This is a genomic window from Pseudomonas sp. MF09156 (assembly GCF_059862305.1).
In genome coordinates this window covers 1-115,343 of sequence record NZ_JCBCUR010000001.1, presented here as the reverse complement: position 1 = coordinate 115,343, position 115,343 = coordinate 1, and the positions used below count along the sequence as shown (strand labels likewise).

101 protein-coding genes and 5 tRNA genes (1 of these 106 running past the window's edge) are annotated in these 115,343 nt (G+C 61.0%); 47 read left to right on the top strand and 59 right to left on the bottom strand.

The features are described 5' to 3' along the window. Positions 1-58: the end of a GlxA family transcriptional regulator gene (locus AC19YY_RS00530; protein WP_169900987.1), read on the top strand. 863 nt of this gene lie to the left of the window's left edge; the window shows 58 of its 921 coding nt (coding positions 864-921); its start codon lies beyond the left edge, outside the window; its stop codon occupies positions 56-58. Positions 59-187: 129 nt separating this feature from the next. On the opposite strand, the gene zapE is transcribed toward AC19YY_RS00530, so the two are convergent. From zapE to AC19YY_RS00515, 3 genes are all read right to left on the bottom strand, one after another. Further along, a complete protein-coding gene (zapE, locus tag AC19YY_RS00525) occupies positions 188-1,282 on the bottom strand; it encodes a cell division protein ZapE (protein ID WP_115129004.1) in 1,095 nt (364 codons plus the stop codon). A gap of 79 nt (positions 1,283-1,361) precedes the next feature. Then, on the bottom strand, positions 1,362-2,717 hold the full coding sequence (locus AC19YY_RS00520; RefSeq protein WP_169950950.1) for a tryptophan--tRNA ligase: 1,356 nt from the start codon (positions 2,715-2,717) through the stop codon (positions 1,362-1,364). A gap of 24 nt (positions 2,718-2,741) precedes the next feature. Beyond that, a complete protein-coding gene (locus tag AC19YY_RS00515; protein ID WP_500603754.1) occupies positions 2,742-3,371 on the bottom strand; it encodes an alpha/beta hydrolase in 630 nt (209 codons plus the stop codon). 147 nt (positions 3,372-3,518) lie between these two features. Here AC19YY_RS00515 and AC19YY_RS00510 point away from each other — a divergent pair, with 147 nt between their 5' ends. Then, positions 3,519-3,956, top strand: coding sequence for a Z-ring associated ZapG family protein (locus AC19YY_RS00510; RefSeq protein WP_029291922.1), 438 nt, complete (start codon positions 3,519-3,521; stop codon positions 3,954-3,956). Between the two features lie 198 nt (positions 3,957-4,154). Here AC19YY_RS00510 and AC19YY_RS00505 read toward each other — a convergent pair whose 3' ends face one another. Then, complete coding sequence (locus AC19YY_RS00505) at positions 4,155-4,715, bottom strand: response regulator transcription factor (protein ID WP_029291924.1); 561 nt, start codon at positions 4,713-4,715, stop codon at positions 4,155-4,157. Then, positions 4,708-5,970 (bottom strand): ATP-binding protein, encoded by a 1,263-nt coding sequence (locus AC19YY_RS00500; protein ID WP_169950955.1) that lies wholly within the window; start codon positions 5,968-5,970, stop codon positions 4,708-4,710. Before AC19YY_RS00500 ends, AC19YY_RS00505 begins: the two co-directional genes overlap by 8 nt. 227 nt (positions 5,971-6,197) lie before the next feature. On the opposite strand from AC19YY_RS00500, the gene AC19YY_RS00495 reads away from it, so the two are divergent. The 12 genes from AC19YY_RS00495 to AC19YY_RS00440 all read left to right on the top strand — a co-directional run bounded on the left by AC19YY_RS00495 (position 6,198) and on the right by AC19YY_RS00440 (position 22,802). Then, positions 6,198-6,914, top strand: a complete 717-nt coding sequence (locus AC19YY_RS00495) for an SIMPL domain-containing protein (protein ID WP_099167563.1) — start codon at positions 6,198-6,200, stop codon at positions 6,912-6,914. 86 nt (positions 6,915-7,000) lie between these two features. Beyond that, positions 7,001-8,602: an ABC transporter substrate-binding protein gene (locus AC19YY_RS00490; protein ID WP_076964039.1), complete on the top strand. Its 1,602-nt coding sequence runs from the start codon at positions 7,001-7,003 to the stop codon at positions 8,600-8,602. A gap of 258 nt (positions 8,603-8,860) precedes the next feature. Further along, positions 8,861-10,486, top strand: coding sequence for an ABC transporter substrate-binding protein (locus AC19YY_RS00485; protein ID WP_169950957.1), 1,626 nt, complete (start codon positions 8,861-8,863; stop codon positions 10,484-10,486). 306 nt (positions 10,487-10,792) lie between these two features. Continuing rightward, on the top strand, positions 10,793-12,397 hold the full coding sequence (locus tag AC19YY_RS00480) for an ABC transporter substrate-binding protein (protein WP_169950958.1): 1,605 nt from the start codon (positions 10,793-10,795) through the stop codon (positions 12,395-12,397). A gap of 170 nt (positions 12,398-12,567) precedes the next feature. Next, on the top strand, positions 12,568-13,971 hold the full coding sequence (locus AC19YY_RS00475) for an OprD family outer membrane porin (RefSeq protein ID WP_492633716.1): 1,404 nt from the start codon (positions 12,568-12,570) through the stop codon (positions 13,969-13,971). A gap of 80 nt (positions 13,972-14,051) precedes the next feature. Then, positions 14,052-15,647 carry an ABC transporter substrate-binding protein gene (locus AC19YY_RS00470; protein ID WP_500603753.1) on the top strand — a complete coding sequence of 532 codons (1,596 nt, stop codon included), beginning with the start codon at positions 14,052-14,054 and terminating at the stop codon, positions 15,645-15,647. Positions 15,648-15,720: 73 nt separating this feature from the next. Next, entirely contained in the window at positions 15,721-16,731 is a 1,011-nt protein-coding gene (locus tag AC19YY_RS00465; RefSeq protein ID WP_032860135.1) for an ABC transporter permease subunit, read from the top strand. A 10-nt stretch (positions 16,732-16,741) separates the two neighbouring features. Beyond that, the gene (locus tag AC19YY_RS00460) at positions 16,742-17,653 is read left to right on the top strand and encodes an ABC transporter permease subunit (RefSeq protein WP_169950961.1); all 912 of its coding nucleotides are present in this window, start codon (positions 16,742-16,744) and stop codon (positions 17,651-17,653) included. A 10-nt stretch (positions 17,654-17,663) separates the two neighbouring features. Continuing rightward, positions 17,664-18,632, top strand: coding sequence for an ABC transporter ATP-binding protein (locus AC19YY_RS00455; RefSeq protein WP_169950963.1), 969 nt, complete (start codon positions 17,664-17,666; stop codon positions 18,630-18,632). Next, positions 18,632-19,603 (top strand): peptide ABC transporter ATP-binding protein, encoded by a 972-nt coding sequence (locus AC19YY_RS00450; RefSeq protein ID WP_057958423.1) that lies wholly within the window; start codon positions 18,632-18,634, stop codon positions 19,601-19,603. Before AC19YY_RS00455 ends, AC19YY_RS00450 begins: the two co-directional genes overlap by 1 nt. 341 nt (positions 19,604-19,944) lie before the next feature. Next, on the top strand, positions 19,945-22,203 hold the full coding sequence (locus tag AC19YY_RS00445; RefSeq protein WP_169950965.1) for a TonB-dependent siderophore receptor: 2,259 nt from the start codon (positions 19,945-19,947) through the stop codon (positions 22,201-22,203). Positions 22,204-22,463: 260 nt separating this feature from the next. Then, a complete protein-coding gene (locus AC19YY_RS00440) occupies positions 22,464-22,802 on the top strand; it encodes a hypothetical protein (RefSeq protein ID WP_170056720.1) in 339 nt (112 codons plus the stop codon). Between the two features lie 64 nt (positions 22,803-22,866). On the opposite strand, the gene AC19YY_RS00435 is transcribed toward AC19YY_RS00440, so the two are convergent. After that, positions 22,867-24,450, bottom strand: a complete 1,584-nt coding sequence (locus AC19YY_RS00435; protein ID WP_169950969.1) for a peptide chain release factor 3 — start codon at positions 24,448-24,450, stop codon at positions 22,867-22,869. 331 nt (positions 24,451-24,781) lie between these two features. On the opposite strand from AC19YY_RS00435, the gene AC19YY_RS00430 reads away from it, so the two are divergent. From AC19YY_RS00430 to AC19YY_RS00410, 5 genes are all read left to right on the top strand, one after another. Next, positions 24,782-25,498: an ABC transporter permease subunit gene (locus AC19YY_RS00430; RefSeq protein ID WP_169950971.1), complete on the top strand. Its 717-nt coding sequence runs from the start codon at positions 24,782-24,784 to the stop codon at positions 25,496-25,498. Between the two features lie 20 nt (positions 25,499-25,518). Next, positions 25,519-26,412: a glycine betaine ABC transporter substrate-binding protein gene (locus AC19YY_RS00425; RefSeq protein ID WP_500603752.1), complete on the top strand. Its 894-nt coding sequence runs from the start codon at positions 25,519-25,521 to the stop codon at positions 26,410-26,412. A gap of 13 nt (positions 26,413-26,425) precedes the next feature. Then, positions 26,426-27,079 (top strand): ABC transporter permease, encoded by a 654-nt coding sequence (locus AC19YY_RS00420; protein WP_027604864.1) that lies wholly within the window; start codon positions 26,426-26,428, stop codon positions 27,077-27,079. Continuing rightward, positions 27,076-28,233, top strand: coding sequence for an osmoprotectant ABC transporter ATP-binding protein OsmV (locus AC19YY_RS00415; protein WP_029291958.1), 1,158 nt, complete (start codon positions 27,076-27,078; stop codon positions 28,231-28,233). The genes AC19YY_RS00420 and AC19YY_RS00415 overlap by 4 nt, the downstream gene beginning before the upstream one ends. Positions 28,234-28,658: 425 nt before the next feature. After that, the gene (locus AC19YY_RS00410) at positions 28,659-29,822 is read left to right on the top strand and encodes a type III PLP-dependent enzyme (RefSeq protein WP_032861941.1); all 1,164 of its coding nucleotides are present in this window, start codon (positions 28,659-28,661) and stop codon (positions 29,820-29,822) included. A 26-nt stretch (positions 29,823-29,848) separates the two neighbouring features. On the opposite strand, the gene AC19YY_RS00405 is transcribed toward AC19YY_RS00410, so the two are convergent. Further along, positions 29,849-30,595 (bottom strand): tetratricopeptide repeat protein, encoded by a 747-nt coding sequence (locus AC19YY_RS00405; RefSeq protein WP_500603751.1) that lies wholly within the window; start codon positions 30,593-30,595, stop codon positions 29,849-29,851. Between the two features lie 2 nt (positions 30,596-30,597). Then, positions 30,598-31,278 (bottom strand): Fe2+-dependent dioxygenase, encoded by a 681-nt coding sequence (locus tag AC19YY_RS00400; protein ID WP_169950977.1) that lies wholly within the window; start codon positions 31,276-31,278, stop codon positions 30,598-30,600. A gap of 216 nt (positions 31,279-31,494) precedes the next feature. Here AC19YY_RS00400 and AC19YY_RS00395 point away from each other — a divergent pair, with 216 nt between their 5' ends. Beyond that, entirely contained in the window at positions 31,495-33,798 is a 2,304-nt protein-coding gene (locus tag AC19YY_RS00395) for a TonB-dependent receptor (RefSeq protein WP_500603750.1), read from the top strand. Between the two features lie 136 nt (positions 33,799-33,934). Continuing rightward, a complete protein-coding gene (locus AC19YY_RS00390) occupies positions 33,935-36,457 on the top strand; it encodes a PepSY domain-containing protein (protein ID WP_500603749.1) in 2,523 nt (840 codons plus the stop codon). Positions 36,458-36,502: 45 nt separating this feature from the next. Here the strand turns inward: AC19YY_RS00390 and AC19YY_RS00385 are convergent, their stop codons facing one another. The 4 genes from AC19YY_RS00385 to ptsP all read right to left on the bottom strand — a co-directional run bounded on the left by AC19YY_RS00385 (position 36,503) and on the right by ptsP (position 43,641). Then, positions 36,503-38,044 carry an alkaline phosphatase D family protein gene (locus AC19YY_RS00385; protein ID WP_169950983.1) on the bottom strand — a complete coding sequence of 514 codons (1,542 nt, stop codon included), beginning with the start codon at positions 38,042-38,044 and terminating at the stop codon, positions 36,503-36,505. A 78-nt stretch (positions 38,045-38,122) separates the two neighbouring features. Continuing rightward, on the bottom strand, positions 38,123-39,829 hold the full coding sequence (locus tag AC19YY_RS00380; RefSeq protein WP_169950985.1) for a PTS fructose-like transporter subunit IIB: 1,707 nt from the start codon (positions 39,827-39,829) through the stop codon (positions 38,123-38,125). Between the two features lie 11 nt (positions 39,830-39,840). Then, entirely contained in the window at positions 39,841-40,782 is a 942-nt protein-coding gene (gene pfkB, locus AC19YY_RS00375) for a 1-phosphofructokinase (RefSeq protein ID WP_170041722.1), read from the bottom strand. After that, positions 40,783-43,641: a phosphoenolpyruvate--protein phosphotransferase gene (gene ptsP / locus AC19YY_RS00370; protein WP_500603748.1), complete on the bottom strand. Its 2,859-nt coding sequence runs from the start codon at positions 43,639-43,641 to the stop codon at positions 40,783-40,785. It abuts the gene before it with no gap. A gap of 283 nt (positions 43,642-43,924) precedes the next feature. Here ptsP and cra point away from each other — a divergent pair, with 283 nt between their 5' ends. Continuing rightward, the gene (cra, locus tag AC19YY_RS00365) at positions 43,925-44,920 is read left to right on the top strand and encodes a catabolite repressor/activator (RefSeq protein WP_169950992.1); all 996 of its coding nucleotides are present in this window, start codon (positions 43,925-43,927) and stop codon (positions 44,918-44,920) included. Between the two features lie 2 nt (positions 44,921-44,922). Further along, complete coding sequence (locus tag AC19YY_RS00360; protein WP_492633722.1) at positions 44,923-45,726, top strand: TatD family hydrolase; 804 nt, start codon at positions 44,923-44,925, stop codon at positions 45,724-45,726. On the opposite strand, the gene AC19YY_RS00355 is transcribed toward AC19YY_RS00360, so the two are convergent. From AC19YY_RS00355 to AC19YY_RS00335, 5 genes are all read right to left on the bottom strand, one after another. Then, positions 45,646-46,086: a hypothetical protein gene (locus AC19YY_RS00355; protein ID WP_169950995.1), complete on the bottom strand. Its 441-nt coding sequence runs from the start codon at positions 46,084-46,086 to the stop codon at positions 45,646-45,648. The genes AC19YY_RS00360 and AC19YY_RS00355 overlap by 81 nt on opposite strands. A 129-nt stretch (positions 46,087-46,215) precedes the next feature. Beyond that, entirely contained in the window at positions 46,216-46,920 is a 705-nt protein-coding gene (locus tag AC19YY_RS00350) for a methyl-accepting chemotaxis protein (RefSeq protein WP_463671605.1), read from the bottom strand. A 1,625-nt stretch (positions 46,921-48,545) separates the two neighbouring features. After that, positions 48,546-49,382: a regulatory signaling modulator protein AmpE gene (gene ampE / locus AC19YY_RS00345; RefSeq protein WP_169951001.1), complete on the bottom strand. Its 837-nt coding sequence runs from the start codon at positions 49,380-49,382 to the stop codon at positions 48,546-48,548. After that, positions 49,379-49,942 (bottom strand): 1,6-anhydro-N-acetylmuramyl-L-alanine amidase AmpD, encoded by a 564-nt coding sequence (ampD, locus tag AC19YY_RS00340; RefSeq protein ID WP_169951005.1) that lies wholly within the window; start codon positions 49,940-49,942, stop codon positions 49,379-49,381. Before ampD ends, ampE begins: the two co-directional genes overlap by 4 nt. Positions 49,943-50,004: 62 nt before the next feature. Further along, a complete protein-coding gene (locus AC19YY_RS00335) occupies positions 50,005-52,164 on the bottom strand; it encodes a DUF1631 domain-containing protein (RefSeq protein WP_169951008.1) in 2,160 nt (719 codons plus the stop codon). Between the two features lie 269 nt (positions 52,165-52,433). Between AC19YY_RS00335 and nadC the strand changes: the two genes are divergently transcribed. Further along, positions 52,434-53,282 carry a carboxylating nicotinate-nucleotide diphosphorylase gene (gene nadC / locus AC19YY_RS00330; RefSeq protein ID WP_170041720.1) on the top strand — a complete coding sequence of 283 codons (849 nt, stop codon included), beginning with the start codon at positions 52,434-52,436 and terminating at the stop codon, positions 53,280-53,282. A gap of 78 nt (positions 53,283-53,360) precedes the next feature. On the opposite strand, the gene AC19YY_RS00325 is transcribed toward nadC, so the two are convergent. The 4 genes from AC19YY_RS00325 to AC19YY_RS00310 all read right to left on the bottom strand — a co-directional run bounded on the left by AC19YY_RS00325 (position 53,361) and on the right by AC19YY_RS00310 (position 55,795). Continuing rightward, the gene (locus AC19YY_RS00325; RefSeq protein WP_169951014.1) at positions 53,361-53,666 is read right to left on the bottom strand and encodes a DUF6388 family protein; all 306 of its coding nucleotides are present in this window, start codon (positions 53,664-53,666) and stop codon (positions 53,361-53,363) included. 136 nt (positions 53,667-53,802) lie between these two features. Beyond that, positions 53,803-53,875, bottom strand: a tRNA-Thr gene (locus tag AC19YY_RS00320). A 39-nt stretch (positions 53,876-53,914) separates the two neighbouring features. Continuing rightward, positions 53,915-55,321, bottom strand: a complete 1,407-nt coding sequence (locus AC19YY_RS00315; protein WP_500603747.1) for an O-antigen ligase family protein — start codon at positions 55,319-55,321, stop codon at positions 53,915-53,917. Positions 55,322-55,384: 63 nt separating this feature from the next. Continuing rightward, complete coding sequence (locus AC19YY_RS00310; RefSeq protein WP_169951393.1) at positions 55,385-55,795, bottom strand: pilin; 411 nt, start codon at positions 55,793-55,795, stop codon at positions 55,385-55,387. Between the two features lie 203 nt (positions 55,796-55,998). Here AC19YY_RS00310 and AC19YY_RS00305 point away from each other — a divergent pair, with 203 nt between their 5' ends. The 4 genes from AC19YY_RS00305 to yacG are packed head-to-tail and all read left to right on the top strand — an operon-like array spanning position 55,999 to position 58,914. Then, complete coding sequence (locus tag AC19YY_RS00305; protein WP_500603746.1) at positions 55,999-57,219, top strand: type II secretion system F family protein; 1,221 nt, start codon at positions 55,999-56,001, stop codon at positions 57,217-57,219. 2 nt (positions 57,220-57,221) lie between these two features. Continuing rightward, positions 57,222-58,094, top strand: a complete 873-nt coding sequence (locus AC19YY_RS00300; RefSeq protein WP_169951022.1) for a prepilin peptidase — start codon at positions 57,222-57,224, stop codon at positions 58,092-58,094. Beyond that, entirely contained in the window at positions 58,091-58,714 is a 624-nt protein-coding gene (coaE, locus tag AC19YY_RS00295) for a dephospho-CoA kinase (protein ID WP_172312247.1), read from the top strand. The genes AC19YY_RS00300 and coaE overlap by 4 nt, the downstream gene beginning before the upstream one ends. Beyond that, complete coding sequence (yacG, locus tag AC19YY_RS00290) at positions 58,711-58,914, top strand: DNA gyrase inhibitor YacG (protein ID WP_092238375.1); 204 nt, start codon at positions 58,711-58,713, stop codon at positions 58,912-58,914. The genes coaE and yacG overlap by 4 nt, the downstream gene beginning before the upstream one ends. On the opposite strand, the gene AC19YY_RS00285 is transcribed toward yacG, so the two are convergent. The 3 genes from AC19YY_RS00285 to AC19YY_RS00275 all read right to left on the bottom strand — a co-directional run bounded on the left by AC19YY_RS00285 (position 58,911) and on the right by AC19YY_RS00275 (position 60,343). Further along, complete coding sequence (locus AC19YY_RS00285) at positions 58,911-59,126, bottom strand: hypothetical protein (protein ID WP_057441062.1); 216 nt, start codon at positions 59,124-59,126, stop codon at positions 58,911-58,913. The genes yacG and AC19YY_RS00285 overlap by 4 nt on opposite strands. 63 nt (positions 59,127-59,189) lie before the next feature. Next, positions 59,190-59,879: an energy-coupling factor ABC transporter permease gene (locus AC19YY_RS00280; protein ID WP_169951027.1), complete on the bottom strand. Its 690-nt coding sequence runs from the start codon at positions 59,877-59,879 to the stop codon at positions 59,190-59,192. Next, entirely contained in the window at positions 59,876-60,343 is a 468-nt protein-coding gene (locus AC19YY_RS00275) for an FAD/FMN-containing dehydrogenase (RefSeq protein ID WP_500603745.1), read from the bottom strand. Before AC19YY_RS00275 ends, AC19YY_RS00280 begins: the two co-directional genes overlap by 4 nt. Positions 60,344-60,445: 102 nt before the next feature. Here AC19YY_RS00275 and AC19YY_RS00270 point away from each other — a divergent pair, with 102 nt between their 5' ends. The 3 genes from AC19YY_RS00270 to AC19YY_RS00260 are packed head-to-tail and all read left to right on the top strand — an operon-like array spanning position 60,446 to position 62,647. Further along, positions 60,446-61,075 carry a DUF1780 domain-containing protein gene (locus AC19YY_RS00270; RefSeq protein ID WP_029292005.1) on the top strand — a complete coding sequence of 210 codons (630 nt, stop codon included), beginning with the start codon at positions 60,446-60,448 and terminating at the stop codon, positions 61,073-61,075. Positions 61,076-61,114: 39 nt separating this feature from the next. Beyond that, a complete protein-coding gene (locus tag AC19YY_RS00265) occupies positions 61,115-61,288 on the top strand; it encodes a DUF3094 family protein (RefSeq protein ID WP_169951032.1) in 174 nt (57 codons plus the stop codon). A gap of 60 nt (positions 61,289-61,348) precedes the next feature. Beyond that, the gene (locus AC19YY_RS00260; protein ID WP_169951034.1) at positions 61,349-62,647 is read left to right on the top strand and encodes an NAD(P)/FAD-dependent oxidoreductase; all 1,299 of its coding nucleotides are present in this window, start codon (positions 61,349-61,351) and stop codon (positions 62,645-62,647) included. A 130-nt stretch (positions 62,648-62,777) separates the two neighbouring features. On the opposite strand, the gene AC19YY_RS00255 is transcribed toward AC19YY_RS00260, so the two are convergent. The 7 genes from AC19YY_RS00255 to rluD all read right to left on the bottom strand — a co-directional run bounded on the left by AC19YY_RS00255 (position 62,778) and on the right by rluD (position 67,897). Then, positions 62,778-62,854 (bottom strand) — tRNA-Pro (locus AC19YY_RS00255). A 96-nt stretch (positions 62,855-62,950) separates the two neighbouring features. Beyond that, positions 62,951-63,026 (bottom strand) — tRNA-Lys (locus tag AC19YY_RS00250). Positions 63,027-63,031: 5 nt separating this feature from the next. Next, positions 63,032-63,108 (bottom strand) — tRNA-Pro (locus AC19YY_RS00245). 9 nt (positions 63,109-63,117) lie between these two features. Continuing rightward, positions 63,118-63,193 (bottom strand) — tRNA-Asn (locus AC19YY_RS00240). A 300-nt stretch (positions 63,194-63,493) separates the two neighbouring features. Next, entirely contained in the window at positions 63,494-66,058 is a 2,565-nt protein-coding gene (gene clpB, locus AC19YY_RS00235; RefSeq protein WP_092230488.1) for an ATP-dependent chaperone ClpB, read from the bottom strand. A 154-nt stretch (positions 66,059-66,212) separates the two neighbouring features. Then, on the bottom strand, positions 66,213-66,938 hold the full coding sequence (pgeF, locus tag AC19YY_RS00230) for a peptidoglycan editing factor PgeF (protein WP_169951036.1): 726 nt from the start codon (positions 66,936-66,938) through the stop codon (positions 66,213-66,215). After that, complete coding sequence (rluD, locus tag AC19YY_RS00225) at positions 66,935-67,897, bottom strand: 23S rRNA pseudouridine(1911/1915/1917) synthase RluD (protein WP_029292014.1); 963 nt, start codon at positions 67,895-67,897, stop codon at positions 66,935-66,937. The genes pgeF and rluD overlap by 4 nt, the downstream gene beginning before the upstream one ends. 149 nt (positions 67,898-68,046) lie before the next feature. On the opposite strand from rluD, the gene AC19YY_RS00220 reads away from it, so the two are divergent. Continuing rightward, complete coding sequence (locus AC19YY_RS00220; protein ID WP_169951038.1) at positions 68,047-69,072, top strand: outer membrane protein assembly factor BamD; 1,026 nt, start codon at positions 68,047-68,049, stop codon at positions 69,070-69,072. Between the two features lie 127 nt (positions 69,073-69,199). Further along, the gene (locus AC19YY_RS00215) at positions 69,200-69,433 is read left to right on the top strand and encodes a PP0621 family protein (protein ID WP_169951040.1); all 234 of its coding nucleotides are present in this window, start codon (positions 69,200-69,202) and stop codon (positions 69,431-69,433) included. A gap of 27 nt (positions 69,434-69,460) precedes the next feature. On the opposite strand, the gene thiO is transcribed toward AC19YY_RS00215, so the two are convergent. Genes thiO through pilV form a run of 5 tightly spaced genes read right to left on the bottom strand, consistent with a single transcriptional unit; the run spans position 69,461 to position 72,744 of the window. Then, positions 69,461-70,558, bottom strand: a complete 1,098-nt coding sequence (gene thiO / locus AC19YY_RS00210; RefSeq protein WP_500603744.1) for a glycine oxidase ThiO — start codon at positions 70,556-70,558, stop codon at positions 69,461-69,463. A gap of 59 nt (positions 70,559-70,617) precedes the next feature. Then, positions 70,618-71,016: a type IV pilin protein gene (locus AC19YY_RS00205; protein ID WP_170056706.1), complete on the bottom strand. Its 399-nt coding sequence runs from the start codon at positions 71,014-71,016 to the stop codon at positions 70,618-70,620. 12 nt (positions 71,017-71,028) lie between these two features. Then, the gene (locus AC19YY_RS00200; RefSeq protein ID WP_170056705.1) at positions 71,029-71,520 is read right to left on the bottom strand and encodes a PilX N-terminal domain-containing pilus assembly protein; all 492 of its coding nucleotides are present in this window, start codon (positions 71,518-71,520) and stop codon (positions 71,029-71,031) included. Positions 71,521-71,554: 34 nt separating this feature from the next. Next, positions 71,555-72,262 carry a pilus assembly protein PilW gene (locus AC19YY_RS00195; protein WP_500603743.1) on the bottom strand — a complete coding sequence of 236 codons (708 nt, stop codon included), beginning with the start codon at positions 72,260-72,262 and terminating at the stop codon, positions 71,555-71,557. Further along, positions 72,259-72,744, bottom strand: a complete 486-nt coding sequence (gene pilV, locus AC19YY_RS00190) for a type IV pilus modification protein PilV (protein ID WP_500603936.1) — start codon at positions 72,742-72,744, stop codon at positions 72,259-72,261. The genes AC19YY_RS00195 and pilV overlap by 4 nt, the downstream gene beginning before the upstream one ends. A gap of 192 nt (positions 72,745-72,936) precedes the next feature. On the opposite strand from pilV, the gene AC19YY_RS00185 reads away from it, so the two are divergent. Continuing rightward, positions 72,937-73,515 (top strand): GspH/FimT family pseudopilin, encoded by a 579-nt coding sequence (locus AC19YY_RS00185; protein ID WP_169951051.1) that lies wholly within the window; start codon positions 72,937-72,939, stop codon positions 73,513-73,515. Here the strand turns inward: AC19YY_RS00185 and ispH are convergent. From ispH to murJ, 6 genes are all read right to left on the bottom strand, one after another. Next, complete coding sequence (gene ispH / locus AC19YY_RS00180) at positions 73,469-74,416, bottom strand: 4-hydroxy-3-methylbut-2-enyl diphosphate reductase (protein WP_032861885.1); 948 nt, start codon at positions 74,414-74,416, stop codon at positions 73,469-73,471. The genes AC19YY_RS00185 and ispH overlap by 47 nt on opposite strands. Before the next feature lie 121 nt (positions 74,417-74,537). Continuing rightward, positions 74,538-74,975 (bottom strand): FKBP-type peptidyl-prolyl cis-trans isomerase, encoded by a 438-nt coding sequence (fkpB, locus tag AC19YY_RS00175; protein ID WP_169951398.1) that lies wholly within the window; start codon positions 74,973-74,975, stop codon positions 74,538-74,540. A 7-nt stretch (positions 74,976-74,982) separates the two neighbouring features. After that, complete coding sequence (gene lspA / locus AC19YY_RS00170) at positions 74,983-75,492, bottom strand: signal peptidase II (protein WP_500603742.1); 510 nt, start codon at positions 75,490-75,492, stop codon at positions 74,983-74,985. Next, on the bottom strand, positions 75,485-78,316 hold the full coding sequence (gene ileS, locus AC19YY_RS00165; RefSeq protein WP_500603741.1) for an isoleucine--tRNA ligase: 2,832 nt from the start codon (positions 78,314-78,316) through the stop codon (positions 75,485-75,487). Before ileS ends, lspA begins: the two co-directional genes overlap by 8 nt. 13 nt (positions 78,317-78,329) lie before the next feature. Further along, positions 78,330-79,268, bottom strand: coding sequence for a bifunctional riboflavin kinase/FAD synthetase (ribF, locus tag AC19YY_RS00160; protein ID WP_057441100.1), 939 nt, complete (start codon positions 79,266-79,268; stop codon positions 78,330-78,332). Between the two features lie 118 nt (positions 79,269-79,386). Beyond that, a complete protein-coding gene (gene murJ / locus AC19YY_RS00155; protein WP_170056703.1) occupies positions 79,387-80,925 on the bottom strand; it encodes a murein biosynthesis integral membrane protein MurJ in 1,539 nt (512 codons plus the stop codon). A 253-nt stretch (positions 80,926-81,178) separates the two neighbouring features. Here murJ and rpsT point away from each other — a divergent pair, with 253 nt between their 5' ends. Next, on the top strand, positions 81,179-81,457 hold the full coding sequence (gene rpsT, locus AC19YY_RS00150) for a 30S ribosomal protein S20 (RefSeq protein ID WP_029292043.1): 279 nt from the start codon (positions 81,179-81,181) through the stop codon (positions 81,455-81,457). A gap of 189 nt (positions 81,458-81,646) precedes the next feature. Here the strand turns inward: rpsT and AC19YY_RS00145 are convergent, their stop codons facing one another. The 5 genes from AC19YY_RS00145 to rplU all read right to left on the bottom strand — a co-directional run bounded on the left by AC19YY_RS00145 (position 81,647) and on the right by rplU (position 85,389). Continuing rightward, positions 81,647-82,111, bottom strand: a complete 465-nt coding sequence (locus AC19YY_RS00145; protein ID WP_169951059.1) for a CreA family protein — start codon at positions 82,109-82,111, stop codon at positions 81,647-81,649. A gap of 12 nt (positions 82,112-82,123) precedes the next feature. After that, positions 82,124-83,242, bottom strand: a complete 1,119-nt coding sequence (proB, locus tag AC19YY_RS00140) for a glutamate 5-kinase (RefSeq protein WP_169951401.1) — start codon at positions 83,240-83,242, stop codon at positions 82,124-82,126. Between the two features lie 123 nt (positions 83,243-83,365). After that, complete coding sequence (gene cgtA / locus AC19YY_RS00135; protein ID WP_154906582.1) at positions 83,366-84,589, bottom strand: Obg family GTPase CgtA; 1,224 nt, start codon at positions 84,587-84,589, stop codon at positions 83,366-83,368. Between the two features lie 193 nt (positions 84,590-84,782). Next, the gene (gene rpmA / locus AC19YY_RS00130; protein WP_029292052.1) at positions 84,783-85,040 is read right to left on the bottom strand and encodes a 50S ribosomal protein L27; all 258 of its coding nucleotides are present in this window, start codon (positions 85,038-85,040) and stop codon (positions 84,783-84,785) included. Between the two features lie 34 nt (positions 85,041-85,074). Continuing rightward, entirely contained in the window at positions 85,075-85,389 is a 315-nt protein-coding gene (rplU, locus tag AC19YY_RS00125; RefSeq protein WP_003176051.1) for a 50S ribosomal protein L21, read from the bottom strand. A 239-nt stretch (positions 85,390-85,628) separates the two neighbouring features. Between rplU and AC19YY_RS00120 the strand changes: the two genes are divergently transcribed. The 3 genes from AC19YY_RS00120 (at position 85,629) to AC19YY_RS00110 (ending at position 87,560) form a co-directional block, all read left to right on the top strand. Next, positions 85,629-86,597 (top strand): polyprenyl synthetase family protein, encoded by a 969-nt coding sequence (locus tag AC19YY_RS00120; RefSeq protein WP_038443490.1) that lies wholly within the window; start codon positions 85,629-85,631, stop codon positions 86,595-86,597. Positions 86,598-86,769: 172 nt separating this feature from the next. Beyond that, positions 86,770-87,111 carry a zinc ribbon domain-containing protein YjdM gene (locus tag AC19YY_RS00115; RefSeq protein ID WP_032861873.1) on the top strand — a complete coding sequence of 114 codons (342 nt, stop codon included), beginning with the start codon at positions 86,770-86,772 and terminating at the stop codon, positions 87,109-87,111. 191 nt (positions 87,112-87,302) lie between these two features. Continuing rightward, positions 87,303-87,560: a PA4570 family protein gene (locus AC19YY_RS00110; RefSeq protein ID WP_029292069.1), complete on the top strand. Its 258-nt coding sequence runs from the start codon at positions 87,303-87,305 to the stop codon at positions 87,558-87,560. 142 nt (positions 87,561-87,702) lie between these two features. Here AC19YY_RS00110 and bamJ read toward each other — a convergent pair whose 3' ends face one another. Beyond that, positions 87,703-88,320: a BamJ family beta-barrel-assembly machinery protein gene (gene bamJ / locus AC19YY_RS00105; RefSeq protein WP_038443496.1), complete on the bottom strand. Its 618-nt coding sequence runs from the start codon at positions 88,318-88,320 to the stop codon at positions 87,703-87,705. A gap of 147 nt (positions 88,321-88,467) precedes the next feature. Next, complete coding sequence (locus AC19YY_RS00100; RefSeq protein ID WP_057441112.1) at positions 88,468-88,956, bottom strand: TIGR00645 family protein; 489 nt, start codon at positions 88,954-88,956, stop codon at positions 88,468-88,470. A gap of 164 nt (positions 88,957-89,120) precedes the next feature. On the opposite strand from AC19YY_RS00100, the gene AC19YY_RS00095 reads away from it, so the two are divergent. Continuing rightward, complete coding sequence (locus AC19YY_RS00095; RefSeq protein WP_500603740.1) at positions 89,121-90,944, top strand: hypothetical protein; 1,824 nt, start codon at positions 89,121-89,123, stop codon at positions 90,942-90,944. 26 nt (positions 90,945-90,970) lie between these two features. Here AC19YY_RS00095 and AC19YY_RS00090 read toward each other — a convergent pair whose 3' ends face one another. Beyond that, positions 90,971-91,291: a PA4575 family protein gene (locus tag AC19YY_RS00090; protein ID WP_169951064.1), complete on the bottom strand. Its 321-nt coding sequence runs from the start codon at positions 91,289-91,291 to the stop codon at positions 90,971-90,973. Positions 91,292-91,546: 255 nt separating this feature from the next. Continuing rightward, positions 91,547-93,985, bottom strand: coding sequence for a Lon protease family protein (locus tag AC19YY_RS00085; protein ID WP_169951066.1), 2,439 nt, complete (start codon positions 93,983-93,985; stop codon positions 91,547-91,549). A gap of 265 nt (positions 93,986-94,250) precedes the next feature. On the opposite strand from AC19YY_RS00085, the gene AC19YY_RS00080 reads away from it, so the two are divergent. The 4 genes from AC19YY_RS00080 (at position 94,251) to AC19YY_RS00065 (ending at position 97,620) form a co-directional block, all read left to right on the top strand. Continuing rightward, complete coding sequence (locus AC19YY_RS00080; protein ID WP_029292080.1) at positions 94,251-94,739, top strand: DUF3015 domain-containing protein; 489 nt, start codon at positions 94,251-94,253, stop codon at positions 94,737-94,739. Between the two features lie 94 nt (positions 94,740-94,833). Then, on the top strand, positions 94,834-96,687 hold the full coding sequence (locus AC19YY_RS00075) for an Lnb N-terminal periplasmic domain-containing protein (RefSeq protein WP_500603739.1): 1,854 nt from the start codon (positions 94,834-94,836) through the stop codon (positions 96,685-96,687). 159 nt (positions 96,688-96,846) lie between these two features. Next, on the top strand, positions 96,847-97,149 hold the full coding sequence (locus tag AC19YY_RS00070) for a chorismate mutase (RefSeq protein ID WP_169951070.1): 303 nt from the start codon (positions 96,847-96,849) through the stop codon (positions 97,147-97,149). Between the two features lie 114 nt (positions 97,150-97,263). Then, positions 97,264-97,620, top strand: a complete 357-nt coding sequence (locus tag AC19YY_RS00065; RefSeq protein WP_170041704.1) for a hypothetical protein — start codon at positions 97,264-97,266, stop codon at positions 97,618-97,620. A 150-nt stretch (positions 97,621-97,770) separates the two neighbouring features. Here AC19YY_RS00065 and gdhA read toward each other — a convergent pair whose 3' ends face one another. Both gdhA and ettA read right to left on the bottom strand, forming a co-directional pair. Then, positions 97,771-99,108, bottom strand: a complete 1,338-nt coding sequence (gdhA, locus tag AC19YY_RS00060) for an NADP-specific glutamate dehydrogenase (protein ID WP_169951074.1) — start codon at positions 99,106-99,108, stop codon at positions 97,771-97,773. Between the two features lie 347 nt (positions 99,109-99,455). Further along, entirely contained in the window at positions 99,456-101,120 is a 1,665-nt protein-coding gene (ettA, locus tag AC19YY_RS00055) for an energy-dependent translational throttle protein EttA (RefSeq protein ID WP_029292090.1), read from the bottom strand. 251 nt (positions 101,121-101,371) lie between these two features. Between ettA and AC19YY_RS00050 the strand changes: the two genes are divergently transcribed. From AC19YY_RS00050 to glyA, 3 genes are all read left to right on the top strand, one after another. Continuing rightward, positions 101,372-101,980 carry a LysE family translocator gene (locus tag AC19YY_RS00050; RefSeq protein WP_170041702.1) on the top strand — a complete coding sequence of 203 codons (609 nt, stop codon included), beginning with the start codon at positions 101,372-101,374 and terminating at the stop codon, positions 101,978-101,980. A 118-nt stretch (positions 101,981-102,098) separates the two neighbouring features. Then, positions 102,099-105,950 (top strand): bifunctional diguanylate cyclase/phosphodiesterase, encoded by a 3,852-nt coding sequence (locus AC19YY_RS00045; protein WP_170041701.1) that lies wholly within the window; start codon positions 102,099-102,101, stop codon positions 105,948-105,950. Positions 105,951-106,173: 223 nt separating this feature from the next. Beyond that, entirely contained in the window at positions 106,174-107,427 is a 1,254-nt protein-coding gene (glyA, locus tag AC19YY_RS00040) for a serine hydroxymethyltransferase (protein ID WP_500603738.1), read from the top strand. A gap of 176 nt (positions 107,428-107,603) precedes the next feature. Here glyA and yjiA read toward each other — a convergent pair whose 3' ends face one another. The 3 genes from yjiA to AC19YY_RS00025 form a co-directional block, all read right to left on the bottom strand. Then, complete coding sequence (gene yjiA, locus AC19YY_RS00035; protein WP_500603737.1) at positions 107,604-108,563, bottom strand: GTPase; 960 nt, start codon at positions 108,561-108,563, stop codon at positions 107,604-107,606. A gap of 178 nt (positions 108,564-108,741) precedes the next feature. Further along, entirely contained in the window at positions 108,742-108,939 is a 198-nt protein-coding gene (locus AC19YY_RS00030) for a YbdD/YjiX family protein (protein ID WP_029292120.1), read from the bottom strand. 15 nt (positions 108,940-108,954) lie between these two features. Further along, positions 108,955-111,021, bottom strand: coding sequence for a carbon starvation CstA family protein (locus tag AC19YY_RS00025; protein ID WP_169951082.1), 2,067 nt, complete (start codon positions 111,019-111,021; stop codon positions 108,955-108,957). Between the two features lie 173 nt (positions 111,022-111,194). Here AC19YY_RS00025 and AC19YY_RS00020 point away from each other — a divergent pair, with 173 nt between their 5' ends. Next, positions 111,195-111,563, top strand: a complete 369-nt coding sequence (locus AC19YY_RS00020; protein WP_170056696.1) for a PilZ domain-containing protein — start codon at positions 111,195-111,197, stop codon at positions 111,561-111,563. 65 nt (positions 111,564-111,628) lie between these two features. On the opposite strand, the gene radA is transcribed toward AC19YY_RS00020, so the two are convergent. The 3 genes from radA to katB all read right to left on the bottom strand — a co-directional run bounded on the left by radA (position 111,629) and on the right by katB (position 115,197). Next, positions 111,629-112,996, bottom strand: coding sequence for a DNA repair protein RadA (gene radA, locus AC19YY_RS00015; RefSeq protein ID WP_169951087.1), 1,368 nt, complete (start codon positions 112,994-112,996; stop codon positions 111,629-111,631). 35 nt (positions 112,997-113,031) lie between these two features. Beyond that, complete coding sequence (locus tag AC19YY_RS00010) at positions 113,032-113,562, bottom strand: ankyrin repeat domain-containing protein (RefSeq protein ID WP_170041699.1); 531 nt, start codon at positions 113,560-113,562, stop codon at positions 113,032-113,034. Positions 113,563-113,682: 120 nt separating this feature from the next. Beyond that, on the bottom strand, positions 113,683-115,197 hold the full coding sequence (gene katB / locus AC19YY_RS00005) for a catalase KatB (protein WP_500603935.1): 1,515 nt from the start codon (positions 115,195-115,197) through the stop codon (positions 113,683-113,685). Positions 115,198-115,343 lie beyond the last annotated feature (146 nt).

Here is a 115,343-nt window from a genome sequence, read left to right as displayed (position 1 = left end):
GCAGCACACGGAGTTGTCGCCGAATCAGTATCGCCAGCAATTCCAGCAGGCCGCCTAACTAAAGCCGGGCACAATCAAATGTGGGAGCGGGCTTGCTCGCGAATGCGGTGTGTCAGTTAACGAATAAGCCGACTGATACACCGCATTCGCGAGCAAGCCCGCTCCCACATTTTGGTTCGGTGTTTGCCTAAGGCTTGTGCGCCCGCGCCAGGAATTCGTGGGACTGCATCTCCAGCAAGCGGCTCAAGGTCCGTTGGAACTCGAAGTTCAAGCGCCCGCCGGTGTAGAGGTCCTTGAGTTCGACTTCAGCCGAGATGATCAGCTTGACGTTCCGGTCATAGAATTCATCGACCATGTTGATAAAGCGCCGGGCGATGTCGTCGGTGGTGACGCTCATTTGCTCGACGCCACTCAAGATCACGGCGTGGAAGATCTTGCCCAGTTCGATGTAGTCGTTCTGGCTGCGCGGGCCGTCGCACAGTTCGCGGAAGTCGAACCAGGCCACGTCATCGCAAGTACGCAGGGCAATGATCTGGCGATTTTCGATCATCAACTTATCGTTTTCCACCGCCTGGGTGCATTCCGGGGTCAGCGCGCGGAAGCTCTTGCGCAGGCTTTCGTGGGCCGCGTCGTCCAGGGGGAAGTGGAACAGCTCGGCTTGCTCAAGGTGACGCAGGCGGTAGTCGACGCCGCTGTCGACGTTGACGATATCGGTGTGCTGCTTGATCAGGGCGATGGCCGGCAGGAAGCGCGCGCGCTGCAGGCCGTCCTTGTACAGGCCGTCCGGCACGATGTTCGAGGTGGCGACCAGGGTCACGCCGTTCTTGAACAACTCCTCCATCAGGGTGCCGAGAATCATCGCGTCGGTGATATCGGACACGAAGAACTCATCGAAACAAATCACCCGCGCCTCTTGGGAAAAGCGCTTGGCGATGATAGTCAGCGGGTTCTTCTCGCCGTGCAGGGTCTTCATCTCTTCGTGCACGCGCTTCATGAAGCGGTGGAAGTGAGTGCGTGACTTTTCCTTGAACGGCAGCGCTTCGAAGAAGGTGTCGACCAGGTAAGTCTTGCCGCGACCCACGCCGCCCCAGAAGTACAAGCCCTTGACCGGCGTCTGGTCTTTCTTGCCAAACAGCTTGCTGAGCATCCCCGGCTTGCTCTGGGAAGAGGCGACCAGGTCTTCGTACAGGCGCTGCAAGTGGCGCACCGCCGTTTCCTGGGCAGCATCATGGAAGAAGTCGGGGCGCTTCAGATCAGCTTGATATCGTTCTAGGGGCGTCATAATTTCGTTAGCAAGGCAACAAAAACGGGCCGTCACTGTAACGACGGCCCCGGATAATGGCAATCAACCCTTGGTCGGGTCAGTCTTCGATTGGGGTCAACGCCACGCGCACAGCTTCGATGGCGGCATCCCGCGCAGCGCTATCGGCAAAGGCCGGGCTGTCGGCGATACACGCGCCGTCGAGCCACACCGTAAAACCAAGGGCCTCGCTGCGCACATCCAGCGCCTGGCCGGATTGCAACTGCTTGGTGACAGCGCCCGCCGCCTTGCCATCTGCGAAGTTGCGCGACAACAACAGTTGTTCGCCGTCGGCCGCCAGCAGGCGGAAACGGAAACTGCCGTCGTCTTCACGAAAGCTGACAAAACGCGCAGCCTTGACGGCCTTCTTCTTGGTGCTGGCAGCCTCGGGGGCCTGGTTGACGAACGAGCGCAGGCCTACCGCCTCACGCAGTTCTTGCAGGAATGGACCGGCAACGGCGCGGGCCTTCGTGGCGCCGATCAGCAGCAGGTCTTCCATGTCCGAAGGACGCGCCATCAATTGATGGTAACGCTCGCGGGCTTCGCCCAACTGGCCGTCCAGCAGTTGGAACAGGCGGCTCTTCGCCTCACCCCAACCCAGGCCATCGAGCAGTTCGCTGCGCAGTTGCTGCTCTTGTTCAGGCGTGGCGAACGCCTGGTACAGAGTGAACAGGTGCGAGTTGTCCGGATCCTTGGCTTCACCCGGCGCACGGGAGTCGGTGACGATCCGCGAGATCGCGTCCTTCATGTCCTTGGCGCTGGTGAACAACGGGATGGTGTTGTCATAGCTTTTCGACATCTTGCGCCCATCCAGGCCCGGCAAGGTGGCGACGCTTTCTTCGATCAACGCCTCGGGCATGGTGAAAAACTCCCTGCCCTTGCCAAACAGGTGGTTGAAACGCTGGCCGATATCACGGGCCATTTCCACGTGCTGGATCTGGTCGCGGCCGACCGGCACCTTGTGCGCGTTGAACATCAGGATGTCCGCCGCCATCAGTACCGGATAGCTGTACAGGCCCATGCTGATCCCGGCATCCGGGTCTTCGCCGTTTTCCAGGTTCTTGTCCACCGAGGCCTTGTAGGCGTGGGCGCGGTTGAGCAGGCCCTTGGCCGCGACGCAGGTGAGCAGCCAGGTCAGCTCGGGAATTTCCGGGATGTCGGACTGGCGGTAGAACGTCACCCGGTTCACATCCAGGCCACCAGCCAGCCAGGTCGCGGCGATTTCCATGCGCGAGCGCTGGATGCGCTGCGGGTCATCGCACTTGATCAGGGCATGGTAGTCGGCCAGGAAGTAGAACGAATCGGCATTGGCGTCCTGGCTGGCGAGGATCGCCGGGCGGATGGCACCGGCGTAGTTGCCCAGGTGCGGGGTGCCGGTGGTGGTGATGCCGGTGAGGATACGGGTACGAGTCGTCATGGGTAATCGCTTATCAGACTGCTATCAATTCGAAAGGCGCGGCAGCACCAGATCCTTGAGATCGGTAAGCTTGCCATGAAAAAAGTGCCCGCATTCTGCCACTTTCAGCAGCTCATGGGGGCGTTTGAGGGCCGCGGACCAGTCGTAGACCAGTTGCGGGTCGACCACTTCGTCGGTTTGCGGCTGGATCACGGTCAGCGGGCAGCCCTGTGGAAGCTGGTCCTCATCACGCAAACGCATGACGGCCGGAGCGACCATGAACAGGTGCGCGAGTTTTTCGCCCTTGGCTTCCAGGCGCCCGCCCAGGCTTGCGGCCACAAATCCACCGAACGAGAAACCCAGCAAGGTGATGGGCAGGTCCGGGTGTTTTTCACGCAGCCAACTGACGGCAGCTTCGGCATCGTCCACTTCACCGGTGGCCATGTCATGGGTACCGGCACTGGCACCCACGCCACGGTAATTGAAACGCAAAGTAATCAAACCGGCGTCGCGGGCGGTGCGTTGCAGGGTCGATACGACTTTATTGAGCATGGTCCCACCCTGCACCGGGTTGGGGTGGCAGATCAGCGCCAGGCCACGCGGCTCGGGGTGATCCAGGTACAAGGCTTCCAATTGGCCTACCGGGCCATCGATCAAAACGGGGGTTTCACGCATGAGCAAGGAATGAACTCCGTGACCTCTCAAGGGGTCGACTCGTCTAGCTAAAAGTCTGTGCATGGCATCATTGCGAGCTTAATCGCGGTATACAGCGCAGGTCCGAGCCGTTAACGTAAAGCAAAGCCGTTTATAGAGGAAGGACTCGTGGAACACTCGCTCTTAGTTTGGTTGTTGCCGACTCTTGCCCTGGTTGCCGGTGTCGCCATTGGATTCCTGGTTGCTCGCCTGCTGCCGAATGCCGCGCCTAACCGCACGCAGCGTCAGCTGGATGACATTCAGGAACGTTTTGACAGTTATCAGAACGAGGTTGTTACCCACTTCAACAGCACCGCGACCCTGGTCAAGAAGCTCACCCAGAGCTACCAGGAAGTACAGGATCACCTCGCCGATGGCGCCAACCGCCTGGCCCTGGACGACATCACCCGTCAGCGCCTGCTGGCCGCGCTGCATTCCGATGCCACGCAAGCCCCACGGGAGCGCCTGACCCCGCCGCGGGAAAACCAGGAACCGCCGCGGGACTACGCGCCAAAAACGCCGAACGCCCCCGGCATGCTGGATGAGCATTACGGCTTGAAAAAGTAAGGCGTTTTCAAACCACACAAAAAGCCCGGCTGATCGATGATCAGCCGGGCTTTTTGTTGGAACTGGATCGGCAGAACAATGGAGATCCCATGTGGGAGCGGGCTTGCTCGCGAAGGCGCAGTGTCAGTTATTAAAGACTTGACTGACATTCCGCCTTCGCGAGCAAGCCCGCTCCCACACAAGCCCACTCACCGTAGTTCAGCGCCGTACCGGACGCTTCTGCAACTTGCGCTGCAAGGTCCGGCGGTGCATGCCCAGGGCGCGGGCAGTGGCCGAAATGTTGCCTTCATGCTCGGTCAGCACGCGCTGGATGTGCTCCCACTGCAGGCGGTCCACCGACATCGGGTTCTCCGGCACGAGGGTGTCGAGGTCGGCATGCTCGGAGAGCAAGGCGGCCAGCACATCATCGGCGTCCGCCGGCTTGCACAGGTAGTTGCAGGCGCCGCGCTTGATCGCCTCGACCGCAGTGGCAATGCTCGAGTACCCGGTGAGGATCAGCACGCGCATTTCCGGGTCCAGCTCCAGCAACTTGGGCAACAGCACCAGGCCCGAGTCCCCGTCCATTTTCAGGTCCAGCGCCGCGTAGTCCGGCAGGTCGGCCTGGGCGATGGTCAGGCCTTCTTCGGCGGAACCTGCGGTGCTGACGCGAAACCCGCGACGGCTCATGGCTCGCGCCATCACGCGGGTAAAGGTGGCATCGTCATCTACCAGCAACAGGTGCGGCAGTTCTTCGCCTTCGACTTGGATCTCGTCACTCATCGATGTCTCCTCGTGCAGCACGGGGCAGGCGCAGCTCGGTGAGCGTGCCGCCTTCCTCATGGGGGTAAAGTTTCACCGAGCCGCCAGCACGGGTCACGCTGGCCTTGCTCAAGAACAGGCCCAGGCCGAAGCCTTTGCCCTTGGTGGTAAAGAATGGCTTGCCGATCTGCTCGGCAATGGCCAACGGCACACCGGCACCGTGGTCGCGAATGCTGATGGTGAGGTTTTCCCAATCCCAGTCCAGCTGCACTTCCAGCCCTTCCGGGCAGGCATCGGCTGCATTGTTCAACAGGTTCAATAACGCCTGGGTCAAATCCGGTGGTGGCGCCATGCGCGGCACTGCGCCCTGCCCCAGCAGGTGGAAACGGTAACTGGCTTCGGGCCGCATCAAGTGCCAGCGGTTCAGGGCTTCGTCCAGCCACTGGGTGACGTCTTGCATATCCACCGCCAGGCGCCGGTTGGCTTCAGCGGCGCGCACCAGTTGCTGCAGGGTTTGCTTGCACTGCTTGACCTGTTCCTGCAGCACGCTGAGGTCGTCCTGCAAGGCCGGGTCGTGATGGTCCTGGCGCATTTCCTTGATCAGCACGCTCATGGTTGCCAGCGGCGTGCCCAGTTCATGGGCCGCGCCGGCGGCCTGGGTCGCCACTGCCAGCAGTTGCTGGTCGCGCAGGCCTTCTTCACGGCGGATAGCGCGCAGTTCTTCCTGGCGCCGCAGTTCTTCGGCCATGCGCGCGGCAAAAAACGTGATCACCGCCGCCGACAGCGCGAAGCTCAGCCACATGCCGTAGATCTGCAGGTTTTCCCGGGCGATCGGGAAGGTTTCCAGGGGATAGAACTGCGCCAGCAACAAGGTGTACAGCGCCAGGGCAATCCCCGACAGGATCACCGAATAGCGCCACGGCAAGGTCACGGCGGCGATGGTCAGCGGTACCAGGTAATAGGAAACGAAGGGGTTGGTGGAACCACCGGAGAAATACAGCAACACACTGTGGATAAACAGGTCGCAGGCCAGTTGCAGGGCGTACTCAAGCTCGGTCACTGGCCAGGTGGTGCGCAGCCGGATGGCGGTGAACACACACAGCACCGTGGAAAAGGCCAGGGTCACCCACAGTTGCAGCCAAGGCAGCGGCAGCAGTTCAAACCAATAGGCGAGCCCGACGGAACCGGCCTGTGCGGCCAGCACCAGGGTGCGGATAAACGTCAGGCGCCAGAGGTTCTGGCGAGTGGCGGAAGTCAGTTTTACGGGGGCGAGCATGAGCTCTCCTGATGAGCGCTCCAGGCGGATCGCAGCAAGTATAAACGAAGCGACAGTACAGGCAGCGCGTGTGTGGCCCTTTGACGCAGGTCATGGCTTATATGAAGGGTCAAGGCGGATTTTACCGTTCGTCGGCATCGTACCCAGATGTAGAGAATTTGTAACCCGCCGAACCCCAATCGCCCGTCTACAGTCTTACCGAACACGATCACCCTCAAGGAGCTTCCATGTCACGTTTCACTCGCAGTGCCGCCCTTATTGCCCTCAGCGTTGGCAGCGTAGCCAGCCTGCCTGCGCTGGCCGCCGATCAACTGCACTACAACCAGATTTCCCTGCGGGCCGAAGTCAGCCAGGAAGTGGCCCGTGACAAGATGATCGTCACTCTCTACACCGAGTCGCAAAACACCGACCCGGCCAAGCTCGCCGCCGAAGTCACGACCATCATGAACAAGGCGTTGGGCGAGGCTCGCGAAGTAAAAGGCGTGACCCTGCGCCAGGGCAGCCGCAACAGCTATCCGATCTACGACAACAAGAACCAGAAGATCACCGGCTGGCGCGAGCGCGCCGAACTGCGCCTGGAAAGTGCCGACTTCCCGGCGCTGTCCAAGCTCACCGGCGAGCTGCTCAACACCCTGAAAATGGACAATATGGACTTCGCCATTGCCGACCCAACCCGCAAGGCCAGCGAAGATGCCCTGCTCAAGGATGCGGTCGCCGCGTTCAAGGCCCGTGCCCAACTGGCCACCGATGCACTCGGCGGCAAGGGCTACAAGATCGTTAACCTGAACTTCAACACCAACGGCTACCCAATGCCGTACGCGCGAAATGGCGGCATGATGATGAAGGCGGCGGCAATGGATTCGGCGCCGACACCTGAAGTCGAAGCCGGCACCAGCCAGGTCAGCATGAGCGCCGATGGCGTGATTGAAGTACAGATGCCATAAGCCTTACCTGATGACCCACAACGGCGGTAACCTCGGTGACCGCCGTTTTTTTTGGCCGTTGTTTACCTGCCATCTCAGGGGTCACCATGGATAGAACTGTCTTTAAGCCGCTCCTTCTCGCTGCCAGCCTGCTGGCGTGCATGCCCACGGCCCAAGCGGCAAGCACCCTGGTCTACTGCTCCGAAGCCAGCCCCGCCGGGTTCGATCCGAGCCAGTACACCAGCGGCACCGATTTTGATGCCTCGGCCGAAACCGTGTTCAACCGCCTGACCCAATTCAAGCGCGGCGGGACCGAAGTCGAGCCGGGCCTGGCGACCCGTTGGGAGGTGTCCAAGGACGGCCTGGCCTACACCTTTCACCTGCGCGACGGGGTCAAGTTCCACAGCACCGAGTACTTCACCCCGACCCGCGACTTCAATGCCGACGACGTGCTGTTCACTTTCCAGCGCCTGCTGGACGCCAACCATCCATTCCGCCAGGCCTACCCGTCCGAGTCGCCGTACTTCACCGATATGGGCCTGAACACCACGATCAAAAGCGTGGAAAAGCTCGACGAGCACAGCGTGCGCTTCAACCTCAATAACGTCGATGCCGCTTTCGTACAGAACCTGGCCATGAGCTTTGCATCCGTGCAATCGGCCGAGTACGCGGCGCAGTTGCTTAAAGACGGCAAGGCCGCCGATATCAACCAGAAACCGATCGGCACCGGGCCGTTTGTGTTCAAGCGCTACCAGAAGGACTCGCAGATTCGCTACGTCGCCAATAAAGACTATTGGAAGCCTGAGGATGTGAAACTCGACAGCCTGGTATTTGCGATCACCCCGGACGCCGCGTCGCGCCTGCAAAAGCTCAAGGCCGGCGAATGCCAGGTCAGCGGCTATCCGCGCCCCTCGGATATCGAGGTGATGAAGCAGGATCCAAACCTGCGTGTGCTGCAGCAGGCGGGCTTCAACCTGGGCTTCCTGGCCTACAACGTGACCCATCCGCCGCTGGACCAGCTCAAGGTGCGCCAGGCCCTGGACATGGCCATCGATAAGCCGGCGATTATCCAGGCGGTGTACCAAAGTGCCGGGCAATTGGCGCAGAACGCACTGCCGCCGGCCCAGTGGTCTTATGACCCCAGCATCAAGGACGCACCGCACGACCCTGCCAAGGCCCGGGCGCTACTAAAAGAAGCAGGGGTTGCACCAGGTACCACCATCAATCTGTGGGCGATGACTGTGCAGCGCGCCTCCAATCCCAACGCGCGAATGTCGGCGCAGATGATCCAGCAGGATTGGGCCAAAGTCGGGATCACTGCCAATATCGTCAGCTATGAGTGGGGCGAATACATCAAGCGCGCAAAAAACGGCGAGCACGATGTGATGATCTACGGCTGGACCGGCGACAACGGCGACCCGGATAACTGGCTGGGCGTGCTCTACAGTTGTGCCGCGGTCAAGGGCAGCAACTATGCAAAATGGTGTAACCCGCAGTACGACCAACTGGTGCAGAAGGCCAAGCTCAGCAGTGACCGTGACGAACGCATCAAGTGGTATCAACAGGCGCAAAAAATACTTAAGGATCAAGTACCTATAACGCCTATTGCGAACTCGACGGTTTTCCAGCCGCTGCGCAAGGAAGTCCAGGACTTCAAGATCAGCCCGTTTGGCCTGACACCGTTCTACGGCGTAAGTCTGAATAAGTAACAACCATGCCCCAACCGGGTGCGCCAGACACCTCGGTTGGGCTTATTCGGTGCACTCCACGCACCGAAAAAAGCCCTCGAAAATACAGTTTCGTGTCGAAAATTATATGAATGCGACATTCCTGTACGTTCGTACCACTCTTTGGCAGTTGTAGCCTCTCAACGTCTTGCAATGGGTATGGGGCCTGCATAAGTATCCGCAGGCCGACTCACGAGGTCGCCCTCAATTCCAAAAATGACAACAAATCATGAGGCCAACATGCTTAAACACGCAGTCATTCCGTTTTTAGTCAGCGCCGGTTTAATGGCCGCTGCACCTTTCGCCCAGGCGGCGACTAATCTGGTGTTCTGCTCCGAAGGGAGCCCGGCGGGTTTCGACCCAGGCCAGTACACCACCGGAACAGACTTCGATGCTTCGGCCGAAACCATGTTCAACCGGCTCAGCCAGTTCGAGCGCGGCGGCACCGCCGTGATTCCTGGCCTGGCCACCAGTTGGGACGTTTCCGAAGACGGCCTGACCTACACCTTCCACCTGCGCGAAGGGGTCAAGTTCCACACCACGCCGTACTTCAAGCCAACTCGTGAATTCAACGCCGACGACGTCCTCTTCACCTTCAACCGGATGATCAATAAAGACGATCCATTCCGTAAGGCCTACCCCACCGAGTTCCCGTACTTCACGGACATGGGGATGGACACCAACATCAAGAACATCGAGAAAATCGACGACCACACCGTCAAGTTCACCCTTGGCACCGTGGACGCCGCGTTTATCCAAAACCTGGCCATGAGCTTCGCCTCGCTACAGTCGGCTGAGTACGCCGCCCAACTGTTGAAGGAAGGCAAGCCCCAGGACATCAACCAGAAGCCGGTCGGCACTGGTCCGTTCGTGTTCAAGAGCTACCAGAAAGACTCCAACATCCGCTACACCGGCAACAAGGACTACTGGAAGCCTGAAGACGTGAAGATCGATAACCTGATCTTCGCCATCACCACCGACCCATCGGTGCGTATCCAGAAGCTCAAGAAGAACGAATGCCAGGTGACCTTGTTCCCACGTCCGGCCGACCTCAAGGCACTGGGCGAGGACAAGACTTTGAAACTGCCGCACCAGGCCGGTTTCAACCTGGGCTATATCGCCTACAACGTCATGCCTGTGCTCAAGGGCCAGACTGCCGCCAACCCATTGGCCGACCTGCGCGTGCGCCAGGCCCTGGACATGTCGGTCAACAAGCAGCAGATCATCGACTCGGTATACCAGGGCGCAGGCCAACTGGCGGTCAACGCCATGCCGCCGACCCAGTGGTCCTATGACGAGACCATCAAGGACGTCCCGCACGACGTGGCCAAGGCCAAGGAACTGCTCAAGCAAGCCGGCGTCAAGGAAGGCACCGAGATCACCTTGTGGGCCATGCCCGTCCAGCGTCCGTACAACCCCAACGCCAAGCTGATGGCCGAGATGCTGCAAAACGACTGGAAGCAGATCGGCTTGAAGGTCAACATCGTCAGCTACGAGTGGGGTGAGTACATCAAGCGCTCCAAGGGCGGCGAGAACCAGGCCATGATCATCGGCTGGAGCGGTGATAACGGTGACCCGGACAACTGGCTGAACGTGCTGTTCGGCTGCGACTCCCTGTCCGGCAACAACTTCTCCAAATGGTGTGACAAGAAATTCGACGGCATCGTAAAAGAAGCCAAGGCCACCTCGGACGTCGCCAAGCGCACCGAACTGTATAAACAGGCGCAACACGTCCTCAAAGATGCAGTCCCCATGACACCTATCGCGCACTCGACGGTGTATCAACCCATGCGTTCCAACGTGCAGGACTTCAAGATCAGCCCATTTGGCTTGAATTCCTTCTACGGGGTGAGCGTCAGCAAGTAGTGATCTTTGACGGCGACGTTTCATAACGTCGCCGTTATTGCATCCGCCAAGACCCTAGGAATCGAACTACTTTCGCAGAGGCTGCCGTCCTACAGCAGCTAACTGCGCAGGTTCCGTCCGATACCTACACGGTCTGTCCGGTTCTGCGCATTTACTGCCCTGCCCTCGTTCCCTAACGTCGAGGTAGGCAAACGCGTAGTTCCGATACGGCATTTGCTGTGGATGGGAGCAGTGCTTTCGCCAAGCCAGGTAAGGCGTGGCGACTGTTCACTGACGAAAACGATAAACATGGATTGGGGGACAGTCATGCGCCATACCACCGTTCTATCCGCGATATTTGGCACCGGCCTGTTGGCCGTCGCCTCGATAGGCCAGGCTGCCGAGAAGAAAAGCCTGGTGTTCTGCTCCGAAGGCAGCCCGGCCGGGTTCGACACCGCGCAATACACCACCGCCACCGACAACGATGCGGCCGAACCGATCTACAACCGCCTGGTTGAGTTCGAAAAGGGTGAAACCGGCGTCGTACCAGGGCTGGCTACTAAGTGGGATATTTCGCCAGACGGCCTGACCTACACCTTCCACTTGCGCGAAGGGGTGAAGTTCCACAGCAACAAGGAATTCAAGCCAACACGGGATTTCAACGCCGATGACGTGCTATTCACCTTCAATCGCATGCTTGACCCCGACCACCCGTTTCGCAAGGCCTACCCCACCGAGTTCCCGTACTTCAACGGGATGAGCCTGAACAAGAACATCGCCAAGGTCGAGAAAACCGACCCGCACACCGTGGTGATGACCCTGAACACGGTCGACGCCGCGTTTATCCAGAACATCGCCATGAGCTTCGCCGCGATCCTCTCGGCCGAATATGCCGAGCAACTGCTCAAGGCCGGCAAACCCAGCGATATCAACCAGAAGCCGATCGGCACCGGGCCGTTCGTGTTCCAGCGTTACCAGAAGGATTCGCAGATCCGTTTCGCCGGCAACAAACACTACTGGGACCCGAGCAAGGTCAAGCTCGACCAGCTGATTTTCGCCATCAACACCGACGCCTCGGTGCGCGTGCAGAAGCTCAAGGCCAACGAATGCCAGGTCACCCTGCATCCACGCCCCGCCGACGTCGACGCCCTCAAGGCCGACCCGAACCTGCAACTGCTGACCAAGCCCGGCTTCAACCTCGGCTACATCGCCTACAACGTGCGACACAAGCCCTTCGACCAGCTCGAAGTGCGCCAGGCCCTGGACATGGCGGTGAACAAGCAGAGCATTCTCAATGCCGTATACCAGGGCGCGGGGCAACTGGCGGTCAACGGTATGCCGCCAACCCAGTGGTCCTATGACGACACCATCAAGGACAGCGCCTACAACCCGGAAAAAGCCAAGGAATTGCTCAAGGCTGCCGGCGTCAAGGAAGGTACCGAGATCACCCTGTGGGCCATGCCCGTCCAGCGCCCGTACAACCCCAACGCCAAGCTGATGGCCGAGATGCTGCAAAGCGACTGGGCCAAGATCGGCCTCAAGGTCAAGATCGTCAGCTATGAGTGGGGCGAGTACATCAAGCGCATCAAGAACGGCGAGCACGATATCAGCCTGATCGGCTGGACCGGCGACAACGGCGACCCGGACAACTGGCTGGGCACCCTCTACAGCTGCGACGCCATCGGCGGGAACAACTACTCGATGTGGTGTGACCCGGCGTACGACAAGCTGATCAAGCAAGCCAAGGTCGTCACCGACCGTGAACAAAGGACTGTTCTGTACAAACAGGCGCAGCAACTGCTCAAACAGCAGGTGCCGATCACGCCTGTCGCCCACTCGACGGTCAACCAGCCGTTAAGCACCAAGGTCGAAGGTTTCAAAGTGAGCCCCTTCGGCCGCAACGTGTTCTCGGGCGTCAGTATCACCCCATAAAAAAATAACCGGATGCGCAGGGCCACGTTGGCCCTGTCGCAAACGTGTAGCTGTAATTCGCGAAATCTCCTACAGCAAACGTTTGCAAATGCTTGAAGAGTTACACACCCAATAGCCGGTTCACCCAATAAGGCCGGCATAAAAAAAAGAGAACCAAAGGAGCTCCACCCATGAAATTGAGCAGCAAAGTGCTACTGGCCATGGCCATCAGCAGCATCACCGCCACCGCTTACGCCGAACCTGCAAGCCAGCAATTCGTGCCGACCACGCTGGCCAGTGCCAGCGCCCAAAGCGAGGCCAAGGGCTTTATCGAAGATTTCAGCCTGGGCGGCACCACGCGTAACTGGTACTCCCACGAGAGCCTGTACCGTGGTGGCAAGTTCAAATACAAAGAGCACGGTGTGGCGAAGACCGACCGCAACCGTACCAACTGGATCCAGGGCACCATCCTCAACGCCAGCTCGGGGTTCACCCAGGGCACTGTTGGCGTCAAGACCGAAGTAGCGGTGTACAACGCTCTGGTTCTGGACCGCAGCAAACGCGATATCAAGGGCGGCTCTAACCGTACCTTGGCTCACTCTGACGGCAATGCCGTAGACCAGTGGAGCAAACTGGGCCTGGCCAACGTGCAGTTCCGTGTCTCCAACACCACCTTGACGGCCGGTCGCCAGAACTTCAGCAGCGGCATCGTCGATACCATCGGCAACCGTCCCCTGCCATCGAGCTTCCAGGGTGTGAGCTTCAACAGCGAAGAGTTCAGCAACCTGTCGTTCCAGGGCGGCGTGTTTGACCGCGTCTCCCCACGTTCCGAACAGAGCCTGTCGAAGTTCCGCAGCGAGTACAGCCAACAAGGCGCCAACAGTGCGACAACCGACAAGGTCTACACCCTGGGCGCCAACTACCAGCCGTTCGAGAGCCTGAAAACCAGCTTCTTCGGCGCCAACGTCAAGGACTTCTGGAACCAGTACTACTTCGGTGCAACCCACCAGTTGGGTGACAGCCAAGTCCTGGCCTTGACCACCGGCCTGAACTACTACAAGACCGTCGATGAAGGCAAAAAACTGATGGGGGAGATCGACAACGATACCTACTCCCTGTCCCTTGGATTGGCTCACCAGGCTCACAGCCTGACCTTCTCCTACCAGCAAGTGAACGGTAACGAGTACTTCGACTACCTGCACGAAACCAACGGCATCTACCTGGCCAACTCCCTGACGTCGGACTTCAACGGCCCGAACGAGAAATCCTTCCAGGTCGCCTACGCCATCAACATGGCCGAATACGGCGTGCCGGGCCTGAAGTTCAACATCTACTCCGCACGCGGCTGGGGCATCGACGGTACCCACTACACGGGGAACAGCAACGGCGCCTACGCCTACACCGGCATCGAGACTCAGGACGGCGAAAAACACCAGGAATACGGCGTGGGCGCGGCATACGCGGTCCAGAGCGGCCCGCTCAAGGCCACCGCGATTCGTGCCACCTACGTCGAACACCGTGGCAGCGCCAACCAGTTTGACGGCAGCGTCAAAGAATTCCGTCTGGTTACCACCGTCCCGTTCAACATTCTTTAAATCGCACCAGGTAGACGGCGGGCTCAGGACGAGCCCGCCGTCTACGCTTGCCTGGTCCCATCGATTGCAGAGGGCTCTGAATGAAAATGCTCCCGCTACAAGCTGCCGTTGCCGCTGCGCTATTAAGCGTCGCTATCGGCGTATCGGCCAAACCCCTGGTGGTCTGCACCGAAGCCAGTCCGGAAGGCTTCGACCCGGTCCTGTACACCACGGCCGTCACCGCCGATGCCGCCGCCGAAACCATGTTCAACCGCCTGGTGGACTTCAAGCCCGGCACCACTGAAATCCAACCCGCACTCGCCAAATCGTGGGACATCAGCGAGGACGGCCTGACCTATACCTTCCACCTGCGAGATGACGTCAAGTTCCACACCACCGACTACTTCAAGCCCACGCGCAACCTGAATGCCGACGACGTGCTCTGGAGCTTCCAGCGCCAACTGGACCCCAAACACCCGTGGCACAACAAGTCCACCACCGGCTTCCCCTATTTCGAAAGCATGGGTTTCAAGGAACTGCTCAAAAGCGTCGAGAAGACCGATGACCACACCGTGGTCTTCACCCTGACCCGCCCTGAAGCTCCGTTCCTGGCCGATGTCGCGATGCCCTTCACCGCCATCCACTCTGCCGAGTACGCCGACAAGCTGCTGGCCGCCAACAAGACCGGCGAGCTCAACAGCAAGCCGATCGGCACCGGCCCGTTCATCTTTACCCGCTACCAGAAGGACGCCCAGGTGCGCTTCAAGGCCAACCCGGAATACTTCCGTGGCAAGCCGCCCGCCGACCCGCTGATCCTGGCCATCGCGGTGGATAACAACGTGCGCCTGCAAAAGCTCAAGGCCAATGAGTGCCAGATCGCCCTGTATCCCAAGCCTGACGACCTGCCCAGCATCAAGGCCGATCCAAACCTGAAGGTCGCGGAACTGGCGGCGATGACCACCGCCTACACCGCCATGAACACCACCCACAAGTACATGAGCGACGCGCGGGTACGCCACGCAATCAACATCGCGTTCGACAAACATGGCTATAACGAATCCCTGTACGGCAAAGGCAATGCCATCGACGCCACCGGCCCGTACCCGCCGACCCTGCTAGGCTTCAACGACAAGCTGAAAAACCCGGCCCGCGACCTGGACAAGGCCCGTGCCCTGCTCAAGGAAGCCGGCGTGCCGGAAGGCACCGAGTTCAGCCTGTTCACCCGCAACGGCGGCGGCCCGACCAACCCCAACCCGATGCTCGGCGCCCAGCGCATGCAGGCGGATCTGGCGCAGATTGGCCTCAAGGTCAATATCAAGGTCATGGAATGGGGCGAGATGCTCAAGCGCGCCAAAGCCGGCGAGCACGACATGGTTTCGGCCGGCTGGGCCGGGGACAACGGCGACCCAGACAACTTCCTCACGCCGAACCTGAGTTGCGATGCAGCGAAAAACGGCGAAAACTACGCCCGCTGGTGTAACGAAGAGTTTCAGGGCCTGATCGACAAGGCCCGCGCCGTGGCTGAACCCGCCGCGCGCGCCATACTCTATGAACAAGCGCTGGACGTTTTCGACAAGGACCAACCGTGGATCCCCATGGCTTACCCGAAAATGTTCACTGCCATGCGCAAGAACGTCGAGGGTTATACCCAAAGCCCCCTGACCAACAATAACTTCGCCACCACCCAGGTGAAGTAATAAGAGACGCCCGGCCCCGTCGACGTTGACGGGGCCGGACCTGCCTAACCGGCTGATTGAGGTACACAACACGATGTTTAGTTTTATTGCCCGCCGATTGGGGTTATTGATCCCCACATTCTTCGGCATCACGCTGCTGACCTTTGCGTTGATTCGCATGATCCCTGGCGACCCCGTAGAAGTCATGATGGGCGAAAGGCGGGTTGACCCCGAGATGCACGCCCAGGCAATGGAACGCCTTGGCTTGAACAAACCCTTGTATGCGCAATACCTGGACTACGTCGGCAAGCTCGCCCAAGGCGACCTCGGCGAATCCCTGCGTACCCGCACCAGCGTGTGGACCGAGTTCAGCGCCCTGTTCCCCGCGACCCTGGAACTGTCCATGGCCGCCCTGTTGTTCGCCGGCATCCTCGGGCTATTGGCCGGGGTGATCGCGGCACTCAAGCGAGGATCCCTGTTCGACCATGGGGTGATGGGCATCTCCCTGGCGGGATATTCGATGCCGATCTTCTGGTGGGGCCTGATCCTGATCATGTTCTTCTCGGTAAGCCTGGGCTGGACCCCGGTTTCCGGGCGTATCGACCTGCTCTACGACATCGAGCCACGCACCGGTTTCATGCTGATCGACACCCTGCTGGCCGACGAACCGGACGCGTTCTGGGATGCACTGCATCACCTGATCCTGCCGGCCATCGTGCTCGGCACCATCCCGCTGGCAGTGATTGCGCGGATGACCCGCTCCTCGATGCTTGAAGTCCTGCGCGAAGACTACATCCGCACCGCCAAGGCCAAGGGCCTGTCGCCGGCGCGCGTGGTGTTCGTGCACGGCCTGCGTAACGCGCTGATCCCGGTGCTGACCGTGGTCGGCCTGCAAGTCGGCACGCTGCTGGCCGGTGCGGTCTTGACCGAGACCATCTTCTCCTGGCCCGGCATCGGCAAATGGCTGATCGAAGCCATTGGCGCGCGGGACTACCCGGTGGTGCAAAACGGCATCCTGCTGATCGCCTGCCTGGTGATCCTGGTGAATTTCGTGGTGGATATCCTCTACGGCTTCGCCAACCCACGCATCCGTCACCAGCGCTGAGACCATGACCATGACCACACCAACTCAAGTGTCAGCAGTCGATCAGAGCCTGCTGTACCCGTCGCCGTACAAAGAATTCTGGCAAGCCTTCTCCAAGAACAAGGGCGCGGTTGCCGGCCTGCTGTTTATGTTGCTGATCGTGTTCTGCGCGATCTTCGCCCCCTGGGTCGCGCCCCATAACCCCAGCGAGCAATACCGCGACTTCCTGCTGACCCCGCCGTCGTGGCTGGAAGGCGGGCAGATGCAGTTTTTGCTGGGCACCGACGAACTGGGCCGTGACTTGCTGTCGCGCCTGATCCAGGGCTCGCGCCTGTCATTGCTGATCGGTTTGTCGTCGGTGGTGATGTCGCTGATCCCGGGGATCCTGCTGGGCCTGTTCGCCGGGTTCTTCCCGCGCTTGCTCGGCCCGACCATCATGCGTCTGATGGACATCATGCTGGCCCTGCCCTCGCTGCTGCTGGCCGTGGCGATTGTCGCCATCCTCGGCCCTGGCCTGATCAACACCGTGATCGCGATTGCCATTGTGTCGTTGCCGTCCTACGTGCGCCTGACCCGCGCGGCGGTGATGGGCGAGCTCAACCGTGACTACGTGACCGCCGCGCGCCTGGCCGGTGCCGGCCTGCCGCGCCTGATGTTCGTCACCGTGCTGCCCAACTGCATGGCGCCATTGATCGTGCAGGCCACCTTGAGCTTCTCCTCGGCGATTCTCGATGCCGCCGCCCTGGGCTTCCTCGGCCTTGGCGTGCAACCGCCGACGCCTGAGTGGGGCACCATGCTGGCTTCGGCCCGTGACTACATCGAACGCGCCTGGTGGGTTGTAAGCCTGCCTGGCTTGACCATTTTGCTCAGCGTGCTGGCAATCAACCTGATGGGCGACGGACTGCGCGATGCGCTGGACCCGAAACTCAAGAATGCCGCGTGAGGAGATTCCCATGTCACTGCTAGAAATCAAGAATCTCAATGTGCGCTTCGGCGACAAAACCGCTGTGCCGGTGGTCGATGGCCTCGATCTGGCCGTGGACAAAGGCGAAGTACTGGCCATCGTTGGCGAGTCGGGTTCGGGTAAATCCGTGACCATGATGGCGCTGATGGGCCTGATCGAGCATCCCGGCATCGTCACCGCCGACTCCCTGACTTTCGACGGCAAGGACATGCTCAAGCTGAGCAACCGCCAGCGCCGGCAGATCGTCGGCAAAGACCTGGCAATGGTGTTCCAGGACCCGATGACCGCGCTGAACCCCAGCTACACCGTGGGTTTCCAGATTGAAGAAGTACTGCGCCTGCACCTGAAAATGTCCGGCAAGCAAGCGCGCAAGCGGGCCATCGAACTGCTGGAAAAGGTCGAGATCCCAGGCGCTTCCAGCCGCATGGATGCCTACCCGCACCAGCTGTCCGGCGGCATGAGCCAGCGTGTGGCAATTGCCATGGCGATTGCCGGCGAGCCAAAACTGCTGATCGCCGACGAGCCGACCACGGCCCTGGACGTGACCATCCAGGCGCAGATCATGGAGCTGCTGCTGGCCCTGCAAAAAGAGCAGAACATGGGCTTGGTGCTGATCACCCACGACCTCGCAGTCGTCGCGGAAACCGCCCAGCGCGTGTGCGTGATGTACGCCGGCCAAGCGGTGGAAGTCGGCCAGGTGCCGGGCCTGTTCGACGTACCGGCGCACCCGTACAGCGAAGCATTGCTGGCCGCGATCCCGGAACACAGCATGGGCGCTGCGCGTCTGTCGACGCTGCCGGGCATCGTCCCCGGCCGTTATGACCGCCCGCAAGGCTGCCTGCTGTCGCCACGCTGCCCGTATGTACAGGACAGCTGCCGCCAGACCCGTCCGACCCTGGACCCGCAAGCCCACAGCCTTGTGCGCTGCTTCTACCCCTTGAACCAGGAGGTGGCGTAATGGCCGTCGTTCTTACCGCCCGCGACCTGACCCGTCACTACGAAGTGTCCCGTGGCCTGTTCAAGGGCCACGCCACCGTGCGCGCGCTCAATGGCGTGTCGTTCGAACTGGAAGCCGGCAAGACCCTCGCCGTGGTGGGTGAGTCCGGGTGCGGCAAATCCACCCTGGCCCGTGCGCTGACGCTGATTGAAGAGCCATCGTCCGGCTCCTTGAAAATCGCCGGCCAGGAAGTCGCCGGCGCCGACAAGGCCCAGCGCAAGCAACTGCGCAAAGACGTGCAGATGGTGTTCCAGAGCCCCTACGCCTCGTTGAACCCACGGCAGAAAGTCGGCGATCAACTGGGCGAGCCGCTGCTGATCAACACCAACCTGTCCGCCGCCGAGCGCCGTGAAAAGGTCCAGGCGATGATGAAGCAGGTGGGCCTGCGCCCTGAGCATTATCAGCGCTACCCGCACATGTTCTCCGGGGGCCAGCGCCAGCGGATCGCCCTGGCCCGCGCGATGATGCTGCAACCCAAGGTGCTGGTGGCGGATGAACCAACCTCGGCGCTGGACGTGTCGATCCAGGCCCAGGTGCTCAACCTGTTCATGGACCTGCAGCAGCAGTACAACACCGCGTATGTGTTCATCTCCCACAACCTGGCGGTGGTGCAACACGTTGCCGACCACGTGATGGTGATGTACCTCGGCCGCCCGGTGGAAATGGGCGCGAAGAACGACATCTACGAGCGCCCGCTGCACCCTTATACCCAGGCGTTGCTGTCGGCCACCCCGACCATTCACCCGGACCCGAACAAGCCGAAGATCAAGATCGTCGGTGAGTTACCCAACCCGCTGAACCCGCCCTCCGGCTGCGCCTTCCACAAGCGCTGCCCGTATGCGACCGAGCGCTGCAGCAGTGAAGAACCGCTGCTGCGCGAACTGGACAACCGCCAGGTGGCTTGCCATCACGCGGAGCAGTTCGTCGCCTAACCCCCTGTAGGGGTGGGCTTGTGTGGGAGCGGGCTTGCCCGCGATAGCATCAGCGCGGTTTAACTGACAGTGCAAGGTGCCTGCATCGCGGGCAAGCCCACTCCCACACAAGCCCGCTGCCACAGGGCAATACAGCGTTGTACAGCCTCTCCCGCCAGATTGCGCATCAGTCTGGCGGGAGGGGCTTTTTTGTTTTTAGCTAAGTGTAAAAATTGTAAATGATATTTACTTGTATTTGATAATGACTAGCATTCCGGCGCGTAGAGCGCGCCGAATCCTGCTGGAAGGCAATTCTGGTGCATCTCGCTCAGTTGCCACCTTTCCTAAAGGATTTTGCGGACATGTCACCTCGATTCAGGCTCAGCCACTTCTCCCTGGCGTTTATCGCCGCCCTTTCATCCCCTGCGCTGCTGGCGGACACCCTGGAAAGAGAGCGCGACAAAGTGCCGGTAGAAGCTAGCGACCTGCCCGTCGATGGCACCTCCCAGGCCCTGGAGCTGAGCGAAACGCGCATCCTGGGCACCGCCGCCGAAGAGCTCAAGCAGGCCCCCGGCGTGTCGATCATCACCGCCGAAGACATCAAGAAACGCCCACCCACCAACGACCTGTCGGACATCATCCGCCGTGAACCCGGCGTCAACCTGAGCGGCAACAGTTCCAGCGGCAGCCGTGGCAACAACCGCCAGATCGACCTGCGCGGCATGGGCCCGGAAAACACCCTGATCCTGATCGATGGCAAGCCGTCGACCTCGCGCAATGCCGTGCGCTACGGCTGGAGCGGCGACCGTGATACCCGTGGCGAGACCAACTGGGTACCGGCCGAGGAAGTCGAACGCATTGAAATCCTGCGCGGCCCGGCCGCCGCGCGCTACGGCTCCGGGGCCATGGGCGGGGTGATCAACATCATCACCAAGCGCCCCACCGACCAGTTGCACGGCTCGCTGACCACTTACGTGTCGCTGCCCGAAGACGATGCCGAAGGCATGAGCAAGCGCACCAACTTCAACCTCAGCGGGCCGCTGAGCGATACCCTGGCGTTCCGGGTGTATGGCGGCCTGAACAAGACCGATGCCGACGACTCCACCATCAACCAGGCTGAACAGGCCACCGCCGACTCGCTGGTTGCCGGCCGCGAGGGTGTGCGCAACAAAGACGTCAACGGCTTGCTCAGTTGGCAATTCACCCCTGAGCAAACCCTGGACCTGGAAGCCAGCTACAGCCGCCAGGGCAATATCTTCGCCGGCGACACCATGCTTAACGGCGGCGGCGTGTTCGTTAACAGCCTGGTCGGCAAAGAAACCAGCGTGATCCAGCGCAGCAGTTTCTCCGCTACCCACCGTGGCGAGTTCGACTGGGGCTCGACCCTGGCCTCCCTGAGCCACGACCTGACCCGCAACGCACGCCTCAACGAAGGCCTGGCCGGCTCCGGCGAGGGCGCACCCTCCGCCACCGCTGGCCGTTTCGAATCGCGCCTGCGCAACACCCGGGCCACCGCCGAGGTCAACCTGCCCCTGAGTTTCGGCACCGAGCAGGTGCTGACCCTGGGCAGCGAATACCTCTACGAATCGATGAACGACCCAGGCTCGCTGCGCCCACAAAGCTACGACCCAGGCACCGGCGGCGTGCCGAGCATTCCGGGGATGAGCCGCAGCAGCACCAAGACCACGGCCTCGAGCTACGCGCTGTTCGCCGAGGACAACATCGAAGTCGGCAGCAAGACCATCATCACCCCCGGCCTGCGCTACGACGATCATGAAGAATACGGCGGCAACTGGAGCCCGAGCCTCAACGCCTCGCACCAGTTGACCGATGAACTGAGCCTCAAGGGCGGGATTGCCCGGGCCTACAAGACGCCCAACCTGTACCAGTCCAACCCCAACTACTTGCTGTACAGCCGTGGCAACGGCTGCAACGCCGGCGAAACCAACTCCGGTGGCTGCTACCTGGTGGGCAACCCGGACCTGAAACCGGAAATCAGCGTCAACAAGGAAATCGGCCTGGCCTATGACAAAGGCACCTGGCGCACCAGCGCGACTTACTTCCGTAATGACTACAAGAACAAAATCAACGCCAGCAACACCGCCGCCTACCGCCTGGACGGCGGGCGCCGTGTGCTGGAATGGGAAAACAGCGGCGCCGCGCTGGTGCAGGGAGTCGAGGGCAACCTGTTCATGAGCTTGCGCGACGACCTGGACTGGAACACCAACCTGACCTACATGATCGACTCCAAGGACAAGGACACCGGCGAGCCGCTGAGCGTCATTCCCAAGTACACGGTCAACACCACGCTGGACTGGCAGGCCACCGACAAGCTGTCGTTCCAGGTCAGCGGCACCTACTACGGCAAGCAGGAGTCGCCAACCCTCAACTCGCGCAGCGCCAGCAACTATGATCGCAGCGCCCAGCAGGACGTGGACCCGTACGGCTTGATGGGCTTGAGCAGCGGCTACGAGTTCAACAAGAACCTGAGCGTACGCGTGGGCATCGAAAACCTGCTGGACAAGCGCCTGTATCGCAAAGGCAATGCTGATGATGCGGGCGCCCAGACGTACAACGAACCGGGTCGGGCGTATTTTGCGTCGGTGACGGCTTCGTTCTAAGGCCAATTACCTGCGCCTGTATCTCTGCTCCGCCCGGCATGCCTGGCGGAGCTTTTTTAATGGTCATTCTGGCGCACGTAATTACCGCCTATTCGCGATAGAACCAACGACAAGTCCGACATTAAAAACAGCACCAATCCCCGCCTCACAGACTAACTTTCTGTAACTTGTAACCTCTATGTTTCCGCAATTGCGCAACGCCACGCGCAAAGAATAAAGTCCGCCCGCTGCAACTTCTTATATTCTTTGCGAGGGCTGTCATGCGAGACATTTCAAAATCCCTGGAAAAGCTGCTGTCTGATATCTACGAGGACGGCGACGTGTCGCTGGCGGAGTTCAAGGCCTTGCAGGTCGAGTCTGACCGGCGCTGGGAAAGAGTGGTCGATGAACTGGGGAATAACAATACACTGCTGTCTTTTCAAAGTGCGATGGATGTTGCCATGCACCTATTGTTCTTGAGTGTGAACTATATAAAAAATCAGGAAATCACTGACGTGGGCGAAGCAATTGTCAAAGATGCAATAGCCGCACAAATTGAAACCCTAAGGGCGGGGGCTGATCTAAGTCTTAAACAACTTAAAGTTGGGCCCAATACCTAATAATCTACCGCCAAATAAAAAGGCGAAGCCATCACAGCTTCGCCTTTTTTCGTACCGCTAACCCTTAGTGATGCTCGCGCGTCGCCCGGAATTTCACATCCGGCCAGCGCTCTTCCATCAGCGCCAGGTTGACCCGCGTCGGCGCCAGGTAGGTCAGGTGACCGCCGCCGTCGATGGCGAGGTTTTCCACGGCCTTGTTGGAAAACTCTTCGAGCTTCTTCTTGTCGCTGCAATCAATCCAGCGCGCGGAGTACACGGTGATCGGCTCGTAGGAGCATTCGACCTTGTATTCCTCTTTCAAGCGGCTGGCCACCACATCGAACTGCAGCACACCCACGGCGCCGAGGATGATGTCGTTGCTGCGCTCGGGGAAGAACACCTGGGTGGCGCCCTCTTCCGCCAACTGCTGCAAGCCCTGGCGCAGTTGCTTGGACTTGAGCGGGTCGCGCAGGCGCACGCGGCGGAACAGTTCCGGGGCGAAGTGCGGGATGCCGGTGAAGCCCAGCGCTTCGCCTTCGGTGAAGGTGTCGCCGATCTGGATGGTGCCGTGGTTGTGCAGGCCGATGATGTCGCCGGCAAACGCCTCTTCCAACTGCTCACGCTCCGAGGAGAAGAACGTCAGGGCGTCGCCGATACGCACGTCCTTGCCGGTGCGTACGTGGCGCATCTTCATGCCTTTTTCGTATTTGCCGGAGCAGATACGCATAAAGGCGATACGGTCGCGGTGCTTGGGGTCCATGTTCGCCTGGATCTTGAACACGAAACCGCTGAATTTCTCTTCAACCGGCTCCACGGTCCGTTCGTTGGCAACCCGCGCCAGTGGTTTCGGTGCCCAGTTGACCACCGCATCCAGTACGTGGTCGACGCCGAAGTTGCCCAGAGCGGTACCGAAGAACACCGGGGTCAGTTGCCCGTCGAGGAATTCCTGCTGGTTGAACTCGTGGCAGGCGCCCTGCACCAGCTCTAGTTGGTCGACGAAGCGGTCGTACTCGTCACCCAGGTGGGCGCGGGCCTCATCGGAGTCGAGTTTCTCGATGATCTTCACATCGGTGCGTTCATGACCGTGGCCGGCGGTGTAGACAATGATGTAGTCGTCGGCCAGGTGGTACACGCCCTTGAAGTCGCGGTAGCAACCAATCGGCCAGGTGATCGGCGCGGCCTTGATCTTCAGGACGGCTTCGATTTCATCCAGCAGTTCGATCGGGTCGCGGATGTCACGGTCGAGTTTGTTGATAAAGCTGACGATCGGCGTGTCACGCAGGCGGCACACGTCCATCAGGGCGATGGTGCGGGGCTCGACACCCTTACCACCGTCGAGGACCATCAAGGCCGAGTCCACCGCGGTCAGGGTGCGGTAGGTGTCTTCGGAGAAGTCTTCGTGGCCCGGGGTGTCGAGCAGGTTGATCATGTGGTCGCGATAGGGGAACTGCATGACCGACGTGGTAATGGAAATACCCCGTTGCTTCTCCATCTCCATCCAGTCGGAGGTGGCATGGCGATCAGACTTGCGGGATTTCACCGTGCCGGCCACTGCGATCGCCTTGCCCATCAGCAGGAGCTTTTCGGTGATGGTGGTTTTACCGGCATCGGGGTGGGAAATAATGGCGAAAGTGCGGCGTTTCGCGACTTCGGCGGCCTGGTGGGTCATGGGAAATCGCCTGGCAGGTGAGTCAAAAAAGGGCGGCGAGTATAGCGCAAACCCGGGGAGCCAGACCACCGTTCACCCGATTGGGGGTGGCTAAATGCTGCCAAGTATGGAACCTTTTAAAAGGTAGAGACGTCCACTCCCCTGCTACCGCACTCGTAACAGGGGCTGAAAAATCAGCAAGTTAGCCTGACGAGGCTGCGCTCATGGCTTGATCGCATACCGCATTGCCGGTATCGGCGAGCTGCTTTTCGCGAACATATTCGCCGACAGCCAGGAATGGCATTGCCGCTCGGAAATGTGTTCGCCGACAAAAGAAAAAAGGAGTCCGCCTGTGGCTATTCGCTATGGCAAAGGGCTGATAGGAGGAGCGGTTGTCGTCGCTCTCCTGGCCCTGCTGGTCCACTGGATCGGCATCAACACGATCGAGATGTACCGCGACGATTTGTTGTTTTACCTGCAAGCTCACCTGATTCTTGTACTTGTCTCCATGCTGGCTGCCCTGATTGTAGGGATCCCCGCCGGTATCCTGCTCAGCCGACCGAATATGGTCGGGCGCGCAGAACGCTTCATGCAGATCTTCAACATCGGCAACACCGTCCCTCCCCTGGCCGTACTGGCCATCGCCCTCGGCGTCCTCGGCATCGGCAGCGGCCCGGCCATCTTCGCCCTGTTCCTCGCCTCCTTGCTGCCCATCGTGCGTAATACCTACGAAGGCCTGAAAAACGTGCAGGGTTCCTTGAAGGAAGCCGCCGTCGGCATCGGCATGACCCCGCGCCAGGTGCTGTTTCGCGTCGAACTGCCCAACGCCGTGCCGATCATCATCGGTGGTGTACGTGTGGCCCTGGCGATCAACGTCGGCACCGCACCGCTGGCGTTCCTGATTGGCGCCAACAGCCTGGGCAGCCTGATCTTCCCCGGCATTGCCCTGAACAATCAGCCGCAATTGCTACTCGGCGCCGCGTGTACCGCGTTGCTGGCGTTGCTGCTTGACGGTCTGGTGACCATGGCCAGCCGCCTCTGGCTGGAACGCGGGTTGCGTCCGTCTTAAGGCTGGGTAAAGGAATCGACATGAAAAAACTGACTTTGATATTGAGCTGCGTCCTGCTGTTTGCAGGTATTGCGCAAGCCGCTGAAAAACCGGTGATCCGTATCGGCGCCCGGGTCTTCACCGAGCAGACCCTGCTCGCCGAAATCACCTCCCAGTACCTGCGCACCAAGGGCTACGACACCCGCGTGACCGGCGGCCTGGGCAGCAACCTGGCGCGCAGTGCCCAGGAGAGCGGGCAACTGGACCTGATCTGGGAGTACACCGGCGTGTCCCTGGTGGCCTACAACCATGTGGACGAGAAGCTCGACAGCGAACAGTCCTACGCACGGGTGAAAGAACTCGACGCAAAAAAAGGCCTGGTCTGGCTGTCGCCGTCGAAGTTCAGCAACACCTACGCTCTGTCCCTGCCGGAAAACGTGGCCAAGGAGTATCCGCAGATCAACACCATCAGCGACCTGACCAAGGCCCTGGCCGAGCCAACCCATGAAAACCGCCTGGTGGCCCTGGATACCGAGTTCGCCAACCGTTCCGACGGCATGGCCGGCATGGTCAAGCTGTACGGCATGAACCTCACCCGCAAGAACACCCGGCAGATGGACGCAGGCCTGGTCTACACCGCCCTGCGTAATGGCCAGGTGTTTGCCGGCCTGGTGTACACCACCGATGGCCGCCTCAACGCCTTCAAATTGAAGCTGCTGGAAGATGACCTGCACTACTTCCCGGACTACACCGCAGCCCCGGTGGTACGCCAGGTTTATCTGGATGCCCACCCGCAATTGGCCGCCGACCTCAAGCCACTGGCGGCACTGTTCGACGATGAAACCATGCGCCAGCTGAACGCGCGGGTCGACGTCGACCATGAAAGCCCATCGGCCGTTGCCGCTGATTTCCTGCGCCAGCACCCACTCAACTAAAAGAGGAGAAGACATGGAATTTCTGAACGCCTTTTCCCATCTTGATTGGGCCCAAGTCCTACACCTGACCTGGCAGCACATCACCCTGGTCGGGATCGCCGTGATCCTTGCGATTGTCGTCGGCGTGCCCCTGGGCGTGCTGATGACCCGCTTCCCGACCCTGGCCGGCCCGTTGCAGGCCAGCGCCACGGTGCTGCTGACCGTGCCGTCGATTGCCCTGTTCGGCCTGCTACTGCCGTTCTACTCCAAGTTCGGCCAGGGCCTGGGGCCGATGCCGGCGATCACCGCCGTGTTCCTCTACTCCCTGCTGCCGATCATGCGTAACACCTACCTGGCCCTGACCGGTGTCGAGCCGGGCATCCGCGAAGCCGCCAAAGGCATCGGCATGACCTTCGGCCAGCGCCTGCGCATGGTCGAGCTGCCCATCGCCGTGCCGGTGATCCTCGCCGGCGTGCGCACCGCCGTGGTGATGAACATCGGTGTGATGACCATTGCCGCCACCATCGGCGCCGGTGGCCTGGGTGTACTTATTCTGGCTTCCATCAGCCGCAGCGACATGTCGATGCTGATCGTTGGCGCCGTGCTGGTCAGTCTCCTGGCCATCTTCGCCGACCTGCTTCTGCAATGGCTGCAACGCTCGCTGACTCCAAAAGGATTGCTCAAATGATCGAACTTCAAAACCTGTCCAAGACCTTCCAAAGCAACGGCAAGACTGTCACCGCCGTTAACGACGTGAGCCTGACTGTCAATGAAGGCGAGATTTGCGTATTCCTCGGCCCCTCGGGTTGCGGCAAGAGCACCACGCTGAAAATGATCAACCGCCTGATCAAGCCCACCTCGGGCAAGATCCTGATCAACGGCGAAGACACCACCGACCTCGACGAAGTGACCCTGCGCCGCAACATCGGCTACGTGATCCAGCAGATCGGCCTGTTCCCCAACATGACCATCGAGGAAAACATCGTGGTGGTGCCCAAGCTGCTGGGCTGGGACAAGCAGAAGTGCCACGACCGCGCCCGTGAGTTGATGAGCATGATCAAGCTCGAACCCAAGCAGTATCTGCACCGCTACCCCCGTGAATTGTCCGGTGGTCAGCAACAGCGGATCGGCGTGATCCGCGCCCTGGCGGCCGACGCGCCATTGCTGCTGATGGATGAGCCATTCGGCGCGGTCGACCCGATCAACCGCGAGATGATCCAGAACGAGTTCTTCGAGATGCAACGCGCATTGAACAAGACGGTGATCATGGTCAGCCATGACATCGACGAGGCGATCAAGCTGGGCGACAAAATCGCCATCTTCCGCGCCGGCAAGCTGTTGCAGATCGACCACCCGGACACCCTGCTGGCCCATCCTGCCGACGAGTTTGTCAGCAACTTTGTCGGCCAGGACAGCACCCTCAAGCGCCTGCTGCTGGTCAAGGCCGAAGACGCGGCGGACAACGCCCCGTCGGTCAGCCCGGAAACGCCGGTGGCCGATGCCCTGGAGCTGATGGACGAGCATGACCGGCGCTATGTGGTGGTCACCTGCGCCGAGAACAAGGCCCTGGGTTATGTACGACGTCGCGACCTGCATCGTCAGACGGGTACCTGCGCCCAATACCTGCGCGAGTTCAACGCCACGGCGGCGTTTGACGAGCACTTGCGCATCCTGTTGTCGCGCATGTACGAGTTCAACCGCTCGTGGCTGCCGGTGATGGATGCCGAGCGGGTGTTTTTGGGTGAAGTGACCCAGGAATCGATTGCCGAGTACCTGAGCTCCGGTAAGTCCCGTGGGGGCAAGACCAGTATCGTGTCGCCTGCCGAGACTGCCTTGGCCTGATAGACCGCTATCACAGACAAGCCAGCTCCCACAGTTGGAATGCAATCCCTGTAGGAGCTGGCTTGCCTGCGATGAATACACCGCAAATCCATCTGATCAGCCCCATCCGGGGAACATCAATCCGTCACACCGGTCGGTTACATAAGTAGCTGCACGGGATCGCGCGACGAACGCGTGCAAAAACGCGACATTTTTAGTTGATCTCAAGCTCCTCACGCCCTAAAGTTCGCGCCGAACGTCCATGCTGGAAACGATCCATCCGGCTCAAGTACTGACGACGAGACAGCAAGGCCAAGGGAAGCTTATCCCGTGGCCTTTTTGCTTTCGGCGACATGCCTTGGGAAGTAGGCGAACCAAAGTGGGGATACGGAGGACGTTCATTTGCACCCATTGATCAATTTAGTTTGCCCTTAGGAGTTCCCAGCATGTCGATCAACGTCGAAGACTATTTCGCGCGCGCCACCTTTGACAAAATGAAGGCGTTCGCCGACAAGCAAGAAACCCCGTTCGTGGTGATCGACACCGCGATGATCAGCCAGGCCTACGATGACCTGCGCGCCGGTTTCGAATTCGCCAAGGTGTACTACGCCGTCAAGGCCAACCCTGCCGTCGAGATCATCGACCTGTTGAAAGACAAGGGTTCGAGCTTCGACATCGCCTCGATCTACGAGCTGGACAAGGTCATGGACCGCGGCGTCAGCGCCGACCGTATCAGCTACGGCAACACCATCAAGAAATCCAAGGACATCCGCTACTTCTACGAGAAAGGCGTGCGCCTGTTCTCCACCGACTCCGAAGCCGACCTGCGCAACATCGCCAAGGCCGCGCCGGGCTCCAAAGTCTATGTGCGTATCCTTACCGAAGGCTCGACTACGGCTGACTGGCCTTTGTCGCGCAAATTCGGCTGCCAGACCGACATGGCCATGGACCTGCTGATCCTCGCCCGCGACCTGGGCCTGGTGCCTTACGGCATCTCGTTCCACGTGGGTTCGCAGCAGCGTGATATCAGCGTGTGGGACGCAGCCATCGCCAAGGTCAAGGTGATCTTCGAGCGCTTGAAAGAAGAAGACGGCATCCACCTCAAGCTGATCAACATGGGCGGCGGCTTCCCGGCCAACTACATCACCCGCACCAACAGCCTGGAAACCTACGCCGAGGAAATCATCCGCTTCCTCAAGGAAGACTTCGGTGACGAGCTGCCGGAAATCATCCTGGAGCCGGGCCGTTCGTTGATCGCCAACGCCGGGATCCTGGTCAGCGAAGTGGTATTGGTTGCACGTAAATCCCGCACCGCCGTCGAGCGCTGGGTGTACACGGATGTGGGCAAGTTCTCCGGCCTGATCGAAACCATGGACGAAGCCATCAAGTTCCCGATCTGGACCGAGAAAAAAGGCGAGATGGAAGAAGTGGTGATCGCCGGTCCTACCTGCGACAGCGCCGATATCATGTACGAAAACTACAAGTACGGCCTGCCGCTGAACCTGGCCATTGGTGACCGCCTGTACTGGCTGTCCACCGGTGCGTACACCACCAGCTACAGCGCCGTTGAATTCAACGGTTTCCCACCGCTGAAATCCTTCTACGTCTGACCCCGTAGGAGCCGGCTTGCCGGCTCCTACAACTCTTCTGCGCGTTGTTGGTAGGCAGCAGCCATGGCGCGAATCTGCGGATCATTCGCCGCCGCCAGCGCTTTGTGCGCCACCTGCAAAAACTTCAGATTCCCGCCTTCCAGCGCCCGGCGCAGCCACTCCAGCGCTGCCTCGACCTGGCCTTGATCCGCCAGCACCGCCGCATAACTGAACTGCCCGCGAAAATCCCCACCTTCGGCCGAGCGACGATACCAATCGCGCGCTGCGGGCAGGTCTTGCGCGCAAAATTGCCCGTCTTCCAGGTATCGCCCCAACAGGTTCATCGACTTGGCATGCCCCCGTTCGGCAGCCTGGCGATAACAGGCCAGCGCCTGTTGCTGGTCTGGCATCACACCGCGCCCGGTGGCCAGCAAGTTGGCGTAGTTGTACAACCCCCAATCCAGCCCCGCCTCTGCTGCCTGGCGATACTCGACGGCCGCCGCCCGCTCATCGGCGGCGCAACCCCAGCCGTGCTCCAGGCAGCGCCCCGCCATATTGCGTGCCATCAGGTGCCCGCCCTGTGCCGCAATCCGGAACCAGCGCAGGGCCAGTGCCTCATCGCGCTCGATCCCGCGCCCTTCCAGGAGAATTTGCCCCAGTAGCGCCTGGGCATCGAGCACGCCCTCCTTCGCCGCCATCAGGATCGCCTGGGCCGCGCGGGCCGGTGATTCGTCGAGCATGGCGCGCAGTTGTTCGCCGTCGAGGCGTTCTTCGCGGCGCAAGTGAAAAGCCATGCTCAGACCTCGACCCAGCGACGCAACAGGTTGTGATAGGTGCCGGTGAGCTGGATCAGGGCCGGGTGGTCCGGTACGTCACGGCTCAGTTGCTGGATCGCACCGTCCATTTCGAACAGCAACGTGCGCTGGCTGTCTTCACGCACCAGGCTTTGGGTCCAGAAAAACGCGGCATACCGCGCGCCACGGGTCACGGCGTTGACTTTGTGCAGGCTGGAGCCGGGGTACAGCACCATGTCGCCGGCGGGCAGCTTGACCTGCTGCTGGCCGAAAGTGTCCTGGATCTGCAGTTCGCCGCCGTCGTACTCATCCGGGTCGCTGAAAAACAGCGTGGCAGACAGGTCGGTGCGCACCCGCTCGGGGCTGCCCTTGGGCTGGCGCACGGCGTTATCGATATGAAAGTCGAAGCTGCCCCCCGCGGTGTAGCAATTGAGCAATGGCGGGAAGACTTTGTGTGGCAGCGCCGCCGACATGAATTGCGGGTTTTGCCACAGGCGCTCGAGCATGGCCGCGCCGATTTCCTTGGCCAGTGGGTGGCCTTCGGGCAATTGCAGGTTGTGCTTGGCCTTGGCCGACTGGTGCCCGGCGGTGATCTTGCCGTCTGCCCAGTCCGCCTGCTCCAGGGCTTCGCGGATGCGCAGGACTTCTTCGCGGGAGAACAGGCCGGGAATATGCAGCAGCATGAGACGTTACCTGAGGGCAGAGGGGCGCCAATGGTATTGATTACTATTGACGCTGTAAAACCCTGATCCGACGGGCAGACGTATGAGCCCGCAAAAACCGTAACTCCCGAAGTGTAAATTTTGTAAATAGAGTGCAAATAGCAATGCCTCTCAATTGCTATGCATAATTGTTTACAATATATTTCGCGACCTAACATCCTTGGGGTAGGGAATTTCATGTCGCGCCACATTACAAAAACACCAAACAGTTCACCGCGCTTGCTGGCCTCGGCCATTGGCGTGGCCATCAGCGCCAGCTCTGTCGCCCATATGGCGCAAGCGGCCGAAGAGACCGAACAAAAAGGCGAGCGCAACAGCATTTCCCTGGGGGCCACCAGCATCACCGGCCAGGAACAGGACGCAACCTCCTACCAGACCGAAAAAGCCTCTTCGCAGAAATACACCGCGCCCCTGGTCGACACCCCGCGCTCCGTCACCGTGGTGCCAGCGCAGGTGCTCAAGGACACCGCCGCCACCTCGCTGCAGGACGCTCTGCGTACCGTGCCGGGGATTACCTTTGGTGCCGGTGAAGGCGGCAACCCCCAGGGCGACCGTCCGTTTATCCGTGGCTTCGATGCCCAGGGCGACACCTACCTGGACGGCGTGCGTGATACCGGCGGCCAGAGCCGGGAAATTTTCGATATCGAGTCCATCGAAGTCAGCAAGGGCCCCAACTCCTCGTTCGGTGGCCGTGGCTCGGCCGGTGGCAGCCTCAACCTGGTGAGCAAGACCCCACAAGCACGGGACTTCCTCAACGGCGGCTTTACCTACGGCTCCGACCAGACCCGGCGCTATGCCCTCGACGTCAACCGCCAGTTCCTCGACAACGCCGCGTTCCGCCTGAACCTGATGAGCCACGAACAGAACGTGGCCGGCCGCGACGCGGTCAATTACGACCGTTGGGGCGTGGCACCGTCGCTGACCTTTGGCCTGGGCACCCCGACCCGCGTCAACCTCAGCTACTACCACATGGAAAGCAACGACCTGCCGGACTCGGGCATTCCCTACGGCTACAGCAACAGTTCCGCGACGGCTGTGCATGTGCATGACAAACCCACCGACGGCGGCGACAGCAGCAACTTCTACGGTTTGAAGGATCGCGACTTCCGCAAGACCCGCGCCGATATCAGTACGTTCTCCATCGAGCACGACCTGAACGACAACATGACGATCAAGAACACCCTGCGCCACGGCAGCACCGGCCAGGACTACGTGCTCACCCAACCGGACGACAGCCAGCACAACGTCAACCAGTTCGGTACCGTCTGGCGCCGGGCCAACAGCCGCGTGTCCACCACCACGACCACCACCAACCAGACCGATCTGTTTGGCAGCTTCCAGGCCCTGGGCTTCAAGCACAGCTACTCCACGGGGCTGGAATTTACCGGTGAAGAAACCCGTGTCAGCGGTTACACCGTCAGCCCCAACAGCAACCCGAGCTGCACTGTGGCCGGCGGCGGCAAGGGCGGCCAGTGCACCTCGTTGAGCGACCCGAACCCCAACGATGCCTGGACCGGCAGCGTCGCCCGCAACTACATGGGCACCAACACCAAGGCCACCAGCCGCGCCGCGTACGTGTTCGACACCATCGAACTCGACCCGCAGTGGCTGCTGAACGTCGGCCTGCGCTACGACACGTTCGACACCGAGGCCAACACCAACGCGGTACCCTCCGCCACGGTAAAAGCCCGCACCAAGCTCAAGGACGACAGCCAGTTCTTCAACTGGCAGGCGGGCCTGGTCTGGAAGCCGATGGAAAACGGCAGCATCTACACCTCCTATGCCACTTCGGCCTCGCCTGCTGGCGGCCTGGTGGGTGAAGGTGTCGACTCCAACGCCATCCCAACCGGCATCAACACCAGCGACATGAAACCGGAAGAAACCGTCAACTACGAGCTGGGCACCAAGTGGGATTTGTTCCACGACCGCCTGTCCCTGACCGCTGCCGTATTCCGCACCGAAAAGAAAAACGCGCGCATCCTGGTGAACTCCAACACCTTCGAAAACGCCGGCGAATCCCGGGTTGATGGCCTGGAGCTTTCCGCCAGCGGCAAGCTCACCGAGCAGTGGCAGGTATTCGCCGGCTACAGCTACCTGAAAAGCGAGCTGGTTGATCCAGGCAAAAACGGCAACCGCCAAAACGTTGTGACGACCGGCTCCAACAAAGGCAACGAAATGCCCAACACGCCGAAGCACTCCTTCAGCCTGTGGACCACCTATGACATCACCTCGAAACTGACCGTCGGTGGCGGCGCGTTCTATGTCGACGACGTCTACGGCGACCCTGCCAACACCGTCTACGTACCGTCCTACACCCGCTACGACGCCATGGCCAGCTACAAGCTGACCAAGAACGTCGACCTGCAATTGAACGTGCAGAACCTGACCGACAAGACCTACTACGACAAGGCCTATGGCGCACACTTCGCCAACCAGGCAGCCGGTCGTACGGCCCTGTTGACCACCAGCTTCCACTTCTAAGACGCTGTAGGTTTCATGCAAAAGCCCCGCGCATCGGATGCTCGGGGCTTTCGTATGTAAAAAAGAATCTTTCTCGACAACTCACGGCATAATGCGCGCCGTAAAATTCCTATCCAGCTCAGCGAGGCCGTCCGACGTGTTGAAGAAGACCCTATTCCAGTTGCACTGGTTTTTCGGCATTACCGCCGGACTGGTGTTGGCATTGATGGGGATTACCGGGGCCGCGTACTCGTTCCAGGATGAAATCCTGCGGGCGCTCAACCCCACGGTACTGACCGTGCACCAGCAACCCGCCGGGGTGCTGCCACCCGCTGAACTGGTGCGCAAACTCGAAGCCACCGAAGGCAAGGCCGTGTCCATGCTGTGGGTGGAAAGCGAAAGTGGCAACGCCGCCCGGGTCTTCTTCACGCCGCCACCGGGCGAACGCCGGGGGCAGATGCGCTACTTCGACCCGTACACCGGCGACTACCTGGGCGACGCCGTCGGCCAGGACTTTTTCGGCCTGATGCTGCAACTGCACCGCTTCCTCGCCATGGGCGATACCGGCCGGCAAATCACCGGCGCCTGTACGCTGATCCTGATTTTCTTCTGCCTCTCCGGCCTGTACCTGCGCTGGCCGCGCCAGGTGGCGAACTGGCGTGCCTGGCTGACCCTGGACTGGCGCAAGAAAGGCCGCAGTTTCAACTGGGACCTGCACTCGGTGTTCGGCACCTGGTGCCTGCTGTTCTACCTGTTGGCCGCGCTCACCGGTTTGTCGTGGTCCTACGAGTGGTACAACAAGGGCCTGACCAAGCTGCTGTCCGATGCCCCGCAGAACGAGCGGGTGCGCAATCGCGGCCCGGCGCCGGCGGGCCCGGCACCCGTGGCCAACTACGAGGCGATCTGGAGCAGCATCTACAGCACCGCCGGCCCGGGCCTGAGTGCCTACAACATCCGTATGCCGGCCGTCGCCGGGCAACCGGCCACGATCTACTACCTGTTGCAGAACTCTCCCCATGACCGCGCGCTGAACCAGATCAACCTGGACCCGGCCACTGGCGTGGTCAAAAGTGTTCAACGCTATAGCGATAAAAGCCTCAAGGCGCAATTGCTGACCAGCATCTATGCGCTGCATGTGGGCAGTTACTTCGGCCTGGTGGGGCGGATCATCCTTACCGTCACTTCGCTGTGCATGCCGCTGTTCTTTATTACCGGCTGGTTGCTGTACCTGGACCGCCGCCGCAAAAAGCGCCAGGTGCGCGATGCACGCAAAGGTCTGGGCGAAAACCCTGGCAATGCACCGGCCTGGCTGATCGGTTTCGCCAGCCAGAGCGGCTTTGCCGAGCAACTGGCCTGGCAGACCGCCGGCCAGTTGCAGGCGGCCGGGTTGCCGGTGAAGGTGCTGCCCCTGGGCAGTGTCAGTGAAGACGACTTGCGCCAGTCGGAACATGCGCTGTTTGTGGTCAGCACCTTCGGCGACGGCGAAGCCCCGGACAGCGCGCGCGGTTTCGAACGCAGCGTGCTGGGCCAAGACCTTGCCCTCCAGGGCCTGAACTACTCGGTGCTGGCTCTGGGCGATCGTCAATACCAGCACTTTTGCGGCTTTGCCCGGCGCCTGCACTTCTGGCTGACCAACCAGGGCGGCAACCCGTTGTTCGCCCCAGTGGAAGTCGACAGCGGCGACCAGGAGGCCCTGTTGCACTGGCAACAGCAACTGGGCCAGATCACCGGCCACGCACCGGCCGCCTGGGCCAGCGCCAGCTATGAAAGCTGGACCCTGGACCGGCGCACCCTGCTCAACCCAGACAGCAGCGGCTCGGGCGTCTACCTGCTGGGGCTCACCCCGCCCGCCCCACGGGCCTGGCTGGCCGGCGACCTGGTGGAAATCCTGCCACGTAATTGCCCGTGGGCCGTCGAACATTTCCTCGACGGCCTGGGCATCGCCGGCACGGACGAAGTGCTGATCGATGGCCTGGTGCGGCCCCTGGAACAGGTGCTTGCCAGCCGCCAGTTGCCGGACAACCGCTCCCACCTGGTCGGCCTGCACGCCCAGGCCCTGGTAGAGGCGCTGGTGCCGGTGGGCATGCGCGAATACTCGATCGCCTCGATTGCCAGCGATGGCGTACTGGAACTGATCGTGCGCCAGGAACGCCACGCCGACGGCAGCCTGGGCCTGGGTTCAGGCTGGCTGACCGAACACGCGCCGCTGGGCGCGGCAATCAGCCTGCGGTTGCGGCGCAACAGCGGCTTCCACCTGCCGACTGACCCGGTACCGCTGATCCTGCTGGGCAACGGCACCGGCCTTGCCGGCTTGCGCAGCTTGCTCAAGGCGCGCATCGCCGACGGCCAGCAGCGCAACTGGTTGCTGTTCGGCGAACGCAACATCGCCCACGACTACCACTGCCAGGACGAGCTGCAAGGCTGGCTGGCCAGTGGCGACCTGGCGTTGCTGGACCTGGCGTTTTCGCGGGATCAAGAAGAGAAGATCTACGTCCAGGACCGCCTGCGCGAATCCGCCGATGTACTGCGTAAATGGCTGGCCGAGGGCGCGGCGATTTATGTCTGTGGCAGTTTGCAGGGCATGGCGGGCGGGGTGGACCAGGTGTTGGTGGACGTCCTGGGAAGCGAGGCGGTGGAACGCCTTATCGAACAGGGCCGCTACCGCCGGGATGTGTACTGACGTACACCCATCAAAATGTGGGAGCGGGCTTGGGCGCATTTCAGGTCAGGCGGGTTGGAGTTTTTGTTCGAATACCGACACGCCATCGAGGTCGCGTAGTGTGACCGTCAACTCCGCCGTCTGCCCATCAATCTGCACCTCGCCAAAAAACTGGAACCCCGCAAACGGCGATGTGTTTTGCACCGCCGGGGCCTTTTCAAATACCACCTGCGGGCCAAAGGTCTTATCCAAAGGATTGGGCCCGAAGCTCCCGGCGTTCAGCGGCCCCGCGACGAATTCCCAGAACGGCTCGAAATCCTGGAACGCCGCCCGGTCCGGGTGGTAGTGGTGCGCCGCGCAGTAGTGCACATCAGCGGTCAGCCACACATGGTTACGCACCTGTTGCGCGCGCAGGAAGCCCAGCAATTCGGCAATTTCCAGCTCACGGCCCTGGGCCGCGCCCGGGTCGCCGTTGGCCACCGCCTCCCAGCGCGGCACGCCGGGGCTGACTTCGCCGTCGGGCACGCCGAGGCCGATGGGCATGTCGGCGGCGATCACCTTCCACTGCGCCTTCGAGGCCTTGAGTCCGCCCTTGAGCCAGTCCAGTTGCGCCCGCCCCAGAAACGGTTTGGTCCCGCCCAGGTTGTCATCGTTGGCCCCGCGATAGCTGCGCATATCCAGCACAAACACATCGAGCAACGGCCCGTAGCTGAGCTTGCGGTAGATGCGCCCACCCTGGTCGGCGCCCTGCAAGCGCATCGGCGCATATTCCAGCCAGGCCTGGCGTGCGCGGCCCACCAGGGTGGTGATGTCCTTGGTCTGGTAACGCTCGTCCAGTTGCTTGCCGGGCGACCAATTGTTGACCACTTCGTGATCGTCCCATTGCCAGATCTGCGGCACCTGGGCATTGAAGCGGCGCACGTTGTCGTCCATCAGGTTGTAGCGGTAGTTGCCACGGTATTCATCCAAGGTTTGCGCGACTTTGCTCTTGGCCTCGGTAGTAAGGTTGCGCCAGATGCGCCCGCCTTCGGTGGTCAATTGCGCCGGTACCGGGCCGTCGGCGTAGATGGTGTCGCCGCTGTGGATAAAAAAGTCCGGCAGGCGCAGGCGCATGGCTTCGTAGATGCGCATGCCGCCAATATCCGGGTTAATCCCAAAGCCCTGGCCGACGGTGTCGCCGCTCCACACAAAGCGGATATCGCGCCGTTGTTGCGGCACGCTGCGCAGGTGGCCGAACCAGGGCTCGCTGGCCACGCCGGTCTGCGCATCCTCAAATTGCACACGGTAGAAAATCGCCTGGTCGGCGGGCAGCCCGGTCAGCTCGACGCGGGCGGTGAAGTCGCTGCGGCTGTCGGCCAAAGGCGAGATGAAACGGCGCGGGTTGCCGAACAGGCTGCGGGTATCCCACTCGACCACCATCCGTGCCGGGCGGTCGCAGCGGCTCCAGATCATGGCGCGGTCGCCCAGCAAGTCGCCAGACTGCACGCCATCGGTCAACTGCGGCCGGTCCTTGACTGAAGCAATTACCGCCGGCGCCAGCCCCGGCAGCAACAGGCCGGCGCCGACGCCCTGGATCACCCGACGACGGCCGGGATTGAAGTGGCTCATGGGTTTGCCTCTGCACAGCAAAAGGAAAACTAAAGCATGGCCGGATGAAGCACAGATGACAGGTGTCGCTACCTACACTCAGGCAACGGCCAGTTCGACGGCCTCCGGGCGCTTGATCACGGCGTACACCAGCCCTGTGAGTACGCTGCCGGCAACGATCGCCAACAGGTACAGCAGCGCATGGTTGATGGTGTTCGGGATCAGCATCACAAACAGCCCGCCATGGGGTGCCATCAACTTGCAGCCGAAGTACATCGACAAGGCGCCGGTCAACGCGCCGCCGGCGATGCTGGCGGGGATCACGCGCAGCGGGTCCTTGGCGGCGAACGGGATGGCGCCTTCGGAGATAAAGCACATGCCCAGGATCAACGCGGCCTTGCCGGCTTCGCGCTCGGTCTGGGCGAACTTGCGCCGGGCCAGGAACGTAGCGATAGCCATGCCAATCGGCGGCACCATGCCCGCGGCCATGGTGGCGGCCATCGGCGCGCCGCTCTGGGAGGCCAGCAGGCCGACGGAGAAGGCGTAGGCCGCCTTGTTGATCGGCCCACCGAGGTCGGCGCACATCATCCCACCCAACAGGATGCCCAGCAGCACCGCATTGGTGGTGCCCATGGTGCTGAGAAAGTCCGTAAGGCCCGCCAGCATCTGCGCCACGGGCGGGCCGATCAGGTAGATCATCGCCAGGCCGGTGACCAGGCTCGCCAGCAACGGGATGATCAGGATCGGCTTGAGCGACTCCAGGCTTTGCGGCAATGGCACCGCGCGGGTGATCAGCTTGACGCTGTAGCCGGCGAGGAAACCGGCGAAGATCCCGCCGATAAAACCTGCGCCCAGGGTACTGGCCAGCAGGCCGCCGATCATCCCCGGCGCGAGGCCCGGACGGTCGGCAATCGAGTAGGCGATGTAGCCGGCGAGCAGCGGCACCATCAGGGTGAAGGCATGGTCGCCGACCGCTCTGAGGGCTGCGGCCAGGGTGCCAGGTTCTTCGTAGGCGTGGATCCCGAAGACGTAGGACAGGGCAATCAACAAGCCCCCCGCCACCACCATCGGCAACATGAACGACACGCCGGTCAGCAGGTGCTTGTAGACCCCGGTTTTCTCCGCCTTGGCCACCGCGCCACTGGCCGCGCTTTCCTGTTGGCCTTCGGCCAGTGCTTTGTCGAGGATTGCGGCGGACTGCTTGAGCGCAATGCCGGTGCCGCAACGGTAGATTTTCTTGCCGGCAAAGCGCTCGGTGGCCACTTCGATGTCGGCGGCCAGCAGCACCACATCCGCGTCGCGAATGGCTTGCTCGCTCAGGGGCGTGCGTGCGCCCACCGAGCCCTGGGTTTCCACCTGCAGCTCATAACCCTTGGCCTTGGCAGCCTGCTGCAAGGCTTCGGCGGCCATAAAGGTGTGGGCCACGCCGGTGGGGCAGGCGGTGATGGCGACAATGCGCGGCACGTTTTTTACCGTCGGCACTGTGGTGCTGGCAACGTACAACTGGGCCTCTTGCGCGCCCCGTTGCAGCACCGCTTCAACGTCCTGCAACGCCTGGGCCGGAGTGCTCTGGTACACGCGCTTGCCGACAAAGCGCTGCATGTCCACCGGCGTGCTGGCGACCAGCAACACCCATTCGGCCGCGTCGAGGGTGGCCTGGGAAAGTGCGCGCTCGGGGTGGTTCACGTCCACCACCTCCACGCTGGTGCTCCAGCCCTGGCGCTGGGCGGCGGCGTCCAGCAAGCGGGCGCACAGCACACTGGTGACCATGCCGTTGGGGCAGGCAGTAACAATGGCTAATTTCATGACAATCCCTCTTATTGTTCTGTCAGCGGGCGTACGTGCACGCCGCTTTCGAGGCGCGCCAGCTGCGCGTCGTCGCTGATGCCAAAACCGATCTGCGTGACGGCCATCGCGGCGATGGCCGTGGCCCGCGCCAGGGTTTGCCGCGGTGCCTCGATCGCCAGCAAACCGTGCAGCATGCCGGCCAACAACGAGTCGCCCGCGCCTACGGTACTGGCGACGGTGACGCGGGGCGGCGTGGCCTGCAGGGCAGCGTCGGGACCGAACCAATTGACCCCATCGGCGCCGTGGGACACCACCACATGCTCGACACCTTGCAGGTGCAGGCGCTGGGCGGCCTGGGCCTGTTGCGCGACGGTAGCAGTCGGGCAATCGAGGGCGTCGGCCAGCTCTTCGGTGTTGGGCTTGACCAGCCAGGGGCCGGCCTGCAACCCGGCGCGCAGGGCTTCGCCGCTGGTGTCCAGGGCGACTTTCAACCCGAGGTTTTTCAGGTGCAACAACAGGCCCTGCAACCACTGCGGGCTGACACCTTGGGGCAGGCTGCCGGCGACCACCACCACATCATGGCCCGGGGCAATCTGCGTCAACTGGTCGAGCAGGGCCTGTTGCGCCTGCGCGCTGACCACCGGCCCCGGCGCGTTGATATCGGTCACCCGGCCGTCCAGCTCGGCCACCTTGATATTGCTGCGGGTTTCCCCCGGCACACGAATAAACGCATCAACAAAACCCCGACGGGCAATCAACGCTTCAAATGCCTGGGGATTGTCTGCCCCCAGAAAACCGCCAACCGTCACGTGATGGCCAAGGTCTGCCAACACCTGGGCGACGTTCACGCCCTTGCCCGCCGCATGGGTCAGCATGGCCAGGCTGCGATTGACCGCTCCCGGCTCCAGGCGTGTCAGTTGTACGGTCAGGTCCAACGCCGGGTTCAGCGTCAGGCTTAGAATCCTTGCCATTTACACAGCCTCCACAAGGGCACGCACTTGCGCGGGGCTGCCCACGGCCAAGGCGTTTTGTGCGAGGGCCTGGGCCTCGCCCAGGGTGAATTCACGTACCCGGGCCTTGACCTCGGGAATGCTGCGCGCCGAGACGCTCAACTCATCGACCCCCAGGCCCACCAGCACCGGCACTGCCAGCGGGTCGGCCGCCAGCTCACCACACACCCCGACCCACTTGCCATGGGCATGGGCGGCGCGCACGGTGATGTCGATCAGTTGCAGCACGGCCGGGTGCAGGCCGTCAGCCTGGGCCGACAAGGTTGGATGACCACGGTCGATGGCCAGGGTGTACTGGGTCAGGTCATTGGTGCCGATACTGAAAAAGTCCACTTCCTGGGCCAAAACCGGCGCCAGCAGGGCCGCCGAGGGGACTTCGATCATGATCCCCAGTTGCAGGTCCGCCACTGGGATCTGCGCGCGCAGGCGCTCGGTCATGTCCCGGGCCTGGCGCCACTCATCAACGCTGCCGACCATGGGGAACATGATGCGCAGTGGGCGGCCATCCGCCGAGCGCAACAGCGCACGCAATTGGGTTTCCATGATCTGCGGGCGTTGCAGGGTCAGGCGGATGCCGCGCACGCCAAGGAACGGGTTTTCCTCCTTGGCAATCGGCCAGTACGGCAGCGGCTTGTCACCGCCCACATCCAGGGTGCGCACCACCAGCGGCCGCCCAGCCAGGCCGTCGAGCACACGACGGTACTCGGCTTCCTGGGTGGCTTCGTCCGGGGCCTGGGAATGGGCCATGAAAATCAGTTCGGTGCGCAGCAGGCCAATGCCTTCGGCGCCCTGCTCGACCGCAGCGGCCACACCGGCGCTTTCGCCGATATTGGCGAACACTTCCACCGCATGCCCATCGCGGGTCAAGGCCGGTTCATGGCGTTGCGCGGCGGCGGCCTGCAAGCGTTGCTCGCGGGTGTCGCGCTCCTGGGTAGCACGCTGCAAGGTGTCGGCATCGGCATCCACATGCAGGCGCCCGCGCTGGCCATCGAGCAACAATGGCGTGCCCGAGGCCAGCAGCAAGACCGCCGGCCCGGCGCCGACCAGCGCGGGAATCCCCAGGGCGCGGGCGACGATGGCGCTGTGGGCGGTGGCACCACCGCGTGCGGTGAGAATCCCGGCCACGCGCGTCGGGTCGAGGCGCGCCACATCCGACGGGCCGACCTCATCCATCACCAGAATGTAGGGCTCGTCGGGCTCCTGCGGGGTGTCGATGCCACACAGTTGCGCCAGCACCCGCCGGCCGATGTCCCGCAGGTCGGCGGCGCGTTCGGCGAGCAGTGCGTCCTGCAAGGACTCCTGCTGTTTGGCCGCCGCTTCGATCACGCTCATCCACGCGGCTTCGGCGCTTTCGCCTTGTTTGAGGCGGGTGTCGACTTCGTCGGTCAGCTCCGGGTCGTCGAGCATTTCCTGGTGGGTGATGAAAATCTCGCGGATCGCCTTGGACGTGCTGCGCTCGATCAAGCCCTGGATATCGTGGCGCACATCGCGCAATGCTGCGGATAACCGCTCGCGCTCGGCGTTGGCCGACTCGCCGCGCAACGGATAGTCGAACGGCTGCAACACCTGGATATGGGCCGGGCCGATGGCGATCCCCGGTGCCGCAGGGATTGCCTGAATCAGGCTGCCGGAGCGCGGCGCGCTGATCAGTGGTTCGACCTCAAGGGTCTCAACCCGTGCACTGACGGCCGGCAGCGGCTCGACGTCTTCACCCAGCCCCTCTTGCACAGCCGCCAGCAGCGCCGGCAGCGCATCGTCGGCAATGCCGGGTTCGGCGACAAATTCCAGCACCTGGCCACGCCGGGCGCCGAGGCTGAGCAGTTTGCTCAAGCTCTTGACCGACACCGCACCGCCCTGCCCGTCGACGATCCGCACGCGGATCTCGCCGTCGAAGCCTTTCGCCAGTTGGGCCAGGGCCTTGGCCGGCCGCGCATGCAGGCCGTGGGCATTGGCCAGGGCGATACGGGCGCTGGGCCAATCGGCGGGCAGTTCGCCACCCAACACTTCGAGGACCGCTCGGCTGCTGGTGGCGCGCCCCAGTTCCTGGCCGCGCCCTTCAATCAGCAAGGCGCACAGGCGCTCAAGCAATGCCTGGTGGGCCTCGCCGAGGCTGGCCAGGCAAAACAGGCCGCTCAATGGCTGGCCCAGGTAGCGCATGGGTTTGTCCGGTGTGACAAAGGCCAGGCCCGGGCGCTTGACCGTTTGTTCGCTGTGCAGCCACCACAGGCCATCGCCCAGGGGCAATGCATCGACTTGCTGCAACACCGCGGCAAAGCCATTGCTCACGCAATCGGCCTGGCGCAACAGGCGGGCGCCGCGCCACACCAGTTCTTCGAAATCGTCGGCAGACACGCCCAGGCCGATCATTTGGGCATCCAGCGCCAGCTCCTGGGGCGCGCCTTGCAGCAGCTTGAGCAAGGCGTCGGCCGAGGTGGCGCGGCACAGCGCCTGGCCCAGGTCGGTTTCACCAAGGGCGCGGGTCAGCAGTTGCAGCAGGCGCAGGTGCTCATCGGACTTGGCGGCAATGCCAATCGCCAGGTAGACGATCTGGCCATCGCCCCAATCCACACCGTGGGGAAATTGCAGCAGGCGCACGCCGGTGGCGAACACCTGGTCGCGGGTTTCGGGGGTGCCATGGGGGATCGCAATACCCTGGCCGAGGAAGGTCGAGCCTTGCGCTTCACGGGCTTGCAGGCCGCTCAGGTAACCCTCGGCGACCAGGCCATCGGCTACCAGTTTTTCGGCGAGCAGTTGCAAGGCAGCAGACTTATCCACAGCCAACTGGCCCATGGATATCTGCTCTACGGTGAGCTCAAGCATGCCTTTCTCCTAGTTAGTGCGGGGTGCGCACTAGGTATTGTTTTGATTAAACCGTGCAAAAATATCTGACTGAGCGGTCAATTGGCAGTAGGCACTCAGCGGCGAACATCGTAAAAATACGCTTGCTGAAACGTTTAATCTAGAATTTATGGCAGATTACTGGGTAATTTTGCATCGTTGAAGCACCACTCGGCGCTTGAGTTGCGACAATGGTCGCGTGCAGGAATCGGTTACGATTGGACAAAATGTCGGGGCAAGCTCTAAAAAACAAGGAAATCCCGGTTTGAAACTCAGTGATATTGCACGTCTAGCCGGTGTGTCCGTGACCACCGCCAGCTACGTCATCAATGGCAAGGCCCAACAGCAACGGATCAGCACCGCCACCGTGGAACGGGTGCGGGCGGTGGTCGAGGAGCATGGCTTCACTCCCAACCCCCAGGCCGCAGGGCTGCGCAGCCGACATACCCGCACCTTGGGCTTTATCCTGCCGGACCTGGAAAACCCCAGTTACGCTCGGATCGCCAAGCTGTTGGAACAAGGCGCGCGGGCCCGTGGCTATCAATTGCTGATCGCCAGTTCCGACGACGATGCCAACAGCGAGCGCCAGTTACTGCAACTGTTCCGTGCGCGGCGTTGTGATGCGCTGTTCGTCGCCAGTTGCCTGCCTGCCAGCGATGACAGTTATCGCGAGCTGCAAGCCAAGGGCCTGCCGGTGATCGCCATCGACCGGGTGATGGAGGCCGAGCAGTTCTGCTCGGTGGTCAGCGATGACCGCCAGGCCTGCCAGCAGTTGACCAGCAGCCTGCTGCAACCGCTGCCCCGGCAGATCGTCTTGATCGGCGCGCGCCCCGAGCTGAGCATCAGCCAGGAACGCGCGGCGGGTTTCCAGCAAGCGTTGCACGGCTTCAAGGGCGAAGTGCTGATCGAGCACGGCGAAGCCTTCAGCCGTGATTGTGGCCGCAAGTTGATGGAAGAACTCCTGCAACGCCTGGGGCATTTACCCGACGCGCTGGTGACCACTTCCTACGTATTGCTACAAGGGGTGTTTGACGCGCTGCATGACTTCCCGCTCAAGTCCCGGCCACTGCGCCTGGGCACCTTTGGTGACACCCAGTTGCTGGACTTCCTGCCGCTACCGGTCAACGCCATGGCCCAGCAGCACGCGCTGATCGCGCAGACGGCCCTGCGCCTGGCGCTGGCGGCGATTGAAGAACAGCACTACCAGCCGGGCGTGCATGCCATTGGCCGGACCTTCAAGCAGCGGATTCACGAGGCGTAGGCGTGGAGCTGATCGACAGCCACACCCACCTCGACTTCGAGGACTTCGACGCTGATCGCGACGAGGTGCTCAGGCACAGCCGCCAGCTCGGCGTGCGGCGCATGGTGGTGCTGGGGGTGTACCAGCGCAATTGGCAGCGGTTGTGGGACCTGGTGCAACAGGACCCGGACCTGCATGGGGCCTTCGGCCTGCACCCGGTGTATCTGGATGAACATCGTCCCGCAGACCTGATCGAATTGGGCGACTGGCTGAGCCGCCTCAAGGGCCATCGCCAGGTGTGCGCCGTGGGGGAAATCGGTCTCGATTACTTTCTCGAGCACCTGGACCGCGAGCGTCAGCAAATATTGTTTGAAGCGCAATTGCAGTTGGCCGTGGACTTCCAACTGCCGGCGCTGCTGCATGTGCGCCGCAGCCACGCGGCCGTGATCGCCACCCTCAAGCGCATCCGCCTGGCACGGGGCGGGATCATCCATGCCTTCGCCGGCAGCCGCGAAGAAGCCCGCGAATACATCAAGCTGGGGTTCAAGCTGGGCCTGGGCGGCGCGCCGACCTGGCCCCAGGCCTTGCGCATGCACAAGGTCATCGCCCAACTGCCGCTGGATTCGGTGGTGCTGGAAACCGACTCGCCAGACATGGCCCCCGCCATGTACCCCGGCCAACGCAATAGCCCGCAGCACCTGCCGGCAATCTGCGGCGCCCTGGCCGAACTGATGGGCATCAGCCCTTCAGCGTTGGCCGAAGCGAGCACCCGCAACGCTTGCGAACTGTTCAACTGGCCGCTCGATAGCGGGGTTGACCGCCTGTAGCGTCAGGGTCATGCGATGCCGGTGGCGAGCATGACGCAGGGTCAAGAAGTGAATCAGGATCGCCACCAGCGACACGTTCAATTGCCCGACCTTGCTGATCAAGCCGACCCACTCCACCACCAGGGCCACCAACAAGGCCACGCTGGTCAGCACAAGCATGCTCGGGCGCAGCAAGGCCAGGTTGTCCAGGGACTTCAACTGGCGCAGTTGCCTGGGGCAATTGAGCTGTAGGACTTTGTGACAATACGGACAATCAAAGGGCTCGTTGAGAGCAATGGCATTGAGCTGCCAGGGCTTGAGGCCGAAGGTGATGTCGCAATGGGCGCAATGCCCTTTCACGCCTGGGGTTGTCGCGGTCATGGCCCTGCCTCCCGGAAGCGCTGGATGGGGTGTGAAACAAATTCTCACCCAATCGCACTACAAAAAAAGCTCACACGGGAAAACAGGACATGCACTACATCACCAACAAACAAAACCTACAGACATAACTCACACGCGAAATGCGCCGATCAGCTTTTTCAGCTCAATCACCTGCAGGGACAATTGCCGGCTGGCCTCTTCGGTCTGGTGCGCGCCTTGGGCTGCGTGCTCGCCAGCCCGATTGATCTCGACAATGTTCTGGTCGATGTCGTGGGCCACCGCCGTCTGCTGCTCCACCGCCGCCGCGATTTGCTGGTTCTGATCGACGATCATGCCTACCGCACCGAGGATGTTTTCCAGGGCCAACTGGACTTTTTCCGACTGACCAACCGTACCACTGGCCATTTTATGGCTGCTGCCCATGGCCTTCACCGCTGCGCTGACGCCCTGGTGCAGCTTGGCGATCATCTGCTCGATTTCTTCGGTGGAGTGCTGGGTGCGTCGGGCCAGGGTGCGGACCTCGTCGGCCACTACCGCAAACCCGCGCCCCTGCTCACCGGCCCGTGCAGCCTCGATGGCCGCGTTCAAGGCCAGCAGGTTGGTTTGCTCGGCAATGCTCTTGATCACTTCCAGCACGCTGCTGATGGATTGGCTGTCGATGGCCAGTTGATTGATCACCAGCACTGACTGATCGATCTCCGATGCCAGCAGCGCGATGCTGCCTTGCTGGGATTGCACCAGGCCACGCCCGCTGAGGGTCTCATCGTTGACGCTGTGGGCACTGCTGACAGCCGCTGCCGCACTGCGCGCCACTTCGTGGGCGGTTGCCGACATCTGGTTCATGGCCGTCGCCACCTGCTCGATCTGGCTGCGCTGGCCCGACACCGCCTGGTTGCTGCGCGCCGACACCGATTCCACTTGCCCGGCCTGATGCTCGACTTCATGGACGGTCTGCCCTACCCGTTCGATCAGGTCGTGGATTTTCGCCACGGTGCCGTTGAACACTTCGCCCAACTCCCCCAGTTCATCGCGGCTCTGGGACTTGAAGCTGACGGTCATGTCCCCGGCAGCGACCTTATCCATCATCGCGCCCAGGCGGCGCAGGGTGGTGCGCGTCGAGGCGTAGAAGCCGCCGTACAGATAGAAAATCAACAGGAACACCGCCGCCAGCGCCGCGACCAGCAGCACCATGTGCGTGCGGTTCTGGGCCAGGCGCTGTTGCAGCTGCTGGTCGAGGAAGGACAGGGTCGCGTCGTCCAATTGATAGGTCTTGGCCATCAAGGCCGTCACGTCGTCATAGAAGGTCTGCCACGGCGCCTCCAGGGTTTCGGCCATCACTACCTGCTCTTCAAACAGTTCGCTGCCCTGCTTGAGGCTGGCCTGGCTGGCTTGGGCCAAGGCATCCAGGGAGCCATGGGCGGCCTTGCTGGAGCCGAGGGCGTCCTGCACTTTCAAGCCGTATTCAGCCTGGAGCTTTTCCAATTGCTGCAGCAGTTCGTCAAAGCGCGTACTGGACGAGGAGTTGAGAAAACCCTGGCCCAGGGAGTACGCGCCCATGGCCCGGCCCTCGCCCAGGGCCTGGGTGACTTGCGGGGTGACGCTGGTCACCAGGTCGCTGAGTTGGCGCACATCGCTCTGCACATCACGGCTCAACCCCGACTGGCTGGCAATGATCTGGCTGAACATCTGTGCCTTGTTGAGCAACTTGCCGATCAACGCACTTTTGCTCAACAGTGAAGACTCGGTTTGCTGGCCCTTGAACGCCGCAATCATTTCATCGCGCTTGCTTTCGAACACTGCGACCTGCTCCGGATCGGCCGTCATCGCCTGGAAGCCTTGCAGGCGTTCAAGTACGCGCTGCTCCAAAGCGCTGATTTGACTTTCGATATCCCCCGCCTTGCCTGCCTGGCCGAGGGTGGCGTTGATCTGTACCTGATTGTTCAGGGTTTCCAGGTCGCGCCGCAGGATCAGGCTGCTGCCCAGCAGGTCCAGGCTCTGCAACTCCACCTGCGTGCCCTGGAACTCACGCCAGGAGTCGCGCACCAGGTAATAGTTGGTCACCAGCATCGGCAGGAAAAACAGCACGCTGATCAGGCTGAACTTCATGCCGAAGCTCAGGCGATTCATCAACGCAATGGCGGGATAGAGCAAGCTCTTCACAGATGAACTCCCTTTTCTTTTATTTTTATTGAAGGCGCAGGGCAGCGGCAGAAAGCCACTATTGGGCGCGCTGTCTGTATAGCTTAAATCGGCGGGGAGTTTTGTAACTTAAGGTTAACGCGATCGGTGGGGCTTGGCGGCAGGCCGATTTTTGAAGCCACAACAGACTCTATGTGGGAGGGCTTGTGTGGGAGCGGGCTTGCCCGCGATAGCGGTGTGTCAGTACCGGATTTTTTGACGGCTACACCGCATCGCGAGCAAGCCCGCTCCCACACAAGCCCGCTCCCACAAGGTATTTTTCAGGGCAAGACGGTCCAGATCGCAAACCCGGCGTACCACAACACGGCAGCGCGCAGCAGCAGTTCCCACAACCGGTCCAGGCTGTTGATACCTTCGGCACCGACCACCGGCGCAGGAATTTCGCCGGCCACCAGGCCGACCTTTTCCACCAGTTGCGCTGCGCTGATATCCCAGCTCAGCAGCTCATGCAGCATCACCCGGCTGACCGCGACAAAGTTGCCGACCAGGGCAAAACTTGCCGCCAGCAACCGCACCGGCAACCAGTCGAAGGCATGGCGCAATTGCCCGGCGCGCTCGACCACCAGCGGGTTTTGCCCGTGTTCGGTAGCCAGTGCCAGCAAGCGGTAGGCCAGGACGACCACCGGGCCAAGGAGGAAGTACCAGAAAATCACCGCGAAAAAGCTCTGGTAGGCCTGCCACAGCAAATGGCCCTGGACCCGCTCCAGCAGTTGCTCGCCGCTGTCGGCGCCAATGGCCAGATCGCGCTCGGCAACGTGTTCAGCCGCTTGCAGGTCACCCCGGCGCCAGGCATCACGAAACGGCCCCAACTGGCCCAGCAGGTCACCACGGCCCAGGCTGTAGATCACCACCAGCAGGTGCACCGGCAGTGCCAGCAAACCATAGGCCACCGGCTCCAGGACCAGCAGCAACAGCCCCAGCAGCGCGACTGGCAGCAATACCAGCAACACCAGGATCAGCCAGGGTTGCTTGCCCAGCCGCGCGCTCGACTCAAGCCGGGCCAGTTCGCGCAGCCAAAGGCCATCGCGTTGTACCCGCGAACGCAAGGCCGAGAACTTCTCGATCCATACCGCCAGCACCAACACCAGGAAACTCATTGTGCATGTCCTCCTTCCTGCAAGGCGCCGCGAAAACGCGCCCAATCAAAAGCCGGTCCAGGATCGGTCTTGCGTCCTGGGGCGATGTCACTATGACCGCAAATGCGCTGGAGCGTGATGCCCGGGTAGGCGGCCAGCAATTGGCGACTCAGTTCGATCAAGGATTGGTACTGGGCGTCGGTAAAGGGCTGGTCGTCGGTCCCTTCAAGCTCGATCCCCAGGGAAAAGTCGTTGCAGGTCTCGCGCCCCTCGAAACAGGAGACGCCGGCATGCCAGGCACGGTCCTGGCAGGAGACAAACTGCGTCACGGCGCCGTCGCGCTCAATCAGAAAGTGCGCAGAAACCCGTAGGTCGGCAATACCTGCAAAGTAGGGATGCTCCGTGACATCCAGGCGATTCTGGAAGAACTCCTGCACTTTGCCCGTGGCGAACTGGGCCGGTGGCAAGCTGATGTTATGCACCACCAACAGGGAAATCTCGCCGCCCGGGCGTTCATTGAAGTTGGGCGACGGGCAATGGGCAATGCCCTGGCACCAACCGCTGGTGGGGTCCAACTGCATACAGGTTCCTTGCGCAAGACGTGGGAGCGTCCAGTATGCCGTGATCCGCCAGGTGGTTGCGATCACTTGGCGCGATTGAGTTGCCGCAGATTGCCAATCACCGACGCCAGCGCGCGGTCGAACAGCAGTGCATCATCGAGGGTACGCACCCCGCCACGCTTGAACTCCAAGGCCAGTTCAGTGCAGGTTTTCTCCAGCACCTTGAGGCCTGTGCGATTGACAAATATATAGCTGTTGGCGGGCGCGATAATCGCTGTCAGCTTGCAGCGCAGGGTGTTTTCCTCATCTTCGCGAAATTCGACCCAACTGCCGATGCGCAGTTGTCGGACCTTGAGCAGATCGGGATCGTCCTCCGCCAGGCTGACCGTCTGCCCTGGCGCCCCAGCCGCCGCGTCCTCGCGCACTTGGACCAGTGTCACGCCGGGCAGCGCCGCCCCCTGGAACGCCTGGGTATGCAGGGCCTGCAACTGGACAAAAAACTCCCGGGTGACAAACGAATCAAACGCCGCCTCGCTCAACCCTTCACGCAGGGCCTTGAGCAACGCGGGCAACTGTTCCAGCAGGCGGTGGCCAGCCTCCGTGTCTTCACTCAGGCCGACACTCCAGATCAATTCGTCCATGGCCCGCAACCGCGCCTGCCATTGCGGCGAGTGTTGCCCGTGCTTGAGGCATTCGAGCAACAAGACCTGGCTCCACGCCTGTTGCAGGAACTGCACCACGAACTGCGGCAAGACCTTGCCCAGCAAGCGTTGGCTAACCGCATCGGCGACCCGTTGCCGGGCCTGTTCGGTGCGGGCGCGCCCTTCTTCGGCGTCGCGGGTGCGCTGTTCGAGCAACTCACTGCGGCGGCGCTCGTCCTGGGTGTAAGCGGTGAATTCCTGCAGCAGCACCGAGAAAATCGCCGGGTCGTCGACAAAATCATTCAACAGGCACTGCACCACCTGCTCGATGCGCACGTAGAGGCTGTCACGCTGATAGTCGTCACGTTTGCCCCAGCCCATGGCGGCGGTCCCGATTTCATTGAGCAAGCGCCGCGCCGGGTGGCTGCCACGACTGAAAAAACTCTTGTCCAGCACGGCCACTTTCAACATCGGAATCTGTAGGCGCGCGATCAACGCCTTGAGGGAATCGGGCAGGGTGCGGTCGTCGAGGATGAATTCGAACAACATGGCGATCAGGTTGATCACATCCTCGTCGGCATCTTCCACTACCCGCGACTTGCCACTCTTGACGCTGACCCGGGTGAGCAGTTCTTCCAATTGGCGGCGCAGGTCGAAATCGTCCTCGACCGCAGGTTCCGGCACATACTGCTGCAGGTGAGACAGCAGGCGCAGCAGGTCACGGGTAGAAATCGGCTGGGCCTGGGCGCTGGCCTCCAGGGTCGGGGCCACACTGCCGCGCACGGTCAGCAGCAGTTCTTGCAGAGCCGCGAAGACTTGTTGCTCGGCCTCATCGGCCTGCGGGTCGGCAGCAGGGGCCGCTTCGACCGGCGGGCGGGCCCTGCTGGCGCGCTCGCCGGCACGCCGCGAGGGGACGGCCTTGAGTTCGGGCAGCACGCCGGTGGCGACCAGCAACTGATTGGCCTCGCCATAGAGCAGGTCGGCATCGCTGAGCACGTACTTTTCAAACAGTTTCAAAATGATCAGCTTGACCCGGATCTCCACCCCCAGGCTGCGCCCGGCCCGCAGGAAGTACTCGCAGAGCATCGCCGGGCCCAGGGGGTTTTCCCGATCGTCGAGGCGCTTGCCCAGCAGCGCACCGAGGCGGGCGGTCAGTTGCCCCAGGGCCAGGCCATCACGGTGCATGACCTTGTCGAGCATGGCCTCCAGGGCCACGGCTTTTTCCAGGTCATCGGCGCACGCGCCGGGTACTGCTTCGTAGGAGACCGTCGGCAACAGCAACTCGCCTTGCCCGGCCTGCCCCAGGTTGGCGAATGCGTCGAAGAATTGCTCCATGAACACGCGCTCGAAGTTCTTACGCTTGAGGCGCAGGTCGCGCATGGCTTCAAAGAAAATATTGTGGTCGGCGTTGTTGCGGGCCTTGTCGGCCATTTCGAACAGGGTGTCGTCGGCGTTATCGAACAGTTCCTGCAAACCCCGGTCGAGTTGCTGGGTGGCCTTGTCACGCACCTGGAGCACGATCACAGGCAGGCGGGCGAGCGGCGACGGCATCGCTTGTGCGGCGATCTTGTTGATCGGCACCACCTTTGCGTCATTGTGCATGCTGGCCTCCTGGAACGACGGGGTTCGGTTTTGTGAGCGCTCGCGCGGCAACCGCCAATGGAATACCGGCGGGAGCGCGATTATCTGTAGATCACCGAGACGTCAAAGCTATGACGCCAATTGCAAGGCGCGAGATTATCTTGCAAATAGCCCCTGTAGCGCCAGCAAACTCTGTAGGTGCTTTGTAATCAGGCAGGTTATGCCGGCATACCTTGGGTTCGGCGCTGCCATGCCCCTATAATCGGGGCACTTTGTATGTGGAGCCCGCTATGCCGAATCTACGCCTCGCCGACCTCACCGCCGAAATCGAAGCCAACGTGCGCCGCGCACTGCTGGAAGACATCGGCAGCGGCGATATCACTGCGCAATTGATCCCGGCCGAACGGCTGGCCAAGGCCACGATCATCACCCGGGATACTGCCGTGATCAGTGGCACCGCCTGGGTCGATGCCGTATTCCGCCAGTTGGACCCGCGAGTTGCCGTGCATTGGCAGGTGCGCGACGGTGAACGCGTCAGCCCCAATCAGGCGCTGTTCCACCTCGAAGGCCCCGCCCGCTCATTGCTGACCGGTGAGCGCAGTGCGCTGAATTTCCTGCAACTGTTGTCGGGCGTGGCCACGCGCGCGCAGTACCTGGCGGACTTTGTCGCCAGCACCCAGGTCAAGCTGCTGGACACCCGCAAGACCCTGCCGGGCCTGCGTCTGGCGCAAAAATACGCAGTGACCTGCGGCGGTTGCCACAATCATCGCATCGGCCTGTATGACGCGTTCCTGATCAAGGAAAACCATATCGCCGCCTGCGGTGGCATTGCCCAGGCCATAGCTGCCGCCCACAAGATCGCCCCGGGCAAGCCGGTGGAAGTCGAAGTGGAAAGCCTGGAAGAGTTACGCGAAGCCCTGGCGGCGGGCGCCGATATCATCATGCTGGATGAGTTGAGCCTGGACGACATGCGCGAAGCCGTACGCTTGAACGGCGGCAAGGCCAAGCTGGAAGCCAGCGGCGGGATCAATGAAAGCACCTTGCTGCCCATTGCCGAGACCGGCGTGGACTACATCTCCATCGGGGCGATGACCAAGGATGTGAAGGCAGTGGATTTGTCGATGCGGCTCAGTATCTGACACCGTCATCGCCAGCAAGCCGGCTCCTACACAATTGTGCGACACCTGTAGGAACCAGCTTGCCGGCGATAATCGCGCTTAAACCACCAGATTGTTCATCTCGCAGTACTCTTCCCACTCGACACCCAGCACCTCGGCCGCCTCTTTGTGCAAGGCCAGGCGCGCCGCTTCGAATTCTTCCGCTGTGGTCGTGTACTTGAGGGTCAGTTCCCAAGGCTGGAAGCCCTGGCTCTCGGCCTCGTCCTCGAATGCCCACTGGATCTGGTCGCGCTGGTCATCAGCGTTCAGTTCCTTGATCTCTTCCTTAAGCTGCGGCGATTCCTCGAGATATTTCTTGAGGGCTTCTGCGTGCCGCACTTCCTGGGTCATTGCTGTCGTGGTCATGTCGTTCTCTTAGATCGAGGAATGGGGATGCATCTGGGTCATCAAGGTTGCGCAGATACAAAAGAACGGGCACGAATACCGGTTCATCTGGCCTTCAGAACCATTCTGGGATCATCTGAAAACTGTGGTGCCTTTTTGCCCGAGACAGGAGTCGAACCTGCGACCTTCGCGTTACGAGTGCGCTGCTCTACCAACTGAGCTACACGGGCGGTGGGCTAAAGCTAGCACTGCATTGGGCGCCCGGCAACTTACCGAATGTGCGGCGCAATGACTCCCTGGACCCAGAACCGTGGCTGCAGATGGCTTTTGGCAACGTCAATGTAGTGTTGGCTGCGCTCAGTGGCACCAGGCAAGTCGCGATACACGACAAATACCAGCCACACCACCGCGAGCACTGCCGACGCTTGCCAGGCCCGGTACAACAGCGGCATAGGCGCGACAACCGGCGTGCGCCACGGATGCAAGGCCATCAGCCAACCCACCACCAGCGCCAACCAGAGTTGCGAATAAGGCATCACAATCACCCCATCGACCATGGCCTGCACCGTCGCGCCCAGCAGCGCGGCAAATAGGCACAGGCGCAGCAGGTCTTGCGCGGACCCTGCCGCCCCTTGCCGATGAATGACCACCAACGTGGCCCAGCCGCCGCGCAACGCCAGCAGCGCCACAGACAAGGCCGATGGCACGCCCCACTCACTGGCCCACTGCAGGATCGCCTGGTGCGGGTGGGCGGCAATCGGGTTAGGGATATCGGCAAAGTGCATCGGCCCGAAACCCAGCCACGGCCGTTCGCGGATCATGTCCCAGGCTTGCCACCAGATCACTTCACGGCCCGAAAGGCTGGTGGTGAGCCGGTCATTGGAAAGACTGGCAATTTCCAGCCCCAGGTAACGCGCCAGGACCGTGAACAACAACCAGTACAAAAACAGCCCGCCACACAGTGCAGCCAACTGCCAGGTCAACCAGCGGCGCCCCGCAGCCCCCAGGAAAGCCACGACGATTGCAGCCACGCCGATGCCCAGCCAGGTGCCACGGGTGCCGCCACTGATTGCAATCAACCACCAGGCACACAACAGGGCAAATACCAACCCTCGCGCCAACCGCGAGGTGCTCGCGAGCAACAGCGGCAATGCCAGCAACGGCAAGGTAAATGTCTGGAACTGGCCGTAGAAGCGCTTGTTGGAGAACCCGGAAAGCAGGAGGTCAGTGTCCAGTGTCGGTGCGCCACTGGTAAACGCCAGCACGCCCGCGTACCCGTATTGCACAACCTTGATCAGGCACAGCAGCAACACAAACAGGATCAGCACCTGATCCAGGGTTGGATCGCCATTGCGCCGCAACCGGGCAAACGCTGCGGCAATCACCCCGCAGGTGATCATCAGCGCCCACTCGGTCAGCGCCCAGAGTGGCTGGTGGGCCAACGACGAAGAGATCAGGCCCAGGCCGAATACCAGCGCCAGGCCGATAGCGGTGGGCTTGTCGACCAGGCGCATGGCGGGAGTCGCCAGGCAATAGAGCAACGCACAGACACCCACGCCGACCTGCATGACACGCTGCCAGTCATGGCCACTGAAGGACAGGGTAATACCCAGTAGCAAAAGGCTCAGCGCCAGCACCAGGAACACGCTTCCTCGCTGTTGCACGGATAACGTCATGGGCAACCTTTACTTGGGAGCCCGTCACGCCGGGCTCCTATCACTGATTAAGGCAGCCCGGCCTCAGTTGCCAGCCGCACACCCCTTTGCAACGTACTGCTCGTCAGCGCTGGTGGTGCACTTCCAACCCTCACTGGCACTGCGCGCCAGGGTAATGAGCTTGCCCTGGATCGGCGCAGGCGCATCGAGGATTTGGCAGGCAATCGAGCCCGTCCCCGCAGCCACATCACCCACCACGCTGATCACGCAGTTGGCGGTCGGGCTGGAGCCACCGATCAGCGCCAGCGTGGGCACCGTGCCCTGGTTGAAGGTGTCTTCGAAGCCCGCCTTCAACGCCGAGATTTCCGCCAGCCCAGCCGTGAACTTGGCCTTGGCCTGGTGCTTGGTGTACATGGGCAGGCCAATGGTGGCCAAGATGCCGATGATCGCCACGACGATCAACAACTCGATCAAAGTAAAGCCGTTCTGACGCATCACACTCACTCTCCAGAATAAAACCCCATCGCAAGGCACGTCCTGCGCCCTGCCCTCAACAACCGCGCCAGTGTACTCATCCGCGCCGGGCAAGGCCCTCACAAGACGCACAATCTGACATTTTCCCCTTGTCCAATAGCCTGACGGACACAGAGGCCTGACTAAGCTGTAGATCGTCACCTGCCGATGAGCTGTCGCCGCCAATGAATGATGTCACCGCGAACCCCGCCACCACCTACGCCTGGGAAGGCACGTTGCGCAATGGCCGCAAGGTCTCTGGCGAAACCCGTGGCCATAGCCCCGCCATGATCAAGGCCCAATTACGCCGGCAAGGTATCAACCCGCTTCGGGTACAGATGCGCTCCAGCCTCCTTTCGGGCCTGGGCAACCCCATCACCCCGGCCGATATTGCGCTGTTCACTCGCCAACTGGCCACTCTGCTGAGGGCGGGAATCCCCCTGCTGCAAGCCTTCGACATGATTGGCGAAGGCTTTGACAGCCGCGCCATGCGCACGATGGTCCAGGGATTGAAGCAGGAGATTGCCGCAGGCAACAGCCTGACCGGCGCATTATTGAAACAGCCGCAGTGTTTCACCCCACTGTATTGCAGCCTGATCGCGGCCGGCGAACAGGCTGGCACCCTGGAAACCCTTCTGGAACGAGTAGCCACCCACCTGGAAAAGAGCCAACGCCTCAAGGCCCGGATCAGGAAGGCCATGACCTATCCGCTGGTGGTCCTGCTCGTGGCGGCGCTGGTCAGCAGCATCTTGCTGATCCACGTCGTACCCCAATTCGAAAGCCTGTTCGCCGGCATCGACACACCGCTGCCGCGCTTTACCCAACTGGTTATCCTGCTGTCCGAATTCATGCAGAGCGCATGGTGGATGCTGTTGCTGGCCGTGGCCGCGACTGCCTGGGGGATACGCCGTGGCTACCGTCGACACAACGGCTTGCGCCTGTGGCTGGACACTGGTTTGTTGAAACTGCCGTTGGCAGGCACACTGCTGAAAAAAACCGCTGTCGCCCGCTACGCTCGCACACTCGCCACTACCTTCGCCGCCGGCGTGCCGCTGGCACAGGCGTTGGATTCAGTGGCCGCAGCCACCGGCAACGAGCGGTTCACCCAGGCAATCACGCGCATGCGCCAGGACGTGGCAATAGGAATGCAATTGAATCAATCCATGAGCGCCAGCGGCCTGTTCCCTGGCATGGCGATCCAGATGACAGCCATCGGCGAAGAGTCGGGCACGCTGGACAGCATGCTGGAGAAGGTCGCCGAGCATTATGAAACGGACGTCGACAACCTGGTGGACAACCTGACCAGCCTGATGGAGCCGCTGATCATGGTGGTGCTCGGCAGCATTGTCGGGGCGCTGGTGATCGCCATGTACCTACCGATCTTCCAGCTTGGCACGGCGTTTTGAACATGACCCTGGAGCAACTCCTGATCCTCCACCCCTGGCTGTTCGTCTGGGCTGCACTGGTGCTGGGACTGATCGTTGGCAGCTTCCTCAACGTGCTGGTCTGGCGCCTGCCGAAAATGCTCGAGCGGGACTGGCGCGCCCAGGCCCATGAAATACTCGGCCTGCCCCCGGAGCCCAGCGGCCCGACCTATAACCTGCTGCACCCCAACTCCTGCTGCCCGCACTGCTCACAGCCGATTCGCCCGTGGCAAAACATCCCGGTGCTCAGCTACTTGCTGCTGCGGGGGCGCTGCGCGCAGTGCCACGCCTCCATCAGCCCACGCTACCCGCTGACCGAACTGGCCTGCGGGCTGCTCTCGGCATTTATTGCCTGGCACTACGGCTTCGGCTGGCCGGCCGCTGGAGTGCTGTTCTTGAGTTGGGGCCTGCTGGCTATGAGCCTGATCGACGCCGATCACCAACTGCTGCCGGATGTGCTGGTGCTGCCACTGCTGTGGCTGGGGTTGATCCTCAATTATTTCGAGTTGTACGTGACCCTGCCCGATGCCCTGTTGGGCGCGGTTGCCGGTTACTTGAGCCTGTGGTCGGTGTTCTGGCTGTTCAAGCTGTGCACTGGCAAGGACGGCATGGGCTATGGCGACTTCAAACTACTGGCCCTGCTCGGCGCCTGGGGTGGCTGGCAGATCCTGCCGCTGACGCTGCTGCTGGCATCGCTGGTGGGCGCGATAGCAGGGGTGATTCTGTTGCGCATGCGTAACGCGCAGACATCGGTGCCACTGCCGTTTGGTCCCTATCTGGCGATTGCCGGCTGGATTGCATTGCTCTGGGGTGGTCAAATAACCGACTTCTATTTGCAGTCTGTCGGTTTCAGATGACCACTTCTGTCGCAACACCCTGGATTCTTGGCTTGACGGGCGGCATCGGCAGCGGCAAAAGCGCTGCCGCCCAGCACTTTATCGACCTTGGCGTAGACCTTATCGACGCCGACCATGCCTCGCGCTGGGTGGTGGAGCCCGGTCGGCCGGCGTTGGCAAAGATTGCCGAGCACTTTGGCAGCGCAATCCTGCTGCCCGATGGCCAGTTGGATCGCGCTGCCTTGCGCAAGCGTATTTTCGAGACGCCGCAAGAACGCCTGTGGCTTGAGGCCCTGCTGCACCCACTGATTGCCGACGAGATCCGCAGCCATCTGGCCCGCGCCCGCTCGCCCTATGCGATCCTGGTGTCGCCGTTGTTGATCGAGTCGGGCCAGCACACCATGACCCAGCGCATCCTGGTGATCGATGTGCCGCAATCAACACAGATTCAGCGTACCCTGCTGCGCGATGGCATCAGCGAAGGACAGGTGCAGGCAATTCTCAAGGCCCAGGCCTCACGGGAAGATCGCCTGCGCCATGCCGACGATGTACTGGTCAATGACCAGGACCTGGCCTGGCTACAGGCCGAGGTCGAGCGACTGCACCACTTTTACCTTACTTTGCGTGGAGGCCGAACATGAGCCAACCCTTGACCGTCGAATGCCCAACCTGCGGCGCCCCCGTGGAATGGAAAGCGACCAACCTCAACCGGCCATTCTGCTCGGATCGCTGCAAACTGATCGACCTGGGTGCCTGGGCCTCAGAGGAACACAAGATTCCGGTCAGCCCGGACGCCGAAGACGAACTGTTCTCCGAAGACCTGCCACCGCGCGCCCACTAAGGCCGCATAAAGCCGTAGTCCTGTTGGTCGTCGAGGTTTTCCGCTAAAAACTGCAACTCGTCGGCCAGGTCTTCGGCACTACGCACGCCCTTGCTCTGCTGCACCACTGCACTGAGCAAGGCGCGCAGGCTCAAGCCCGGGTCAAAACCGATTTCCTGTGCCGCATCCTGGCTTCTGCGCAACTCCTGCCGTGCCCACTCGTACACACTCATGATCGTGCTCCTGGAAGTTTCGCAGAGCATGCGACCACTTTTGCGTCACGCCTTTGATTTGGATCAAGGGCGTGAATTGTCATCTTTCCAGGGCGCCGAGAGGTAGCGCGTGCGGTTGAAAGTCTCAAGCCATTCCGGGCAAAACACCACCAGCGCACTGATCACCATGCCGTTGATAAACGCTTCGGGAAAGATGATCAGCCACAGGTAACCGATGAAGTCCTCGATCCACTCGGGCATGGCAAAGCGCCCGTCCAGCCACAGCAGGCCCAGGCCGGCCAACAGGCACAGCAACGCCGACAATGCGGCGGCAAAAAAGCCGGAACAGAAGATATACACGAAGGGATTGCGCGGCTGCGCCCGTTCCACCAGCAACGCGCACGTCTCAGTCACCAATACCGGCAAGAGGACCAGCAGCGCGCCGTTGACCCCGACCGCCGCCAAGTCCTGGCGCCCGAGCAGCACCAGGCCCAGTTGCGCCGCGAGCCCGCCGACGATTGCCAATGGCCAGTCGAGCAGCAGGGTCACGGCGGTCATGCCGATAAAGTGGTAGGACACCCCGGTGTCGAAGTCCCGGCGCACCAACCACAGCATGAACAGCGCGAACACCGTGCCAAATAACAGGTGCTGACGCCGCCGGTCGGCAAACAGTTCGACCCAGGACGAGCGCAGGATCGCCCATACAATCACCGGCGCATACAGCAGCCAGCCCAGCCACAGGGTGTGCGGTGCCAGCACGGCGGCGCTGATCACGGCTGCACCTGCTCCAGGGCCTGGCGCAGTTCGGCGGCAGAGGCGTACTCATGGCGCGCCACCAGCTTGCCGTCTTCCAGTTGCAGCCACAGCACTTTATCCACAGGCGCCGAATAACGCGGAGTAATCCGCGCATCACGGTCAAGCATCACCCGGTAGTTGTAGGCCCGCATCGCAGGGACCGCGAAGAGCTTGGCGATCAGCCTCGGCATGCGCTGGATATCGGCGACAAACACCCCATGGCGCGCCTCCAGATACCCCTTGGGCTGGCCCTGCAATGCCGTATCCATCAGTTTGGCCGCGTCCATGCTGCGCGCCACCAGCAGGACCTGCGCCTGGCTATCCAGGGTGTAGGCCTGGTCGAATTGGTCGAGCAGGGTCCACGGCGCCAACCGCTCCCCGAGTTCAACCGCCTGGGCCCACAGGGGCAGAAAGCTCAGAAATACCGCAAGCAAAAACCTCACCGCAAACTCCTTGTGCAAAACCGTCAACCGAACCGCCAGTCTACACCGAGCCTTTTCACACGGGACTTCCTGCGGTCATCATTTGAACGCTAAGCTGGAACCATGGATGACTCAGATTATTTGCGCCTGCTCACCATAGCGGCCGAACAAGCCAACGCGTTCCTGTCCAATGCCCGCAAATGGGAGCGTGAGCGTTGGGTCTGCCAGCGCCTGCTGCAAGGCCTGAATGTGCCCTACCGCGCCGAAGAGTTTCATGCCGCGGGCCAAGAACCGCCCGATGTGCTGTTTCGCGATGCCAGTTTCGAGGTGTTTTTTGTCCTCGACGAAGGCCGCCGCCTGAATGACGAATGGCGCGACGAACTGCTGCGCCGGCGCAGTGCCTTTTCCCTGAGCCAATTGGTGCGGCGCGAGGCCAAGCCCAGGCGCATTCCCGCCCATGAATTCCTCCTGCGCCTGGCGCCGACCCTGCGCAAGAAAGCCCATAACTACAAAGAGCGCGGCATGGACCTGGGCGAGCTGGATATCATCGCCTTCGCCAGCCTCAAGCGCGAAGTGCTGGACCTCAACAGCCATTTCCCGCCGCCCACCGAGTACCTGCGCCAGGGCTGGCGCTCGCTGTCATTGGTCGGTCCGACCTTTGCGCGGGTGCTGTTCGCCCATCCGGACGCGCCGGATTTCTTGCGCAACAACCTGGGGCGCAGCATAGTGTTCGATGTGGGTATCAGCCTGTAACGTGGTGCCCTTCTGCAACGTCTACCTGACGAGGCCTTTATGACCAGCCGCCTGAACCCTGACGACCAACAACATGTCGAAGAGTACCTGCAACTGTCCCAGCACCAGGTTGAGCGCAAGCCTTTCCGGCCGTGGCTGCTCCTTGGGGTGGTACTGGTTGTGGTGATTGGCCTGGGCATTCTGAGCCGTCTTTTGAGTTACCTGACGCTATGAGCTGCCTGGCGCTCGCTCGGGTAACTGCACCGATTTCTTTTAGCCTTGCGAGATACCCCCATGACCCATCGTATTATTATCGTCGGCGGCGGCGCCGGCGGCCTGGAGTTGGCTACCCGCCTGGGTAAGACTCTGGGCAAGCGCGGTACCGCCAGCATTACGCTGGTCGATACCAACCTGACCCATATCTGGAAGCCCCTGCTGCACGAGGTGGCGGCCGGCTCGCTGAACTCTTCTGAAGACGAACTCAATTATGTTGCCCAGGCAAAATGGAACCACTTCGAGTTCCAGCTAGGGCGCATGAGCGGGCTCGATCGTGAACAGAAGAAAATCCAACTGGCCGCAACCCTTGATGAAGAAGGCCGCGAGCTGGTGCCTGCACGCGTGCTGGGGTATGACACCCTGGTGATTGCCGTCGGCAGCACCACCAATGACTTCGGCACCGAAGGCGCGGCACAGCACTGCCTGTTCCTCGATACCCGCAAGCAGGCCGAACGTTTCCATCAGCAATTGCTCAACCACTACCTGCGCGCCCATGCCGGGCAAACCGATGTGGTGGAGCAAATCAGCGTGGCAATCGTTGGCGCTGGCGCTACCGGTGTCGAGTTGGCCGCCGAACTGCACAACGCCGCCCATGAACTGGCGGCCTATGGCCTGGACCGGATCAAGCCGGAAAACATGCACATCACCCTGATCGAAGCCGGCCCTCGGGTATTGCCAGCCCTGCCAGAGCGGATCAGCGGGCCTGTGCATAAAACCCTGGAAAAGCTTGGCGTGACGGTCATGACCAACTCGGCCGTGAGCGAAGTCACTGCCGACAGCCTGATTACCAGCAGCGGCCAAGTTATCCCCGCCAGCCTCAAGGTGTGGGCCGCAGGGATTCGCGCGCCAGGTTTCCTCAAGGACATCGACGGCCTGGAGACCAACCGCATCAACCAATTGCAGGTGCTGCCAACCCTGCAGACCACCCGTGACGAGAATATCTTCGCCTTCGGTGACTGCGCCGCCTGCCCGCAGCCAGGCACCGACCGCAACGTTCCACCACGGGCCCAAGCAGCCCACCAGCAGGCGTCACTGCTGGCCAAGTCCCTGAAATTGCGCATCGAAGGCAAGACACTGCCCAGCTACAAGTACACCGACTATGGCTCCCTGATCTCGCTGTCGCGTTTTTCGGCTGTGGGTAACTTGATGGGCAACCTGACCGGCAGTGTGATGCTCGAAGGCTGGCTAGCGCGGATGTTTTATGTGTCGCTGTACCGCATGCACCAGATGGCGTTGTACGGGTTCTTCCGCACGATGATGTTGATGCTGGGCAGCAAGATTGGCCGAGGCACCGAGCCGCGGCTCAAGCTCCACTAACAACACGGCCCAGTGTGGGACTGCTCAATGTGGGAGGGGGCTTGCCTCTTCCCACATTTGATCGAGGTAACTTCAGCTTTTGCACAGGCAAAAAAAATCCCCGTATCTTTCGATACGAGGATTTTTAATATGGTCGGGGTAAGGGGATTCGAACTCCTGACATCCTGCTCCCAAAGCAGGCGCGCTACCGGACTGCGCTATACCCCGGTAAAAAAAAGGCGACCTTTTCAAGTCGCCTTCTTCGATCAGGACTTTTGGCCTCTGATCTTAAGATTCGATTCCAGCGTTAACTGGTCTCAAAAATGGTGGGTCGTGTGGGATTCGAACCTACGACCAATTGGTTAAAAGCCAACTGCTCTACCAACTGAGCTAACGACCCAAAAATGGTCGGGGTAAGGGGATTCGAACTCCTGACATCCTGCTCCCAAAGCAGGCGCGCTACCGGACTGCGCTATACCCCGGTTTGAAATTGGCTCCGTGACCAGGACTCGAACCTGGGACCCAATGATTAACAGTCATTTGCTCTACCGACTGAGCTATCACGGAACTACATATTTCAAAGTACTACGATGCTGCTTACTACCTTCTCTTCGACCCGTCCGTATCGCTACGTTCGTGTGTCTGAGGCGCGCTATTCTACAATCTTAAAAACCCCTGTCAACCCTTTAAATTGCTTTTAAGACAATGATTTGCGCTTCTTTCTGATTTCTCCTTGGGGAGAAGAAACCCGTGGGCTGACGTTGCTGCGGGGCGCACTTTACAAGCCTTTGCCTTACAGTTCAACGCCCTATCGAAAAAAAAGGCCCCGCAATGCGGGGCCTCTGCTTATAACCACCAGTTGCAGGCTTAGTGGAAGACGATTTCGTCGTTTTCCACGGTGGCCTTGACGCTGGTCCCCGGCATAAAGCTGCCCGAGAGGATCAGTTGCGCCAGCGGGTTCTCGATCCAGCGCTGGATCGCACGTTTCAAAGGCCGTGCGCCATACACCGGGTCGTAGCCAACCGCGATCAACTTGTCCAAGGCCTCGCTGCTCAGTTCCAGCATCAGCTCGCGCTCTGCCAGACGGCTGCGCAGGCGGCCCAGCTGGATCTCGGTAATGCCAGCGATCTGATCCCGCGCCAAAGGCTCGAAGATCACCACTTCGTCGACCCGGTTGATAAATTCCGGGCGGAAGTGGCTGGTCAGCGCGTCCATTACCGCAGCACGCTGGCCTTCACGATCCCCGACCATCTCCTGGATCTGTACCGAGCCCAGGTTGGAGGTCATCACGATCACCGTATTACGGAAGTCCACGGTACGCCCGTGGCTGTCTGTCAGCCGGCCATCTTCCAGCACTTGCAGCAACACGTTGAACACATCCGGGTGGGCCTTCTCGACCTCATCCAGAAGGATCACCGAGTAAGGCTTGCGCCGTACCGCTTCGGTCAGATAGCCGCCTTCCTCGTAGCCCACATAGCCTGGTGGCGCTCCGATCAAACGAGCCACGGAGTGTTTCTCCATGAACTCGGACATATCAATACGCACCATCGCCTCTTCAGTATCAAAGAGGAACTCGGCCAGGGCCTTGCACAGCTCGGTCTTGCCCACACCGGTCGGGCCGAGGAACATGAACGAGCCACTCGGGCGATTCGGGTCGGACAAACCGGCCCGTGAACGCCGCACCGCATTGGACACTGCCACCACGGCCTCTTCCTGGCCAATCACGCGCTGGTGCAACAGGCTTTCCATACGCAACAGTTTGTCACGCTCGCCTTCCAGCATCTTCGACACCGGAATGCCGGTCCACTTGGACACAACCTCGGCAATTTCTTCCTCGGTCACCTTGCTGCGCAGCAACTGGTTTTCGCTGTGGCCATGCTGGTCGACCATTTGCAGGCTGCGTTCCAGATCCGGGATCACCCCGTACTGCAACTCGGCCATGCGGTTCAGGTCGCCTTTACGGCGGGCAGCTTCCAGTTCCTGGCGCGACTGCTCTATTTTTTGCTGGATCTGTGCGGAACCCTGTACTTCGGCTTTTTCCGAGGTCCAGATTTCTTCCAGGTCCGAATACTCACGCTCCAGGCGGACGATTTCTTCCTGGAGTTTTTCCAGGCGTTTCTTCGCCGCGTCATCGTCCTCTTTTTTCAGCGCCTGGGATTCCACTTTCAGTTGAATCAGGCGGCGCTCCAAGCGGTCCAGCACCTCAGGCTTGGAGTCGATCTCCATGCGAATCCGGCTGGCCGCTTCGTCGATCAGGTCAATGGCCTTGTCCGGCAGCTGACGATCAGTGATATAGCGATGGCTCAACTTGGCCGCCGCGATGATCGCACCGTCAGTGATTGCCACGCGGTGGTGGACCTCATAACGCTCTTTCAGGCCACGCAGGATCGCGATGGTGTCTTCTTCGCTCGGTTCTTCCACCAGGACTTTCTGGAAGCGACGCTCAAGGGCCGCGTCCTTTTCAATGTACTGGCGGTATTCGTTGAGCGTGGTCGCCCCCACACAATGCAACTCACCCCGGGCCAGTGCTGGCTTGAGCATGTTGCCTGCGTCCATCGAGCCTTCGCCTTTACCAGCGCCGACCATGGTGTGCAGTTCGTCGATAAACAGAATGATCTGCCCTTCCTGCTTCGACAGCTCGTTAAGCAGGGATTTGAGGCGTTCTTCGAACTCGCCACGGAACTTGGCACCGGCGATCAACGCCCCCATGTCCAGGGACAGCAAGCGCTTGCCCTTGAGGCCGTCCGGCACCTCACCATTAATGATGCGCTGGGCCAGGCCTTCGGCGATGGCAGTTTTACCCACCCCAGGTTCACCGATCAGCACCGGGTTGTTCTTGGTACGACGCTGCAGGACCTGGATGGTGCGACGAATCTCGTCATCACGCCCGATCACCGGATCCAGCTTGCCGTCTTCGGCGCGCTTGGTCAGGTCGACGGTGTATTTGTCCAGGGCCTGGCGTGACTCCTCATGATTGGGGTCATTCACCGCCTCGCCGCCGCGCAGGTTGTTGATGGCATTTTCCAGGGCCTTTTTGCTCACGCCCTGGCCCAGCAACAACTTGCCGAGCTTGCTGTTGTCATCCATGGCGGCGAGCAACACCAGTTCGCTGGAGATGAACTGGTCACCCTTCTGCTGGGCCAGGCGATCTGCCTGGTTGAGCAGGCGCGCCAAATCCTGGGACATATTCACGTCGCCCGTCGGATTCTGGATTTTCGGCAGTTGGTCGAGCTCTTTGCTCAACTCTTTGCGCAGGCTGTTGACGTCGAAGCCCACCTGCATCAACAGGGGCTTGATAGAACCACCCTGCTGTTCGAGGAGTGCCTGCATCAAGTGCGCGGGCTCGATGGCCGGATGGTCGAGGCCAACCGCCAGGGATTGGGAATCCGATAACGCCAATTGTAATTTGCTGGTTAAACGATCAATACGCATTAGTCACCTTCCTTTTGAGCAGGCCGGAGCTATGTGCGAGCGAGCTTGCCCGCGATTAACGCATCCTGAATGAAGAAACCTGCCAGATACCCCTATAGATGGGGTGGATTCTGGAAGATTCAAGCCGGCACTGCTTGATATGGATCAGCAGAGTCTAGCGTTCGAGCCAGATCAGGGAGGCAAATCGACCGGTGCGCGGGCTGCGCCGGTAAGAAAAGAAGCGCGGATCGGTCACGGTGCACAAGCCGCCACCGTAGACGGCGGTGATTCCACGCGCAGCCAGGCGCAGGCGCGCCAACTGGTAGATGTCGGCCAGGAACTTGCCGGGGTTGTGGCCGGGAACGAAGGCCTGCGCGGTTTGCGGGTGTTGCTGCATAAACGCTTCACGCACTTCCGGGCCGACTTCAAAGGCCTTGGGGCCAATCGCCGGGCCTAACCACACCAGTACGTCGGCCGGCACAGCCCCCAAGCTGTCGGCGGCAGCTTCCAGTACACCCGCCGCCAGGCCACGCCAGCCGGCATGGGCCGCAGCAACCCGGGTACCGGCCTTGTTGCAAAACAGGGCCGGCAGGCAATCGGCGGTCATCGCCGTGCAGGCGACGCCCGGCGTCTCGGTCCAACTGCCATCAGCCTCGGCAATCTGTCCCGGGTCGGCCTTAACCACGACCACGCCATGCACCTGGCGCAGCCAGGCGGGCTGGATATCGAACGCGGCAGTGAGGCGACGACGATTTTCAAGCACAGCTGCAGGGCTGTCCTCGACGTGATCACCTAGGTTGAGGCTGTCGAACGGCGCCAGACTGACGCCGCCCGCACGGGTGGTGACGCAGGCTTTCACCCCGGCCGGCGCAGGCCAGTCAGGAATCAGCCAGTCATTCATCCGACAAAGGCCTCGCGGTCCTGCTTGAGCAACGACAGCAACCAGACAAAGTCGTCGGGCAGTGGCGATTCCCAGCTCATCCGCTCACCGCTCGTCGGATGATCCAGTTCCAGGAAGCGTGCATGCAGCGCCTGGCGCGGGAACGACTTCAATGACTCAACCATGGTCACGCTGGCGGCCGGCGGAATACGGAAGCGACCACCGTAGGCCGGATCGCCGACCAACGGGAAGTTGATATGCGCCATATGTACCCGGATCTGGTGGGTACGGCCGGTTTCCAGCTTGACCCGCACATGGGTGTGTGAACGGAAGCGCTCCAGCACGCGATAGTGGCTGACGGCCTGCTTGCCGCCCTCCATCACCGCCATGCGCTGGCGCTGCTGGCCGTGACGACCGATAGGCGCGTTGATCTTGCCACCGGCCACGACCACACCAATCACGATGCACTCATAGATGCGGCTGACACTGCGACTCTGCAATTGTGTGACCAACTGCGTCTGCGCCTGGATGGTCTTGGCCACTACCATCAGACCGGTGGTGTCCTTGTCCAGGCGGTGGACGATGCCGCAGCGCGGGACATTGATGATGTCCGGCACGTGGTGCAACAAGGCATTGAGCAAGGTGCCATCAGCGTGCCCGGCCGCCGGGTGAACCACCAGGCCTGCGGGTTTGTTGATTACGAGGATGTCGTCGTCTTCATAGACGATATCCAGCTCGATGTCCTGGGCGATCCATTCTCCCTGGGCTTCCTGCTCGGCAGTCAGCTCAAGAACCGAACCGCCATGAACTATGTCTCGCGGGCGGATAACCGCTCCATCCACAGTCAGGCGGCCGTCTTTGATCCAGGCGGAAAGGCGCGAGCGCGAGTGCTCAGCGAATAGTTGTGCGGCGACTTGATCGAGGCGTTGGCCGCCCAATTCGGACGGCACCTCTGCGCGAAGTTCAATTTTATCGGACATGCTCAGACTAGGCGAGGCACAGCCTTTGGTTTCGGCTGCGCGCTTGTGGTTAAATACGGCGTCTTTTGCCCCGAGGCTTTCATCGGGGCGCTCATCATAACAGGACGGCCCCGCCCAAGACAGCGGCCGTCATAGGGACGCAAGCCGCCATGCAAGTGAAACACCTGCTGCTGATCGCCATCCTCGCCATGACTGCTGCTTGCTCGTCAACAAAGGACGTCGTCGACGAAAACCTCAGTGAAGTCGAGCTGTACCAGCAGGCTCAGGCCGACCTGGACAACAATAGCTACACAAGCGCCACGGCCAAGCTCAAGGCCTTGGAGTCGCGCTATCCGTTTGGCCGCTATGCCGACCAGGCCCAGCTCGAACTGATCTATGCGAACTACAAGAACGCCGAGCCGGAAGCTGCCAAGTCCGCTGCCGAGCGTTTTATCCGCCTGCACCCGCAGCATCCGAACGTGGACTACGCCTACTACCTCAAGGGCCTGACCTCGTTTGACCAGGACGTTGGCCTGCTGGCGCGCTTCCTGCCGCTGGACATGACCAAGCGTGACCCAGGTGCTGCGCGCGACTCCTATAACGAGTTCGCCCAACTGACCAGCCGCTTCCCCAACAGCCGCTACGCGCCGGACGCCAAGCAGCGCATGATCTACCTGCGCAACCTGCTGGCTTCCTACGAAATCCACGTAGCCCACTACTACCTGACGCGCCAGGCTTATGTTGCTGCCGCCAACCGCGGTCGCTATGTAGTGGAAAACTTCCAGGAAACCCCTTCCGTGGGTGATGGCCTGGCAGTGATGACCGAGGCTTACCAGCGCCTGCACCTCGACACCCTGGCGGCTACCAGCCTGGAAACCCTGAAACTCAACTACCCGGACCACCCTAGCCTGCAAGACGGCCAGTTTGTGCCGCAGGTTGCCGAAGCGGACAACCGCTCGTGGTTGAGCAAGTACACCCTGGGCCTGATCGAGTCCCGTCCACCGTTGCCGCCGGGCGAAACCCGCGCCAACCAGGACATCCTCAAGCAGTACCAGGACGCCAAGGACGCCATTCCGTCCGAGCTCAAGCCGCACGACGAGAACGGCGACGTGATCGAGGAAGAAGCACCAGAGGCCCTGGGCAACAACCAGGATCGCTCGTGGTTCAGCTACATGACGTTCGGTGTCTTTGACTGAAACCCGTCTTAGCAGCGCAAGAAGGAGCCCCTCGGGGCTCCTTTTTTTATGGCGCGACTTTATTACCCTGTGCGCCGCTAACATCCTTGGCTAAACTGCCGGATTCCCTGTCGAGAAGCTGCCTGCCATGGTTCGTTTACTGTTCTGGATTGCCCTGATTGCTGCTGCGGTATGGTTCTGGCGCAAATTCAAGCGCCCCGCTTCGACCCAGCAACAGCCCGGCGAACAAAGTGCCGCGCCCATGGTTCGCTGTGCGCACTGCGGCGTGCATCTGCCTCAAGACCGGGCATTGAGCCAACGCCAGGACTGGTACTGCACCCAGGCGCATCTGGAGCAGGGACCGAAATCTATCGAGCGCTGAGTACTCTGGAACGGTAGGAGCCCCGGTTTATATTCGACCAGCGGGCGCATAAGGGGCCGGGTCGATCACCGGCTCATGCCCCAGCAGCAAGTCAGCAAACAACTGGCAAGATGCAGGCGCCAATACCAGGCCATTGCGGTAATGCCCACAGTTGAGCCACAGCCCTTCAAACCCTGGCACCTTGCCGATATAGGGGATGCCCTCGGGCGAACCAGGCCGCAAACCGGCCCAATGCCCCACCACCTCGGCATCTACCAGCGCAGGAATCAGTTCCACAGCCGAGGCTTTGAGGCTGTCCAGAGCCGATTTGGTCGGTGTCTTGTCGAAACCTTCATGCTCCAGCGTACTGCCAATCAGGATATGTCCGTCCCGGCGGGGAATCGCATAGCGCCCCTTCGCCAGGACCATGCAGGACAGAAAGTCCGAAGCACCCTTGTACAAAATCATCTGGCCCTTGACCGGCTCCACCGGCAACGTCAGCCCCAGGCTACCCAGCAATTCCCCACTCCAGGCACCGGCGGCAAGCACGACCTGATCACCCCGCACCTCACCGTGCGCCGTATTGACCCCAACGATGCTGCCGCCCTCCTGGATAAACCCCTGTACCGCGCAATGTTCATGCAGGGTCACGCCAGGCAACGCCAACAGTGCAGCCTTGAGGGATTTGACCAGGCGTGGATTACGCACGTTGGCCACATCTGCCATATAAATAGCCTGTGCAAACCCTGGCCCCAACACTGGAACCGCGTCACGGGCGGCCGACACATCCACCTTGCTCAAGGGCCGGCCTTCCCGCGCAGCCCAGGCCAGGGCGTCGGCCTCATCATCGAGGTCCAGCCAATACAGACCAGTGGTATGAACCTCGGGATCCACGCCGGTGGCCGCAAACAGGCGCTGGGCCAATTGCGGGTAAAAATCCTGGGACCAATGGGCCAGCGCCGTGACGGCCGGGCTGTAGCGCCATGGGTATAACGGCGAAACAATCCCGCCTCCGGCCCAGGAGGATTCCTGACCGACCGACGAACGGTCAAGCACGGCAACCGCCCCCCCCTGAGTTGCCAGGTTGAACGCCGTCAACAACCCGATAACACCACCACCCACAACCACGACTTGCTGCTTAGTCATTGTTCGATCCAGCCCATAAAAAGAAAGGAGCGCCGCTGGCGCCCCGTCGCCCACCCGCCTCATCGCCCCCAGCACTCTTGACGCGTAGTGCCGGGCACAGCGCCGGGATTGGTCCGCGCACCAGTGCTGGTCAAACTGAACACACCACAAGGATCACCCAGCATCGCGCCTGCAAAAGGCGTCGCGATCAAGGTGAAGTCCTGCGGGTTCAGTATCACGGTGATTCTATAGCGATCATTGCCGGTACTGACGCCGCTTGCATCAATAAAAGTGCCATTTCTCACGTGATAGCGCTCCAGGTGCTGGGCTTGCTCCGTGAGCAGCCCGACGATTTCGGTGCGATAGGCCTTTTTCACCTGGGCGGTATACACCGGATAAGTCACCGCGACCAATGTGCCGATGATCGCCAGTGCAATCAGTAATTCTAACAAGGTGAATCCTTTGCAGTTGCCGCTCATCGTGATGCTCACCTACTGAAGTTGTCGCCAGAGAATTCGTCGAAATCGCCCAGCGGCCTCCGGGTCTACCCGCGCATAGACGCTCTCCAGAACCGTGCGTAACTGGCCGCTGATCCCCACTGCAGTGACCCGATACAAGGTCGCCGGGGTATCGGGCGGCAAATGTGCCAACCCGACAGCGGGCCCCAGGTTTTGAATGCCATAGACGCCTCCCTGTATGCCGACCCAGGTGATAGCCGAAATTGGATCGACGCCCGGCTGGCTGATGGCATATGCCTCGTTAGGCGGTGCGCAGGTAACTTGGGACTGGCAGGGCGGCAAACCAAATCCGTGTGCCTGCACTGCCGACTCACCGAGCCGGAGCCCACTTTCGGCGGTTTGAAACGATTGGTTGCGATGCCTGAGGCTGCCGGCGAGCTGTTCCTGCGACGTAGCGCCCTGCATCGATGACAGACCGAGAACCGTCAACAACAGCAGCAATACCAGGCTGATCAACAGCACCACGCCGCGCTGCCTGGGAGCCGTGATCCGCCACCCGCTATTCAAGGCGATTACGCACGGCGGCGACGGCGCTGTAGACCTGGTCCCGCACACGGCCTGCCGGGTCGCGAAGCGTCAATAGCACACGCACACTGCGGATCAGCGATTCGTCGCCAGGATGGCTGTCATACCGGTTTACAACACTGGAGCCAGGCTGGCTGGCCATCCCGAAACTCAACTCGAACGCCCCTACGTTATCCACCAGCACCGCCTTGGCCGGCGTTGCTGGCGTGCTGAGTTTTAGCTGCCCCGACTCAAAGGTGTAGGTCAGTTTACGCACGGGAAAGGCGATCTGCCCGGGCCCCGGCTTGGGCGGCACATCCGAATAAGCCTGGGCGTTGTCGACACAATTGCTGAGCACAGTCCAGTCAGGCCGACTGCCTTGGCCACCAACATCGCCGGTGACCAGTGTCAGGCTGGTCGAGGCACCATTGACCACCACGCTGACCGGCCTGGAAAAATCAGCAGGCGCCTGAGCTATCAGAGGCAGGGACAGGCACCCGAACATCCCCGCCAGGCGAATCTCCTGGATCATCTTGCCCAGGATGAATCGCCCGTCATCCTGCAACAACGCTGACGCGTGCTGGCTGGCGGCACTGCTTCGGGCGGGCAGGGTTACCTGGACGGCCGCCAGGACGACGAGCAACCCCAGGGCCGCCGCCAGCAATGCTTCGACCAGGCCCAAACCCAGGCTGGAGCGCCTCATCGCACAGGCCTCGGATCGACAGCGACGCGACTGGCAAGGGTAAATGTTTCACGGGTATTGCTGGCCTTGGCCGCACGGGAGTCATCCCAACTGATGCTGATGGTCACCTCACGCTGATTGATCGCAATCGAACCTTTGGCGGAATCGCCGGCAAGGTGGCTGATATTGGCCTCGAAGTCATGCAAGTCCTGGTCGCGGACACTCACGGCCAAGGTGCTGGGGGGCGAGATATCGTCGCTTCCCCAGGAATAGTCGGCACCAGCGTTGGCGCGGATCCGGTCGAGCATGTCGTAGGCGATGAAACTCACCTGGCTGATCATCCTGGAACTGTCGGTGTATTTGAGCGCATTCAGCTGGATCAGCCCGGCCCCCAGCAGGCCAACACCGAGAATCAGCAGCGAGACGAGCACTTCGATCAGGCTCATGCCGGCCTGTCGGGCGGTAGCAGGGGGGGCACAAGAGGTTGCCGGGCAGGTTCGCATAGCCATCGTCATCCTTGTCGAAGGTCATCAAAACGACCGAGAGAGCCGTGTGTTGCCCAAGACTAGCGCCGCTCCCGTAACCGCGCTGCCTCTCGGAATAAAGGGAAATACTTTGGACAGAAAGGCCATCACCGCCCTGCCCGCAGTGCCGCTATAACTAGTTCAGCCACACGGTCCATGGAGGGACGAGGTATGAAACAACGAGGTTTTACATTGATCGAACTGCTGCTCGGCTTGATCGTCAGCGGCATCCTGGCGCAATTGGCGGTACCCGGTTTCAAGAGCCTGCTGGACTCACAAACGCGACTGAGCGCCGCACAAACGCTAGCGTCCGGCCTGCGCTACGCGCGCACCCAAGCCATTGCACGTAATCGAACGGTGATCATCCATGCGCTGGATGATGACTGGAGCCGAGGCTGGAGAGTGGTGGTGGACATGAATGGGCGGGGTCATCTGGACGACGACAATCCGGTCCTGCTGGAGCGCCAGGACAATGGGCGGATCCCGATCGTGGGCAATACCCCGGTGCGCACGCAGATTCGTTTCAGCGGGTTGGGCGAACCCCTGCTGTCTGCGGGCGGGTTTCGCGCCGGCACCGTACATGTGTGTTCAACGGACCAGCCGCTGAGCCTGCATCAAGTGGTGCTGGCGCCCACCGGCCGGATCAGCCTGCGCAGCGACAAGGCCGAGCAGGCCTTGTGCCGCGGGTACGACGAGTTGGGGCTCAGAGCAGCGAACGAACCCGCAGCTCCTTGGGCATGGAAAAAGTGATGTTTTCTTCACGTCCTGCCAGCTCGTCGGCGCCTGTCGCACCCCACGCCTGCAACTGCTGGATCACGCCGCGCACCAGGACTTCCGGCGCCGAGGCGCCCGCCGTGATACCGATGCGCTCTACACCGTCGAACCAACTGCGCTGCAGGTCTTCGGCGCCATCGATCAGGTACGCCGGGGTGGCCATGCGCTCGGCCAACTCGCGCAGGCGGTTGGAGTTGGAACTGTTGGGGCTCCCCACAACCAGCACCACGTCGCACTCGTCGGCCAGTTGCTTGACGGCATCCTGGCGGTTTTGCGTGGCGTAGCAGATATCGTCCTTGCGTGGCCCACCAATGGCGGGGAAACGGGTACGCAGGGCGTCGATGACACGACTGGTGTCATCCATCGACAAGGTAGTCTGGGTCACGAATGCCAACTTCTCAGGGTTATGCACTTGCAACTCGGCGACGTCTTTTTCGTCTTCCACCAGGTAGATCGCGCCGCCGTTACTGGCGTCGTACTGGCCCATGGTGCCTTCGACTTCGGGGTGGCCGGCATGGCCGATCAGGATGCACTCACGGCCGTCGCGGCTGTAGCGCGCCACTTCGATATGCACCTTGGTTACCAGCGGGCAGGTTGCGTCGAAGACTTTCAGGCCGCGGCCTGCTGCTTCGGTGCGCACGGCCTGGGAAACGCCATGGGCGCTGAAGATGACGATAACGTCATCCGGCACCTGATCCAGTTCTTCGACAAAAATCGCGCCACGGGCCCGCAGGTCTTCGACCACGAACTTGTTGTGCACCACTTCATGGCGCACGTAGATCGGCGGCCCGAAGACTTCCAGGGCGCGATTGACGATTTCGATCGCCCGGTCCACCCCGGCGCAGAAGCCACGGGGGTTGGCGAGTTTGATTTGCATGCTGTGCCTCGTGTCTTTGTGGGAGCTGGCTTGCCGGCGATGGCAGCGCCTCGGAGTAACGGGTACACCGAGGTGATGCCATCGCCGGCAAGCCGGCTCCTACAGGAACCGGTTTCGTCAGTTAGAGCGCTTTAACGTCGATGATTTCAACATCAAAGGTCAAGGTCTTGCCGGCCAACGGGTGGTTGAAGTCGATGGTCACCTGAGTGTCATCGAAGGTTTTGACCACGCCGGGCAGTTCGGTATTTGCCGCATCGTTGAAGATCACCAGCAAGCCTTCCGACAGCTCCATGTCCTGGAACTGCGAACGCGGGATGACCTGTACGTTTTGCGGGTTGGGCTGGCCAAAGGCGTTTTCCGGCGGGATCTGCAGGTTGCGCTTGTCGCCGGCCTTGAAGCCGAACAATGCCGCCTCGAAACCCGGCAGCAGGTTGCCGTCGCCGACCTTGAAGGTCGCCGGGGCCTTGTCGAAGGTGCTGTCGACCGTGTCGCCGTTCTCCAGGCGCAATGCAAAATGCAAGGTGACTTCCGTGTTCTGGCCAATGCGTTGTTCGGCCAATACTTGTTCAGTCATTTACAGCTTCTCCGGGTTTGTTGCCCTTGAACATATCCAGCGCCAGCATGATTGCGCCAACGCAGATGGCGCTGTCGGCAAAGTTGAACGCCGGGAAGTAATGGCGGTTCTGCCAGTGCACCAGAATGAAGTCGATCACATGGCCCAGGGCAATGCGGTCGTACAGATTGCCCAGCGCACCGCCCAACACCAGCGCCAATGCGATAGCCAGCCAGGTATCGTTGCGGCCCAGGCGCTTGAGCCAGACTACCAGCACCGCACTGACCACCACGGCGATCAGGGCGAACAACCAGCGCTGCCATCCGCCGCTGTCAGCGAGGAAGCTGAAGGCGGCGCCGGTGTTGTAGGCCAGGGTCCAGCTGAAGTAGTCAGGAATCACCACGATCTGCTGGAACATTTCCAGAGTGCCCTCGAAGTGAGCCTTGCTGACCTGGTCGATGACCAGGACCAGCAAGCTCAATGCGAGCCAACCCAGACGTCCGAACCGGCTGGATTTAGGCATAGTGGCGAACCTCGCCAGCACCGCTGATGTTGTCGACGCAACGACCGCAGATTTCCGGATGCTCCGGATTCACGCCAACGTCTTCACGGCAGTGCCAGCAACGGGCGCACTTGGCGAAGGCCGACTTGACCACCTTGAGCTTGAGGCCCGGTACTTCGGTTGCGACCGCATCAGCCGGGGCCTGGGCGAATGGCGCCAGGCTGGCTGTGGAGGTAATCAGCACGAAGCGCAGCTCGTTGCTCAACTTGCCCAGGTCGGCGGTCAGGCCGTCCTCGGCAAACAGGGTGACTTCGGCCTGCAGGTTGCCACCGACGGCCTTGGCCGCGCGCTGGACTTCCAGTTCCTTGTTCACCGCGACCTTGACGGCCATCACGCCTTCCCAGTACTCGCGGCCCAGTTCGAAGTCGGCCGGCAATTCGGTCAGGCCTTCGTACCAGGTGTTGAGCATCACGGACTCGTTACGCTCGCCCGGCAGGTATTCCCACAGTTCGTCGGCGGTGAAGGCCAGGATCGGCGCGATCCAGCGCACCAGCGCTTCAGAGATGTGGTACAGCGCGGTCTGTGCCGAACGGCGGGCCTTGCTGTTGGCGCCAGTGGTGTACTGGCGGTCCTTGATGATGTCGAGGTAGAAGCCACCCAACTCCTGCACGCAGAAGTTGTGGATCTTCGAGTAGACATTCCAGAAACGGTATTCGCCGTAGTGTTCCTGCAACTCGCGCTGCAGCAACAGGGTACGGTCCACGGCCCAACGGTCCAGGGCGAGCATTTCGTCGGCCGGCAGGATGTCGGTAGCCGGGTTGAAGCCGGTCAGGTTCGACAGCATGAAGCGTGCGGTATTACGGATTCGACGGTAGGCATCGGCGCTGCGCTGCAGGATCTGCTCCGAAACGGCCATCTCACCCGAATAGTCGGTCGAAGCCACCCACAGGCGCATGATATCGGCGCCCAGGGTGTCATTGACCTTCTGCGGCGCGATCACGTTGCCCAGGGACTTGGACATCTTGCGACCGTTCTCGTCGACGGTGAAGCCGTGGGTCAGCAGTTCACGGTATGGAGCGTGATCGTCGATGGCGCAACCAGTCAGCAGGGACGAGTGGAACCAGCCACGGTGTTGGTCCGAGCCTTCCAGGTACAGGTCGGCGCGCGGGCCGGTCTCGTGCCCCATCAGGTGCGAGCCGCGCAGCACGTGCCAGTGGGTAGTGCCCGAGTCGAACCACACGTCGAGGGTGTCGCTGATCTTGTCGTACAGCGGCGCTTCGTCACCGAGCAACTCGGCAGCGTCCAACTTGAACCAGGCCTCGATGCCTTCCTGTTCAACGCGCTGGGCCACCACTTCCATCAGTTCGACGGTACGTGGGTGCAGCTCGCCGCTTTCCTTGTTCAGGAAGAACGGAATCGGCACGCCCCAGTTGCGCTGGCGGGAGATGCACCAGTCCGGACGATTGGCGATCATCGAGTGCAGGCGCGCCTGGCCCCAGGCCGGGACGAACTTGGTGTCTTCGATGGCTTTGATCGCACGCTTGCGCAGGGTTTCGCCAGCCACAGGCTCTTTGTCCATGCCGATGAACCACTGCGCGGTGGCGCGGTAGATCAACGGGGTCTTGTGGCGCCAGCAGTGCATGTAGCTGTGCTTGATGGTTTCGGTGTGCAGCAGCGCCCCGACTTCTGACAGTTTGTCGATGATCGGCTGGTTGGCCTTGAAGATGAACTGGCCGCCGAAGAACTCCAGCGACGGCGCGTACACGCCATTGCTCTGCACCGGGTTGAGGATCTCATCGTTGACCATGCCATAGGCCTTGCAGGTCACGAAGTCGTCCACGCCGTAGGCCGGTGCGGAGTGAACCACGCCAGTACCCGAGCCCAGCTCGACGTAGTCAGCCAGGTATACCGGCGACAGGCGGTCGTAGAACGGGTGACGGAAATTGATCAGTTCCAGCGCGGAGCCGGTGGTGGTGGCGATCACCGCACCTTGCAGCTCGTAGCGGGCCAGGCAGGCCTCGACCATTTCCTCGGCCAGTACCAGCAGGCGGTCACCAACGTCCACCAGGGCGTAGGTGAATTCCGGATGCACGTTCAGCGCCTGGTTGGCCGGGATGGTCCACGGGGTGGTGGTCCAGATCACGATGGCGGCAGGCTTGGCCAGGCTTGCCAGGCCAAAGGCCTCGGCCAGCTTGGTATCGTCGGCGATCGGGAACGCGACGTCGATGGTCGAGGACTTCTTGTCTTCGTATTCGACTTCCGCTTCGGCCAGGGCCGAGCCACAGTCAAAGCACCAGTTCACAGGCTTGAGGCCCTTGAACACGAAGCCGCCCTTGACGATCTCGGCCAAGGCACGGATTTCCCCGGCCTCGTTCTTGAAGTTCATGGTCTTGTACGGGTTGTCCCAGTCGCCCAGCACACCCAGGCGAATGAATTCGGACTTCTGCCCTTCGATCTGCTCGGTGGCGTAGGCACGGCACAGTTCGCGGGTCTTGTCGGCGCCCAGGTTCTTGCCGTAGGTCACTTCGACCTTGTGTTCGATCGGCAGGCCGTGGCAGTCCCAACCCGGGACATAAGGTGCGTCGAAGCCCGCCAGGGTTTTCGAGCGGATGATCATGTCCTTGAGAATCTTGTTCAGCGCATGACCGATGTGAATCGTGCCGTTGGCATAAGGAGGGCCGTCGTGCAGGACGAACTTCGGACGATCCTTGCCAATCTCGCGCAACTTTCCGTACAGGCCAATACTGTCCCAGCGCTGCAGGATCTGCGGTTCGCGCTGTGGCAGGCCGGCCTTCATTGGGAAGGCGGTGTCCGGAAGGTTTAGCGTGGCTTTATAGTCGGTCATTTAAGGCTCTTCATTAGCGATGGGCGCTAGGTGCGGCTAGTGCACGGGCGGCGGCGACATCCGCATTGATCGCCGTTTTCAGCGCCTCCAGGGAGGCGAATCGCTGCTCTTCACGCAGCTTTTGGTGGAAAACCACCGTCAAACGCCGGTCATACAAATCCCCGGCAAAATCCAAAAGGTGAACTTCCAGGTGGGCCTTGCCATCACCTGCAACCGTTGGCCTGACGCCTATATTGGCGACTCCGGGCCACGGTTGGCCGTCGATATCGACACTCACCAGGTACACCCCGGTCAGTGGCACGCGACGGCGCTTGAGCTGCACGTTGGCGGTTGGCGTGCCCAGTTGGCGCGCCAGCTTCTGGCCGTGCAAGACCCGCCCGGCAATCCGGAACGGGCGACCGAGCAAACGCTCGGCCAAGGCGAAGTCGGCAGCGGCCAGGGCATTTCGCACCTGGGTACTGCTCACGCGCAGGCCGTCCAGTTCGACGGTTTGCGCGGCTTCGACAGTAAAACCCTGGGTCACGCCGGCCTGTTGCAGGAAGTCGAAATCCCCTACCCGATCGCAACCGAAGCGGAAGTCGTCGCCGACCTCCAGGTGCTGCACGCCCAGGCCATCAACGAGGATGCGGTCAACGAACTCGGTGGCACTGAGGCTGCGCAAACGCTGGTTGAACGCCAGGCACAGCACCCGGTCCACACCCTCTTCAGCCAACAGCTGCAGTTTGTCCCGCAGGCGAGCCAAACGGGCCGGGGCCGTCTCGGGGGTGAAGAATTCACGGGGCTGCGGCTCGAAAATCACCACGCAGCTGGGCACGCCCAACTCGACTGCGCGCTCGCGCAGCCGCGCCAGGATAGCCTGGTGGCCACGGTGAACACCGTCAAAGTTGCCAATAGTGGCGACGCACCCCCGATGCTCGGGGCGCAGGTTGTGGAGACCTCGAACCAGCTGCATAACGCGCTTCTTGCTCATAAAGTGGTCGATTATAACCACACCCAGCCTTGGGCGACAGGCAACAGCGCAGGCCAAATGATTCGAATCGAAAAAACAGCCGGCTTATTGTTGATTGTGATCAATTCAGCGCCTTGCGATTGAAATCCCGCAGGCGAAAGCCCAGCACCAGCAACATGCCAAAGTAGGCGACCACCCCGGCCACGACCAGCAGGCCCAGGCGCAGGAATCGCTCGAGCATCTGCCCTTCGTCCCACGCGGGCATCCAGTGCATCAAGCCCAGCAATACCGCCGACATCACCGCCACCGCCACCAGCAATTTAAGGGCGAACACGCCCCAACCCGGCTGCGGCTGGTACATTTTCTGTTTACGCAGTTGATAAAACAGCAGGCCGGCATTGATGCACGCCCCGGCGCTGATCGCCAAGGCCAGGCCCGCGTGCGCCAGAGGCCCGATGAAGATCAGGTTGAACAGCTGGGTAACCACCAGGGTGAAAATTGCGATCTTCACCGGGGTCCGGATGTTTTGCTGGGCATAAAAGCCCGGCGCCAGGACCTTGATCACGATAATCCCCAGCAACCCTACCGAATAGGCGACCAGCGCGCGCTGGGTCATCAAGGCGTCGAACGCGCTGAACTGGCCGTACTGGAACAGCGAAACCGTCAGCGGCTTGGCCAGGATCCCCAGGGCCAGGGAGCACGGCAGCACCAGCACAAAGCACAGGCGCAAGCCCCAGTCGAGAATGCGCGAGTACTCATGGCGGTCCTTGCTGGCATAGGTGCGGGCCAGGGTCGGCAGCAAGATGGTGCCCAGCGCCACGCCGAGCACGCCGGAGGGTAATTCCATCAGACGGTCGGCGTAATACATCCACGACACCGAACCTGAGACCAGCAACGAAGCGAACGCAGTGTTGATGATCAACGAAATCTGGCTCACCGACACCCCGAGAATCGCCGGCAGCATGTTTTTCATGACCCGCCACACGCCCGTGTCCTTGAGGTTCAGGCGCGGCAACACGAGCATGCCGATCTTTTTCAGGTGCGGCAGTTGATACAACAGTTGCGCCAAGCCACCGGCCAGCACTGCCCAGCCAAGTGCCATGACGGGTGGATCGAAGTACGGCGTGAGGAACAGGGCAAAGATGATCATGCTGACGTTAAGCAGGGTCGGCACAAACGCCGGTACCGAGAAGCGGTTCCAGGTATTGAGGATCGCGCCCGCCAGGGACGACAGGGAAATCAGCAATATATAAGGAAAGGTCACCCGCAACAGGTCACTGGTCAGGGCGAATTTTTCTGGAGTGTTGGCAAACCCGGGCGCCGTGGCCCAGATAATCCAGGGTGCGGCGAGCATGCCGGCGATGGTCACCAACATCAGTACCAGGGTCAGAAGCCCCGAGACATAGGCAATGAATGTGCGGGTGGCTTCCTCACCCTGCTGGGTCTTGTACTCGGCCAGGATCGGCACGAATGCCTGGGAAAACGCACCCTCGGCGAAGATCCGCCGCAACAGGTTGGGCAGTTTGAACGCGATAAAGAAGGCGTCCGTGGCCATGCTCGCGCCAAAAATACGCGCGATGAGGGTGTCACGCACAAACCCCAGAACCCGGGAAATCATCGTGATAGAGCTGACGGCGGCCAACGATTTGAGCAGATTCATTGAAAGAGTTTTTGCCTATAGATAAAGAGCAGGCGAACAAAGCGCCTACTTATGCGATACTGCGCGCCTGCAACAGCACAGAGCCAAAGCTCGCGAGTTTACAGGTCAAGCGCCGGAAATAAATCACCCGCCTCTTCAGATCGACCACTCAGCAGTTCGCATCAGCCGCCCTTGACAAGACGTCAACTCATCGGCATGATTCGCGGCCTATTTTGTTTGCTATTTCCTAAAAAGTCTTTCGAGGAGCTCGACGGTGGCCAACACACCTTCCGCCAAAAAACGTGCAAAACAGGCTGAGAAGCGTCGCAGCCACAACGCCAGCCTGCGTTCCATGGTTCGTACCTACATCAAGAATGTAGTTAAGGCCATTGACGCAAAAGACGCTGAAAAAGCTCAAGCTGCTTACGTTCTGGCCGTGCCAGTTATCGACCGTATGGCCGATAAAGGCATCATCCACAAGAACAAAGCTGCTCGCCATAAAGGTCGTCTGAATGGCCACATCAAGGCTCTGAACCTTGCTGTTGCAGCCTAAGCGATAAGCTTGTTAAAAAACCGACCCCAGGGTCGGTTTTTTATTGCCCACGATTTATGCCACACCCCAAAACAAAAGTAGGAGCTGGCTTGCCTGCGATGGGTATTAACATTCAACATTGATGTCGACTGCTGAACCGTTATCGCAGGCAAGCCAGCTCCCACATAATGCAGAGCAGAGTTGCCAGGTTTATTGCGCGCTAGGCCACGGCAAGATCGGAATCGCCGTCACCGCATTCTGCGGACTGCCTTCGATCAAGCGATCGCTGTAGACCAGGTACACCAGGGTATTGCGCTTCTTGTCGAGGAACCGCACCACCTGCATGGTCTTGAACACCAGCGAAGTGCGCTCCTTGAACACCTCGTCACCATCTTTCAGCTCACCCTTGAAGCGAATCGGCCCCACCTGGCGACAAGCAATCGACGCCTCGGCACGATCCTCAGCCAAGCCCAGCCCACCCTTCACTCCGCCCGTCTTGGCGCGGGACAGGTAGCAGGTCACGCCATCCACCTTGGGATCATCAAAAGCCTCGACCACGATCCGATCGTTTGGCCCGACAAACTTGAACACCGTCGATACCTGGCCAATCTCTTCAGCCGAAGCCAGCAGCGGCATCGCCACCAGCAGACCGAGCAACCCCTTCATCACGCGCATCGCAGTTTTCCTTTAGACCAGAATCAGGTTGTCGCGGTGAACCAGCTCCGGCTCAGCCATGTAACCCAACAGACCGACAATCGACTCAGACGACTGCCCAATGATTTTCTGTGCCTCGAGGGCACTGTAGTTGGCCAGGCCGCGGGCGATCTCACGACCGTCGGGCGCCACGCACACCACCATTTCACCACGACGAAAGCTGCCCTGGACCAGCTTGACGCCTACCGGCAGCAAGCTCTTATTGCCTTGGGACAACGCAGAAACAGCCCCCGCATCCAGCACCAAGGTACCGCGCGTCTGCAAGTGACCAGCCAGCCACTGCTTACGCGCCGCCAGCATGCCGCGCTCCGGCGACAACAGCGTGCCGATGCGCTCACCGGCCTTGAGGCGATCCAGCACGCGCTCCAGGCGCCCACCCACGATGATCGTATGGGCACCGGAGCGAGCCGCCAGGCGCGCCGCGCGCAGCTTGGTCTGCATGCCGCCTCGACCCAGCGCACCACCGACACTGCCCGCCACCGCGTCAAGCGCCGGATCATCGGCCCGCGCTTCGTAAATCAGCTGGGCGTGCGGATTGTTGCGCGGATCGGCGTCGAACATGCCATCACGATCCGTGAGGATCACCAGCAGGTCGGCCTCCACCAGATTGGCCACCAGGGCAGCCAGGGTGTCATTGTCACCAAAGCGGATTTCGTCGGTCACCACGGTGTCGTTCTCGTTGATCACCGGGATCACCTTGAGCTCGACCAGGGCACGCAAGGTGCTGCGGGCATTGAGGTAGCGCTTACGGTCGGATAGATCGTCATGGGTCAGCAGAATCTGCGCGGTATGGCGGCCGTGCTCGGCAAAGCTGGATTCCCAGGCCTGCACCAGCCCCATCTGGCCAATCGCAGCAGCGGCCTGCAACTCATGCATCGCGCTGGGTCGCGCGGTCCAGCCGAGGCGGCTCATCCCGGCGGCAACCGCCCCGGACGACACCAGCACCAACTCGACACCTGCCTCATGCAAGGCCACCATCTGTTCAACCCAGACGCTCATGGCTGCGCGATCCAGCCCCTTGCCATCCGCCGTCAGCAGCGCACTCCCGATCTTTACGACCCAGCGTTGCGCACCCGTCACTTTGCTCCGCATCATCTTCAACCTTAGATTGAGGGCCACGCGACCCAGCGCCGCCCATAACGTTATTCGTGACTACCGATTTCCAGATACTAAAACGCCGCTCGATTGAGCGGCGCTTAAGTTTATCGCAACAGATCAGTCACGCACGTAAATGATTTCTGGACCATCTTCATCATCCACGTCTTCCTCGTCCCAATCATCGTCACCGATATCATGGACCGACTTGACGCCACTGCGGCGCAAGGCACGCTGGTCATCCAGCGCCTGCAACTGCGCACGCGCTTCATCTTCGATACGCTGGTCGAGGTCAGCCAATTCAGCCTTGTAGACCGGATCGGCAGCCAGGCGATCAGCACGATCTTCCAGGTAGCGCATGATGTCGCGAGTCAGACGCTCAGTGCCTTCTTTGGCAATGGCGGAGATCACGTAGACCGGACCTTCCCACTGCAGGCGGTCAACGATTTCCTTGACCCGCTCTTCATGTTCTTCTTCGAGGATCTGGTCGCACTTGTTCAGCACCAGCCAACGGTCACGCTCAGCCAGGGACGGGCTGAACTTGGCCAGTTCGTTGACAATCACTTCAGCCGCATCCGGGGCACTGGTTTCATCCAGCGGCGCCATATCGACAAGGTGCAGCAGCAAACGGGTACGGGACAAGTGCTTGAGGAAGCGAATGCCCAAACCGGCGCCATCGGAAGCACCTTCGATCAGGCCCGGAATGTCCGCAACCACGAAGCTTTTCCAGCGATCGACACTGACCACGCCCAGGTTCGGCACCAGGGTGGTGAACGGATAATCCGCCACTTTTGGCTTGGCCGCAGACACCGAGCGAATGAAGGTACTTTTGCCAGCGTTTGGCAGGCCCAGCAGACCCACATCCGCCAACACTTTCATTTCCAGCTTCAGGTCACGCTGCTCGCCCGGCTTGCCTGGCGTAGTCTGGCGCGGCGCACGGTTGGTACTGGACTTGAATCGGGTGTTACCCAGACCGTGCCAGCCGCCCTGCACAACCATCAGCTTCTGGCCGGCCTTGGTCAGGTCGCCAATCACTTCCTGGGTCGCGGAGTCGATGATCGTGGTACCGACCGGCACACGCAGCACCAGATCCTCACCTTTTTTACCGGTGCAGTCGGTGCTGCCACCATTGGAGCCACGCTCGGCATCGAAGTGCCGGGTGTAGCGGTAGTCGACCAGGGTATTGAGGTTTTCGTCGGCCATCATGTAGATAGAACCGCCATCACCACCGTCGCCGCCGTTCGGGCCACCGTTTTCGATGAACTTTTCGCGACGGAAACTCATGCAACCGTTACCGCCGTCGCCTGCTTTTACTCGGATGGAAACTTCATCAACGAACTTCATAACAAAACGCCTCTCGCCGCACGGACGAGCTTAAGAAACCAAGACATAAGACTCTTGCAAAAATGAGCGCAGCGACCTCAATCAGCGACCGCAAATCCCGCTGCCTTCGCCATTACAAACAGCTTTGCAAGAGACTCACCCCACAAACGAAAAAGCCCCGTCGCAAGACAGGGCTTTTCCAGCGAGCTCGCAATTAAGCCGAGACAACGCTCACGTAACGGCGGTTGAACGCGCCTTTTACTTCAAACTTGATCACGCCTTCGATTTTCGCGAAGAGAGTGTGATCTTTACCCATGCCTACACCGTAACCGGCGTGGAATTGGGTGCCGCGCTGACGCACGATGATGTTGCCCGGAATGATTTTCTGGCCGCCATACATCTTAACGCCAAGGCGTTTGGCTTCTGAGTCGCGACCGTTACGGGTACTACCACCAGCTTTTTTGTGTGCCATGAGTCAATTCTCCTAGTGAGGAATTAGGCTGAAATTAAGCCTGAATACCGGTGATTTTGATCTCGGTGTACCACTGGCGGTGGCCCATACGCTTCATGTGGTGCTTACGACGACGGAACTTGATGATGCGGACTTTATCGTGACGACCTTGGGAGATCACTTCAGCCACAACGGTAGCGCCAGCAACAACTGGAGCGCCGATGTTCACGTCATCGCCATTGGCGACCAACAGAACGCGATCAAAAGTAACGGATTCGCCGGTAGCGATTTCCAGTTTTTCGATCTTCAGGTATTCACCTGGGGCGACCTTGTATTGCTTGCCACCAGTAACAATTACTGCGTACGACATGGTATTTCTCCGATAATCCTGCTCACCCAGCGCTTTATAAGAAGAGGTATTGGCTGGCATGGCTGCATGGGATGGACGTCCCGAATGCAATTGCGTAAGGCAGGTGCTGCCCAGGAAGTTCAGGGTGCGCGATTGTACGCAAGCTGCGAGAGGCTTGCAAGTAGCCGTCTATCGCGCCTTGACACCCAGGGGCGCGGGTCCTAGCATGCCGCGCAACCCTTCTGGAGCGACTGTCGCTGATGCAACCCCAAGCTTTCTACCGCGCGGTGGCGGACGATTTTAGCGCCGTCGACGGCATCATCAAGAAGCAGCTGACTTCTAAAGTGCCACTGGTCTCCAAAATTGGCGACTATATTACTTCGGCCGGCGGTAAACGCCTGCGTCCATTATTAGTGTTGCTGTGTGGCAAGGCCCTGGGCCGCGAAGGCGATGACCTGCGCCTGCTGGCCGCCACTATCGAGTTCCTGCATACCGCCACCCTACTGCACGACGATGTGGTCGACATGTCCGGCATGCGCCGTGGCCGTGAGACCGCCAACGCCATGTGGGGCAACGCGCCCAGCGTGCTGGTGGGCGACTTCCTGTATTCGCGCTCGTTCGAAATGATGGTCGAGCTGGGCTCGATGCCGGTGATGAAGATCCTGTCCCAGGCCACGCGCATCATCGCCGAAGGCGAAGTGCTGCAGCTGTCCAAGGTGCGTGACGCGAGCACCACCGAAGAAACCTATATGGAAGTGATTCGCGGCAAGACCGCGATGCTCTTCGAAGCCTCGACCCACAGCGCCGCCGCCCTGTGCGAAGCGAGCGCCGAACAGGCCGAAGCCCTGCGCACCTTTGGCGATCACCTGGGCGTGGCCTTCCAGTTGGTGGATGATCTGCTCGATTATCGCGGTGATGCCGAAACCCTGGGCAAGAACGTCGGTGACGACCTGGCCGAAGGCAAGCCGACCCTACCGCTGATCTACACCATGCGCGAAGGCACCCCGGAACAGGCGGCATTGGTGCGCAAGGCGATCCAGAAAGGCGGCATCGAAGACCTGGAAAGCATCCGCGCCGCCGTGGAAGCCTCGGGTTCGCTGGACTACACCGCACAGCTGGCCCGCGACTACGTGGCCCGCGCCATCAAATGCCTGGAAGCCCTTCCAGCCAGCGAATACCGGGACGCCCTGGTGGAGCTGAGTGAGTTTGCGGTAGCCCGTACTCACTAACACTCTGTGGGAGCCGGCTTGCCTGCGACAGCATCACCTCGCTACAGCTGATAGACCGAGGTGCCTGCATCGCAGGCAAGCCGGCTCCCACATTGAGACCGCATCGCCCCGCCCCCGACAAAACCCTATATAATGTGCGACTTTTAGCCATCCTGACTTTCAAGGAGCTTTAGTGAGCACGTTGCCACCCTGCCCAAAATGCAATTCCGAATACACCTACGAAGACGGCGCCCAGCTGATCTGCCCGGAATGCGCCCATGAGTGGTCCGTCGGTGGTGAAGCCGAAGCAGCCAGCGATGAAACCGTGAAGAAAGACTCTGTTGGTAACGTCCTGCAAGACGGCGACACCATCACCGTGATCAAGGACCTCAAGGTCAAGGGCACCTCGCTGGTGGTCAAGGTCGGCACAAAGGTCAAGAACATCCGCCTGTGCGATGGCGACCACGATATCGACTGCAAGATCGACGGTATCGGCCCGATGAAGCTCAAGTCCGAGTTCGTCCGCAAGGTCTGACCTACCGCCATCCCGCGCCCCGCGCGGGATGGCGCTTCACCCTCCCCGTCCCCCCCTCCCCAGTAGCAAAAGGCCAGCCCTGTTGACCTTGAACAATGCCCACACAGAAAAACCAGGAAATTGCCAATAGGGACTTGCTATTCTTTGAATAAGAATTATTCTCATTGAAACCCTTCAAGGAGATGCGACCCATGACTTATTTGATTGATGCCTGGCTGGACCGTCCGCACCCTTACCTGCGGATCCTTCATCGGGAAACCGGCGAAGTCTGTGCGGTGCTGGAAGAAGAAGCGCTCAATGAACTGCAGGACCAGGGCGACCTGGACGTCAACGGCCTGAGCTCCAGTGAACCTGGGGTGCTTAAAGAGGTGGTGAGGAATCTATTTCTGTTCTGCTATGCCCGAGCGTTGCGCCCGGTGACGGAGCTGCATGGCAAGTTTCACCCATGAGCAACCGCGCAGAACCTGATTGCATGGCCCTTTGTAGGAGCTGGCTTGCCGGCGATAACATCACCTCGGTGTAACCCATACCGAGTCGTCTGTATCGCCGCGACCCGCCAAGCCAGCTCCTACATAGAGCCATCAGCAGGTCTTACAGAACGTCGAGCAGCTCGACGTCGAATACCAGAACGCTGTGCGGCGGGATGCTGCCAACACCTTGTGCGCCGTAAGCCAGTTCGCTCGGCACGTACAGGCGCCATTTGCTGCCAGCATTCATCAGTTGCAGGGCTTCGGTCCAGCCAGCGATCACGCCACCGACCGGGAATTCTGCCGGCTGGCCACGCTCGTAGGAGCTGTCGAACACAGTGCCGTCAATCAGGGTGCCATGGTAGTGGGTACGCACCTGGTCTTCACGGGTCGGCTTGGCGCCGTCGCCGGCGGTCAGCACTTCAAATTGCAGGCCGGAAGCCAGGGTGGTGATGCCGTCACGCTTGGCGTTCTCAGCCAGGAATGCCAGGCCCGCGCCTGCGGCTGCTTCAGCCTTGGCCGCTGCTTCGGCTTGCATGATGTCGCGAATCACTTTGAAGCTGGCAGCCATTTGCTCCTGGTCAACACGGCTTGGCTTGCCGCCGAACGCGTCGGTCAGGCCAGCCAGGATCGCGTCCAGGCTGACGCCCGGTGGCGGGTTGTCGCGCAGCTGGTCGCCCAACTGACGGCCAATGCCGTAGCTGACGCGGGTTTCGTCGGTGGACAGATTGACTTCGGACATGGAAAGGCTCCGCTGTAGGACAACTGCAAAAATCCGCAAAAACGCGGGATCTGGCGTGTCATCCAAACTAAAAGGGCGAGCAGACTAGCACACTCGCCCCAGGCTTGATGAGCCCAAAATCCCAGGCCGGCAGGCGCCGGTCATGGATCAATGCTTGGTCAGTTTATCCAGGTAGCCCATGGCAAACGCCGAGATCACGAAGGTCATGTGAATGATCACGTACCACATCAGGTGCTGTGGATCGACATTCTTGGCATCCATGAAGATCCGCAGCAGGTGGATCGAGGAAATTGCCACGATGGACGCCGCCACCTTCATCTTCAGCGACGAAGAGTCCATGGTGCCCAGCCAGTTGAGCTTCTCCTTGTTGTCGTCGATATCCAGTTGCGAGACAAAGTTCTCATAGCCGGAAATCATCACCATCACCAACAAGCCACCCACCAGGGCCATGTCGATCAACGACAGCAGCACCAGGATCAGCTCCGACTCGGCCATCGCAAAGACATTGGGCAGCAGATGGATCACTTCCTGGAAGAATTTCAGCGCCAACGCCAGCAGCCCGAGGGACAAGCCGAAATAGATCGGCGCCAGCAGCCAGCGGGAGGCGTACATTGCATTTTCGATAAAGCGTTCCATGGAATCTCACACAGCTTGGCTAGAAATGGCGGCGAGTATATCAGCCGCGTACATTGCGCCATAACCACCCGGAAACTGACCTGTAGCGCTTCTGTAAGACAATTTTTCTGCTAGTGTCGGCCTCATCAACGTGGCTCGATGCTGCCGGACAGGAATCTCAAATAATGGATGTGCGATCTCCCTTGGCCAGTCTTGGCCTGTGTATGGCTTTACTGGCGGCCAGCGGCTGCTCCCCCAGCGACGAGCACAAGCAAGCCTCTCTGGAAGAAAAAACCACCCAGTTCGAACAATCCCTGGATACGATCCAGGATCCGCGCCTCAAGGAGGCCGTGGGCGAGCTGGGCGGCTCGCTGCTATTGCTGGAGCGGGCGCGCATCAAGCTCGACACCAAGCCAGTGGAGACCGAGTACGGGGAAAACAGCCTGGCCGTGCTTGCGCACTACCCTACCCCGCAAGTGCTGGTGGATACCTACATCAACGGGCTGTTCGTCCTACGCAAGAACTCGCATTCGGACTACCTGACCGATCTGCAACCGGTGTTCCCGTTCAGTTTCAATATGCCGGACCAATTCCCGTTTCCCCATGGCCTGGAATGGCAATCGGTGACCTTGAGCAACAACAAGATCATCCCGTTCCAGCCGGAATGGTCGGAAACCGACCCCGGCATCCAGTTGAGCCCCAGCAGCTCCAACCTGACCAACCCGGACGACCTGACCGTCACCTATCCCTTTATCGAAGGCATCGAGACGGACAACAAGAGCCAGCCCCAACCCGTCACCCTCAAGGGCCGGGTCGAGGTGATTGCACCCAGCAAAGTGCTGACCTTCGACCTGACCCGCAAAGACGTGGGCCACAAGCGCACCGAGGCAAACATCACGCTGACCCTGCTGGCCCTGAAGAACAACTACGCCGAGATCGAACTGACCAACACCAGCCCCCTGGCGCCACAAGTGGCGGATGAGTCGCCCAACCCGCTGCTGGTCCAGGCCCGGGACACCACCGGGCAATTTCTTTCCCGTGCCGGTTCGATCAATGAAAGCGCCGCCCAGGTGGCGTTCTACGAGCAGCAACTGGCGCAGATGCGCAAGCAGACAACCTGGTCCGAGGCCTTTGAAAAGCAGTTGCAAGACGAGCAGAAAGCCTTCGAACAAAAACAGGCCAGCCACTACGCCAAGGTCTACTTCAACGGGGTGATCGATAACCTGCAAGTCAGCGTGCTGGATTTCTCCGACGCTACAGTCACCCGCAAGGACCTGGAACTGCCGATACGGCGCTTTGACAAGAACAGTCTGGAGAAAACCGTGCAGGGCCTGCCCATGCCCGTCACGGTGTATGACGATGAGGCCGCAGGCTGGCTCCAAAGTGCCAGCCTCTCCGAAGACCAGTTGAAAAGCAGCGTCACCATCAGCCAGTCGGTGGACGACGCCAGCGCCGCCCACATCGCCTTTGACCATCCCTTCACCTTCAATGACGACCTGATCGGCTCGACTCGCACCAGCAACGACGCCCCGCTGACGTTCTTCACCGCAAATGATCAAGGCAAGCGCGGCGAGCCCATCGAGCTGCCCACCGAGGCCTTTGAGGTCGACCCATGGCGCGCCACCATCACCTACGACCTTAATTTATTCCCGGAAACCCCGGCATTTGCCGTGGGATCGATCCCGCTGTTCCTGGCCACCATCGAAAAGAACACCGTCAACACCGCCCAACTGCCCAAGGGCCTGTCGATCCAGGACAACGTGCTGATTGTCGACCAGGCGCTCTTCCCTTCCGATAGCTGGCGCTTCTTTGCCAAGGACGCCAGTGGCAAGTACTTGAAGGAAATCCTCGGCGTCAGCCACCGCGCTGCGGAATACGGCACCGCGTTGTTTGATGTGCATTACTTTTATGGCCAGCCGACCGCGCTTGAAACGTACCAGCGCACGGCGTTGAACACCGTGCAATACGGCTTCGAGGTCAAGCTGGACAAGCCCGAGAGCAAATTGTAGGAGCCGGCTCCTACTAAGGTTGCGGTTTACAGGTGCAGGGCCTGGGGCCGTCCGCCATTGAGCTGGCGCAGGTGGGCCTGCAAGTGCAGGCACCAGATCTGCGGGTCGTCGGCCAGTTCGTAGCCGTGCAGGGTCAGGCTTTGCACGATGGATTCAAGAATGTTTTCCGCGACGAACGGGCCATGGAACGGCCCCTGGGACTTGATGGTCGAGGGCTGCTCACCTGTCATTCCGGCGGCAAACAGCAACGTCCACATCCCGGCATCCCCCGCAAGAGGACGAATGGAACATTCAATTCGGGTGACCAGGCCCAGGCACTGGCGGGTGAGGCAAAGGCTGCGCGGCATGGCGGCGACCCTCGGTAGATCCGGTGTTCAGCCTCCAGACACAAGGCCGTCTCTATCCCATGACTCCTGTAGATATCCCTTGAGCTGAGAATAGAAGAAAACCGCTACAAACCAAGATTGTAGGGACCAACGGCCATCAGCTCCCCACAACCCAGCCAAAAATATGGCGCTTTCCCCGCTCGGACCCGACTTGCCGGCGATAGCGATACATCGAGCGCCATCGCCGGCAAGCCGGCTCCAATGGGTGATCCCGCATCAGCTTGGCTTGGCTTCGACCAACGCCTGCTGCGCCAGCTCCTTTTCCGCTTCCTTGAGGTCTTCCTCGCTGATCATCTCGGCAATCGCCCGCAGACGTTCAACCACGCGCGCGTTGACGCTACCCTCGGGGAATTGCCCTTCGGCATCCGGCTCGCCGGCAGGCTCGCCCACCAACAGGCTCAACGCCTCGTCGGCCTGGCGCACGGCATACACGTGGAACTGCCCTTGCCTTACCGCCTGCAAGACCTTCTCGTCGAGCATCAGCGTCGCGACGTTGGCCTGGGGAATGATCGCGCCCTGCTCGCCCGTCAAGCCACGGGCCTCGCACAGGCGGAAGAAGCCTTCGATCTTCTCGTTGACCCCGCCCACCGCCTGCACTTCACCGAACTGGTTGATTGAGCCAGTGATGGCGAAACACTGCTTGAGCGGGGTCTTCGACAGCGCCGAAATCAACGTACAGGCCTCGCCCAACGAGGCGCTGTCGCCGTCGACATAACCGTAGGATTGCTCCAGGGCAATGCTCGCAGAGATCGCCAGGGGGAATTCCTGGGCATAACGGCTGCCCAGGTAACCGGTGAGGATCATCACGCCCTTGGAGTGGATCGGCTGGCCGAGGTTGACCTCACGCTCGATATCGACAATGCCACTGCCGCCCGGGTACACCGTGGCAGAAATGCGCGCCGGCACACCGAACGCCGAATCACCGACCTCCAGCACCGTCAGCCCGTTGCATTTGCCCACTGCCGCGCCGGCGGTGTCGATCAGGATCACCCCGGCGAGCATGTCGTCGAGGATCCGCGCCGAGACCCGGCCGGTGCGCGTGGCCTTGGCCTTCAACGCGCGCTCGATGTGCCCGGCGTCGGTGCGTTCATCACCCGCCAGGTGGCGGATGAAGTCCGCCTCGCTGACCAGCTGGAACAGGTCGCCGATGCGCGCCGACAAACGTCCCTGGTGCTCCGCCAGCCGTGCGCTATAGGTCGCCAGGCGTGCCACCGCATCCGAGGTCAGCGGCGCCATGCCTTCTTCCGAGGTGCGGGTTTTCAGCAACTGGGCGAACTGCTCCAGGCTTTCATCGACCATCGGGATGTCTTCATCGAAATCCACCAGCACCCGGAACATCTCCTGGAAGTCCGGATCCAGGTCTTGCAGGGTGTAGTACAGCGAGCGGGCGCCGATGATGATGACCTTGACCTGCAACGGGATCACTTGCGGGTTGAGGGTCACGGTGGCCAGGCGGCCCAACTCGCCCAGAGGCGACTCCATCTTCAACTTGCGCGACTGCAGCGCGCGCTTGAGCGCGTCCCAGACAAACGGCTCGCTGAGCATTTTCTCGGCTTCGAGGATCAGGAAACCGCCGTTGGCACGATGCAACGCCCCCGGACGCAGTTGCCGGTAGGTGGTGTAGAGCGCGCCCTGGTCGGTGCTGTACTCGATCCGGCCAAACAGGTTGTCGTAGGTCGGGTGCGGTTCGAACACCACCGGCGCGCCGCCATTGAGCGGATGGCCCACCACCAGGCTCGGGCAGTACTGCTCTTCCAGCAACTTGCGCGCCTGGGCGTCGGTTTTGGCGTCATCCACCAGCAGTTCGACCACGGTCTTGAGCAGATAGACCTGCATCGCCTGCAGGTAGCCGCAGACACCGGCGTTCTCGGCGTACTTCTCGGACAACGGTGCCAGCAATGGCTGCAAGGCCAGGGTGATGGTCTCTTCGTTGAACTGGCGCATCTGGTTGTTGGACTCGCGCTTCCACTGCGGCAGGCTGGCGAGTTCTTCGTTGAGGCGCTCTTCGAGCTCGGAAATATCCGTGTGGAAACGCTCACGGTCGGCTTCCGGCAGTTGCGAGAACTCGGCCTCGTCCAGGGCCTTGCCATCGAGCATCGGGGTAAAGGCGATATTGCTGCTGTCACGGTACAGCGCCACGTCCTTTTCCAGGGCCAGGCGCTCGATCACATCCAGGGCACGGTCGTAACGCTGGTTGAAGGCGCGGTCGATCGCGCTTTTGCGCTGTTGATACGTCGGGTGCTCGAACACTGCCGGGAAGGTGGCGACCAGGTTGTCGATCAGGCCACTGATGTCTGCGATGAACGGGGCCGCGCCGCCCGCAGGCAATTCCAGGGCACGGGGCTCGCGGGGCTCGTCGAAGTTATTGACGTAGACCCAGTCTGCCGGGGTCTGCAGGCGCTTGCCTTCGGCCTTGAGGTAGCGTTTGACGAACGAAAAGCGGCCGGTACCGGGCTCGCCCATGACAAATACGTTGTAACCGGGGCGTGGCATGGCCACACCGAACTGCAACGCTTCAACCGCGCGTTCCTGGCCAAGCACACCGCGAAAGGGCTCCAAGTCATTGGTGGTCGAGAAGCTGAACTGTTCAGCGGAGAAAGGACGGGTCAGCGCTTCGGGCGCTAGACGCAAGCTGGCAGCAACAGGATCAGGCATCGGGCTTCCTTACATCAGGCGGGGCAATGGCGGCATTCTGGCGCCGTGCGTAGCTGGCTGGCAAGGCACGACTGAGGTAAAGCATAGACACGGGATGCGGCCTGCAAAAAAACCAGTCTGCATTGATTGTTTTACAAAAAAGCACGGAACCCTTGGAACATGCCTAAACTCCAAACTGCGCGGGTTGGACTAATAACTGGCCCCTAGGGTGCTTTGCGGCGCCTGAACCCTTGTCCATTGGTTTGCACACTAAGAGAACAAAGCTATGAAACGGATCCTTCTCGGTACTCTCTTCACCGTTGTCTCCCTCAATGCAATGGCCGAAGCGCCAGGTGGCCCTAACTGCGGTTGGGGCAACATGCTGTTCGAAGGCCAGCGCGGCACGCCGGCTCACTTCCTCGCTTCCACCACCAACGGCACCTCCGGTAACGCCACCTTCGGCATGACCTCGGGCACCAACGGTTGCAGCACCAACAGCGCGCTGACTTACGGCGGCAAATCGTGGATTGCCATGAATGGCATGATGAACGAGCTGTCCGAAGACATGGCCAAAGGCAATGGCGAAGCACTGACCACCTATGCCGTGGTCCTGGGCGTTGCTCCAGAAGATCGTGATCACTTCGCCGCTGTGACTCACGAACACTTCCAGCAGATCTTCAGCAAGGCTGACGTGACCGCAGAAGACGTGCACTCCAACACCATCGCTGTTCTCAAGGGCGACGCCCGCCTGGCGAAATACGCCACCCAGGCTTAAGCTCGACCTACCCGCGCCCTTACCCGGCGCGGGTTTTATTTTTTGGACCTGCCCCTTTCCCGGGTCTTTATTTATTCCGACTTAAGTTGCCCCTATGCTCAAACGCCTTGCCTGCCTGGCACTCTTCGCCTGCGCCCCGCTATCTGCGGCGCCGCACCTTGATGATCAACGTTTGCAGCAATTGGCCAATGATCCATTCTGGCTTTCATTGGGGCACTACGAAGCCGGCAAGCTCAAAGGCTGGCGCAGCTATGTCAGCGACCAGAAATTCTTCCTCGCCAAAGACGGCGCCCACCACCCGGACGCCGAACTCAAGGCCACCGTAGACGCACTGTACGCCCCGGCCAGCCTCGGCGAAAAACATGCCCAATGCGTGTACCCGGCCCGCACCCGCTGGCTCAAGGACCAGTTGCACCTGACTGACCTGCCCGCCGTGGACTGCGTCGAGTTCAAGCAATGGTTCAAGGACGTCGCGCCCCACAGCGCGGTGATGATCTTCCCGGCGGCCTATCTCAACAGCCCATCTTCGATGTTCGGCCATACCTTGCTGCGCATCGACCAGGCTGATGTGCAAAGTAACAAGACCGCCTTGCTCAGCTACGCGATCAACTTCGGCGCCTACATTGAAGGCTCGGACAACAGCATCCTCTACGCCTGGAAAGGCCTGATGGGCGGTTATCCCGGCCTGTTCGCCCTGGTGCCCTACCAGGAAAAACTCTCGGAATACCGTAGCCTGGAGAACCGCGACCTGTGGGAATACCGCCTGAACCTGACCCAGGTCGAAACCGAGCGCATGGTCGAGCACGTGTGGGAGCTCAAGCAAATCCAGTTCGACTACTTCTTCTTTGACGAAAACTGCTCGTACCGCCTGCTGGAACTGCTGCAAGTGGCCCGCCCCGGCCTGCGCCTGACCGAACAGTTCCCGCTCACCGCCATCCCCACCGATACCGTAAAAGCGGTGAAGGACGCGGGCCTGGTGGAGAAGATCGATTATCGCCCGTCCCGCGAACGTGAGTTGCTGGAGCGCGCCAAGCCCCTGGACAGTGACGAGCAGCAATGGGTGCTGAAGATCAGCGATGACCAGAAACAATTGCAAGATCCAACTTTCATGGCCCTTGGCAAAGACCGCCAGGCCCTGATCATCGACGCCGCCTACCGCCTGGGCCGCTACCGCGCCAACGGCCTTGAGCGCGACAGCGAACGCTCCCAGCGCAGTTTCGAGTTGCTGCGGGCAATCAACCAGAACCCGGCGCCGGACCTACAGATCGAGCGCCCCGGCCTGCCGGAAAACGGCCATGAATCGCGCACCTGGCAAGCAGGTATCGGCACCCGTGGCAACAAAGCCTTCGGCGAATACGGCCTGCGCATGGCCTACCACGACCTCAACGACAACGCCGAAGGCTTCCCCCTGGGCGCGCAGATCGAAATCCTGCAGATGAAACTGCGCCAGTACGAAGGCAACAACTGGCAACTGCAACAACTGGACCTGGCGACCATCCGCTCCCTGACTCCGCGCAATGAGCTGCTGCAACCGCTGTCCTGGCAAGTCACCGGCGGCCTGGAGCGGGTACCGGGCAAACATGACGACGAAACCCTGGTCAGCCACGTCAACGGCGGCGCCGGCGGCACCTGGCAACTGCACGACGACATGCTCGGCTTTGCCCTGGGCACCGTGCGCGTGGAACACAACAACGACTTCAGCGAATTCATCTCCCCCGCTGCCGGCTTCAACACCGGGCTGCTGTGGAAAAACCCGCTAGGCAACCTGAGCCTGGAGGCCAAGGGCGACTTCTTCACCAATGGCGAGGTACGACGTAGTATCAGCCTGAATCAGCAGTGGGAAGTATCACGCAACCTCGGCGTGCGCCTAAGTGCGCAACGGGAGTTCAGCCACCTGGCGACGCCGGTCAACGAGGTGATGCTTGAGCTGAAGTGGTATCACTACTGACCGGCCCCAACGCCTATTGAAGATCCAGTGTGGGAGCGGGCTTGCCCGCGATAGGGGTGTGTCAGTCGCTGTGGATATGACTGATCTACCGCCATCGCGAGCAAGCCCGCTCCCACATTTGGCCCGCGTTTATCCCACACCCTAAGGAGCTCTTACGACATGGCCGTTACCTGCACCAGCCTTGAACACGTCCGGGAAAACATCGACCGCCTTGACCGCCAGATCGTCGCCCTGCTGGCCGAGCGCGGCAGTTTCGTGTCCCAGGCCGCCCGCTTCAAAAAAGACAGCGATGGGGTCAAGGCTCCCCAGAGGGTCGAACAAGTGATCCACAAGGTTCGCGATTTAGCGCAAACCCTTGGCGCAAACCCCGACGTCACTGAACAGGTATATCGCGCGATGATTGGCGCATTCATCCAGCAAGAACTGGCCGAACACGCTGCGCTCGCGCAACCCACCGCCTAAGCCCCTTTGGCGAGTGAGCCGCCCAAACAAATTGCTCACCCCGTTTTCACATCGCCCCGACGAATCCCCTTCTAGACTTCCCTTATCAGCCGCTCAACGGCCTGGGAGTATGAGATGTGGCGGTTCGCTGTGATGTTGGGTGTAGTGATGGCGCTTTCAGGCTGCCAATCCACCCACGATGAGTTACTGGCCAAGGGTTATCCACCGCCCTTCGCCGACGGTTTTGACGATGGTTGCAGCAGCGGGCGCCAGGCGGCCGGGGTGATTACTGGGGAGTTTCGCAAGAACGTCCCGCGCTATTTGAAAGACCAGGCGTACGCCGAAGGCTGGGAGGACGGCTTTCGCCAGTGCAAGGCCATGCGCGAGAGCGAGGACCAGAATGACTACCGCGAGCGCCATTGGGACGAGCGCGAACGCGCCTGGCAGCAGGAGAAGGACCGCGACGCCGCACGGGCTTATCGCAGCCAGTAACACCAGAGCGAATGTGAGAGCTGTCGAGCCCCAACGAGGCTGCGATTGCGCTGGGCCAGGCAGTAAACCTGTGCTGACCTACCGTTATCGCAGCCTCGCTGCGGCTCGACAGCTCCCACAATTGATCATCGGTGTCGCTCAGCTCGCGGTTTAGACGATGCCCTGCGCCAGCATCGCATCCGCCACTTTCACAAAGCCTGCGATGTTCGCGCCCTTCACGTAGTTGACCCGGCCATTCTCCTCACCGTAGTGCACGCAGGCATGGTGGATCGACTGCATGATGTTGTGCAGTTTGCTGTCCACTTCACCGGCGGTCCACAGCAGGCGCATGGCGTTTTGCGACATTTCCAGGCCACTCACCGCCACGCCGCCAGCATTGGAGGCTTTGCCCGGGGCAAACAGAATGCCCGCTTCGATAAAGATATCCACAGCCTCGAGGGTGGTCGGCATGTTGGCGCCTTCGGCCACGCAGATGCAGCCGTTGCGCAGCAGGGTGCGGGCGGCTTCGGCGTCCAGTTCGTTCTGGGTCGCGCATGGCAGGGCGATGTCGCACGCCAGCTCCCATGGGGTCTTGCCGGCGCAAAACTCCAGGCCAAAACGCGCGGCCAGTTCGCTGATGCGCCCGCGCCGTACGTTTTTCAGCTCCAGCAGCGCCGACCATTGCTCGTCGGTCAAACCGCTTTCGCAGTACAAGGTGCCTTCGGAGTCGGACAGGGAAATCACCTTGCCGCCCAGGTCCATGACCTTGCGCGCTGCGTATTGCGCGACGTTGCCGGAACCGGAAACCGCCACGCGCTTGCCTTCGACGCGCTGGCCCTGGCGCTTGAGCATCTCCTCGGCAAAGTACACGCAACCAAAGCCGGTGGCTTCCGGGCGGATCAGGCTGCCGCCGTAGCTCATGCCCTTGCCGGTAAGCACCGAGGTAAATTGGTTGCTCAGGCGCTTGTACTGGCCAAATAGGAAGCCGATTTCCCGGGCGCCCACGCCGATATCGCCAGCCGGTACGTCCACGTCCGCGCCGATATGGCGGTACAACTCACTCATGAACGACTGGCAGAAACGCATGACTTCAGCGTCGCTCTTGCCCTTGGGATCAAAGTCCGAGCCGCCCTTGCCGCCGCCCATCGGCAGCGAGGTCAAGGAGTTCTTGAAGGTCTGCTCGAAGGCGAGGAATTTCAGCACCCCCAGGTTGACCGACGGGTGGAAGCGCAGGCCGCCTTTATAGGGGCCGATGGCGCTGTTCATCTGGATACGGAAGCCGCGGTTGACCTGGACCTTGCCCTGGTCATCGACCCACGATACCCGGAAGGTAATGGCGCGTTCCGGCTCGCAGATGCGCTCCAGGATGCCCGAGGTCAGGTAGTGGGGATTGGCTTCAAGAAAGGGCCACAGACTGCGTAGGACTTCTTCCACAGCTTGGTGGAATTCCGGCTGGTCCGGGTCGCGTTTTTTGAGGCGGGCAAGGAAGGATTCGACGGATTCGATCATGAAAAGTCTCGGCAGATTTATTGTCGTTAATGGCGATTTGCCCAGGACTTTATCAATTCATGTCGCACCGCGACAGGGCAAAATGTCGCTTTTGTGAATTTAAATGGTGCGATAGATATAAATACACGGGGTTTTTTGCCCCGAAACAGGGATTTCAGTTCAAGGGGCGCACCAATAGATAGACCGCGATCGCAGGCAAGCCAGCTCCCACATTAGATCGAGTACCTCTGCTACGACACGGTCAAATGTGGGAGCTGGCTTGCCTGCGATGAAGTCACCTCGGTCCCTCTCAATTGCGCCAAAAAAAACGGAGCCCGAAGGCTCCGTTTTGTTCAAACCAACCCGAATCAGGCGAGTTTTTTGTGCCGTACACGATGCGGCTGGGCAGCCGCTTCGCCCAGGCGCTTCTTGCGATCGGCTTCGTATTCGGTGTAGTTGCCTTCGAAGAACACCGCTTGCGAATCGTCTTCGTACGCCAGGATGTGCGTCGCCACACGGTCAAGGAACCACCGATCGTGAGAGATCACAATCGCGGCGCCCGGGAAGTCCAGCAGGGCTTCTTCCAGGGAACGCAGGGTTTCCACGTCGAGGTCGTTGGACGGTTCGTCGAGCAGCAGGACGTTGCCGCCTTCTTTGAGGGTCAGGGCCAGGTGCAAGCGACCGCGCTCACCACCGGACAGGTCCTTGACGAACTTCTGCTGATCGCCGCCCTTGAAGTTGAAGCGGCCAACGTAGGTACGCGACGGGATTTCATAGTTGCCGATACGGATCTGGTCGGAACCGTCGGAGATCTGCTGGAACACGGTCTTGCTGCCGTCGAGGTCTTCGCGGCTCTGGTCCACGCAAGCCAACTGCACGGTTTCGCCGACTTCGATGGTGCCCGAATCCGGTTGTTCCTTGCCCATCAGCATACGGAACAGCGTGGATTTACCCGCACCGTTACCGCCGATCACGCCGACGATGGCACCTTTAGGCATGGAGAAGGACAGGTTGTCGATCAGCACGCGATCGCCATAGCCTTTGCAGACGTTCTTGAATTCGATGACCTTGTCACCCAGGCGCGGGCCGGCCGGGATGTAGATTTCGTTGGTCTCGCTGCGCTTCTGGAACTCCTGGGACTGCATTTCCTCGAAGCGTTGCAAACGGGCCTTGGATTTCGACTGACGGGCCTTGGCGCCTTTGCGCACCCACTCCAGTTCGTCCTTCATGGCCTTTTCATGGGCCGACTGCTGCTTGGATTCAGCGGCCAGACGGTCGGACTTGGCTTCCAGCCAACCGGAGTAGTTGCCCTCGTAAGGGATACCGGCGCCACGGTCGAGCTCCAGGATCCAGCCGGCGACGTTGTCCAGGAAGTACCGGTCGTGCGTGATCGCGACCACGGTGCCCGGGAAGTCATGGAGGAAGTGCTCCAGCCAGGCCACGGAATCGGCGTCCAAGTGGTTGGTCGGTTCGTCGAGCAGTAGCATGTCGGGGGCCGACAGCAGCAGGCGGCACAGGGCCACGCGGCGCTTTTCACCACCGGACAGGTGCTCGACCTTGGCGTCCCAGGCCGGCAGGCGCAGCGCATCGGCGGCGACTTCCAGCTGGCGCTCCAGGTTGTGACCGTCGCCAGCCTGCAGGATGGCTTCGAGCTTGGCCTGTTCGGCAGCCAGTTTGTCGAAGTCGGCATCCGGCTCGGCGTAGGCGGCGTAGACCTCGTCCAGGCGGGCCTGGGCGTCCTTGATCACGCTGACGGCTTCCTCGACCACTTCACGCACGGTCTTGGACGGGTCCAGGATCGGCTCTTGCGGCAGGTAGCCGATGTTCAGTTCAGGCATCGGGCGGGCTTCGCCTTCGAACTCGGTATCGACGCCAGCCATGATTTTCAGCAGCGTGGACTTACCCGAACCGTTGAGGCCGAGTACGCCGATCTTGGCGCCCGGGAAGAAGGACAGCGAAATGTTTTTCAGGATTTCCCGCTTCGGTGGAACAACTTTGCCCAACCGATGCATGGTGAAAACGTATTGAGCCAAAATGTGGACCTCGTAAAAAGATGAGAACAGGGCCTGCGTAGCGTCATGGCGCTGTACGTAGCACATCGAATGATCAAGGTTAACCTAAGTCGGCGGCGGCGGGCAGATTGACAGGCGCTTTTGAGCCGCGCTTTTTCCTGCAGCGGGCCAGATGTAACACAATACCCGGCAACCCCTCCCTAGAAGAAGACACATGGCACATACATGCAGGATCACGCCTTACCCCCTGACAGTCGCGCAAGACAGCTTCCATGCTTAGTGTCATGTCTGCGCTGGGGTTGTTGCTATTGATGCCGGGACCGACCAATACCCTGTTACTGCGCGCAGGCGTGCTCTCGGGTTTCAGGCGGGCCTGGACCCTGAGCCTGTTGGAGTGCCTGGCTTACCTGCTGCAGATTGCTTTTTGGGGCTACGTCCTCAGCCATATGGGGGCCAATGCAACGTGGTGTTTGAAGGTGATGCAGTTCGTCTCGATCTGTTACCTGGTCAAGACCTCGTACAGCCTGTGGCGCGAGCCCGCCGCCGATCTGCCCCCATTGCCCGGAGAGCGGGTGTCGAGGTGGCATTTCTTTTTACTGACGCTGATCAACCCGAAGGGTTTGCTGGTGGTTTCGTTCATCGTGCCGGTGCAGACCTTTGCCGACATGGCCTTGTACGGGCAGTTCGCCATGCAATTCACGGCGGTGGTGATCCCCGTAGGGTGCGCCTGGGTGCTGTTCGGCGCACGCCTCAAACGCAGCGGACATGCCTGGCTGACCCCGCAGAACATAAACCGCACATCTTCTGTGGTTATCAGTTGCTTTGCACTGGCGATTCTATTCAGACTGGCGGATGCCCTGATCAGTACCGGCCCGGCCTGATAGTCCCGCCAGGCGGGGCTGGCACTTTGCCACAACTCAAGGCATGCTAGCCGCCCTCCGGGCGTCCGGCTTATAGTGCACGTCGCGCGCCAGTACAGCCAAACCGCAGGATCACAGCTTGACCAACGTAACAAAGCCAAGCCCCTTGCGCGCAGCGCATATTGCGCCCGGCGCCCCCCTGCACGGAACCCTCAAGGGCGCGCTGGCGACGCTGGTCCTGTTGCTGCTCGCGTTATTGTTCTGGCAGTTGCTGGACCAATTGCAGCAGAACCAGAAGAACCAGCAGCAATACACCATCGACTACAGCGCCGACCTGGCCGAACAGATCAGCCTGAACATGGCCCTGAGCGCGCAAATCGCCCTCAACCTGCTGCCGATCGTCGAACCTCCACGCAATGAAGAACAGCACCAGGCCCTGATGCGCAGCCTGCAGCGCTCGTTGCCGGAACTGCGCAGCGTCGCCCTGCTTGCCCCCAGCGGCGCGATCATCAGTGATACCGCCGACAACAGCCAGGATAGCGCCTGGCTTGAAGAGCTGGTCAAGCGCAGCCACGCCCAGTCCTATTACCTGAGCAATAACAGCGACGGCTCCATCATCTACCTGCTGCTGCACCAACCCAGCGGCGGCGCCAAAATGTACTGGGCGTTGCGCCTGGCCCCCAATTACCTGGCCAACCTGACGCGCCAGGACGGCCAGGGGCCACGGCCGATGTGGGCGATTGAAAACCAGTTGAACCACCGGGTGGTCAGTCGTGACAGCGGCATGCCCAGCCAGTGGTCGGCCGGGCTGACCCCGGAAGAGCTGAACAAGACCGTGCTGGTCACGCCCTTGAGCAAAAGCGACTGGCAACTGCGCGGGCTGTTTGATCGCGCCGCCGTGCTGGAGCAACTGCTGCCGGCGTTTATCGGCAAGTGCCTGCTGGGCCTGGCCTTTTCGCTGATCCCGGTGCTGGTGCTGCTGAACATGCGGCGCCGCCAGCGCCAGGTCAATGAAGGCCGGCGCCGCTACCAGGATATTTTCGAAGGTACCGGCGTGGCCTTGTGCGTGCTCGACCTGTCGGGCCTGCGCGGCTTCTTCGACAAGGCCCAGTTGCACACCCGCGAACAACTGCAGGATTGGCTGCAAAACAGCCCCGAGCAACGCCAGCAACTGCTCAAGGAGCTGCGCATCACCGAGGTCAACCAGGTCGCGGTGCGCCTACTGAATGTGGCGTCCTGCGAACAGGCGTGGGAACGTTTGATCGACGGTTGCCCGCTGGACACCAGCGCCATTGGCTACGCAGTGCTTGAGGCAGTGCTGACCCAGCAGAAACAGCTGGAGTTGGAGATTCAACTCAGCGACATCGAAGGCAACGACCAGTACCTGTGGCTGGTGATGCGCCTGCCGGAAGAACAGCACGACTATAAGGCGGTGATCCTCAGCATCAGCGATATCACCAGCCGCAAACTGGTGGAGCTGTCGCTGGTGGAGCGCGAGGCGTTCTGGTCGGACGTGGTGCGCACCGTGCCGGATCACCTGTATGTGCAGGATGTGATCAGCCAGCGCATGATCTTCAGCAACCACCACCTGGGCCACACCCTGGGCTACAACAAACACGAACTGCAGCAAATGGGCGAGTATTTCTGGGAGATCCTGCTGCACCCCGAAGACGCCGAGCACTACCACGACCTGCGCCAGCAGCAACGCGCCGCCGGGTACCTGGCGCAGTTGCAATGCCAGTTGCGCTTTCGGCACCGCAACAATCAGTGGCGGCGCTTCGAGATCCGCGAACAGGCCCTGGCCCGGGACAAGACCGACCAGGTCACGCGGATCATTGGCGTGGCCAAGGACATTACCGACCAGATCGAAGCCAGCGAATCCCTGCGCGACAGCGAACAGCGCTACCGCATGCTGGCCGAAAGCATCAGCGACGTGATTTTCTCCACCGACAGCAAACTGGCCCTCAACTACGTCAGCCCGTCGGTGAATGCGGTGCTGGGCTATGAAGTCGACTGGATCTTCAAGAACGGCTGGCAATCGACCATCGCCAACCCACAGCAACTGACCGGCATCTACACCCTTGTGGAACGGGTCAGCCGCGCCCTGGACCAGCCCGAAGCCCTGGCCTTGTTGCGCGATGACGTGCAGACCCAACTGTTCCTGTTCGATTGCCTGCGGGCCGATGGGCGCAAGGTGCCGATCGAACTGCGCCTGGTGCTGGTGTGGGACGAGCACGGCGCGTTCGAAGGCATCCTCGGCGTGGGCCGCGATATCAGCCAGCAACGCCGCGCCGAGAAAGACCTGCGCATGGCGGCCACGGTATTCGAACACTCCACCTCGGCGATCCTGATCACCGACCCCGCCGGCTATATCGTGCAGGCCAACGAAGCCTTCAGCCGGGTCAGCGGCTATGCCGTGGCCGATGTGCTCGACCAATTGCCGAACATGCTCACCGTCGACGAACAGCAGGAAGCCCACCTGCGCTATGTGCTCAAGCAGTTGCACCAGCACAGCACCTGGGAAGGTGAAGTGTGGCTCAAGCGCCGCAGCGGCGAGCATTACCCGGCCTGGGTCGGCATTACCGCCGTGCTCGATGACGAGGGCGACCTGGCCAGCTACGTGTGTTTTTTCAGCGACATCAGCGAGCGCAAGGCCAGCGAACAACGCATCCACCGCCTGGCCTACTACGACGCCCTGACCCACCTGCCCAACCGCACGCTGTTCCAGGACCGCCTGCACACCGCGTTGCAATCGGCGGAGCGGCAGAAGTCGTGGGTGGTGCTGATGTTCCTCGACCTCGACCGCTTCAAACCGATCAACGACTCCCTGGGCCATGCCGCGGGCGATCGCATGCTCAAGGAAATGGCGACCCGCCTGCTCGGCTGTGTGGCCGAGGACGATACCGTGGCGCGCATGGGCGGTGACGAGTTCACCTTGCTCCTGCAACCCCGGGTCAGTCGCGAGATGGCGTTGAACCGTGCGATCCACGTGGCCGAGCAGATCCTCGCCAGCCTGGTGAAGCCGTTTGTGCTGGAGGGCCGCGAGTTTTTTGTCACCGCCAGTATCGGCATCGCCCTGAGCCCTCAGGACGGCAACGAACTGAGCCAACTGATGAAAAACGCCGACACCGCGATGTACCACGCCAAGGAGCGCGGCAAGAACAACTTCCAGTTCTACCAGGCCGACATGAACGCCAGCGCCCTGGAGCGCCTGGAGCTGGAGAGCGACCTGCGTCATGCCCTGGACCAGAACGAATTCGTGCTCTATTACCAGCCGCAGTTCAGTGGCGATGGCAAACGTTTGACCGGCGCCGAAGCCCTGCTGCGCTGGCGTCACCCGCGCCGTGGCCTGGTGCCGCCGGGGGATTTCATCCCGGTCCTGGAAGAGTTGGGCCTGGTGGTGGACGTGGGCGACTGGGTGATCGACGAGGCATGCCGCCAACTCAAGACCTGGCACCAGAACAAGGTGCGGGTGCCCAAAGTCTCGGTGAACATCTCGGCGCGGCAGTTCTCCGACGGGCAGTTGGGCACGCGGATCGCCACCATCCTCAAGGAAACCGGCCTGCCGCCGGCGTGCCTGGAGCTGGAGCTGACCGAAAGTATCCTGATGCGCGAGGTCAACGAGGCCCTGCAGATCCTTGCCAGCCTGAAAAACCTCGGCCTGAGCATCGCCGTGGACGACTTCGGCACCGGCTACTCATCGCTCAACTACCTCAAGCAATTCCCCATCGACGTGCTGAAGATCGACCGCACGTTCGTCGACGGCCTGCCCTCCGGCGAGCAGGACGCGCAAATCGCCCGGGCAATCATTGCCATGGCCCACAGCCTGAACCTGGCGGTGATCGCCGAAGGCGTGGAAACCCATGAGCAACTGGACTTCCTGCGCGAGCACGGCTGTGACGAGGTGCAGGGTTATCTGTTTGGGCGACCGATGCCGGCCAATCGGTTTGAGGCGCAGTTCTGTAACGACGCCCTGTTCATGTTTGACTGAAAATCATGTGGCGGTGCAGATGGCCTCATCGCGGGCAAGCCCGCTCCCACAGTTGAAATGCGCTCCCATGTGGGAGCGGGCTTGCCCGCGAAGGGCCCTCAAATACGCCATCCATCTCTGGATGAACGCCACTTGTCCGCGACATGATGTCCTTTCATATGCCATCTAAAACCCATTGGGTTAGAATGCCCCTCTTTTCTGCCCCCGATCCTTGAGGACCGCCATGTTCAGCCGTGATTTGACTATTGCCAAGTACGACGCCGATCTCTTTGCCGCCATGGAGCAAGAAGCTGTGCGCCAGGAAGAGCACATTGAGCTGATCGCTTCGGAAAACTACACCAGCCCTGCGGTGATGGAGGCTCAAGGTTCGGTTCTGACCAACAAGTACGCCGAAGGTTATCCGGGCAAGCGTTACTACGGCGGTTGCGAATTCGTCGATATCGTCGAGCAACTGGCCATCGACCGTGCCAAGGAACTGTTCGGCGCCGATTACGCCAACGTCCAGCCACACGCCGGCTCCCAAGCCAACGCGGCCGTTTACCTGGCCCTGCTGCAAGGCGGCGACACCATCCTGGGCATGAGCCTGGCCCACGGCGGTCACCTGACCCACGGTGCCAGCGTTTCCTCCTCCGGCAAGCTGTACAACGCTGTGCAGTACGGCATCGACGGCAACGGCCTGATCGACTACGACGAAGTTGAGCGCCTGGCGGTCGAGCACAAGCCAAAAATGATCGTGGCCGGGTTCTCTGCCTACTCGCAGATCCTCGACTTCCCACGCTTCCGTGAGATCGCTGACAAAGTTGGCGCCTACCTGTTCGTCGACATGGCCCACGTGGCCGGCCTGGTCGCCGCTGGCGTCTACCCGAACCCGGTGCCTTACGCTGACGTGGTGACCACCACCACCCACAAGACCCTGCGCGGTCCACGTGGCGGCCTGATCCTGGCTCGTGCCAACGCCGATATCGAGAAGAAGCTCAACTCCGCCGTCTTCCCGGGCGCCCAAGGTGGCCCGCTGGAGCACGTGATCGCCGCTAAAGCGATCTGCTTCAAGGAAGCATTGCAGCCTGAGTTCAAGACTTACCAGCAACAAGTGGTGAAGAATGCCCAGTCCATGGCCAGTGTGTTCATCGAGCGCGGTTTTGACGTGGTGTCCGGCGGTACTGAGAACCACCTGTTCCTGCTGTCGCTGATCAAGCAGGACATCTCCGGTAAAGATGCTGACGCTGCCCTGGGCAAAGCCTTCATCACCGTGAACAAGAACTCGGTACCGAACGATCCACGTTCGCCGTTTGTCACCTCGGGCCTGCGCTTCGGCACCCCGGCTGTGACCACTCGTGGCTTCAAGGAAGCAGAGTGCAAGGAACTGGCTGGCTGGATCTGCGACATCCTGGCCGATCTTTCCAACGAAGCCGTGATTGACGGGGTACGTGAGAAGGTCAAGGCCATCTGCAAGAAGCTGCCGGTATACGGCGCTTGATTGCAGGCGCTTGAATAAAAAGCCCGGCTCTTGAGCCGGGCTTTTTTATGCCTGTTGGAACGCGGTCAACATGTGGGAGCGGGCTTGCCTGCGATAGCAGTGGGTCTGCCAACTCATCATTGACTGGTCTACCGCTATCGCAGGCAAGCCAGCTCCTACACTGGTCGCGTTTCAAGTCAGGGTTGGTAGACCCGCGCAAAGCCCGCGCGAATCTTCTCTTGCGGTAACTCATCGGCAATAAACACAATCACGCTTTCCCGCGGCTCGCCTTCAGCCCATTCGGTGTCCCAATCGAACCCGTAGAGCTTGAGCACGCCCTGGAACACCATGCGCCGATCTTCACCGGCGATGTTCAGCACGCCCTTGTAGCGCAGCAGTTGTTTGCCGTGCTCTTCCAGCAACTCGTTCATGAACTCGCTGAGGCGGTCGATATCCAGCGGCTGGTCGGTGCGCAGTACCAGGCTGGAAATGCGGTCGATGGACGGCGCCTGGCTGACCGGGCGCAAGGTCATGCCTGCGTTGAGGTTGAAGCCGCGCACATCCAGCAGTTCAGCCAAGTCGATCTTGCCATGTTCCACCACACGGATCGGCGCGCGACGGTTGATTCGGCTCAGGCGCTGGCTGAGGGCCTCGAAGCTGGCGTCGTCGACCAGGTCGCGCTTGCTCACCAGCAGGCGGTCGGCAAAGCCGATCTGCGCCTGGGCGATGGTCTGGGTCAGATGGTGCTCGGCGTGGGCCGCGTCCACCAGGGTGATGATGCCGTCGAGAAGATAGCGCTCGCGCAGTTCTTCATCGATAAAAAAGGTCTGGGCCACCGGCGCCGGGTCGGCCAGGCCGGTGCATTCGATCACCAGGCGGTCGAAGGCGATTTCGCCGCTGTCCAGGCGTTCGAGCAGCAGGTACAGGGCTTTGGTCAGGTCGGTGTGGATGGTGCAGCACACGCAACCGTTGGACAGGGTCATGACTTGGACCGGTTCATCACCCAACAGCTGGGTGTCGATGCCGGCGTCACTGAATTCGTTTTCGATCACGGCGATTTTCAAGCCGTGCTCGGCCTTGAGCAGGTGGCGCAGCAAGGTGGTCTTGCCAGCGCCGAGGAAGCCGCTGAGGACGGTGACGGGGATGGGAGAGGACAAAATATTCTCCTTGAGGAAACACAAAACAAATGTGGGAGCGGGCCTGTGTGGGAGCGGGCTTGCTCGCGATGCAGGCAACTCGGTCTATCTGGTATACCGAGGTGATGCTATCGCGAGCAAGCCCGCTCCCACACAAGCCCGCTCCCACAGGGGATCACATAGGCCCAAGCCTATGGGTTCAACAGCACTTGGGCCCGCCCTTGCCGCCGTAACGGGCTTCCTGGCGTTCCCGGAAGAACGCCTTGTAGTCCATCATCGGCTTGTCCGGGTGCTTGGTTTGCATATGCTCGACGTAGGTGTCGTAGTCGGGCATGCCGACCATCAGGCGGGCTGCCTGACCGAGGTATTTACCGAGGCGACCAATGTCATTGAACATGTTTGCAACCCTCTATCACGCGTCCGGCATGGCTTGGAATGGTGCTTCTTTATCCGTACGTTCCTTGGTACCCCAGGCGGCCACGCCGACTTTGATCGCATAGAACAGGATGCTGAAGACCACGAACAGGAACAATACCGTCAGCGTGGCGTTGGTGTAGGCATTCCAGATCACGTGCTGCATCTGGTCGATGCTCTTCGCCGGGGCCAGAATCTGCCCGTTGGCCAACGCATCGCTGTATTTTTTCGCCAACGACAGGAAGCCGATCGCCGGGTTAGCGTCGAACAACTTGATCAGGCCGGCGGTCACGGTGCAGATCAGCAGCCAGACAGCCGGCAGCATGGTCACCCAAATGTAGCGCTGGCGTTTCATTTTGATCAGCACAACCGTGGCGAGCATCAGCGCGATACCGGCCAGCATCTGGTTGGAGATGCCGAACAGTGGCCACAAGGTGTTGATGCCACCCAACGGATCGATCACGCCCTGGTACAGCAAGTAGCCCCACATCGCCACGCAGCCGGCGGTGGCGATCAGGTTGGCAGTCCACGACTCGGTACGCTTGAGCGCCGGGACGAAGGAGCCGAGCAGATCCTGGAGCATGAAGCGCCCGGCACGGGTCCCGGCGTCAACGGCGGTCAGGATGAACAGCGCTTCGAACAAGATCGCAAAGTGGTACCAGAACGCCATGGTGTTTTCACCCGGCAGCACGCTGTGCAGGATCTGCGCGATGCCGACCGCCAGGGTCGGCGCACCGCCGGCACGGGCCAGGATGGTGGTTTCACCGATGTCATTGGCCACCGCTTGCAGCGCTTCCGGGGTAATCGCAAAGCCCCAACTGCTGACGGTTTGCGCAACAGTCACCACATCGGTGCCGACAATCGCCGCAGGGCTGTTCATGGCGAAGTAAACGCCTGGCTCGATCACCGACGCGGCAACCATGGCCATGATGGCGACGAACGACTCCATCAACATGCCGCCATAACCGATGTAGCGCGAGTGGGCTTCATTGGCCAACAGCTTGGGCGTGGTGCCCGAGGAAATCAGTGCGTGGAAACCCGATACCGCGCCACAGGCGATGGTGATGAACAGGAACGGGAACAGGCCGCCCTTCCAGACCGGACCGGTGCCATCGACAAACTGGGTCAGCGCCGGCATTTTCAAGTCGGGCATGGTGACCAGGATGCCGATTGCCAGGGCAATGATGGTGCCGATTTTCAGGAATGTAGACAGGTAGTCACGCGGGGCCAGGATCAGCCACACCGGCAATACCGCAGCCACGAATCCGTAGCCGACCAGCATCCAGGTGATCTGGATCCCGGTGAAGGTGAAGGCCTTGGCCCATACCGGATCAGCAGCAATCTGCCCGCCCAGCCAGATCGAGCCCAGCAGCAACAGCACGCCAATGATCGAGATCTCGCCGATGCGGCCCGGGCGGATGTAACGCATGTAGACGCCCATGAACATCGCGATCGGGATGGTCGCCATCACCGTGAAGATGCCCCACGGGCTTTCGGCCAGGGCCTTGACTACGATCAGCGACAACACCGCGAGGATGATGATCATGATCAAAAAGCAGCCAAACAGCGCGATGGTCCCGGGAATGCGGCCCATCTCTTCGCGGACCATGTCCCCCAGGGAACGGCCGTTGCGACGGGTGGACAGGAACAGGATCATGAAATCCTGCACGGCCCCCGCCAGCACCACGCCGGCAATCAGCCATAGCGTACCCGGCAGGTAACCCATCTGCGCCGCCAATACCGGGCCGACGAGAGGTCCCGCACCCGCGATGGCCGCGAAGTGGTGACCGAACAGAATGTGTTTGTTGGTCGGCACATAGTCCAGACCGTCGTTGTTGATCACTGCGGGGGTGGCCCGCCGTGGATCGAGTTGCATCACATTATTTGCGATGAACAGGCTGTAGTAACGATAAGCCACCAGATAAATGGCGACTGCCGCGACTACAATCCACAAGGCGTTGATCGCCTCGCCGCGACGCAAAGCCACTACGCCCAGGGCGCACGCTCCTACGATTGCCAGCAACAGCCAGGGTAGATGGCGTAGCAGGCTATTATTATTTTTCATTTTTATATTCCAGCCAGGTTGGACAGAAAGACAGCCAGTCCGAGTTTAGCGCGCTGTGCCCTAAAGACCAGCCCCCTACGTTGGTCTAGAGCCTTGCCGGGGCGAAAAAAAGCGAAATAAACGCCCGATAATGGCGCAAGGCTACAATCCCTGTATCTACAGAGGGTTTCACCATGAGCGACCAGCCGTCAGATCGCCGCCGTTTTCGGCGGATTGCCTTCGATGCCAAGACCGAACTCATGCAGGACGGCCAGCAATGGCCGGTGCAACTGGTGGATTTATCGCTCAAGGGCTTGCTGGTGCAAAAGCCTGCGCCGTGGCTGGGCAAGGGTGACGAGCCCTTTGATGTGGACATTCACCTGGACGCCGACACGGACGTGCGCATGCAAGTGCGGCTGAGCCATGACGACCAGGGGCAACTGGGGTTTGTCTGCGAGCATATCGATCTGGACTCGATCAGCCATTTGCGCAGGTTGATCGAGCTCAATCTGGGGGATGAGGAGGAGCTGCATCGGGAGCTGGGCGAGCTGCTCAACATCTGACGATGTGCACACATCAATGTGGGAGCAGGCTTGCCCGCTCCCACAGGGGGTTGTGGTGTTGCGGGTTATTCGAACAAAGCATCCAGTGCCTGTTCCAGTCGGGTCACACCAATAATCTGCAACCCCGGCGGCGCCTCCTTCGGCGCGTTGCCCTTGGGCACGATGGCGCGCTTGAAGCCATGCTTGGCAGCTTCCTTGAGCCGTTCCTGGCCGCTGGGCACCGGGCGCACTTCGCCCGACAGGCCCACTTCGCCAAATACCAGCAGGTCATGGGGCAACGGTCGATTGCGCAGGCTGGACATCACCGCCGCCATCAATGCCAGGTCCGATGCGGTTTCCAGCACCTTGACGCCGCCCACCACGTTGAGGAACACGTCCTGGTCATGGGTCGGAATCCCGCCATGGCGATGCAACACCGCCAGCAACATCGCCAGGCGGTTCTGATCCAGGCCCAGGGTCACGCGGCGCGGGTTGGCCAGGTGGCTGTCGTCCACCAGGGCCTGGACTTCCACCAGCATCGGCCGGGTGCCTTCCCACGTCGCCATCACCACGCTGCCCGGTACTTCTTCCTGGGCGCGAGTAAGAAAGATCGCCGAAGGGTTGGAGACTTCTTTCAGCCCCCGGTCAGTCATGGCGAACACACCCAGCTCGTTGACCGCGCCGAAACGGTTTTTCACCGCCCGCAACAGGCGCAGGCGTCCATCGGACTCACCCTCGAAATACAGCACCGTATCCACCATATGCTCCAGCACCCGCGGGCCGGCCAACGCGCCTTCCTTGGTGACATGGCCCACCAGGAAAATCGCCGTGCCGCTTTGCTTCGCGTAGCGCACCAGCAACGCCGCACTTTCCCGCACCTGGGACACCCCACCCGGCGCCGATTGCAGCTGCTCGGTGAAGATTGTCTGGATCGAGTCGATCACCATCACCTTGGGTTTTTCCACGCGGGCGGTGGCGATGATGCTTTCAATGCAGGTTTCGGTCATGACCCGCAGTTGGTCCTGGGGCAAGCCCAGGCGGCGGGCGCGCATGGCCACTTGTTGCTGGGATTCTTCGCCGGTGACGTACAGGGCCGGCATGCGGCTGGCGATGCTGCACAGGGTCTGCAGGAGGATGGTCGACTTGCCGATACCCGGGTCGCCGCCAATCAACACCACCGAGCCGTCCACCAGGCCGCCGCCGAGCACCCGGTCGAGCTCGCCGGACGCGGTGGAGAAACGCGGGATTTCCTCGACGCTGACTTCTGCCAGGGTCTTGATCTGGGCTTGTTGCCCGGTCCAACCCGAGCGCCCGCTGGGCGCCGCAGCCCCGCCGCTTTCAATCATGGTTTCAGTGAGGGTGTTCCACGCCCCGCATTCGCCACACTGGCCCGCCCATTTGGGAAAGGTCGCGCCGCACTCCGTGCAGCCGTACATGCGCTTGGCCTTTGCCATCTGAGAACCTCCAACCGAAAAACCGCGATGATAGCTCAGCGCGGCGCTGCGGTACGGATTTCACCGTTGGCCAATCGTGTAGCGCTGTTGCCCAGCGGGTCTTCGGCATTCAGGTCGGCGCCCTGGGCCTTGAGTGCATCGAGCAGTTCGACGCGCTTGAACAGCCCCGCGTACATCGCCGCCGTCTGTCCGGCGCCGTTGCGTTGGTCGGGGTTGCAGGCGGTACCCAGCAAACGCCGGGCAATGCTCAACTCGCCCTTGAAGATCGCGCCCATCAGCGCTGTATTGCCGCGATTGTCCTGGACACAGGCATCGGCACCGGCCGCCAACAGTTGTTCCACAGCAGGGGCCTGGCCGTGGTAGGCGGCGAGGATCAGTGCAGTGTAGCCCTTGCCATCGACGGTATTGAGGGAATAACCGGATTCGATAAAAGTCTTGAGCATTTCCACGTCGCCACGCCGGGCGGCGTCGAAGTAGTAGTCCTGCAACTGCGCCTTGAGGGCCTGTGGGTCGGCGAGCACGCTCAAGGACCAGCAGGCCAGTAGGGCCCCTATAAAGCTACGCATAATCAACATCCTCTGCAGGTCCCTTGTAGGCGCCGGCTTGCCGGCGATGGCCCCCAAAGATCACCATCGTCTTCAGCGACCTCATCGCCGGCAAGCCAGCTCCTACAGGGAGATGTGCCGTTAGTCCGTCAGCTTTTCAGCCAGCGCCCTGACTCGCGCCAGGTCGCCCTTGGCTACTTTGGCCACGCCCGTGCCGTACTCCGGGTCAGCTTTGTAGAGGAACGACAGGATGATGTGTTTGCTGACGTCATCCGAGGTCGCCAGGGAGCCGCCAAAGTTGTCGATCAAGTCCTGGCGTTCCTTCTTGCTGTAGGACCGATACAAATCGCCCGCCTGCTTGAAGTTCTGCTCACGCTGGATCTTCGCTTGCTGGGTGCTGCCGGCCAGGGGCATCTGGCTGTAACGCGCGCTTTGCGGCTCTTCCCGGGGTACCAGGCGGCTTGGCTGATAGTTCACGCCAGTGCTGGTCTTGCCGACGTTCATCGCGCCATCCTGGTTACCGTTGTTGACGGTGACCCGTGGCGCGTTGATCGGCAGTTGCAGGGCATTGGCGCCCAGGCGATACATCTGCGTATCGGCGTAGGAGAACACCCGACCTTGCAGCATGCGGTCTTCCGACGGCTCGATACCCGGTACCAGGTTCGCCGGGGCCATGGCCACTTGCTCGGTTTCCTGGAACACGTTGCCGGGGTTGCGGTTCAGCACCATTTGCCCGACTTTGCGCTCGGGAACATCGGGCCAGATCTTGGTGGCGTCCAGTGGGTCGAAATCAAACTTGGCCAGCTCTTCAGGCTTGAGCACTTGCACATACAAGTCCCACTTGGGGAAGTCGCCCTTGTTGATATGGGTAACCAGGTCGTTAGTCATATGGCTGTAATCACGGCCCTGGACCTCGACAACTTGTTTGGGGTCCAGGTTCTTGATGCCCTGCAGGCTCTTCCAGTGAAACTTGACGTAGTGCACTTCACCCTTGGCGTTGATCAACTTGTAGGCATGTACGCCATTACCGTCCATCTCCCGATAACTGGCGGGGGTGCCGGAGTCCGAATACAACTCAGTGAGGGTGCGGGTGGACTCGGGAACATGGGAGAAGAAGTCAAAACGCCGGGAGTCATCATCCAGGTTAGTGCGCGGGTCCGGCTTGAAGGCATGGACCATGTCCGGGAACTTGATCGCGTCGCGGATAAAGAAGGTCGGGAAGTTATTGCCGACCAAGTCCCAGTTACCTTCGGCGGTATAGAACTTGGTGGCGAAGCCGCGTGGGTCGCGCAGGGTTTCCGGGGAGTGGTTGCCGTGCACAACAGCAGAGAATCGCACAAACACCGGCGTGGCCTCACCGGCGGCAAACACTTTGGCCTTGGTCAGGTCGCTGAGGTTGTCGGTGACGGTGAAGGTACCGTGGGCGCCGGTGCCACGGGCGTGCACCACACGCTCCGGGATGCGTTCACGGTCAAAGCGCTGCAGCTTCTGGATCAGTTGTACATCTTGCAGCAGGACCGGGCCGTTGGCGCCGGCGGTCTGCGAGTTCTGGTTGTCACCCACGGCCGCGCCATTATCGCGAGTGAGGTTGGCGGCACTGACCGACAACGACAACAAACTGGTACTGGCAATCAATAGCAGATTGCGCGCAGCAATAGACCTGCGGCTTATAAGGGGCGGTTGCAGGAGCTGAGTGCAACACGGTCATTGAATTGAAGCTGGAGCATCATGCCGCATAGCCATGGCCTTCTGCATCACCTCGCCCATAACTTCGATTGGGCATTTGAAGTCGAAGCGCTTAC

What these genes read in the sequence shown, in the direction of transcription:
- ribF (WP_057441100.1), bottom strand. Translation starts at nt 79,268, where the DNA reads ATGCAGCTGGTTCGAGGTCTCCACAACCTGCGCCCCGAGCATCGGGGG.
- ispH (WP_032861885.1), bottom strand. Translation starts at nt 74,416, where the DNA reads ATGCAAATCAAACTCGCCAACCCCCGTGGCTTCTGCGCCGGGGTGGAC.
- AC19YY_RS00260 (WP_169951034.1), top strand. Translation starts at nt 61,349, where the DNA reads ATGACCCATCGTATTATTATCGTCGGCGGCGGCGCCGGCGGCCTGGAG.
- AC19YY_RS00480 (WP_169950958.1), top strand. Translation starts at nt 10,793, where the DNA reads ATGCGCCATACCACCGTTCTATCCGCGATATTTGGCACCGGCCTGTTG.
- AC19YY_RS00400 (WP_169950977.1), bottom strand. Translation starts at nt 31,278, where the DNA reads ATGCTGCTGCATATTCCCGGCCTGTTCTCCCGCGAAGAAGTCCTGCGC.
- AC19YY_RS00315 (WP_500603747.1), bottom strand. Translation starts at nt 55,321, where the DNA reads ATGACGTTATCCGTGCAACAGCGAGGAAGCGTGTTCCTGGTGCTGGCG.
- proB (WP_169951401.1), bottom strand. Translation starts at nt 83,242, where the DNA reads ATGCGGAGCAAAGTGACGGGTGCGCAACGCTGGGTCGTAAAGATCGGG.
- AC19YY_RS00415 (WP_029291958.1), top strand. Translation starts at nt 27,076, where the DNA reads ATGATCGAACTTCAAAACCTGTCCAAGACCTTCCAAAGCAACGGCAAG.
- AC19YY_RS00460 (WP_169950961.1), top strand. Translation starts at nt 16,742, where the DNA reads ATGACCACACCAACTCAAGTGTCAGCAGTCGATCAGAGCCTGCTGTAC.
- AC19YY_RS00010 (WP_170041699.1), bottom strand. Translation starts at nt 113,562, where the DNA reads ATGCGTAGCTTTATAGGGGCCCTACTGGCCTGCTGGTCCTTGAGCGTG.
- AC19YY_RS00385 (WP_169950983.1), bottom strand. Translation starts at nt 38,044, where the DNA reads ATGAGCCACTTCAATCCCGGCCGTCGTCGGGTGATCCAGGGCGTCGGC.
- AC19YY_RS00355 (WP_169950995.1), bottom strand. Translation starts at nt 46,086, where the DNA reads ATGACCGCGACAACCCCAGGCGTGAAAGGGCATTGCGCCCATTGCGAC.
- AC19YY_RS00185 (WP_169951051.1), top strand. Translation starts at nt 72,937, where the DNA reads ATGAAACAACGAGGTTTTACATTGATCGAACTGCTGCTCGGCTTGATC.
- AC19YY_RS00110 (WP_029292069.1), top strand. Translation starts at nt 87,303, where the DNA reads ATGACTTATTTGATTGATGCCTGGCTGGACCGTCCGCACCCTTACCTG.
- AC19YY_RS00520 (WP_169950950.1), bottom strand. Translation starts at nt 2,717, where the DNA reads ATGACGACTCGTACCCGTATCCTCACCGGCATCACCACCACCGGCACC.
- AC19YY_RS00485 (WP_169950957.1), top strand. Translation starts at nt 8,861, where the DNA reads ATGCTTAAACACGCAGTCATTCCGTTTTTAGTCAGCGCCGGTTTAATG.
- zapE (WP_115129004.1), bottom strand. Translation starts at nt 1,282, where the DNA reads ATGACGCCCCTAGAACGATATCAAGCTGATCTGAAGCGCCCCGACTTC.
- AC19YY_RS00465 (WP_032860135.1), top strand. Translation starts at nt 15,721, where the DNA reads ATGTTTAGTTTTATTGCCCGCCGATTGGGGTTATTGATCCCCACATTC.
- AC19YY_RS00490 (WP_076964039.1), top strand. Translation starts at nt 7,001, where the DNA reads ATGGATAGAACTGTCTTTAAGCCGCTCCTTCTCGCTGCCAGCCTGCTG.
- AC19YY_RS00410 (WP_032861941.1), top strand. Translation starts at nt 28,659, where the DNA reads ATGTCGATCAACGTCGAAGACTATTTCGCGCGCGCCACCTTTGACAAA.
- AC19YY_RS00455 (WP_169950963.1), top strand. Translation starts at nt 17,664, where the DNA reads ATGTCACTGCTAGAAATCAAGAATCTCAATGTGCGCTTCGGCGACAAA.
- AC19YY_RS00090 (WP_169951064.1), bottom strand. Translation starts at nt 91,291, where the DNA reads ATGCCGCGCAGCCTTTGCCTCACCCGCCAGTGCCTGGGCCTGGTCACC.
- bamJ (WP_038443496.1), bottom strand. Translation starts at nt 88,320, where the DNA reads ATGTCCGAAGTCAATCTGTCCACCGACGAAACCCGCGTCAGCTACGGC.
- AC19YY_RS00405 (WP_500603751.1), bottom strand. Translation starts at nt 30,595, where the DNA reads ATGGCTTTTCACTTGCGCCGCGAAGAACGCCTCGACGGCGAACAACTG.
- AC19YY_RS00075 (WP_500603739.1), top strand. Translation starts at nt 94,834, where the DNA reads ATGCTCAAACGCCTTGCCTGCCTGGCACTCTTCGCCTGCGCCCCGCTA.
- AC19YY_RS00475 (WP_492633716.1), top strand. Translation starts at nt 12,568, where the DNA reads ATGAAATTGAGCAGCAAAGTGCTACTGGCCATGGCCATCAGCAGCATC.
- AC19YY_RS00025 (WP_169951082.1), bottom strand. Translation starts at nt 111,021, where the DNA reads ATGAAAAATAATAATAGCCTGCTACGCCATCTACCCTGGCTGTTGCTG.
- AC19YY_RS00020 (WP_170056696.1), top strand. Translation starts at nt 111,195, where the DNA reads ATGAGCGACCAGCCGTCAGATCGCCGCCGTTTTCGGCGGATTGCCTTC.
- murJ (WP_170056703.1), bottom strand. Translation starts at nt 80,925, where the DNA reads ATGAATCTGCTCAAATCGTTGGCCGCCGTCAGCTCTATCACGATGATT.
- AC19YY_RS00095 (WP_500603740.1), top strand. Translation starts at nt 89,121, where the DNA reads ATGGATGTGCGATCTCCCTTGGCCAGTCTTGGCCTGTGTATGGCTTTA.
- coaE (WP_172312247.1), top strand. Translation starts at nt 58,091, where the DNA reads ATGACCACTTCTGTCGCAACACCCTGGATTCTTGGCTTGACGGGCGGC.
- gdhA (WP_169951074.1), bottom strand. Translation starts at nt 99,108, where the DNA reads ATGATCGAATCCGTCGAATCCTTCCTTGCCCGCCTCAAAAAACGCGAC.
- AC19YY_RS00050 (WP_170041702.1), top strand. Translation starts at nt 101,372, where the DNA reads ATGCTTAGTGTCATGTCTGCGCTGGGGTTGTTGCTATTGATGCCGGGA.
- AC19YY_RS00305 (WP_500603746.1), top strand. Translation starts at nt 55,999, where the DNA reads ATGAATGATGTCACCGCGAACCCCGCCACCACCTACGCCTGGGAAGGC.
- AC19YY_RS00215 (WP_169951040.1), top strand. Translation starts at nt 69,200, where the DNA reads ATGGTTCGTTTACTGTTCTGGATTGCCCTGATTGCTGCTGCGGTATGG.
- AC19YY_RS00270 (WP_029292005.1), top strand. Translation starts at nt 60,446, where the DNA reads ATGGATGACTCAGATTATTTGCGCCTGCTCACCATAGCGGCCGAACAA.
- lspA (WP_500603742.1), bottom strand. Translation starts at nt 75,492, where the DNA reads ATGCCTAAATCCAGCCGGTTCGGACGTCTGGGTTGGCTCGCATTGAGC.
- nadC (WP_170041720.1), top strand. Translation starts at nt 52,434, where the DNA reads ATGCCGAATCTACGCCTCGCCGACCTCACCGCCGAAATCGAAGCCAAC.
- AC19YY_RS00335 (WP_169951008.1), bottom strand. Translation starts at nt 52,164, where the DNA reads ATGCACAATGACGCAAAGGTGGTGCCGATCAACAAGATCGCCGCACAA.
- thiO (WP_500603744.1), bottom strand. Translation starts at nt 70,558, where the DNA reads ATGACTAAGCAGCAAGTCGTGGTTGTGGGTGGTGGTGTTATCGGGTTG.
- AC19YY_RS00220 (WP_169951038.1), top strand. Translation starts at nt 68,047, where the DNA reads ATGCAAGTGAAACACCTGCTGCTGATCGCCATCCTCGCCATGACTGCT.
- AC19YY_RS00470 (WP_500603753.1), top strand. Translation starts at nt 14,052, where the DNA reads ATGAAAATGCTCCCGCTACAAGCTGCCGTTGCCGCTGCGCTATTAAGC.
- AC19YY_RS00030 (WP_029292120.1), bottom strand. Translation starts at nt 108,939, where the DNA reads ATGTTCAATGACATTGGTCGCCTCGGTAAATACCTCGGTCAGGCAGCC.
- AC19YY_RS00195 (WP_500603743.1), bottom strand. Translation starts at nt 72,262, where the DNA reads ATGAGGCGCTCCAGCCTGGGTTTGGGCCTGGTCGAAGCATTGCTGGCG.
- rluD (WP_029292014.1), bottom strand. Translation starts at nt 67,897, where the DNA reads ATGTCCGATAAAATTGAACTTCGCGCAGAGGTGCCGTCCGAATTGGGC.
- AC19YY_RS00070 (WP_169951070.1), top strand. Translation starts at nt 96,847, where the DNA reads ATGGCCGTTACCTGCACCAGCCTTGAACACGTCCGGGAAAACATCGAC.
- ampD (WP_169951005.1), bottom strand. Translation starts at nt 49,942, where the DNA reads ATGCAGTTGGACCCCACCAGCGGTTGGTGCCAGGGCATTGCCCATTGC.
- AC19YY_RS00420 (WP_027604864.1), top strand. Translation starts at nt 26,426, where the DNA reads ATGGAATTTCTGAACGCCTTTTCCCATCTTGATTGGGCCCAAGTCCTA.
- AC19YY_RS00350 (WP_463671605.1), bottom strand. Translation starts at nt 46,920, where the DNA reads ATGTCGGCAACCGCCCACGAAGTGGCGCGCAGTGCGGCAGCGGCTGTC.
- ptsP (WP_500603748.1), bottom strand. Translation starts at nt 43,641, where the DNA reads ATGCTTGAGCTCACCGTAGAGCAGATATCCATGGGCCAGTTGGCTGTG.
- AC19YY_RS00065 (WP_170041704.1), top strand. Translation starts at nt 97,264, where the DNA reads ATGTGGCGGTTCGCTGTGATGTTGGGTGTAGTGATGGCGCTTTCAGGC.
- AC19YY_RS00310 (WP_169951393.1), bottom strand. Translation starts at nt 55,795, where the DNA reads ATGCGTCAGAACGGCTTTACTTTGATCGAGTTGTTGATCGTCGTGGCG.
- pfkB (WP_170041722.1), bottom strand. Translation starts at nt 40,782, where the DNA reads ATGGCAAGGATTCTAAGCCTGACGCTGAACCCGGCGTTGGACCTGACC.
- AC19YY_RS00380 (WP_169950985.1), bottom strand. Translation starts at nt 39,829, where the DNA reads ATGAAATTAGCCATTGTTACTGCCTGCCCCAACGGCATGGTCACCAGT.
- pgeF (WP_169951036.1), bottom strand. Translation starts at nt 66,938, where the DNA reads ATGAATGACTGGCTGATTCCTGACTGGCCTGCGCCGGCCGGGGTGAAA.
- AC19YY_RS00100 (WP_057441112.1), bottom strand. Translation starts at nt 88,956, where the DNA reads ATGGAACGCTTTATCGAAAATGCAATGTACGCCTCCCGCTGGCTGCTG.
- AC19YY_RS00495 (WP_099167563.1), top strand. Translation starts at nt 6,198, where the DNA reads ATGTCACGTTTCACTCGCAGTGCCGCCCTTATTGCCCTCAGCGTTGGC.
- pilV (WP_500603936.1), bottom strand. Translation starts at nt 72,744, where the DNA reads ATGCGAACCTGCCCGGCAACCTCTTGTGCCCCCCCTGCTACCGCCCGA.
- AC19YY_RS00285 (WP_057441062.1), bottom strand. Translation starts at nt 59,126, where the DNA reads ATGAGTGTGTACGAGTGGGCACGGCAGGAGTTGCGCAGAAGCCAGGAT.
- AC19YY_RS00080 (WP_029292080.1), top strand. Translation starts at nt 94,251, where the DNA reads ATGAAACGGATCCTTCTCGGTACTCTCTTCACCGTTGTCTCCCTCAAT.
- clpB (WP_092230488.1), bottom strand. Translation starts at nt 66,058, where the DNA reads ATGCGTATTGATCGTTTAACCAGCAAATTACAATTGGCGTTATCGGAT.
- glyA (WP_500603738.1), top strand. Translation starts at nt 106,174, where the DNA reads ATGTTCAGCCGTGATTTGACTATTGCCAAGTACGACGCCGATCTCTTT.
- AC19YY_RS00440 (WP_170056720.1), top strand. Translation starts at nt 22,464, where the DNA reads ATGCGAGACATTTCAAAATCCCTGGAAAAGCTGCTGTCTGATATCTAC.
- ampE (WP_169951001.1), bottom strand. Translation starts at nt 49,382, where the DNA reads ATGAGTTTCCTGGTGTTGGTGCTGGCGGTATGGATCGAGAAGTTCTCG.
- AC19YY_RS00120 (WP_038443490.1), top strand. Translation starts at nt 85,629, where the DNA reads ATGCAACCCCAAGCTTTCTACCGCGCGGTGGCGGACGATTTTAGCGCC.
- AC19YY_RS00425 (WP_500603752.1), top strand. Translation starts at nt 25,519, where the DNA reads ATGAAAAAACTGACTTTGATATTGAGCTGCGTCCTGCTGTTTGCAGGT.
- AC19YY_RS00205 (WP_170056706.1), bottom strand. Translation starts at nt 71,016, where the DNA reads ATGAGCGGCAACTGCAAAGGATTCACCTTGTTAGAATTACTGATTGCA.
- AC19YY_RS00435 (WP_169950969.1), bottom strand. Translation starts at nt 24,450, where the DNA reads ATGACCCACCAGGCCGCCGAAGTCGCGAAACGCCGCACTTTCGCCATT.
- radA (WP_169951087.1), bottom strand. Translation starts at nt 112,996, where the DNA reads ATGGCAAAGGCCAAGCGCATGTACGGCTGCACGGAGTGCGGCGCGACC.
- AC19YY_RS00505 (WP_029291924.1), bottom strand. Translation starts at nt 4,715, where the DNA reads ATGAGTGACGAGATCCAAGTCGAAGGCGAAGAACTGCCGCACCTGTTG.
- rplU (WP_003176051.1), bottom strand. Translation starts at nt 85,389, where the DNA reads ATGTCGTACGCAGTAATTGTTACTGGTGGCAAGCAATACAAGGTCGCC.
- AC19YY_RS00300 (WP_169951022.1), top strand. Translation starts at nt 57,222, where the DNA reads ATGACCCTGGAGCAACTCCTGATCCTCCACCCCTGGCTGTTCGTCTGG.
- ileS (WP_500603741.1), bottom strand. Translation starts at nt 78,316, where the DNA reads ATGACCGACTATAAAGCCACGCTAAACCTTCCGGACACCGCCTTCCCA.
- AC19YY_RS00395 (WP_500603750.1), top strand. Translation starts at nt 31,495, where the DNA reads ATGTCGCGCCACATTACAAAAACACCAAACAGTTCACCGCGCTTGCTG.
- AC19YY_RS00500 (WP_169950955.1), bottom strand. Translation starts at nt 5,970, where the DNA reads ATGCTCGCCCCCGTAAAACTGACTTCCGCCACTCGCCAGAACCTCTGG.
- AC19YY_RS00325 (WP_169951014.1), bottom strand. Translation starts at nt 53,666, where the DNA reads ATGACCACGACAGCAATGACCCAGGAAGTGCGGCACGCAGAAGCCCTC.
- AC19YY_RS00265 (WP_169951032.1), top strand. Translation starts at nt 61,115, where the DNA reads ATGACCAGCCGCCTGAACCCTGACGACCAACAACATGTCGAAGAGTAC.
- AC19YY_RS00145 (WP_169951059.1), bottom strand. Translation starts at nt 82,111, where the DNA reads ATGCGCGTGATGAAGGGGTTGCTCGGTCTGCTGGTGGCGATGCCGCTG.
- AC19YY_RS00085 (WP_169951066.1), bottom strand. Translation starts at nt 93,985, where the DNA reads ATGCCTGATCCTGTTGCTGCCAGCTTGCGTCTAGCGCCCGAAGCGCTG.
- rpmA (WP_029292052.1), bottom strand. Translation starts at nt 85,040, where the DNA reads ATGGCACACAAAAAAGCTGGTGGTAGTACCCGTAACGGTCGCGACTCA.
- AC19YY_RS00445 (WP_169950965.1), top strand. Translation starts at nt 19,945, where the DNA reads ATGTCACCTCGATTCAGGCTCAGCCACTTCTCCCTGGCGTTTATCGCC.
- AC19YY_RS00515 (WP_500603754.1), bottom strand. Translation starts at nt 3,371, where the DNA reads ATGCGTGAAACCCCCGTTTTGATCGATGGCCCGGTAGGCCAATTGGAA.
- yacG (WP_092238375.1), top strand. Translation starts at nt 58,711, where the DNA reads ATGAGCCAACCCTTGACCGTCGAATGCCCAACCTGCGGCGCCCCCGTG.
- cgtA (WP_154906582.1), bottom strand. Translation starts at nt 84,589, where the DNA reads ATGAAGTTCGTTGATGAAGTTTCCATCCGAGTAAAAGCAGGCGACGGC.
- AC19YY_RS00450 (WP_057958423.1), top strand. Translation starts at nt 18,632, where the DNA reads ATGGCCGTCGTTCTTACCGCCCGCGACCTGACCCGTCACTACGAAGTG.